Consider the following 102,876-nt stretch of genomic DNA (forward strand, 5'->3'; position numbering starts at 1 on the left):
AGTGGAATAGGAGAGAAGCTGGCCGAAAATATAGTGCAATATCGCTCTGAAAACGGTCCTTTTCAAGACCGAAAACAACTCAAAAAAGTGCCTCGTTTAGGCGAGAAAGCATACCAGCAAGGGGTTGCTTTTATCCGAATTTCGAATGCGAAAAATCCGTTGGATAATTCAGCCGTGCATCCCGAAGCCTATGGAATTGTAGAAAAAATGGCCAAAGATTTGAAACTGACAGTGCATGATTTGATTGGCAACAAAGAAAAAACGGCTTTAATAAAACCAGAAAATTATATTACCCCAGAAATAGGTTTACTAGGCTTAAAAGATATTATCAAAGAACTCGAAAAACCGGGATTAGATCCAAGAAAATCAGCAAAAGTATTCGAATTTGACTCCAATGTAAAAACCATAAAAGACGTAAAATCAGGAATGATTTTGCCGGGAATTGTGAATAACATTACCAATTTTGGTTGTTTTGTAGATATTGGTGTAAAAGAAAGCGGATTGGTTCACATCTCGCAACTCAAGGCAGGTTTTGTAAGCGATGTAAATGAAGTAGTAAAATTACACCAACATGTTCAGGTAAAAGTAACCGAAGTGGATGAAGGCAGGAAACGCATTCAGTTGACAATGGTAATTTAATCCATAAAAAAAAGGCTTTTCAAATTATGAAAAGCCCTTTTTTTATTTTATTTCTTCTTCTTCTTTTTTGTCGGCTGGTTGTTTCTCGTCTTTAGCAGCGTTTTTGAATTCTTTTATTCCGCTTCCTAAACCTTTCATTAGTTCTGGAATTTTTTTACCTCCAAAAAGCAATAAAACAACTGCCAATATAATAAGGATTTCTGTAACACCTAATCTTCCCATGATTGAATAATTTATTGCCGAAGCAAATTTGTAATAAAAACTGTCTACAAAGGTAATTAGAATAACTTAATAGGAACTCATTTAAGACAATTATTTGGTTTCAATTACGTTAAAAGTTTATTAAATCAGATTTACAATTTCATAAAACAGGATGAAAGGGTACAACTACAATCCATACTATAAATTGATTATATTTGTTCAATAATCAAATTGTATGTCCAAGAAAAGACAGAAACGAAAAAAACTTAAAGAAAATTTATTCAATAAAAGACGTTTAATAATTCTAAACGAAGATACTTTTGAGGAAACTTTTTCTTTAAAACTTAATCTAATGAATGTTTTTGTATTTGTTACTTTGAGTACCATAATTATTATAACGATTACTACTTTTATCATTGCTTTTACGCCTTTACGGGAATTTATTCCAGGATATTCTTCTTCTAAACTTAAAAAAGATGCCACCCAATTGGCTTTAAAAGCAGATTCTTTGTCGTTTGCTTTAAAGAAAAATGAAGCCTACATCAAATCCATTCAAAAAGTATTAACTGGAGAATTGGAATATGTAAAATTCAACAAAGATTCCATTCTTGCTGCAACTGAAGAAGTTTCCTCTCCGGTAAATTTATCAGCTTCAAAAAAGGAAATGGAATTAAGAGCTCAAGTAGCGAAAGAAGAAAAGAATCTCTCAGCCTCCCCGAAAGGAAGGAACCGAAACTCAAAACAGTAAAAATCAATTTTTTAATTTACAATAAAAATTCGTGCTTTGCGTCTTCGCGGCAAAAAATCATTAAACCATCAGTAAGAATGTCAATAAAATCAGTTGCTGCAAAACTATTTGCAATTAAAATTTATAAAAAAACTCAGGCTTGGGCCAATAATCCTGTTGTGACCCAAAAGAAAGTTTTACAACAATTAATCAAAGAAGCTAAGGAAACTCAATTTGGAATCGATCATCATTTTGATACAATTAAATCAAGTGCAGATTTTGCCAATCTGGTTCCGGTTCGGGATTATGAAGCATTGAAACCCTATGTTGATAAAGTGGTAAAAGGTGCCGAAAATATTCTTTGGAAAGGGAAACCATTGTATTTTGCCAAGACATCGGGTACCACTTCCGGGGCTAAATACATTCCGCTGACCAAGGAATCCATGCCTTTTCATATTGAAGCGGCTCGAAATGCGATTCTGCATTATATTCACGAAACCGGGAAAACGGATTTTATTGACGGAAAAATGATTTTTCTTCAGGGAAGCCCGATTTTGGAAGAAAAGTACGGTATAAAACTCGGAAGATTATCCGGAATTGTTGCTCATTTTGTTCCAAAATATTTACAAAAAAACCGAATGCCTTCTTGGGAAACCAATTGTATTGAAGACTGGGAAACTAAAGTGAATGCGATTGTTGAAGAAACATTTAACGAAAACATGACGGTGATTTCAGGGATTCCATCTTGGGTGCAAATGTACTTTGAAAAATTACAGCAAAAAGGAGGAAAGCCAGTGGGAGAAATCTTCAAAAACTTCAATTTGTTTATCTACGGAGGGGTAAATTATGAACCGTATCGTGCCAAATTTGAGAATTTAATTGGTCGAAAAGTAGATAGCATCGAATTATTTCCGGCTTCGGAAGGTTTTTTTGCGTACCAGGATTCCCAGAAAGAAAAGGGGATGTTACTGCTTTTGAATTCGGGAATTTTTTATGAATTTATAAAAAGTGATGAATTTTATACGGAAAAACCAAGACGTTATACGATTGGTGAAGTAGCATTAGACGTAAATTATGTGTTGATTATTTCTACCAATGCAGGACTTTGGGGTTATAATATTGGTGATACCGTTCAGTTTACTTCATTAAAACCGTATCGCGTGATTGTTTCCGGAAGAATCAAGCATTATATTTCAGCTTTTGGGGAACATGTCATTGGTAAGGAAGTAGAAAGTGCGTTGCAGGAAGCGATAATTGGAACCAATATTCGAATAAATGAATTTACTGTAGCTCCACAAATCACGCCAGCAGAAGGATTACCATATCACGAATGGTTCATTGAATTTGAGAACGAACCGGAAGACAGCGTCACTTTTGCGGAAGCTATAGACACTGCCATGAGGAAGCAAAACGTATATTACGACGATTTAATTGTGGGACACGTTTTGCGAAAAGTTGTGATTACAAAAGTCGCTAAAAACGGTTTTAAGGAGTATATGAAGTCAATAGGCAAGCTGGGCGGACAAAATAAAATCCCCAGACTTTCTAATGACAGAGCCATTGTGGATTTATTAAACAAAAAATAAAAGGGTTACATTTGATTTTAGAAAATAGAATAAATGAAAGATACGAAACATATATCACGCTCCAGAGCACAAGAATCATCGGCAGCCATTGAAAAAATGTACATCACGATGCGTCATTTGTTCAATAGAGGATTTTATAAACCAATGGGTATTTCCGGTGATACTTTGAGGGAAGCTTTACTGGCTTTGCGACCAGAAATTTACGGTAATATTGGTGAAGAAAAAGTAGAATTGAATGGTCTTTTATACGTTATTGAGCGTTTGCCGGTAGGAATCGAAGAATGTAGGTTCATTAATTTAACGTCGGATGAAGGGTATTCTAAATCGCATTTCCAAGCGATTGTTCCACCTAAAAGACGCCGTAATTGTTATCGAATTGATGAGGAACAAATGAATGTGGAGATTACGCGTGGGCGTTCGGATATTTATGATATTTTGACGCATTTAACGTTCATTTTTATCGAATCCCATAAAATAAGAAATAGAGTTTTGCTTGACGATGCAGGCGAAGTTTCACGTGATTGGTTCAAACTGGAACAAGCAGTTTCCCAAAATAAAAAACTGACTCTGGTAGAAAAAGAGAAAGCAATTTCGCATGCTTCAAATATTCTGGGAAGAACATTTGAGGACGTTTTAGAGATATATGATGCCTTTGGGTCGGTAACTGCACCAGATCGCTTCTTACATGTAATTTTTTGGTTGGGCAAATTAGCGATTGAGGAAGTGGTTGACAATAATAAAAGAACCATAACATTCAGTCCGATTTTGAGGGAACGATTGGGGCATCATATTCATGGTGAAATTTGGGCAACGAACATTAAGGAAGTTTTAAAAGAGAATCAGCTCTTAGACCGTCCAATTCATGTGATTAGTGCCAATATGCACAGTGTAATGAACTCTATTTTTGCAACACCGGCTTTGAAAACCAAGTTTAAAGACAAATCAGATTTCTTTATTTATGAAGAATTGAGTAAGTCAGGCTCTTATGACGTTCGCAATCAGGTGGAAGACATTGCATTGAAATACGGAATGATTTCGTTACCGGACACTTCAGGAACCAATATTGACGTGCAAATTTTTGATACCGCCAAAATTGACTGGACTAAAACCTCGTTTCCAAAGGCAAATACGGGAGAAAAAAAACCAGTTATAATTGTGATGGATTACGCTTTTGGCGAGCAAGCATATGAAACGATTGACGAATTATTAAAACCGTATAAAAAAGAGACCTTATTGAATGTGGAATCAGTTTCCATCATGGGAAAAGCGGGAATTCTGGAAGGCGGTAAAGGAGATATTATGATTCCGAATGCGCACATCAATGAGGGAACAGCAGACAATTATTTTTTCCATAATGAATTATCGGCTGAGATGTTTGAGGGCAACGATATTGCAGTTTTTGCTGGACCAATGGTTACAGTATTGGGAACATCATTGCAAAACAGGGATTTATTAAAATTCTTTCATGAATCGACTTGGGGTATTATTGGATTGGAAATGGAAGGTTCTTATTATCAAAAAGCCATTCAATCTGCATCGAAAATCAGAAAAAGTGTTCCTTTGGATATCAAAGTGAGATATGCATATTACGCTTCGGATAATCCATTGGAAACAGGAAGTACCTTAGCTTCTGGCGGACTGGGAACATCAGGTGTAAAACCAACGTATTTGATTACCATTAAAATATTGGAACAAATTTTCAACGTAAAATAAAAGAATAGTATGAATAAAAACGAACCCAATACACTAGAGGATCAGGAAATTGATTTGTCGCAAATTTCTAAGAAAATCAGCAATCTTTTTCAAAGATTTGATACTTTTTTATTCAGATGTATTCAGTTTTTTGTAATAAATGCAATCGTAATTTCAATTTTGATAGTGGTTGGAGTCGGGTTAGGAATATTTTTAGATCAAACACAAAAAAACTATAATCATCAAATTATAGTGACACCAAATTTTGGAAGTACGGATTATTTATATGCAAAAATTGACTTAATTGAATCTAAAATTAAGGAGGGAGATACTGTTTTTTTAAAAGAAGTTGTCGGAATACAAAAACCGAAAGAAATTAAGAAAATAGAAATCAATCCAATAGCAGATGTTTATAAATTTATTGAAAATAAACCGGAAAATTTTGAACTAATCAAGCTGATGGCAGAAGATGGAGATATTAAAAAAACTGTCGTGGATAATTTGACCAGTAAAAATTATACATTTCATAAGGTATCATTGATTACCGGAAAATTAACCAATGATAAAGAAACAGTTCAGCCATTATTAAATTTTTTGAACGAAACTGATTATTACAAGAAAATTCAGAAAGGAGTACTAAACAATATTCAAATTAAGATGGTTCAAAATGACTCTATTATTTCACAAATAAATGGAGTTTTAAACGGCTTTTCTAATAGGATGAATGGCGCTACAAAAAGTGATAAACTGGTTTATTATAACGAAAACACACAGCTGAATGATATCATCAAGACTAAGGAGGGGCTAATTAACGAACAAGGAACCAATAGAGTTAGTTTGATAGGGTTAGATAAAATTATAAAAGATAACAGTTCAACACTAAATATTGAAAATAAGAGTTCAATCAACGGAAAATTAAAATTTGTTCTGCCAATTTTATTTGTTCTATGCTTTATTATTTTCCGATTGTTTATTGCTTTTTATAGAAAACAAGCTTTAAAAGCATTGCAAAACGGTTAATAATTAGGGTAAACGATTGTAGGTAAAAAATAATTCAAGAACAGATAATATATAAAAACAGATTTCTCTTTAAGAAATAAAATATATTTTTGTAAAAAAACACAGATGAAAATAAAATTAATAGCAGCAAGTTTTTTCTTAACCTTAGCATTAGTCTCTTGTAAAAAAGAAGATAAGAAAGAAGTGGCTGCCCCAGTTGAAGAAGTAAAAGCCAACACATTTGATGTTACAGTTGAGTTGGTGATTAAAAAAGATGACGAATTAATCCTTTTTTATAAAGATCCTTCAATTAATTATTTCGACGAAAAAAACACCGTTTATTATGGTTTAAAAGGCAAACAAGAGCCTCAAACCGTAACATTCAGCATTCCTGAAGGAGTTTTACCAAATGATATCCGTTTTGATATTAGTTCGAAAAAAGAGCAAGAACCGGTAAAAATTAACGCTATAACTTTAAGTTTTGAAGGCAGAACATTTAAAGTTGATCAAAAAGATTTACTAAAATATTTTACCCCTAATGAATTTATAGTATTTGATGAAGCTTCATCGACAGCTACTTTCATTCCAAAAGGAGATCAATACGACCCATTTTTTAATACAAAACCAGCAATTTATATAGAGCTTGAAAAAGTTAGAGGGGTTAAATTATAGTTCATAATAAACAAAATTTTCAAAGGCTATTCCTGACAAGGTGTAGCCTTCTTTTTATAAAAAACACATGAAATAATGTTTAGTTTTTTTAATAAAGTTCTATACGATAAAAAGCACAAAATATTAGTTTCTAATTTTGTTTACCTTGCTATACTCCAAGGTTTAAATGTACTGTTACCCTTAATTACCTTCCCTTATTTAGTCAGAGTTTTGGGAATAGAAAATTTTGGATTACTGTCTTTCTCATTCGCATTAATCACCTATTTTCAGATTATTACAGATTTTGGATTCAACTCAATTGCTACCAGAGATATTTCAGTTGCGATTGAAGACAAGAAAATGCAACAAGATATTTTTAATGACGTAATGTCTACAAAATTATTTTTGCTTGTTTTGTGTTTCTTTTTGATGTCAATTATTGTTTTTAGTTTTGAAATATTCAGCAATCATTGGGAACTTTATTTTTTCTCTTTTGGATCTGTTCTTGGTCAGGCTATTTTTCCAGTTTGGTTTTTCCAAGGAATGCAAAAGATGCGGTATATTACTTATCTGAACATATTTACAAAAATTATTTTCACCATCGCAATTTTTACTTTTGTCAGACAACAAGAGGATTATTTTTTAGTTCCTATTTTTAATGCTTCAGGAATTGTAATCGCTGGAATCCTATCTTTTTATTTTGTAAAAAAGCACTTTGATTTACAATTAAAACTACAATCCTTTCAAAGGATCAAAAACCAATTAATTAAAGGGAAGTATGTTTTTTTGTCCGAATTAAAAATTTCTTTGTTTACCAATACCAATACATTGATATTAGGAATTTTTGTAGGCAATCAAGCAGTTGGTTACTTTAGCGCTGCAGAAAAATTAGCCAGAGCTATTGGAAATTTCCAAACTCCTATTTCGAATGTCTTGTTTCCTTTTTTGGCCAATGAAATGATTTCAAATAAAATACAGACGATTAAGAAAATAAATAAGATAACAAGAATTGGCGCACTCTTTTTTTCGATAATTGTGCTCTTGGGATTCTTTTTTGCTAAGGAAATTATAACGTTAGTTTATGGACAAGCAATGAATCCAGCGATCATTTTATTTAAAATAGTGCTAATCATTCCACTTGCATCATTCTTAGACACGATGTTTGGTAAACAAATTTTACTAAATTTAGGGAAGGACAATTTATATTTTCGGGTCATTTTATGGGCAACCGTTTTAAATATCAGTATAAATTTAGGATTAACCTACTTTTATGAAGCACTAGGAACGGCCATTGCACTTACTGTTACACAAATTTTTATAGTATTTGGAATGTGGTTTTATGCAAAAAGAGAAACGGATAAATTCTGCTAATAAAAAGAGCCATGACACAAATTAAAGTAAGCGTCATTATTCCTGTATACAACGCAGAAGGATTTTTGGACGATTGTATACAATCATTGATAAGTCAAACATTACAGGAATGTGAGTTTATTTTTGTCAATGACGGCTCCTCTGATTCCAGCCAACAAATTATTGAACAATTTCAGGAAAAAGACAATAGGATTATCCTGATTAATCAAGAGAATAAAGGCATTAGCGGTGCGAGAAATACAGGAATTGAAGCTTCAAAAGGCATTTATATTGGTTTTGTTGATAATGATGATTCTGTAAAGGAAACGATGTTTGAAACGCTATATAACAACGCCATAAACAACAATCTCGACATTGTAGTTTCTAAAACGATTTTAGGCAGAGATGGTAAGTATATCATTAAGCAAGCCGTTTTTCCTGTAGAAAAAATATATGACCAGGAATTTATCCAGAAAAATATTATTCCAAGTTTATTGCGCGAGGAAGATTTATTTGCCGTTTGGAATAAAATTTATAAACGTAGTTTAGTGTTTCAGAATGATGTTCGGTTTCCAAAAACGAGAGTTATTGAAGAAGATAATATGTTTAACATTCAGATATTTAATCAGGCCTCTAAAGTAATTTTTATAGATTATAGCGGTTATTACTACAGAGAAGTACCTACTAGTGAATCCAGAAAAACAATTGAAAATGATTATTTTGACAAGGCGCTACAAAAATTCCATTTTGATTACAAAAAAGAATACGACCTTTCCATCACTTATCAAGAATTAGAAAAGCTAAAAGCCACTCGTTTTATCCATCGAGTATGTTATTTAGTATATAAATGCGCCACGGCTGAAGCTTCTTTCGGCAAAAAATTAAGTTATATTAAAAACATGGTTTTTCACCCAACAGTCTTTTCTTTATCAAATCAATACTGCAATGAAATACTGTATACTAAAGGAAAATACGAATTTCTAGTTTTGAAAATTATAAAAAACAAGTCGATTGTTGGTTTATATTTATTAGTTTTATCAATTAAAACGGTTTACCATCCCAAAATTTCAGAAACCATTCGGTTTTTAAATAATCCAAGAATTCAAAACACTTAAAAATAAAAAATTGCTCAGAAAATTATATACAATCCTTTTTTTTCTAGGTCTTTTCTTTTTTTCGTTTAACGAATATGAAGGTCTGCCGATACTTGGAGAGTTTAAAAGTGAGGCGGGTGCAGTTTTCTTTTTGTTGGGATTTTTAGTATTAATTATTGAATCTGGTTTTACTAAAAAAATTACGATTCCTTTAAAAAACCCAATTTTTCAAATCATGTTGGTTTTTCTATTCTGGTGTTTCATTACTACAGTATTAAATATTCAAACAGTAGAATCTAACTATTTTAAGCACACAGGAGGAATTAACAGATTTATCAGGCAATATTTTGCCTTGTTACTTTCGAGTATTATTTTCTTCCTTTTTTACTATAATGTTATCCGAAAAATGGAACTGAAAGACCTGCTTTTTAAAATAAGGAAAGCGTTTTTCTGGTCTTTAATTGTGGCTTCTGTTTATGGTTTTCTGGAGATTTTAGTCTCTTATTTTGGTCTTGGATTCTTCTATCCGATTTTAAAATTATTTGATTATTTTCCTTTTTTGGAAGTCTTAATTCATGATAAAGGACGTATTTCTTCCATTGCTTATGAACCACCATTTCTTGCAATTTATTTAATCACCATTGCCGGATGGATGTTCAGTTATATTTTGACCGAAAAAAAGAGTTGGAAATTTCTGCCGGCCATTTTGGTTTTAGTACTTACCTTTTTTTCAGGATCAAGAACAGGTTTAATGGTTGTCCTTTTTCAATTAATTATTTTTGCGACGATCGTTTACAAAGACAGAAAAATTAGAAATTATTTTGTAAAATCCTTTTATGGGTTTTTGATTCTATTTTCGGTGTTGCTTATTTTCAATGGAAAAAAAACAGTAAACGCCATTTCAGAAAAAGTAATTTCATTAAATTTTATTGGAAATTTAAAAAGCAATAAGTCTAATCAATCTCGATTTGGGTTGCAATATGCTTCCTTACAAGTTTTCAAGGAAAATCCTATTATTGGGGTTGGTTTTGGACAACAGACGTATCATAGCAGAACACACTATCCAACTTGGGCTACAAAAGATAATTATGAGTTTGATTTGATGTATAAGAATAAGAATGTAAAATCATTCCCTCCGGGATATAATCTTTATACCAGATTATTGGCAGAAACGGGTATAATTGGTTTTTTGATTCTATTGGCATTGATTTATTATTCCATAAAGCAAACAAAAATATTCATAAAAAACAGTACTGGAGAGAAGCAAATCCTGTCTTATATACTATTAATTTCGTTATCAGGTCTATTTATTAATTGGTTGCAGATAGATACTTTTCGAATTTATGGCATTTGGCTCTCCTTCGCTATTTTGATGCGATTGTCTCAAGAAAAAATAACGATAAATGAATAAGGTCGTTCTATTAATTCCGCACTATAATAATCCGCTTGGACTAATGGCATCTGTGGCATCAATAGAAGCTTCAGAAGCTGTGGATATTGTTATTGTGGACGATGGGAGCATCAATGGAAGAATCAATGAAGCAGCTACAAATACTGCTTTCAAAGCAACAGGAAAAATCACGTATATTTATTTAGAAAATAATGAAGGGATTGAATCTGCGCTGAATCATGGCTTAGATTATATTGTAAAAACAAATCAATATCATTTTATTGCTCGATTGGATTGTGGCGATACTTGCATTGGTAAACGGTTTGAAATACAAGAAAAATTTCTGGTTGAAAATCCTGAAATAAAATTAGTGGGTTCGAATGCTATTGCGGTGGATCCAAAGGGCAATTTTTTATACAAGACTTTATTTCCGGAAAAGAACCAAGAAATAAAGAACAAAATGTTTACTAACGCTATGTTTCTTCATCCAGCGGTTATGTTTGCAGAAGAAATTATAGCTATTGTCGGGAAGTATCCCATAAATTATAAAGCAGCTGAAGATTATGCTTTTTTCTTTAAAATTGTAAAAGAATTCAAAACGGCTAATCTGCCAGAATTTCTGCTGCAATATGAAATCAATCCATCAGGGATTTCCTTTTCAAAGAGGAAAGTACAGGTCTGGAGCAGAATAAGGGTTATTAAGGATAATTTTTATTTTGGTTTTTGGCCAGTTTATGGAATTATAAGAAATCTGATTTTGTATATTTTACCCCATTCAATCATTCAAAAAATAAAAGGGTTCAAAGAATGAGTATATTTTCAAAGAAAGAAAGCTACAGCAACATTATTCTCTTATTAGTATTGGCATTGTCTTTTTCAAAATCAATACCCAATATTATTTTAGGGATTGCTTTGTTGTTTTATGCCGTACTGCTTTATCAGAAAGAAATAGTTTTTCCAAAAAAGCACTATTTTTTTCCCTTTGGATTGCTTTTCCTGTATCTGCTGATTAAGGCTGTTTTCCAATCCTCAATTGATAACGAAGTAAATGTATTCAGTCGATTTTTAATGGTAATTATACTTCCAATAGTATTTATTCCAGTTCCAAGAAATAAAATAATTTGGGGTTTTATAGCATCGGTTTTTATCGCTGTCAGTATTGCCTTAATTCATACTTCCATTTATTATTTAGACAATAAAACACTTCCTTTCAGTAATGGGGAAGACGTAAATAGAATTTTGATAATAGAAAGGCCTTACATGGGATTTATATGCCTTGTTGCATTAATTTTATGTTTATTCATGGCAAAAGAATATCCGAAATTTAAAAAAGCACTATTTGCTTTGGGTTTGTTTTTTGGAATTTTTATCTTTTTTATTGCGGCAAGATTGTCTTTAATCACGTTAATTGGAGTCGCTATAATTTACTTTTTATTCTATTCAGGTTTATCCGCTGTAAAAAAAGCAATAATTATTACAGTCTGTTTTATAGCCGTATTTACTGCTTTGTTAAGTTATAAAAATTTGTCAAACAGATTTTTTGTTGCCGATAGTTTCCAAACAATGCAAGATTATGAACCAAGAGTTGTAATTTGGAGTTGTGCATCAGAGATAATTCGTTCGTCTGATTTTAATTTAATTTTTGGAAGTAAAAGCTTCAATTGGATGCAAGAACAATATGTTCAATGTTATGCTGATTCTATTTCAAATGAAAGTAAAAAAGCATGGTTTTTAGCTATAAAATATAATTCTCATAACCAATTTATTGACTTTTTTCTAATTGGTGGTTTTTTAGGATTGGGACTGTTTTTATTTTTTGTGTTTTCTATGATGAAAAATGCTATAGGAAATTTTTACTTTTTTTCAATTGTTGTTTCTTTAACGTTATTTTTTTTGATGGAAAATGTATTGCATAGGCAATTTGGTTGTTATTTAACCGCAATCGTATTTTCTATAACCGCAAAATATAGAGATGAAAAAAATTAAAATTGCCCATATTCTCCATTCCGTAGGAGGTGTTGATGTTTCCTTGCGGCTAATTCTTGAAAACAGCAATCCATCACAATTCGAAAATATCGTAATCCATGGAATTGTTGATACAAAAGAAGGCTTTTACGATAAAAATAAAGCTCTTGTTACGGAATATAAATTGCCTATCTCCAGAGAAATAGCAGTTGTAAATGATCTTATCTCGATAATAAAAACATACCGAATTCTAAAAAAGGAAAAACCGGACTTAATTCACAGCCACAGTGCTAAAGGAGGTGTAATTGGAAGGATAGTTGCAATTTTTACGGGAATTCCGGTTGTATATACTCCGCAGGCATTTTCCTATTTAAGTACAGATAACAATTTTAAAAGAACCGTTTTCCTGTTAATTGAAAAATTATTATCCAAAGGAAATGTTACCCTTTTAGCTTCTTCCAAGTCTGAAATGAAACGAGCAATTGAAGAAGTAGGGTTTAAAAAAGAAAACGTATTGCTTTTCAATAATACAATAAAACCAATTGATGAAATCAATCCGTTATCCATAAAAAAAAGCTGGCCTGACAATTATATTTGCACCGTTGGCCGTCCGTCTTATCAGAAAAATATTGAATTCATGATAAGGGTTTTGTACGAAATAAAGAAAACGACAAATATTCATTTAGTTTTAATGGGAGTAGGACCAGTTTCGGATAATTTAGATTCCGTAAAAAAACTTATAAAAGAGTTAGACATGTCAACTAACATCACTCTTTTGAACTGGACGAAAAGAACGGATGTTTTTAATATCATTAAGGATGCGAAATTTTATATTTCAACGGCACGATATGAAGGATTGCCCTATTCTATTATCGAAAGCATGGCATTAGCAACGCCTTGCATAGTTTCAGATTGCGATGGCAACAGAGATTTGATAACAAACGATTTTAATGGATATCTAGTGGAAGAAAATAATACGGCAGATTTTACGGCAAAATGTATTAAATTATGGAACGAAGAGGAAATACATGCAACGTTTTCAAAAAACGCCAAAAATTCATTTGAACAAGAGTATAATATTTTAAAAAAAATCGTGAATTTGGAAACTATTTATCTAAAACAATCAAATTTAAAATATAAAAAGTCGCATAAATAGTCTTATTTTGTCCAAACAAACAACGTTTATGAAAAGAATACTCATCACCGGAGCGGCAGGATTTTTAGGATCACATCTTTGTGACCGTTTTATTAAAGAAGGCTATTTTGTTATAGGCATGGATAATCTCATCACTGGAGATTTAAAAAATATAGAACATTTGTTCAAACTGGAGCATTTCGAATTTTATCATCATGATATTACCAAATTTGTCCATGTTCCGGGTCAATTAGATTATATTTTGCATTTTGCTTCACCCGCAAGCCCAATAGATTATTTAAAAATTCCAATACAAACATTAAAAGTAGGTTCTCTTGGAACGCATAATCTTTTAGGTTTGGCACGAGTAAAAAATGCCAGAATTCTTATTGCATCCACTTCTGAAGTTTATGGAGATCCATTGGTTCATCCACAAACTGAAGAATACTATGGAAATGTAAACACAATAGGGCCAAGGGGCGTTTATGATGAAGCGAAACGTTTTCAGGAATCCATAACTATGGCATATCATACTTTTCATGGAGTAGAAACCAGAATCGTTCGAATTTTCAATACGTATGGCCCAAGAATGAGACTCAATGACGGTAGAGTCATTCCTGCATTTATAGGTCAGGCGCTTCGTGGGGAAGACTTAACTATTTTTGGTGACGGAATGCAAACGCGTTCTTTTTGCTATGTTGATGATCAAGTGGAAGGAATTTTCAGATTATTGCATTCTGATTATGTTCTTCCGGTGAATATTGGTAATCCGGATGAAATTACCATTAAAGACTTTGCCGAAGAAATTATAAAATTGACAGGAACCAACCAGAAAGTGGTTTATTTTCCTTTACCTATAAATGATCCTTTGCAACGTCAACCTGATATTACCAAAGCAAGAAAGCTGTTGGGTTGGGAAGCTACAGTAAATCGTGCCGAAGGAATGAAAATCACCTATGACTATTTTAAATCATTGTCTAAAGAAGAACTTTCAAAAGAAGAACATAAAGACTTTTCAGGTTATATTAAATAGTGAAACAAACGTATTTTTAGATTCATTTTAAATTAATAGTATCGAATACATTCTCTAATTATGACGGTATCACAAATAGGAAGATATTCAAAATACATACGGCCTATTAGTGTTTCAATTGATCTAATAGTTATTTCAGGACTAAGTTTGTTCATCTTTAGAGAACTAAATTTAGACATTGAATATTATCTTATTTATCAGACAATTGGATGGATTACTGCTGCTTTTTTTATACGATTTTATGAAATATATCGCTTCACAACACCCATTGAAATTATTTCGAAAATAATCAAGCAAGGAGTTTTATTTCTTTTGATTATCATTGCTTTTTTTCCATTTTCAAAGCAGGTTGCCTTTAGTGGAGAGGTGATTGTAATGTTTATATCCTCAGTTATGTTGCTGATTACGATTTCAAAATTTTCATTGTTTTATTATTTAAAAGAATATAGAATATTAACAGGAAGTAACTATAGAAGTGCGGTCATTATTGGTTATACGCCCGAAGCAATTCAACTAAAAAATCTTTTTGAAACAAGAAATGATTATGGATATCGTTTTTTAGGTTATTTTTCGGATAAGAAATCAAATCAGAATATTAAAGGAAAATTAGCGGATTTGAAACCATTTGTAATTGAAAATTGTGTGGATGAAATTTACTGCTCTTTAAATGAAATTTCCAATGAGCATTTGAAAGATTTGATTGATTTTGCCGATGAAAACAATAAAACAATAAAATTTATACCAGATACAAAAGAGATTTTTTCTAAGAATTTAAAAATAGATTATTACGATTTTTTTCCTGTGCTTTCGTTGAATAAAACAATGTTGCATGAGCCAAGTACAAAGGTGTTTAAAAGAATTTTTGATATTGTTTTCTCGATCACAATTATTGTTTTTCTATTGTCTTGGTTAATTCCACTATTAGCGATCTTAATAAAATTAGAATCCAGAGGGCCTGTTTTTTTCAAACAAGGAAGGCCTGGAATTGATGAAAACGAGTTCTTTTGTTATAAACTTCGTTCCATGAAAATCAATAAAAAAACGGAAACAGAAGCCTCAAAAAATGACCCGCGAGTTACCAGAATAGGGAAGTTTATGAGAAAGACAAGTATGGATGAAATGCCTCAATTTATAAATGTTTTACTTGGCGATATGTCAGTTGTAGGTCCGCGGCCACACCTTTGGGCCCAAAATAAAACCTATGGGAATAAAGTTAAAAAATATATGGTACGTCATTATGTTAAACCCGGAATTACCGGATTAGCGCAAGTAAAAGGTTTTCGTGGCGAAATTGAAACAGAAGATGATATGATTAACAGAATAAAATTTGATGTTTTTTACATCGAAAATTGGTCTCTTATCCTGGATTTAAAAATAATTTTCCAAACTATAGTTAATATTTTTAAGGGCGAAGAAAAAGCATATTAAAATGGAAACACCATTAGTCTCAATTATAACGCCTTCTTTTAATTCTGAAAAATTCATTTCAGAAACGATTCAGTCTGTGCAGAATCAAACCTACAAAAATTGGGAAATGATTATTGTGGATGATTGTTCTTCAGATGAAACGGTTGCTATTGTTACAAAAATGGCACTTCAGGACAATAGAATCAAACTTTTTCAATCCGAAAAAAATTTGGGAACCGGTATTGCCCGGAACACGGCTTTGGCTAAAACAAAAGGAAGGTATATTTCTTTTTTGGATGCTGATGATTTGTGGAAACCACAAAAACTGGAGAAACAAATCGATTTTCTTAAAACCAATAATGTACCTTTTACTTTTTCATTCTATGATTGCATTGATGAAGAAGGAAAGCCATTGAACAAAAGAGTGGAAGCACCTGGAAATCTTTCCTACAGACAACTTTTTTTTTGTAATTATGTTGGGAATCTTACCGGTATTTATGATGTGAATTATTTCGATAAAATCACTATTTCTTCCATTAGGAAGCGCCAAGACTGGATGTTATGGCTTACGATTCTAAAAAAGATTAAAACGGCACAGCCTATTCCTGAAAGTCTGGCCTTTTATAGGATTAGAGAGCATTCACTTTCAGCTTCTAAATTAGACTTATTGAAGCATAATTTTATGGTTTACAGGACTTTTCATGGATTTAATATAGTTGTTGCGTCCTTTTGTATGATTGGGTTTTTATTCACGCAATTAATCATAAAACCAGGTTATAGTAAGAAGTTAAATAAATGATTTAAACTGCTTTAATTTCCCTCGATTGCTTCTATCCAATGCTTTTTTTCTAATAAAACTAAAGTTTAAATTAGGTTCCAGATACAAGGCAATTGCGGTTTCTATTTTTTGAATTTGTTTCAAATTTAATTCGGTTTCACTCATATATTCAATTTCAAAAGTATCAATTTTTGTTTGTTTAATAATGAATTCTTTTACGTTTCCATCGTCTTCAATAAAGCTTTTTGTTACATAATAAAATGTCAATCCGGGTGATTTTTTCCCGCTTGGCAAAAGTGCAATATCATTTGTCCTTCCAATTAATTTCTTGAGAATAGGTTTCTTCAACGTACTTTTTTCGTCCAGAATCCCAATATCGCCAATCTCATAGCGTATAAACGGGTGCGCTTTGTTGAATAATGAAGTAATGACAATTCGGCCAGAAGTACCGTTTGGAACCGCTTGATTATTGTCATCCAAAATCTCTACAAATAATGTTTCCGAATTCACTTGCCATTCCTCTTGAGGGTTTTGAAAAGCGATTAAATCCAGTTCTGAAGCACCGTATTCATTAACAATCGGAATTCCAAATTGCTGCTCTAAAAGAATTTTATCTGCTTCAAAAAGCATTTCGGAAGTCACCATACATACTTTTAAAGTGGGACAGATTTCCTTTAAAAGGACGTTTTTTCTCTTTAAATATTTGGCAAATAAAACAATTGAACTCGTGTAACCATTGATGTAATCAAATTTTTTATTCTGAAATTTTTTCAGAATCTCTTCTAAAATAACATCTGACAGGTCAAAAATGGAGAATCGAAACCGATGGCTCAATAAATCTTTGAAACGTTCTTTTTTGTTGCCAATAAAATCCATTGGAATCCCATAAAAACGGGCCTGATACGAACGGTTAAAATCAATTCCGTACCAACCAAAACGATAGATATTCGAAGCCCAAGTCAAAGCGTGACTGTATTTATCTTTGGCAAAAATAAAAGGATCGCCGCTGGAACCAGACGTTTTATTGACGTAACTGTTTTTTGGAGAATACCCGCTCGAAAGTCTTTCAAGCAATGGTTTTTGTAAGTTTCTTTTATTTAAAACAGGTAAATTATCCCAGTTGGTAGCATTTGAACCAACTAACTCCTGATAAAATGGATTGTTTTGTAAATGAAAATCTACGATTTCCAACTTTTTATTTTCAAGGAAAGCTTCGTGTTCTTTTTCGGATAAAGCGACAATTTTTCGCAATTCGGCTTTGGCTTCCTTCATTGGGAAACCATTTAGTTGCAGTGATAAGTCGAAAAGTGGAAGCATTTTAAAGGTATATTTCATCAAAAATAATATTTACTTACAACTAATGACCAAGAACCAACAACTTTTTGGAAATTAATTATTTTTTAAGTTCAAAAGCAATTATTTTTGCACCACAACTAAATAAAACAACATCATGACTATTTTACTATTGGGTTCAGGCGGAAGAGAGCATGCTTTTGCATGGAAAATGATTCAAAGTCCGCTTTGTGACACACTTTTTGTAGCACCAGGAAATGCCGGAACAGCAGCAATAGCGAACAATATTGATATAAGCCCAACAGATTTTGACGCTATCAAAGCTTTTGTTCTTCAGGAAAAAGTAGAAATGGTTGTTGTAGGACCCGAAGATCCATTAGTAAAAGGGATCTATGATTTCTTTTTAAATGATGCAGAGTTAAAAGATATTCCAGTTATTGGACCATCAAAAATTGGTGCTCAATTAGAAGGAAGTAAAGAATTTGCCAAAGAATTTTTGATTAAACATAATATTCCAACTGCTGCTTACGATAGTTTTACTGCCGAAACAGTTGAAAAAGGATGCAAATTTTTGGAAACGCTACAACCGCCTTATGTTTTAAAAGCGGATGGATTAGCAGCTGGAAAAGGGGTTTTGATTATTCAAGATTTGGCGGAAGCCAAAGAAGAATTAAGAAACATGTTAGTACACCAAAAATTTGGTGACGCGAGTTCTAAAGTGGTGATTGAAGAATTCCTTGACGGAATAGAATTAAGCTGTTTTGTCCTTACCGATGGAAAAAATTATAAAATCCTGCCAACGGCCAAAGATTACAAACGTATTGGCGAAGGGGACACGGGGTTAAATACAGGCGGAATGGGAGCAGTTTCTCCAGTTCCTTACGTTGACGCAGTTTTGATGGAAAAAATCGAAACACGCATCGTAAAACCAACTATTGATGGTTTCCAGAAAGACGGAATTCCATACAAAGGATTCGTTTTTATTGGATTGATTAATGTGAATAATGAGCCAATCGTAATTGAATACAATGTGAGAATGGGTGATCCGGAAACGGAAGTGGTTGTTCCAAGATTGAAAACAGATTTAGTCGAATTGTTTTTGGCTGTAGCCAATGAAAAACTAGATGAAATTACGTTGGAAATTGACGAAAGAAGCGCTACTACAATTATGGTAGTTTCTGGTGGATATCCAGAAGATTTCGAAAAAGGAAAAGTGATTTCAGGATTGGAAAACATCCAAGACTCTATTGTTTTTCACGCAGGGACAAAAATAGAAAATGGAAATGTTGTTTCGAATGGTGGAAGAGTTTTAACCGTAACTTCTTATGGAAATGATTTCGAAGAGGCCATAAAAAAATCTTACCAAAACATAGATAAACTAAATTTTGATAAGATGTATTTTAGAAAAGATATTGGAAACGATTTAAAATAGTTTCTATTATCTATCGTTCACTTTTTTTTAATATTATTTTAAGAAAGAGTGAGCGGTAGTATCTTGATTTTCTGTTCCTGCGTCTTCAAAAATTTTCAATTGTTTGATCCAATATACCATTGCGGCTGCACAAATAATCATGAAAATCCAGTTGATAGTATTAGCAACAAACCAAGATTTAAGCTCTAATGCACGTAAAAAATCTAGAGGAGCAAATAAAATATTTACAAATAAGTATTGTATTCCTTCGAAAAATGCTTTCATAATGTATAAAATTAATTTTATTAGTTGTTTTTAAAGAGCTCTGGATAGCAGAAAGGTCTTATTAGTAAGAATCTTTTTGAACTTGCAGGGTTTCCTTTTTAAACAAGTATTATATTTACAATCACAAAAGTATAAAATATCCTTATGATAACAAGTGTTTTTAAAAAATCTACACCATTAAATTTTTCTTTGGTTGTAATTTTAATACTGGTTTTCTTTTTAATATTCCAATTTCAAGATTTATCTTGGACTAATTCCCTTTTTTTGATTTTAAAAAAAGTGGCATTGTTCTGTGTTTTATTGGCTTCTGTTTTTATTACAAATTTCATTGTCAAAAAAAATGGATTGAGCAAAGACAGTACATACACCATTTTTTTCTCCTTTTTATTACTGCTTTTTTTCCCTTCGGTATTAGACAACACGAACCTGATCGTTTCAAATTTCTTCATACTATTAGCTCTTCGCCGATTGATTTCATTGCAATCACTTAAAGCTTCCAAAGAAAAAATATTTGATGCATCATTGTGGATTTTTTTAGCCGCATTATTTCATTTTTGGAGTATTATTTTTATGGTATTGGTTTTCATATCTATAATTTTCCATGTTTCCAGAGATTATAGAAACTGGTTCTTGCCGTTTATTGCCTTTTTCACAGCGACAATTCTTTTCTTGTTATATGCGACAGTATTCAGTGTAAACGTAATCGAATATATAACAAGGAGTGTAACGATGGATTTTAGTATTGATTATTTTACCAATAATTACCAAAATGCCGCTTTTTCGATTTATGCTACTATTGCATTATTTTTCGTTATTTCTATGTTTGCAACATTGTCAAGCAGACCGCAGCTTTTACATGTTTCTTTCAAAAAAATAGTAGCTTCATTCTTTATTGGAATAGTAATTTTCTTAATTTCGTCCAATAAAAGTAATGATTTATTGCTGTTTACCTTTGCGCCATTAGCTGTTATGGCAACAAGTCATATTGAAATTGTACAGCTAAAATTGAAACAGGAAATCGTATTGTTTGTTTTTATTCTATGCAGTCTTTTTGCCTTTTTCTCGCAATTATAATTTCTCACCAAAAGCTAAATCTCCGGCATCACCAAGTCCCGGAACGATGTAACTGTGTTCATTTAGTTTTTCGTCTAATGTAGCAATCCAAAGATGACATGTGTCGGGTAAATGTTGTTTAAGATGTTCAATTCCTTCTGGCGCAGCAATTACAACTGCGATATGAATTTCTTTTGGAATTCCTCTTTCCATTAATTTATTAAAAACAGCAACTATAGATTGTCCCGTGGCAAGCATAGGATCAATCAGTAGTACATTTTTGTTATTTATATCAGCAATTGCTTGGTATTGAACCACAATTTCAAAATCATCATCATTATTGGGATGGTATCTGAAGGCTGAAATAAAACCGTTTTCTGCATTGTCAAAATAGTTCAAAAACCCCAAATGCAAAGGCAATCCTGCACGTAAAATGGAGCAGAGAACCAATTGATCTTCAATTTCGGTAGTTTTCTTGATGCCAAGAGGCGTTTGAATTTCGACGTTTTTGTAATGCAATTCTTTGCTCAATTCATAAGCCATTATTTCACCAATACGTTCAATATTTCTTCTAAAACGCATGCTGTCGTTATGAACATTCACATTTCGAATTTGTCCTAAAAAATGGTTCAAGACACTATTGTTTTCAGATAAAATATGGATTTGCATCGTTTTAATTTTGGAATTAAACTTCTAAAGTTTTTTTAATCTATAAAAGTATAAAAAAGTATCTTTGCGTTTTAATATATAAAGATATGTTTTCAAAATTAGCTTATTCAGTTTTCGAACAAAGTATTAAGGATTATCATCAATTTGATAATGTTGATCAACCCATAAATAATCCTTTTCCAAAGGATAAATTTGAACATTTATTGTATCATAAAAACTGGATTGACACGGTGCAATGGCATTTTGAAGATATTATCCGTGACCCAAATATTGACCCGGTTGCCGCTTTGACTTTGAAAAGAAGAATTGATGCTTCTAATCAAGAGCGTACGGATATGGTAGAATATATAGACAGTTATTTTCTTCAAAAATACAGCCATGTAGTAGTAAAAGAAAGTGCTAAAATCAACTCAGAAAGTCCTGCTTGGGCTTTTGACAGATTGTCAATTTTAGCCTTAAAAATTTATCACATGAATGAAGAAGCTACTCGTGCAGCAGCTTCTCAAGAACACAGAGATAAATGTCAGGCTAAATTAAATATTCTTTTAGAGCAAAGAACTGATTTGTCAACTGCAATTGATGACTTAATAAAAGACATTGAAAATGGTGATAAATTTATGAAAGTGTACAAACAAATGAAAATGTACAATGATGATGATTTGAATCCTGTTTTGTACCAAAACAAGAAGTAATTCTCGTTTTAATTTGGCCCAAAAAATCAAACATATAACCGTCATGAGACTTTCCGCAATGGGAGATGTCGCCATGACGGTTCCTGTTTTACGCGCTTTTGTAAATCAGCACCCAGAAGTTAAAATTACAGTCATTTCCAGACCATTCTTCAAACCGTTTTTCGATTCCATTCCGAACGTTTCTTTTTTTGCTTTCGATGAAAAAGAACGGCACAAAGGATTTCTGGGATTGTTGCGTTTGTTCCAAGATTTAAAAGAATTCCATACTGATGCTTTCGCCGATCTGCATAATGTTTTGCGTTCTAAAATTGTCAGAAGTCTTTTTGCTTTAAGCGGAAAAAAAGTGGCCTCGGTTGATAAAGGAAGAGCGGAGAAAAAAGCATTGACCCAACCCGAAAATAAAATTTTCAAGCAACTGCCAACGATGATTGAAAGACACGTAGAAGTGTTCAGGCAACTTGGTTTTTCCATTGACTTGTCATCCCGAAGTGTCGGCACGGTTTTCCCTGAAAAACAAGCTTTAGATACTGAAATCATTAAATTTACTGGAGAAAAAAACCAGAAATGGATAGGAATTGCTCCTTTTGCACAATATGATTCTAAAGTGTATCCTTTGGATTTAATGCAGGAAGTCATCAATCAATTATCAGCAAATTTAGATTACAAAATACTGCTTTTTGGTGGCGGAAAAAAAGAAATCGAACTCTTAAATTCGCTTTCTTCCAACAAAGAAAATGTCATTACTATGGCAGGGCAACTCAAATTTCAACAGGAATTACAACTCATCAGTAATCTTGATGTAATGCTTTCCATGGATTCCGGGAATGCCCATATTGCAGCTATGCTTGGTGTAAAAGTCATTACGCTTTGGGGCGCAACACATCCTTATGCCGGATTTTCACCTTTTAATCAACCAATAGAAAATGCATTGGTTTCCGATAGAAATCTGTTTCCAAAATTACCTACTTCGGTGTATGGAAATAAAAAAGTGGAAGGCTATGAAGACGCTATGCGAACGATTGCTGTAGATTCTATCGTAAAGGCTTTAAATATCTGTAAACAAATAAATTAAAAAATTTATACATAGTATAGGATTTTAATTTCCCTCTAAATTTTGTTGTTAGATGTAAGAATAATTTTAACATTTTTATAACGAAAAGAATTCAAATTTTTAGTGAGAATAATACTATTTTTGGTTTAAGTGCGTTAGGTTTTACACCCAAAGCTGACTTGATGTGGAAGAAGATTGCTTTTTTCGGTTAAGTTGCTTTTAGAAATTTTGAAATGCTAAAACAATAAAATAGAAACTATTTATGCCAAAAATTATAGTAACAATTGCAATTTTGTTCTTATTCTCTTTTTCAGCGTTTTCTCAAAAAGCAAACCTTTCGGGTGTTTTAACGGATGGTAGCGAAAAAAAACCTGTTTACAATTCAGTTGTTGCTTTATTAACCCCCATAGATTCTATTTTATACAAGTTTACCCGATCGGATAAAGAGGGGAACTTTAATCTCAAAAATGTAAAAGCAGGAAACTATATATTGATGACGGCCCATAACCAATATGCTGATTATGTAGATGCCATAATCGTTAATGAAAATGAGAAAAACTTAGGAACAATTGCTTTGATAAGCAAAATTAAACTGCTGCGAGAAGTAATTATAAAGACTGGTTCCATTAGAATTAAAGGCGATACTACCAGTTACAGAGCAGGTGATTTCAAGGTTGATGCCAATGCAAACGTAGAAGAATTACTAAAAAAACTGCCAGGAATACAAGTGGATAAAAATGGCACCATAAAAGCCATGGGTGAAACAGTAGAAAAAGTATTGGTGGATGGCGAAGAATTTTTTGGTGATGACCCTGGTATGGCGGTAAAAAACTTACGAGCAGATGCGGTCAAAGAAGTACAAGTTTTTGATAAGAAAAGTGATCAAGCTGAGTTTACAGGAATAGATGATGGCGAAACAAAAAAAACAATTAACCTAAAATTAAAGGAGGATAAGAAGAAAGGGTATTTTGGCAAAATAGACGCTGCAAACGGACCATTAACAGCGATTGATTCCAGATATAATAGCAATCTTATGTTTAGTGATTTTAAAGGTAAAAGAAAACTATCCGCTTTTTTATTAAATGGGAATACGGGTCAAGATGGACTTGGTTGGCAAGATAGCGAAAAATTTGGTGGACGAGAGAATGATGTAAGCATGAGTATGGATGATGATGGAAATGTAAATTATGAATGGACAGGAGGCAATACTGATGATGAACCGTATGTTGACACTCAAAATGGTTTTATCAAAAACACTAATGCAGGATTGCAGTACAGCAACAAGTGGAATGATAAACAAACATTGAATCTCTCGCCAAAATATAATAAGCAAATTTACACCAACAATAATAGCAGGATTACCCAAACACAAGTAGGAGAAACCCAACTAAACGAAAACACATCAACGATAAGCAATGTAAATAGAAGTAATTTTAAACTAAATGCGACTTATGACGTAAAATTAGATTCTATAAACTCCATAAAATTTACTGCCAAAACCAATTTTTATACTACCGATAGCGATGAATTTACAAACGGACAGACTACGGGAGATAATGGATTGTTAAAAAACAAACAAGAAAAAACATTTATTACAAAATCGGATAAGGAGTCTTTGTTTGCAAGTATTTTGTATAAACATAAATTCGCCAAAGCCCGTCGTACATTTTCTGTAAACAGTAGTTGGAACATTTTGAATACGAATGCAAATAATTTTTTAAAGTCTTCCAATGAAAGTTATGATGGAGGTGTTTTTTCCTCCAGGGATGAGGTGGATCAAAACAAAATAGGAGAAAAAAGAAATCAAAATCTTACTGTAAACGTTGCCTATACGGAGCCTATTGGTAAGAAATTTGCATTGCAATTTGCCCATCAAATTACTTATAATAGTGGTGAAAGTAATTATTTAACGTATGATTATTCGGATGCTACAGGCAAGTATGATTTGGTTGTAAATTCTTTATCAAACGAGTTCAAACAGACAATAACGACAAACAAGCCTAATTTAAAATTGAGTTATAATGCCAAAAAAATAAATTATAGCTTCGGGAGTGGTTTTGGTTTTACTTCATTTGATTTGCAAGATCAAACTTTAAACAAAGAATACAAACGCAACTATACCAACTTTTTTCCAGCTGCAAATTTCTCCTACAAATACAAAAGCAATAGTAATTTACGGTTCAATTATCAAGGTGCAACCAAACAACCTACTATCGATCAATTACAGCCTTTGAGGAACAATCAAGATTTTTTCAATCAAACGTTAGGTAATCCAGATTTAAAGCAATCCTTTACCAATAGTATAAACCTATCAAACAGTAGTTATAGTATTTTGACAGAATCACATTTTTATCAAAGTATTTCTCTTAGAACTACTACCAATTTAATTTCTTACAACAAAGATATAGATCCAGAAAGTGCTAAAACAATTACCAAACCCATAAACACAAACGGTAATTTTTCTGGAAATTTTTATTTTGGCTATGGATTTAAGATAAAAAAAATAGATTTACAAGTTAATCTTAATCCATCTGTTAACTATAACAAATCAGTACTTAGTATTAATAACAAAACCAGTAATTCCAATTCTTTAAATTCAGGACTTTCAATTTACTTGTATAAATCAAAAGAAAAGAAATATGAATTTAGTTTAAGTAATAGTTTTTCAAATAACAGAAACAGTACTTCTCTAAACGATGAAATAAAATCGTTTAACACCAATAATTTGGGCTTGGATATAGGTGTTTATTTCAGAGAAAAATGGAAACTGTCCACAGACTATAATTTATATTCTCGACAAAAAACGGTCGATTTTCAAACCAATCTCACCAATCAATTGTGGAATGCAAGGCTGCAACGTACCTTCAAGAACGATGAGTTTACAGCTTATATCATGGTACGAGATATTTTGAATCAAAATATAGGCATAAAAAGATATGTTTATGAAAACATAATAGGTGAGGAACGAAACGATAGGCTCAAAAGATATGCTATGATAGGCTTTACCTGGAATTTTAAAAATAAAGGCGAAACAGTAAAAAAATAAATTTGTAACTATTCTGAAATAAAATATACAAATTTGACAACGTCATTTTGCTTTTTTAACGCAGAATAAAAGTAAAAGAACGAGACAAAACGAGTTCACGGAATAACAATAAATAGTAACATATGAAATCAATACTTTTTTTTATTACTGTACTAATTTTTACAACTACATCAAAAGCACAACAATTTATAGATAAAGCTGTAATTGAATATGAAGTAAATACCAATCTCAAAAAAACAATGAGCAATGATAGTTGGGATGAGATGATGAAAGACAACCTGTCGGACTTAAAAATATCCTATTTCACCTATACTTTTGCAGACAACAAAAGCATGTATAAATTTGATAGATGGAGCTCAAAAACAAGAATACCAAAACACGAAAAAGATGCCGATGAAGAAAATACTTGGTATTTTGATTTTACAACAAGAAAAATGAATATGCAAAAACAAATAGTAGGAACTAATTTTGTAATAGCAGATAGCATACCAAATATACAATGGAAAATCACAAATGAACATAGAGAAATAGCAGGTTATAATTGCCGAAAAGCTGAGGGTAAAATAATGGATGACGTATATGTATTTGCTTTTTACACAGACGACATTACCATTTCTGGTGGTCCATGTTCTATAAGTGGCTTACCGGGTATGATTTTGGGACTTTCAATACCAAGATTATATACCTCATTTATCGCAACCAAAATAGATTTAAATAGCAGTAACGCATCCGACATAAAACCCATTACAGCCAAAAAAACCTATGATTTAATGGGGCTAAAATCGTTGATAGAAGAAAAAACAAAGGATTGGTACACCTATGGCGAGGATAAAGAAGAAAACAAAAGGCAAAAAAATATTTTTTTGTGGAATGCTTTTTTATAATTAGTTAACAAATTGATTTTGAATAATGTTTTAAATTTGATGCTACACCTAACATTAAGGAAACAGAACTTTTTTCAGTTGTAGCTTTTGTTTATTGATCTCGTTTGTGGGCACAGAATACGCTATCCGTTAACGTGAAAAATTAAATGTATTTCCGATACCGGGGTTCATCCTTTTTGTGGCAACGTGCCACAAAAAGTGTAAATGAGTATCAAAACAATTGCTACTACATATTTCATAGGATTAAGTTTTAGGTAATAATAACCTAATTTAAGTGCTGTTCGAAAAATGTCTCCAATTTATCAAAAGGGATAACATTCACTTTATCATACAAATCTACGTGAACAGCATTCGGGATAATCATTAATTCTTTTGGTTCGGTGGCCATTTTAAAGATGTCTTCACTAAAATAGCGAGAGTGTGCATTTTCTCCTGCGATTAAAAGCATGGGTCTTGGCGAAATTTCTTTTGCGTAAGTCAATATTGGCATATTCATAAACGAAATCGTATTCGTAATTAACCAAGCTCCAAATGAGTTCACAGAATTCGGATGAAAACCACGAGACGTTCTGTAATAATCAAAATATTCTTTTACAAATTGAGGTTCATCGCCTTTCAAATTTTCCGGTAAGTTACGTGGACCATCGGCTGGTTTTCCGTTTTCGGCATCTTTCCAACGTTGCTCACTCAATCCTTCCAAAGTTTTTGTACGTTGTTCTAATGTCACCGAATCATTATATCCTTTCGATATAACCCTCGTCATATCATACAAACTTGTCGTTGCAACGGCTTTCACTCGTTTATCAACCGCAGTTGCATTTAAAGCAAATCCACCAAATCCACAAATCCCGATTATACCAATTTTATTTCTGTCAATAACCGATTGAAGCCCAAGGTAATCCACCGCAGCACTAAAATCTTCGGTATTGATTTCCGGAGAAGCTAAATTTCTTGGTTCGCCACTACTTTCGCCTGTGTAAGATGGATCGAATGCTACTGCAGCAAAACCACGTTCTGCCATTTGGTTGGCATATAATCCGGACGATTGTTGTTTCACTGCTCCAAAAGGACCGCTGATAGCAAGTGCGGCTAATTTTTCGCTTCCACGATCTTTAGGAAGGTATAAATCGCCTGATAATGTAATTCCATAACGGTTTTTGAAAGTTACTTTTTGGCGAGTTACTTTATCGCTCAGTTGAAATGTATAATGTTCTGTTGTATTCATTTTTTTTGGATTTTTATCTGATAATTTCTGTTTCATCTGTGCTGTAAGTTGTCCTAAAAACAATACCATCACAACAATTATTAATGTGAGTTTCTTCATTTTATTTGAATATTATTAATGTTAGTTTTATTTTAATCAATTGATTTAATGATTTTAGCCGGAATTCCCCCCACAATTACATTGTCAGGAACATCTTTGGAAACTACTGCTCCAGCTGCGATTATCGAATTTTCACCAACAGTCACTCCTGGCAAAATGGTAGCTCCGGCTCCAATCCAGACTTTTCGTTTTATGGTAATAGATTTTGTAATTAAAGCTCTTCTATCGTTAGGATCTATCGGATGATTTTCTGTAATAAGATTGACTTTCGGACCAATTAACACTTCATCTTCTATCGTAATTCCTCCCATATCCAAAAAAGAACAAGCATGATTAATGAAAACGTTTTTTCCAATGCTGATGAACTTCCCGAAATTGGTATAAAACGGTGGAAATATAGTTGTGCTTTCATCGATTTTTGTTTCGATAATCTCACTTAAAAATTTCCGAACATCATCAATGTTATCAGAAGCATTTAATTGTTGGGAAAGTTTGATGGTTCTGGTAACAATCTCATTTATTTTATAATATTCAGGATCATTTAAACGAATTGGTTCTCCCGATAGTAGTCTTTCTAATATATCTGTTTCTAAATTTTCCATACCGTATTTTAGCTAAATTGTACGAAGCAAATTTAAAAACAGAGCCTCACAACAGCGTTGTTGTAAGGCTCAAATAATCTTTCTCAGAAGCTCAATTTTAAATTTAAAATCAAATATCTGTTGGTGATATTCCATATTGTTTTTTAAAAGCAGTAGAAAAATGAGATGGATTTTTAAATCCAACTTCCACATACACATCCTGCACTTTTTTGCCTTCTTCTTTCAGTTTAAAATAGGCTACTTCCAGACGTTTTTTAATCAGCCATTTTTGTGGGGTAAGGTTGCTTATTTTTTTGAAATCACGTTTAAAAGTTGCTAAACTACGCCCGGTGAAAGATGCAATTTGTTCCATCGTCAGTTCGTCCTGATAATTTTCATTTAAGAATTCTAAAATGTCCACTTTCCAGGGTTCAGCAAAGTCAAATAAGATGGGATAAAGTTGTTCATTGCTGTTCAACAAAACATAAATTCCTTCCAATAATTTCAAATATGTAACACCTTCCGTTGGTTTTATGTTACTATCAAAATAGGGTGTAAGCGATTGAAACAGACTTTCTATTGCGGGAGAAGGTTGTAATTTAAAAACAGAATCATCCCAAACAGCTATGTTTTTTGGCATTTCAGCCTTATCCATTTTACTGTAAAATTCACGTAACACACTTCGTTTAAACGTAAGCGAAATGCCTTTGTATAATTCTTCTCCCTTGCTGTTTTTGTACATTTTCAAACGGTGGTCTCTTTTGATAAAAGCACATTCACCTGCCTGTAACGTTATTTTTCTATTTCTATCTTCAATCACTTGTTCTCCCGAATACAGATACACCAAAACGTGTTCAGGCGTTGCATGAATACACTTTTCGCTATAATCTGAAAAGCAGGATAAAAATATACCTGAATAAGCTATGGTTTTTAAACTATCGTCCTGTTGCACATTCATAAATTTGCTGATGATACATTATTAATATACAAATTTAAACTTTTCGTTTTAGTCTGACTTTACTTTGGGGTTAATTATTTCTTTCTGTGGGGCTCACTTAAAATTATGTTTGGTAAAGTTAGTAGGTCTTTCTATTAGCGGTTTGGCTATTATTTCCGAGTTTAGAATTGGAAATTTTTACCTCCATTGGTGCGTTTGCAAAACGGATGGCGAAAAAAGGAAAGTATATTTCTGTTTTTTTATAGTGTAGTTTCTTAAAAGCAATATATTTGAAAAAATGTCTGATAAATATAAGTTATTATCGATAGTACAGTATCTACTTTTATAACTATCCCGATTGTGGACTGATAGAAATCTGTTTATAATAGCCGCGTTGCAAACGCTTTATTTAATTCACACAAGTAAATAGGTACTCGTCGCAAACGAGCCAAGAGAACCTGGACAAACAATTGTCAGTTGGGATTTTAAAGCGTTTTTTTAAGGTTTAAAAAGGCAACATTTTTTTTAAATGGTTTGGATAATTTTGAAGGTCTTTAGCCATATTGCCAAGTTTATAAATGTCAAAGCTGTTGTAACTATCTATAATTTCGTACCCGCAAAAACGATAGTTGCTAGTGATGTGCAAGAAAATATCTGTCAAACCTTTGCCTGCAAATAATTTTTGATTAGGATTATCAAATGCTTCGACTGGTGCGTTCCAAGTAGCACAAATCATAAACTTTTTGCCATCCATCAGTCCACCTGTTCCATATTGTTTTGTTGGGTCTTCATTAGTTCTACCGTCGCCAGTTAATAATTTTTTACTGGCAAAACCACTATTAAAAAGTTCGTCCACATATTTTTTGTAAATCCACGGTGCACCAAACCAATTTACTGGTGTTTGTAAAATTACAATAGCTGCTTGCAAGTGTTTTTCTACTTCTTCGTCTGCATTGTAGCCGTCTTCAACTTTTGTTTCTAAAACTTCAAACCCTTTAGATTCGAAAAAGTCTTTTGCTTTTTGTATAAATGAATTATTTAAAGTTCCTTCTGTCCAATTTGGGTAAGTTAAATGAGTATTGATAAGCAATACTTTTTTTGATTTGTCCATTCTTAAATGCTTTATATTATTTTAAATTTTTACCGAAAAAGGTTGCCATATTTTCTGCAACTTGATTTACATATTTTGGAATATCGTATAAGTCCATATGAGTTGCACCGTCAATAAGCTCCAGTTCTTTCAGACTTGTTACTCTTTTATAAATACCTTCTCCTTGCCAACGAGAACCTGCATTGCTACCCACTATGATAAGTATTGGTTGTATAAGTAAAGTTTCAATGTTTGCATAAGCATCAAAAGCCATCATTTTGTCTAAACTTGTAAACAGAAAAATATTGGTGGAGTTAGGATGTTGTGCTCTAGGTGTTCTGTAATAATCGTATGCTTCAATCAAATCGTTTGGTGTGTTTGCATCGGGTTTTTCAGGTACATAATTTATATACATTGGCTCGGCTCCTTTTGCTTCTGCGTTACGCTGTTTTGCAACTGCTTCTAATGTTGTTATAGATTCTGAAATAGGAGTTTTTCCGTCCCAACCTTTTTTGTTACCTGTGCTAACAGGACTTGCAACTGCAATTGCTTTTATTCTGTGTTCGGTTTGTGCCGCATTTATAGAATAACCACCGCCTGCACAAATACCTATTAATCCAATTTTTTCAGCATCAGCAAATTTTAGCGTACTTACATAATCTACCGCACTTCTAATGTCTTCTACTCTTTGGGCTGGGTCTTCCAAAAATCTTGGCAAGCCTTCACTTTCGCCTTGGTGTGAAGCATCAAACGCCAATGCAACATAGCCTTGTTCAGCCATTTTTTGAGCATACAAACCCGAAGTTTGTTCTTTAACGCCACCGCCAGGATGAACAGTAATTATTACGGGATATTTTTTGTTTTCATTAAAAGCTGCAGGCAAGTATAAATTCCCTGCCATTTTTAGATTATTGTTGTTGAATGTAACCTTTTCAACCTTTTGTGCTATTGATTTTGTTCCGAATGATAACACTGTAAGGAATGTTATTAGAATGATTTTTGCCTTCATTGTTTTATATTTAAAATGATAGGGCAAATTTAGAAGCTTGTAGCACAACCAAATGAAACAGAATACCAATAAAAAAGAAACAAATTACTTATTACAAAGACAATGCTGTTTTAGAAACAATGCCTTTGCATTATTTTTTACCAATTGCTTGTAATCGGTATTCTTTTGGTGTGAGATTAACTTGTTTTTTGAAGAATTTTGAAAAGTAATTTGGATACTCAAAACCCAATTCATAAGCTACTTCTGTGGTGTTTAGTTTTTTGTCATCTACTAACAACTCTTTGGCTCTTTTAATTACAAAATCGTGAATATTTTCGAGTGCAGATTTATTGGTAAAATGTTTTACAATGTCGCCTAAATAGTTTGGCGTTAGGCCTAATTTATCTGCAAAATATTGAACATTTGGAAGTTGAGAAACAGGTTGATTGTAATAATCTTTAATTTTTTGTTGAAAATCGGATACAATGCGATTATACTCTTTTGGGTCAGTAGAAAATTGTCTTTTGTAAAATGCTTCTACCAACGAAATCAAAATATTAACATAAGAAAGTAATACTACAAAATTTTGTCTTTCTTTGTTGTAATACTTAATCATCAGTTCAAAAAGAGTAGTAATTTCTACAATTTCGTTGTCTGTTAGAAATAAAGGTTCGTGCAGACCGTAATCAAGATAATTCTTAAACAAAAACCGATTTTCTTCAATAATTTTTTTAGACAATTGCACATACATTCCCTTGTAAGTAGGTTCAATATCCCATCCGCCAATCATTTCAGGACTGTTGAAAAATACTGCATTCACAGGCCTTGCATTAGGTGTCGTTTTGTCTACAAAATTGGTTTTAAATGAAACCCTGTAAAAGTCAACCCTTACAGGTTCTGATTTCAAAAGCATATTCGGTGGGTCGTAATAACCAACGTCAATATCATTGTCCAAAGGATTTGGTAAACCTATATATTCATTGAATGTTTTGAAATCTTTAAATATTCTCATATAACAAAGTTAAAAATATCTGGTTAGGATTTATTCTATATTTTTTATTAATAAGAAAGTGATGAAGATAATTCACGATAAGCATTTGCTTGCTCTTGTAATTCATTTACTTTTCTTTCTACTTCAGCCAAACGGTCTGCACCAGCCATCCACCGTTTTGGAGGTGTATCTTCGTTGGCAATTTTAAGTAATGCAACAGCAAATTTAGCTGGGTCACCATCTTGTTTTCCATTCATATATTCCCAATTTGGACGAAGCATTACTAAACGTTCATCATAGTCATCAATTTCAAGTTCTGACCATTGAATAGAAGAAGTTTTTCATAAACTTGTTCTGAAAAAACCAGGTTCTACAATGGTTGTGTTTATGCCAAATGGCGCCACTTTATAGAACAAAAGTAAAAATAGCTGGCGTAGGTATAGGAAACATTCTACTATAAAAAAGGAAACAAATTACTTATGGAATGGTTTTTTATCTTCAATTTTTTTTAGCAGTTTCGTAATCGAAAATGGAAGGTAACTTGCATATATGTGCTACTCTATAACAGAAAGCTATCCTAAAACCAAGCGGATTTTAATTATACTGTTATTCTGCTAAATATACTAAAAATCAAAACCTCCCTAAAACAAAAAAACTTCCCTTTTCAGAGAAGTTTTCGGTATCAATTGGACTATTTGCTAAACGTCATCATAATCTACATAAATGCTTTCTGATGTTGGATGCGCTTGACAGGTTAAGATTAAACCATCGGCGATTTCTTTATCAGTAAGAATAGAGTTTTTAGTCATTTCGGCAGTTCCTGAGGTAACACGAGCCAGACAACTGCTGCATATTCCGCCTTGGCAAGAATACGGAGCGTCAAGACCTTGTTTTAAGGCTGCTTCAAGGATGGTTTGCTTTTGTGACATTTCAAAAGTCGTTTCATCATCATCCACCATAACAGTGATTTTCGAATGCCCTTCTAATGATTTTTCGATTTTATGTTCTTTGGTTGAAGTAGTAAACAATTCAAATTTTATGGCTGATTCTTTGATATTTTTTGCTGCCAAAACACTCGAAACGGTATTAATCATCTCTTCCGGTCCGCATAAATAGAACTTATCAAATTCCAATTCCTTGTGTTTGTTATTCAAAACAAAATTCACCGCCGATTTATCTATTCGACCAAATAATGCATGTTCTGCTTTGGCTTGACTGTATACATAATGTACAAAAAGACGGCTTACATATTGCAATTGTAAATCGTGTAATTCTTGATGAAATATCGTTTCCTCGGGAGATCTGTTTCCATAAACAAGAACAAAAGAGCTTTTAGGCTCGCTTTTCAATACTGATTTCAGGATAGAAAGTACGGGCGTGATTCCACTTCCGGCTACAAAAGCCACATAATTTTTTTGTCGGTCAGCATGTGGCTCAAATGTAAATTTCCCTTCCGGTTTTCCTACTTCCAGCGCATCACCTGCTTTCAATTTTGTATTGGCAAACTGAGAAAAAGCACCATTTGCTACTGCTTTTACAGCAATTCGCAATTCTCCGCTTTCTGGAGCGGAACAAAGAGAATACGCACGACGAATTTCCTGATTGTCTAAGGTAAGTCGAAGATTAATATATTGACCCGCAATGAAAGTATAGTTTGGTTTTAATTCCTCGGGAACATTAAAAAGTATGGAAACCGCATCTTTGGTTTCACGTTTTACTTCTTTTATAATAAGTTTTAAAAAGGATGGCATGGGATTAATTTTTTACAAAAGTAGGAAACGACAAATAAATGGGGATTATAATTGCGGATTTTTTTATATTAGATGTAACATTTCAAGAATTTTACTACCAATTACGAAACCAAACTATAAACCATGTTCAAAAAATTTATCTATCTTGAATGGAAATCCTTTACTAGATCCGCTTCCTTCGCAACAAATTTAGGTTTAAAAATCTTGATGCTTTTTCTGGCGATTTATTTCGCTTTAGTTTTTTTGGCTTTGGGAATTGGAGCCTTTTATATTATTAAGAAAATGAATCTGGAACCATTGGTAACCGTCAATAAATTCCTGATTTACTACTTTTTATTTGATTTGATTTTTCGTTTGCTGTTGCAAAAAATTCCGGTAATGAACATTCGTCCCTTATTGGTTTTACCATTTAAGAAACCAACAATTGTTCATTTTTCGTTGGGCAAAACCGTATTGTCTTTTTTTAATTATGGACACGCTTTTTTCTTTTTGCCATTTTCAGTAGTATTAATCATGGAAGGTTATGATGTGGTGAGCGTATTGCTTTGGCATTTAGCCATGATTTCGTTGATTTACATTAATAATTTTCTAAATATCATATTCAATAACAGAGACAATTTGTTTGCCATTTTCGTGGGAATTGTGATTGTTTTGGGAGGCTGTCAGTATTATCATGTTTTTGATATTACTAATTATACAACCATTTTCTTTGAGGGTTTATTCCACACAAAATGGATGTTTTTACTGCCAATCTTGGCTTTAATTGGACTGTATTATATTACGTTCAACTATTTCAAGAACAATATGTATCTTGATTCAGGACTTTCAAATAAACAACAGATCGCCAAAACCGAGGATTTAACCTGGCTGAACCAGTTTGGAACATTGGGAACATTTTTGAAGAATGACATTAAACTCATCAAAAGAAATAAACGATCTAAAACTACTGTAATCATGAGCGTGGTGTTTTTATTCTATGGTTTCCTATTCTTTACCAATGGAATCGAAGCCTACAACAAACCGATAATGCACATTTTCGCAGGCATTTTTGTCTCTGGTGGTTTTTTATTCACTTTCGGACAATTTGTGCCCAGTTGGGATAGTTCTTATTATCAATTAATGATGACCCAAAATATTCCGTATCGAGGATATTTGAGTTCAAAATGGTGGCTGATTGTTATCGCAACGGTTATTTCGACGATTTTGTCTTCATTCTATTTGTATTTTGGATGGCAAGTGTATCTGACAATTGTTGCGGGCGCCATTTATAATATTGGAGTAAATTCACATTTGGTGCTTCTTGCGGGCGCTTACACAAAAACCCCAATAGATTTAGATTCCAGCAAAGGCGCTTTTGGAGATAAAAAAGCCTTTAGTGTAAATACCATGTTGATTTCGTTACCTAAATTGCTATTGCCGGTGGGACTGTATTGGATTGGTTCTAAAATAATGAATCCCAATTTAGGATTAGCGATGGTTGCTATTGCCGGAATAATAGGTTTTGCTTTGAGAGATAAAGTTTTCACACAAATTGAGAAAATTTATAAAACGGAGAAGTACAAAACCATAGCGGCTTACAAACAAAAAAGTTAATTAGAAATCATATTAACCAATAACCAGTTAAACGATTAAACTTTAAAAAAAATGATACAAGTAAACGATCTTTCAAAAACATATAACGGCACAACAGTTCTTAAAATCGAAAATATGGAAATCCCAAAAGGGCAAAGTTTTGGATTGGTAGGGAATAATGGCGCCGGAAAAACCACATTTTTCAGTTTGCTGTTGGATTTAATCCAGCCTTCAACAGGACATATCATCAACAATGAAATTCAAGTGAATGCAAGCGAAAACTGGAAACCTTTCACCGCTTCTTTTCTGGACGAAAGCTTTTTGATTGGCTACTTAACCCCCGAAGAATATTTTTATTTCATAGGTGATTTACGCGGACAAAACAAAGCCGATATCGATGCTTTGCTGGTCAAACACGAGGAATTTTTTAATGGCGAAATCCTTAAAAATAAGAAGTATTTGCGGGATTTATCCAAAGGAAATCAGAAGAAAGTGGGAATTATCGCGACACTCATTGGTAACCCGGAAGTAGTAATTCTGGACGAACCCTTTGCTAATTTAGACCCAACAACGGTCAATAGATTGAAAAAAATCATCAAAGAATTAGCCGAAAATCCGGATGTAACCGTGCTGGTTTCCAGTCATGATTTACTGCATACAGTGGAAGTTTGTAACAGAATTGTGGCATTGAATAAGGGCGAAATCGTAAAAGACATTCAAACATCTGCTGAAACGTTGCAAGAGCTGGAACTGTTTTTTGCAGTTTAAAATTTAATTTGGGCGTGACCCGGAAAGAAAAATTCCGGGTCGGGCTTTTCGCTCTCAATCTTTTTTATTCTTGAAAAAAGAATAAAAAAGTATTTCCGCTGCTATCCCTCACGCAAAAGCAAAAGCAAAACCGGAAATCAAAAAGAAACCTAATAATTTCCTCGATAGCAAAAAGAAACGTATTTTTACAAGTCATTATACTAAATAGTATTTTTAGAAGTTAATTGATAAAAAACGTTTACCATTGAAAACCAACACATTAAAACATATATTTTCGCTAGGATTTTTATTGTTTTTGGTAGCGTGTTCTACTAAAAAGGACACTTTTTTGGCTAGAAAATCACATGCTTTGAGCACGAAATATAATATTCTATACAACGGGCAAATAGGGTTGGACAAAGGAGTTAATGGTATAAAAGCGAACAGTAAAGATAATTTTTGGAAGCGTTTGCCAATCGAAAGAATGCAAATGGAAGAGGATATTTCACCTGATGGAAAACCTAAAAATGCTGATTTTGAATTGGCAGAGACCAAAGCCACAAAGGCAATTCAAAAACACTCGATGAACATTGGCGGAAGAGAAAAAAACAGCCAAATTGATGAAGCGTATTTACTACTTGGGAAATCCCGTTATTACGATCAAAGATTCGTTCCGGCCCTAGACGCATTCAATTATATTTTATACAAATATCCCAACAGCAGCAGAATTTATGAAGCCAAAATTTGGCGTGAAAAAACCAATATGCGACTTGGGAACGATGCTTTGGTAGTGAAAAACATGACCAAATTGTTGAAGGAGAAAGAATTGAAAAAACAAGTTTTTGCTAATGCAAATGCACTTCTTTCAGAAGCTTTTTTAAACTTAGAAGAAAAAGACAGCGCTTTAGCAAAATTAAAAATAGCCGAAAAATATACCAAAGTAAAAGCTGAAAGAGCGAGATACCGTTTTATTCTTGGGCAATTGTACGAGGAATTAGGTAAAAAAGACAGCGCCATTTTGAGCTATGAATCCGTGATAGCTATGAATAGAAAATCCGAAAGAAAATATGTTATTCAGGCTTACGCCAAAAAAGCAGAATTATTCGATTATAAAACGGGAGATACCACTGCGTTTTTAAAAACATACAACAAACTAATTGCCGACAGAGAAAACAGACCATTTCTAGATGTGATTTATCGAGAAAAGGGGGTGTTTTATGATAAAAACAACAAACAAAAAACAGCTTTAAATTTTTACAATGCTTCGCTAAAAAAAGCAACTACAGATCAATACTTAATTGCTTCAGATTACAGGGATTTAGGAAATATGTATTTCAAAAATGCCGATTATCCAGTAGCCGCTAAGTATTATGACAGTACTTTAGTAAAGCTGGACGTTAAAACCAGAGAATTCATTCGCATCCAAAAAACCAGAAAAGATTTAGACGAAGTAATACAACTCGAAGCGATTGCCAAAACTAACGATAGTATTTTGTATGTGGTTGCTTTGTCAGAAACAGACCGGGGTTTGTATTTTGAAAATTATATCGACAAGTTAAAAAAGACGGATGAAGCTAAAAGAATTTTAGAAGAAAAACTCAAAAAGAAACAAGAAAATATAGAAAGAAATACTAAAACAGCTACTATTGATCCGGCTGCTCCTAATCAGGAACCAGGAAAACCAGCTAAGAAATCATCATTAGCACCACCTACTATGGCCAGTATTTCTGGACAACAGTCAGCCAGTATTTTCTATTTTTATAATCCTACGACCATTGCTTTTGGAAAACTGGAATTTAAAAAAACATGGGGAGACCGATCTTCAAAAGGAAATTGGAGAGTATCAGCCAACAAAACTGATTTTGTTGTGAAAGACTCTATAAACGGAGATAAAGCGTCATTGGAAGACAAATTAGCAGCGGACAAACCAGTTGAAACATACACGACTGACTATTACCTAAAACAACTTCCAACAAATCAAACCGCGATTGACAGTATTGCCAAAGAACGTAATTTTGCCTATTATCAACTTGGGGTTATTTATAAAGAAAAATTCAAAGAATATGAATTGGCCAGCGCTAAACTGGAACAATTATTGAAAAATAATCCAGAAGAAAAACTGGTTCTTCCTGCACTTTATAATTTATATAAAATTTACCAAATTACGGATACCGCTAAAGCGGAGGATATCAAAAATAGAATTTCGGCTCAGTATCCAAATTCTCGTTATGCACAAATAATAAACAATACCAATTCGAATGTAGCATCAGATAATGAATCACCGGATAAAGTCTATAATAAGTGGTATAAATTGTATCAAAACGAACAGTATGCTGTAGTGTTAGCAAAAATTGATGATTTGATTAATCAGTTTTCGGGTGATGAAATTGCTCCTAAATTTGAACTTTTAAAAGCAACCACTCTTGGAAAACTTAGAGGATTATCAGCCTATAAAAAAGCATTGCAGGAATTAGCGGATAATTACCCTAACAGCGAAGAAGGTAAAAAAGCCTTAGAAATCCTTACCACGCAAATTCCGTTTTTAGAAGAAAAGGACTTTAGTACTGTTGATACGAAGAATTGGAAAATTCTTTATAAAGTAGCAGCAAGAGCCGATAAAAATACAAAGGCAATGGAAGATAAATTAAAGTTGTTTATTGCAGAGGAGAATTTTCAGACGATTTCTTATTCATACGATGTTTATACTGAAAAAGAAAATTTCATTACCATTCATGGGATTAATTCGGAACCTTATGCAAAAAATATCATTCAGGTTTTAAAAGAAAATATAAAATATAAAATTGACGAACCAGCAATAGTTGTTTCCGCTGAAAACTATAAAGTAATTCAAATCAAGAAAAACTTGGAAGCGTATTTAGCGCCTAAAAACCCATAATCATGTTTGATAAAAAGCCAAAATCATATACGGATCTTTTGGGGAAAACCAATAGAATAGTAGAGGGAACCATCATAAAAGGCGATATTATTTCTCAGGCCGATTTTAGACTGGATGGGGAATTAATCGGTAATTTTCAATCTAGCGGAAAAATTGTTATTGGCCCTGCGGGAAGTGTTACCGGTGATATAGTTTGTAAAAATGCGGATATTGAAGGGAAGTTCAATGGTAAGATTCAGGTTACTGAAGTGCTGAATGTAAAGTCAAAAGCAAGTATTCATGGTGAAGTTTCAGTAGCGAAATTATCGGTGGAGCCCGGTGCTGATTTTAGTGCATCTTGCACAATGAAAACCAATATAAAAAACCTAATGGCTCATGATGGAAAACAAACCGAACCCCAAAAAAGCGAGTAAGTGGCTTGCGCTGATTAATATTCCAATTCAAATGGGAGCAATTATCTTTCTGTTTTCCTATCTGGGGAACTGGTTAGATGAAAATCATCCGAGTCCAAAAGTGTACTACATTAAAATTTTAGTGATGGTTGGTGTAGCCTTAGCGTTGTATAATGTAATCAGACAGGTTAACGAAATCAATAAATCACAATGATTTTTATAATAAAAAATGCGCATGAATCAACAGTAAACATGGTGTGTTTGGGATAAACTAAATATAGAATAACTTTGCGCCTTCACGGCAAAAACAAACCAAATGAATTTAAAAAATTACAAACCGCTTCTAAACTTATTGTTACTTGCAGGATTAGCCTACATTATTCATAAAATTGTTTTTTATGTTTTAAATATAAACGATGAAGCTTTTCACTATTCGTTAGAAACGCTCTATTTGCTATTTTTAGGTTTATCAACAATCGTATTTATTGTTTTGTTGAAAGTCAGAGCGCGCAGTTTTGACAACGTGGGAATGTCATTTCTATTGAGTACAAGCGTTAAGATGATTTTTTGCTATTTAATTTTAAGACCGTTATTGCAGGTTTCAACTCAAAATAACACGATAGAAAGGAAGAATTTTTTTATGATGTTTATTCTCTTTTTAGCAATTGAAACGATTTTAACGATACGGATATTAAACGAAAAGCAATAAATATATTGTTTACATGACAAATACTCCAAAAATAAATTTTTATATGCTTTTGAATATTAATAAAAAATGTACATTTGCACCAAATTTCAGAAACGTAATAAATTAAGATAATTAACTGTTATGGTGATTTCAAACAAACCACTTAGATTTATATTAGTAGCTTTAGTAGCATGTCTTCCTTTAATCAGTTTTGCAAATCCTGAAATGGATACTGTAAACGTAAAAACGGAAGTTGCCCAAGAGGTAGCAGAAGAGGCTCATGCTGAACCAACAGATGTAAAATCTAAAATCAAGGAATTTATCAATCATCACCTTTTGGATGCGCATGATTTTACGCTATCTGTAAATGAAGAGACGGGTGAGCATTATGGTTTTTCATTACCAATTATTCTTTGGGATAATGGTATTCAAGTTTTTTCTTCTTCAAAATTTCATCATGGTGAAGAAACTGCAGAACACAATGGTAATTATTATGTGTTGCATCATGAAAAAATATATAAAACGGATGCGGATGGAACTTTAACAGAAGGCGAGCACGGTCATCCTACTAATGCAACTCCACTTGATTTATCAATTACTAAAAGTGTTGTGGGGATTTTAGGTATTGCTGTTTTAATGTTCCTACTGTTTACAAGTTTGGCTAAATCATACGGTAAAAATAACGGAATAGCTTCTGGAGCCGGACGCTTTTTTGAGCCTCTTGTGCTTTACATCAGAGACGAAATTGCAATTCCGAACATTGGAGAAAAAGGATATAAGAAATACATGAGTTACTTGCTTACTATATTTTTCTTTATTTTCTTCCTTAATATATTAGGATTAACTCCGCTAGGATTTAACATTACAGGGAATATTGCAATCACGGCATCTTTGGCCTTGTTAACGTATATAATCACCACTTTCACTGCAAATAAAAATTACTGGGGACACATTTTCTGGATGCCAGGTGTGCCAACTCCAATGAAATTTATTTTGGCTCCAATTGAATTATTAGGAACAATCATCAAACCATTTTCATTAATGATACGTTTGTACGCTAATATTTTAGCAGGACACGTAGTTTTGATGAGTATCATTGGTTTAATGTTTATCTTTAAAAGCTGGATTGGAAGTACGTTATCTTTTGGATTGGCATTTGCGCTTTCTATCCTTGAAATATTAGTTGCTTTTTTACAAGCATATATTTTCACAATGTTATCTGCACTTTATTTTGGAGCAGGAAACGAAGAGCATCATCACGAAGAAGCTCATTAAAAAAGTTTAATTGGTTATTTGTTTAATCGGTTAAACGATTAAACAAATAACCAATTAAACCATAAAAAAGAATGTTTAATTTTTAATATATATATTATGCAAATTCCAACTATTGTAGGAGCAGGGTTAATTGTAATCGGAGCAGGTTTAGGTATTGGTAGAATTGGTGGTTCAGCAATGGACGCTATTGCTCGTCAACCAGAAGCTTCAGGAAAAATCCAAACAGCTATGCTTATCGCAGCTGCACTTATTGAAGGTATTGGTTTCGCTGCGTTATTCGCATCTTAATTAAAACACAAAAAGCAACAGTTACAACGGTTGGTTGTGACTGTTGTTTTTAAAATTAAAACATTAAAAATTTATAATAATATACAATGGATAAGTTAATAAATGATTTTTCGTTTGGTTTGTTTATTTGGCAAGTTTTAATATTTGTTGGATTAATATTCTTATTAAAAAAATTCGCTTGGAAACCCATTCTTGATGCAGTAAATGATAGAGAAGAAGGAATTAAAAATGCATTGCTTTCAGCTGAAAATGCTAGAAAAGAAATGCAAAATCTTCAAGCTGATAACCAACGGATTTTGCAAGAAGCAAGATTAGAGCGTGACAACATGCTTAAAGATGCTCGTGAAATGAAAGAGAAAATGGTTGCTGATGCTAAAAACGAAGCGCAGGCACAAGGTCTAAAAATGATTGAGCAAGCGAAAGCAGCAATTGAAAGTGAAAAAAATGCAGCAATGGCTGAATTGAAATTACAAGTTTCAACTTTATCATTGAGTATCGCAGAAAAAATATTGAAAGACGAATTATCTAACAAAGAAGCTCAAACTAAATTAGTTGAGAAAATGTTAGGTGACGTAAAGATAAACTAACAATTATGGCAAGTACAAGAGCAGCAATTCGCTACGCAAAAGCAATTCTGGATATGGCAGACTCCATTGGCGTAGCCAATGAGGTAGGCAAAGACATGACTTTAATTGCTTCGACAATCAACGGAAATCAGGAATTGAATACTTTTATTGAAAATCCTACCATTAAAGTTGAAGTTAAAGAAAATGCACTATTGGAAGTTTTTGCAGATGTGAATGGGGTAACAAAAGGACTTTTTCATTTGTTATTCGAAAACAAAAGATTTGAAATTCTTGAGGCAATCGCTTTGGAATACAAAAAATTGTTAGATGAAATGAACGGTATTGAAGTTGCGAAAGTAACTACCGCTTTTCCATTAGATGTTGACTTAAAAGCTAAAGTTTTAGCTAAAATTGGAACACTTTCGGATAAAAAAATCACAATAGAAAATGTAGTAGATCCTTCAATTATTGGAGGTTTTATCCTAAGAATAGGCGACCAGCAGTACAATGCTTCAGTAGCCAACAGATTACAAGTATTAAAGAGAGAGTTAAGTAATTAGTTTTATTACACATTTAAGTGTCTAAATTATAAATTAAGATGGCGGAAATCAAACCTGCTGAAATTTCAGCAATATTAAGAAAGCAAGTAGAAGGTTTTGAATCTGGTGCTACACTAGAAGAAGTAGGAACAGTACTTCAAGTTGGAGACGGTATTGCTCGTGTTTACGGGCTTTCGAATGTTCAATATGGAGAGTTAGTTGAATTTGACAATGGATTAGAAGCTATTGTTTTGAATCTTGAAGAAGACAATGTAGGGGTGGTACTTTTAGGACCGTCTACAGGAATCAAAGAAGGTTCAACTGCAAAAAGAACACAACGTATTGCTTCTCTTAAAGTAGGAGAACAAATGGTAGGTCGTGTGGTAAACACGCTTGGTTTTCCAATTGATGGAAAAGGACCAATCGGTGGAGATTTATACGAGATGCCTTTGGAGAGAAAAGCTCCTGGAGTTATCTTCCGTCAACCCGTTACTGAGCCATTACAAACAGGAATAAAAGCAGTAGATGCTATGATTCCAGTTGGACGTGGACAACGTGAGCTAGTTATTGGTGACCGTCAAACAGGTAAATCAACTGTTTGTATCGATACTATCTTAAATCAAAAAGAATTTTATGATGCTGGGAAACCAGTATTCTGTATATATGTTGCAATTGGACAAAAAGCGTCAACTGTAGCAGGAATTGCTAAAATGTTAGAAGAAAAAGGAGCAATGGCGTATACCATTATTGTTGCTGCTAATGCTTCTGATCCAGCTCCAATGCAAGTGTACGCTCCTTTCGCAGGTGCTGCAATTGGTGAATATTTTAGAGATTCAGGTCGTCCGGCTTTAATTGTTTATGATGATTTATCTAAACAAGCTGTTGCGTATCGTGAGGTTTCTCTTTTATTAAGAAGACCACCGGGACGTGAAGCTTATCCTGGAGACGTTTTCTACCTTCACAGTAGATTATTAGAACGTGCTTGTAAAGTAATTGCAGATGATGGAATTGCTAAAGACATGAACGATTTACCAGATTCATTGAAATCAATTGTAAAAGGTGGTGGTTCTCTTACTGCTTTACCAATTATTGAAACGCAAGCTGGTGACGTTTCTGCGTACATCCCAACAAACGTAATTTCGATTACAGATGGTCAAATTTTTCTTGACGGAGATTTGTTCAACTCTGGGGTTCGTCCAGCAATTAACGTAGGTATTTCGGTATCTCGTGTTGGAGGAAATGCACAAATTAAATCAATGAAAAAAGTAGCAGGTACCTTAAAACTGGATCAAGCACAATTCCGTGAATTGGAAGCGTTTGCTAAATTTGGTTCTGATCTTGATGCCGTTACTTTAAATGTAATTGAAAAAGGAAGAAGAAACGTTGAGATTTTAAAACAAGGTTTGAACGATCCTTACACTGTTGAAGATCAAGTTGCGATTATCTATGCTGGTTCTAAAAACTTATTGAGAAATGTTCCTGTGAATAAAGTAAGAGAATTTGAGAAAGATTTCTTGGAATTCTTGAACAACAAACACAGAGCAACTCTTGACGCTTTGAAAGCAGGAAAATTGACAGACGAAATTACAGATGTAATCGAAACTGTAGCAAAAGAATTATCAGCAAAATATAACTAAAAAAGTTTTAAATTTTAAGTAGTAAGTAGTAAGGTTTTCTTTATTACTTATTACTTAATAATTACTACTTAATACTTACAAAAAAATGGCAAATTTAAAGGAAATCCGTAATAGAATTACTTCCGTTTCATCTACGATGCAAATCACATCGGCAATGAAAATGGTTTCTGCAGCAAAGCTAAAGAAAGCACAAGATGCAATCACAGCAATGCGCCCTTATGCCGAAAAATTAACGGAATTATTGCAAAATCTTTCTGCTACACTTGAAGGTGATGCCGGTGGAGAGTTTACAACGCAACGTGAAATCAAGAAAGTTTTAGTGGTAGCCATAACTTCAAATAGAGGTTTGTGTGGTGCATTTAATACCAATGTTATCAAGGAAGCAAAAAGCAGAGCTGAGTTTTATGCAGGTAAACAAGTTGATATTTTTGCTATTGGTAAAAAAGGAAATGATGTTTTGAGTAAAACACTTTCGGTTGTTGAAAACCAAAGTGCTATTTTTGATACATTGACTTTTGATAATGTTGCCAAGATTTCAGATATGTTGACTGAGAAATTCGTTTCTGGTGAATATGATAAAATTGAGTTGATTTACAACCAATTTAAAAATGCTGCGACACAAATCGTTCAAACAGAACAATTTTTGCCATTAGCACCTATAAAATCTGATCTTACGGTTTCAACTGGCGATTATATATTTGAACCTTCAAAAGAAGAAATCGTGTTGACTTTGATTCCAAAATCATTGAAAACACAATTGTATAAAGGAATTCGTGATTCATTTGCTTCAGAGCACGGAGCGCGTATGACAGCCATGCACAAAGCAACTGATAACGCAACTGAGTTGAGAAATCAATTGAAATTGACTTATAATAAAGCACGTCAAGCTTCTATTACTAATGAGATCTTAGAGATTGTTGGTGGTGCCGAAGCATTGAATGGATAATAAATTATTGATTCAAAATATATTCTAAGAGCCAACCATGTGTTGGCTCTTTTTTTGTTTAAATTTATAGTTTAAAACACAATAGGAAGAATGCAATTAGAAATTAGAGAACTGACCACTTTAGACGAAATGCTTAGCAATATCGAAGTAATGCGGTTTTTATATCCCACATTTACTTTAGAAAAATATGGAGCTTATTTGGTTGAGATGATACCGCATAATTACAAGCAAGTAGCTGTTTTTGAAAATGAGGTTTGTGTGGCTGTTTCAGGATTTTGGTTGGGAACAAAACTATGGTCGGGAAAATATATCGAGATCGACAATTTTATCGTTCATCCCGAACATCGCTCTAAAGGTTTGGGGAAAATGATGACAGATTATATAGATGCAAAAGCCAAAGAGACAGGTTGTACCATGATTGTTTTGGATGCTTTTACTGGGAATTTTACGGCACACCGCTTTTATTATAACCAAGGATATGTCCCAAAAGGATTCCATTTTCTTAAAATTTTAAACGAAGAAGGATTAAGTTAAATCCCAAAAGATGAAACGATCTAAAAGAATAATACTCCTGTTTTTACTTACAATCAGCTTAACTTTTTGTGCTATGAAACAAGAACTTCAAACGGAATTTCCACAGGAAATTAAATCTGTTTATTTTCAGAAATGGATTGGTGGAGAGAAAGGAAGCGGAATTGATTTTTATATTGAATTCAAAAAGTCTCTTTCTAAAGAAATTAAGCTGGAGAAAATCATTTTTAGAAATCTGGAAACAAATCTTAAAGAACTGTCCAAAAATACTTTTGTAGCACATTTTTACCAAAAGAATATAAATCAGGATTTAATCTTGGACAGTGATTCTCTAAAAGAATATGGTAATAAGGCGCCAGTTATACTAAAACCAAAATTCGATTTAAAACCAAATGAAGCTTTATTAGAATATACGAAAAATAAGAAAGCCTTATTTTTCAAAATAATGAATGCCAAAGAAAACCCAACTATTGCCTATCCATCGATAAATAAACCAAAGAATTAGTTATTTTTGTTTTTATAAATATAAACAGATAAATCATTTTGGGATTATATAAAAGCCTTTTCAAACAAACAGCAATTTATGGACTAGCTACGGTTATACCTAGAATGTTCAGTTTTTTACTAGTTCCACTTTATACTGATTTATTGCCAAAAGCTGAGTATGGAAAAGTGTCCATAATTTTCGCTTGGATGATTTTTTTCAATGTTATACTTGCTTACGGAATGGAAACCGCTTTTTTTAGATTTTATAATAATGAAACCAATAAGAAGTCCGTTGTGGAAACTACTATGGTTTCGATTTTTTGGACCTCCATTTCTTTTCTATTTGTTGGGCTTTTATATCGAAATACCTTGTCTCAATGGTCAGGAATAGATACGCAATACATCACCTATACCATTTGGATTTTAGCATTGGATGCTTTGGTAATTATTCCGTTTTCAAAATTGAGAGCCTATCAAAAACCAATGGTTTATGCTGCTATCAAAATTGGAAATGTTGTAGTTAATCTTTCTTTAAGTGTTTTCTTTTTACTCTTTTTACCCAAAATTGCGGAATCCAATCCAAATGGATTTTTAGGTTCTTTGTATATTGAAAACTTCCAGATTGGCTATATATTTTTAGCCAATATCATCGCCAGTTTATTGACATTTGTAGTGTTGTCTCCGGATTATATCTTGCTTAAATGGAAATTTGATGCTGCCCTTTGGAAACGAATGATGCGTTACGGATTGCCTATAATGGTCGCCGGAATTGCATTTGCCATCAACGAGCAATTTGATAAAATTCTATTAGGGAAATTATTACCGGTAAATATTGCCGAAGCTGAAGTTGGAGTGTATTCTGCCTGTTATAAACTGGGGTTATTCATGGTTTTGTATCGAACAGCCTATACATTAGGAATAGAGCCATTTTTTTTCAGCCATGCTTCTAATGCTAACGCACCGCAAACGTATGCCACAGTGACCAAATATTTCGTCATTTTTGGCTCTTTTATTTTATTGGGAGTAATCGTCTTTGCCGATATTCTAAAACAGCTTATGATTCGGGATACCTCGTATTGGGAAGCCATGAAAGTGGTTCCGTTGATTATTCTCGCCAATTTTTTCCTCGGAATTTACACGAATCTTTCCGTTTGGTACAAACTCATCGACAAAACCTATATTGGGGCCTATATCTCCATTGTTGGCGCCATAATAACATTGGTGTTAAACTATATGCTCATCCCAACGATGAGTTATTATGGGTCAGCAATCGCTACAATAGCAGCCTACGGTAGTATGATGTCTATTTCCTATTATTTAGGAAATAAATATTATCCAATACCGTATGATATAATGAAAATAGGAGGATATCTTGGTCTTTCAATAGGATTTTCGGCCATTTCATTCTATGGTTTCCGAGAAAATTATTTTGTTGGAATTCCATTACTACTCGCATTCATGTATTTTATATATTACAACGAAAAAGAAATGTTAACCAGAATTTTGAACCGAAAAAATAACTAGAATTTAACTTAATCAATTTTAGGAGCCATTTCCTGCTATCCGTTGCAATCTTTCTAGTCCTGAACTTGTTTCAGGATCCTGAAACAAGTTCAGGACTAGAAAGGATTTTCACTGCTATCAGGGCTAAAAATAAATAAAAAAATGACGATAAAAATCATCAATAAATCAGAACATGCTTTGCCAAACTATGAAACCATAGCTTCGGCAGGAATGGATTTAAGAGCAAACTTAACGGAATCAATAACCCTAAAACCATTGGAAAGAGCCATAGTAAAAACTGGTCTTTTCATAGAATTACCAATAGGTTACGAAGCACAAGTGCGACCAAGAAGTGGTCTGGCCGCCAAAAAAGGAATTACAGTTCTCAATTCTCCCGGAACAGTTGATGCCGATTATAGAGGCGAAATAGGCGTAATTTTAGTAAATTTATCCAACGAAGCTTTTGTAGTTGAAAACGGAGAACGCATCGCACAACTTATAATCGCAAAACACGAACGTGCGGAGTGGATAGAAGTTCAGGAATTAACCGAAACTTCAAGAGGCGAAGGCGGTTTTGGAAGTACAGGAGTGAAATAGAAATTAGTTTTCAGTTGCAGTTAGCAGTTGTGCTATGAGATGCTATTTTGCAACAAATTTCAAATAAAAAATCCGTGGAAATAGGTTTAATCCGTTTAATCTGTGGCCAAATAATATAAGAAAACCTTTGTGAACTTTGCATAAAATCTTGCAAATTTTGCGCTAAAATAAAAATTGAATTAATAAGAGGATGATATTGCTTCGTTCCTCGCAATGACAAAAACAAATGAAAATAATTGTACCAATGGCTGGGCGAGGTTCCAGATTAAGACCACATACATTAACCATTCCTAAACCATTAATTCCTGTAGCCGGAAAACCAATCGTTCACCGTTTAGTAGAAGATATTGCAGCTGTTTTAAATCAAGATATTGAAGAAATTGCCTTTATCATCCATGAAAGTTTTGGCAAAAAAGTAGAAGAGGAATTAATAGCTATCGCACAAAAATTAGGCGCTAAAGGAACGATTTATTATCAAAACGAAGCTTTAGGAACCGGTCACGCTATTATGTGTGCCAAAGATTCTTTGAGCGGACCAGCTGTTATTGCGTATGCGGATACTTTAATTCGTGCCGATTTCGATTTAGATCAAAATGCCGATAGTGTTATTTGGGTTAAACAAGTAGATCACCCAGAGGCTTTTGGTGTGATAAACTTAAACGAAGCGAATGAAATAGTCGAACTGGTGGAGAAACCTGCGGCCTTTGTTTCGGATCTTGCCGTTATTGGAATTTACTATTTTAAAGATGTTGCCGTTTTAAAAAATGAACTTCAATTAGTATTAGACAATAATATTATTCACGGTGGAGAATATCAAATTAACGATGGAATAAAGCAAATGATGGCAAAAGGCATGGTATTTGTTCCCGGTAAAGTAGCCGAGTGGATGGATTGTGGAAATAAAGACGTCACCGTGGAAACGAATTCCAGAATGCTAGGGTTCTTGCACAACGATGGAATACATTTAGTGGACTTTGATGTTAAGTTAGAAAATTCAACCATCATTCCGCCATGTTATATTGGTGAAGATGTGGTTTTGATAAACGCAACTGTTGGGCCTAATGTGTCATTAGGAAACGGATGCCATGTGTCAAACAGCACCATAAAAAATAGCTTGGTTCAAACTCATTCTCATATTAAAAATGCGAATCTGGATAATGCGATGATAGGAAACCACGCCAGTTTCGACGGTAAATTTACAAGTATAAGTATTGGAGATTATTCGGTGTTGGAATAATTGCATCCAAAATGATGAAATAAAGGGCAAGAAATATTCAATGAAAAAAGGAGCTTTCATAATTCTGTTTTTGGTTTTGCAATGCAATTCAACGTTGTTATTGGCGCAAACCGAACCGGAAGAAATTAAGCAGGAAAAAGATCAGTTTCAGGAATTTTTTTATGAAGCGTTGCTTCAAAAGGGGATTGAAAATTATGATAAAGCAATTAAAGCTTTGGAACAATGTGTAAAACTCCAACCCAATAACGCCACAGTCTATTTCGAATTAGGAAAAAACTATTTAGCATCAAAGGATTATGGAAATGCCTACAGTGCATTTGAACACGCCACACAAATTGATCCAAAAAACAAATGGTTTTGGGTGGGAATGTATGATGTGAGTTATGAAACCAGTAATTATAATCAAGCGCTGATAGCCATCAATAAATTAATACCATTTGACGAAAAGTATAAAGAAGACTTAACATCGCTTTATATGGGGACCAAGCAATTTGATAAAGCGCTTGATCTAATTAATGAATTAAATGCCACTTTTGGAAAATCGGAAAGAAGGGAATTATACAAAATACAGATTTTATCGGAAGGGAAATTTCAAAATGTTGAAGAGTCCAATTTAATAGCGCAAATCGATAAAAACCCAAAAGACGAATCCAATTATATCGCGCTGATTAATTTGTATTCGAAGAATAATGAAGCTGAGAAAGCATTTGATATAACCAAAAAGTTAGCGGCGGCAATTCCAAATTCTGAATTGGCGCAAGTGAGTTTATTTAAAGTTTATTTGGATAATAATGAAGCCCCAAAAGCTATCAATGCGATGAATATTTCTTTGGCCAGCGCCAAAATAGATTCAAAGATAAAACACAGAATGCTGAATGAATTTTTGATTTTTGTGGATAAAAATCCTCAATATTCCGCTGATTTAGAGAGAGCCATTGCCTATTTCGATACTGATGCTACAGTTGATGTTGCCAAAGAAATTGGAAAATATTATCATAGTAAAAAGCAATGGGACAAAGCCATTACGTTTTATGAACGTTCTTTAAAGAATGGTTCGACAGAAGATATCGAAACGAATTTGCTTTTGCTTCAAGCGTACACCGAAGTAAAACAGTTTGATTTGGTTGCCAAAAAAGCCATGACAATGATTGAAACATTTCCTACGCAACCGCAGTTTTATTATTATTCAGGTTTAGCGAACAATCAATTGCAGCAGTATAAAAAAGCGGCAGCAATACTCGAAATGGGTTTGGATTATTTGGTAGACGACATAACATTAGAAGCAAATTTCAATATCCAGCTTGGAGAAGCATATAACGGTTTGGGCGATTTCAAGAAAAAAGAAATGTATTTCTCCAAAGCCAACCAATTATTAAAACAAAAAAAACAATGAAAAAAATTTCAATACTGCTAGTACTTACAGTCTTTATGGCTTCGTGTAAATCGAAAGCTATTGTAGCAGAGGCTAGTGTAAAATCAAACTATTTGACTGCTGATAAAATAATAGAAAATCATTACAACAATAAAAACAATTTTTCTACATTATATATTAAGTCCAATGCAAGATATGCTGATGAGAAACAAACTCAAAATGTTACCGCCGAAATAAAAATACAGAAAGACCAACAAATTTTGATTAGTATTCGGTTTTTGGGAATTACAATGGCAAAAGCATTGATTACGCCAACTGCAGTAAACTATTATGAAAAAATAAACGGCAGTTATTTTGAAGGGGATTTCAGAGGATTGAGTCAATGGTTGGGAACTGATTTAGATTTTAATAAGATCCAAAATATGTTACTTGGTGATGCAATTGATGATTTGAATAAAGGAAAATATACCGAGTCATTAGTAGAACAGACCTATAGATTGGATGATGTTTCGAATAACAATACGAAAAAATCGTTCTTTTTTGATACGGAGAAATTTTTGGTCAAAAGACAGGAAATAAAACAAACTGCTGAAGACAGAATGATTCAAGTGGCTTATTCTGATAATAAAGTGTACAATGAAGCAATATTGCCTTCAAATGTGCTAATAAATACAGTTCAAAAGAAAGGCAAAACGGAAATTAATTTAGATTACAACAGTGTAACGTTCAATGAAGAACTTTCTTTTCCTTATAGTGTTCCAAATGGGTACAAAAGAATTATAATTAAGTAAATTTGCAAAAAATATTTTTTTAAGATGCCAAAATTTCTCCTAAGCCTAATTTTTATAAGCTTGACTTCACTAATGTGGGGTCAAACAACACAGCAAGAAAAATTAGAAGAACGAAAAGCCCAGATTCAAAAAGAAATTCGCGAAAATGAAAAACTATTACAAACCGTAAAGAAAAAAGAAAAAACGGCTGTAAATGTAATTGTTATTCAAAGCAATAAGATAAAGCTTAAAGAAAAACTGATTAATACTACTGAAAAGCAGAAAAAGCTTTTGGGGAATGATATGTATATTAATCAGGTGAAAATTAATAAACTAAAAAAAGAACTGGAAATCCTTAAGGCTGATTATGCTGAAATGATTGTAAAGTCCTACAAAAGTCGTTCTGAGGAAAGTAGAGCGATGTTTTTATTGTCTTCCGAGAATTTTTTGCAGGCCTATAAAAGGGCACAGTACATGAAACAGTACACGAATTACAGGAAAATGCAAGGCGAAGAAATAAAGACGAAAACTGGAGAACTTGTCGTGTATAATGGAAAACTGAATGTGCAAAAAACGGCGAAACAAAAACTTATTGCCGAAAATGAAAAAGAGCGTTTGTCATTAGAAAAAGAGAGGAAGGAGCAAGAGAAATTAGTCAAATCCATTAAGAAAGATAAAAGCAAGATTCTTGCTGAAATCAAGAAAAAACAACAGGAATCCAGATCGATTGATAGACAAATTGACCGATTAATTCGTCAAGCTATTGCCGAAGCTAACAGAAAAGCTGCAATGGAAAGAGCTATGGAAAAAGCAAAAGCAGAATCGCTTGCCGGATCAAAAACAGAAACCAAATCGGAAATAAAAACACGAGCTAAAGAGATTGTTTCTTCATCTTCGGTATCTTCTTCAAAAATAGAACTGACTGCAGAAACAAAATTAATCGCTGATAATTTTAGAGCTAATAGAGGGAAGTTACCTTGGCCAGTAGAAAAAGGATTTGTGTCATTGGGATATGGAGATCAGGCGCATCCTGTTTATAAAACCTTAGTTATTCACAATAGTGGGGTGGAAATCACTACGGACCAAGGATCAAGTGCAAGAGCCGTTTTTGGAGGAGAAGTGACCAGTGTAATTGTTTTATCGCCTATAAATAAAGCGGTAATGATACAACACGGGGATTTCTTTACAGTTTATCAGAATTTAAGTTCTGTGTTTGTAAATAAAGGTGATAAAGTAAGCACCAAACAAAGCCTTGGAAAAGTAAGAACCAATAGTGAAGGCAGAACCATAATTAAATTTTTAATTCTTCAAAACACTACGTACAACAATCCTCAAAGTTGGTTGTATAATATGTAATAATTCATTGGAATCGAAGTAGATTCCAGTTTTATATTTAGCTAAAAAAGCGAATCAAAAAGTAATAATTTGATTCGCTTTTTTTGTGCCAAATAACTTGATTATTGTTGTTGTTGTTGTTGTTGTTGTTGCTGTTGTTGCTGTTGTTTTTGTTGCTGCTGGAGTAGCTCTATGTAATCCAATTGTTCCTGGAGTTCTATGGAAACTTCTTCGAGTTGCACATCGTTTATATCTTCAAATTGTCTTCCATCTTCGTAGCCTATCGAAACGCATACAGAAAGTGTTTGTCTGGAAAGTCCCTTGAAAGTTCCTTTTACCGGCGTGCAATCATAAAAATTACGACCTACGGAAAGTTTTACGTGATTGTCCATGGTCCAGATATTGTTAGTAGGATCAAGACCAAGCCAGCCCTGTTTTGGAGTGTAAATTTCTACCCAAGCGTGTGTGGCGCCTTCGCCTCTGAGTCCGCTTTCGTTAGGACAAATGTAACCGCTCACATAGCGCGACGGAATTCCTGCCGTACGTAATAGTTGTAAGAGTACATGCGCAAAGTCTTGGCAAACGCCTTTTCTAATTTCTAAAATCTCATCGACCGTGGTTTCGATATTGGTGATTCCTTTGGTGTACTTGAAATTTGTAAAAATATATTGATTGCATTGTTGCGCAATTTCTATAATGGGCTTGTCAATACAGTTTATTTCGTTCAGAATTGCATTGATTTCGTTTTGCTTTTTGATGGTTTCGGGGTAGCAAAGACGCAATAAAAGAATGCTCTTTTCTTTTTCTTTTGCCAAATCCTTTATCGTGGTATGATCTATTTCAGGGATTTTAAGCGAATGATTGACACGAACTAACATTCTGGATTCGATAGTCATTTCAGTATGTGCTTCTAATGTATTAAAATTCCCCACTCGATTACCGAAATAATCCTGAGAAATTTCGACCTCGGGATTATTCGTTATTAAAAGCTGGTATTGAAGTACATCTTGGTTGTCAAAATGGTGTGGGAATAAACGAATCTCATTTATACTTTCTTTTATGGGCCAGTTGTATTGGTATTTTGTGATGTGAACTATTTTGAAAATTGCCATTTTATATTACGTATAAGAGAAAAATAATTTAGAAAAATCTGTCGAAAACTGTATCAATTGTGTTCTGGTATTGTTAAGTACGTCTTCTAATTCTTTGTTGGTAAGATGATGATAATCCGTAAATTCGACAGAACTTTTAAGTCTTCCAAATTGATTGTGCAATGTTCGTGCTTCACTCAGATTATTGTCTTTAAACAAGTTGTTCAAATAGGTGTCTATTAATTCCAAAGTGTAAATCACGGAATGTGCAAAATCTCTATTGAAGATAACCTGTTGCACCACTTTGCGATTGTGCGGAATATTACTGTAGCTTTTTAAGTATAATTCGTAACCTGAAAGTGAAAGTAATAATCTTCTCCAATACAATAAATCTTCATTTCCATCAAGATTATACTGAATAGGAGCGTAGTACGCTTGGGTTAGCGAAATGGTTTGCAGACATCTTTCTATATGTTTGCCAATACTTGAAAAACACCAACCCAATCCTCTGGGCATTGTAACCTGAAGAATTCCATTGTACAGCAAAAAATCTTTATTGAGTTTTGAGATGATATTACTCGCATCAGACGTTTCTAATTTTTTTGGTAAGTCGGGTGAGTTCATGAAGTGATACAAAGAATTGATGTGTTCCCAAAGTTCTTTTGTAATTTTATCTTGTGAACCTCTCGCATTTTCTCGTGCTTTGATAACGAGATTCTTCACGGAATTATGGTTTGGACTATCGCAAATGATATACTTTAAAATGAAGTTTGTGTCGTATTGTACTTGATTTATTTGTTCCATTGACAAATCAGTGTAGTATTCCAATAATGGTTTGTACCCTTGAGAATCATTCGTTTCTTTGTCAAAAGACAAGATATAAAAGGTGTTTAGGGTAAGTAACATTCCATCTGTTCTTTCCATATATCGGTTGAGCCAAAACATTCCGTCTGCAACTCGGCTGAGCATATTTACTTTCATTTTGTTTACTTTTTAAAAAGGTTTCGCGCTGTTAGACCTTTAATTTATTTTACTATCCAAGTATCTTTACTTCCTCCGCCTTGCGAAGAATTAACGACTAATGAGCCTTCGGTAAGCGCGACTCGGGTTAGTCCGCCAGGGACTATTTTTACGCCATTTGGGCCGCACAAAGCATAGGGTCTTAAATCAACATGACGTAGTTTTAGTTCTCCGTCGATAAGGCAAGGAACGGTGCTGAGTTGAATGATGGGTTGTGCAATGAAATTACGCGGATTACCAACAATGGCAATTTTTGCGTTATCTAATTCCTCTTGGGTAGCTTTATTTCCCATAATCATTCCATAGCCACCACTCTGATTGGTTTCCTTGATGACCATGTTTTCCATATTGGCAAAAACCATTTCTCTTTCGTCCAGATTTTCCATTCTGTAGGTTGGCACATTTTTGAGAATTGGCTCTTCATTCATGTAATATTTTATCATGTCTGGTACATAAGCATATACCGCTTTATCATCGGCGACACCGTTTCCTACTGCATTTACCAAAGCTACATTTCCTTGTTTGTAAGCACTTATAAGTCCTGGAACACCCAGCGTACTGTCTGGTTTGAAAACCAAAGGATCAAGATATTCATCATCCAAGCGTCTGTAAATAACATCTACTTGTTGAAGCCCTGAGGTGGTTTTCATATAAACTTTGTTGTTGTTCACCACTAAATCCCTTCCTTCGACCAAAGGAATTCCCATTTGTCTGGCTAAAAAAGTATGTTCATAATACGCTGAGTTGTAAACTCCGGGTGTTAATAAGACTACGTTTGGGTTAGCGATATTTCTTGGAGACAGTGAAACCAAAATATTATGAAAAATCATCGGGTAATTACTGACCATACTCACATGATTAGAGGTGAGCATTTCTGGAAAAATACGTTTGGTTATTTCTCTGTTTTCAAGCATGTAACTCACGCCACTTGGGCAACGCAAATTATCTTCCAGTACATAAAACTCTCCTTTTGCTCCCCGAATCAAATCTATCCCTGCAATATGCACATGAATGTTGTGAGGTACTTTAATCCCGTGAACTTCTTGGATATAGTGCGGACAAGAGGCGATTAATGAAGCCGGAATAATACCTTCTTTTATAATAAGCTGTTCGTTATAGATGTCTTCCAAGAATAAATTGAGTGCTTTTAGCCTTTGTTTTATTCCGGATTCTACTTCGTTCCAGTCTTGTTGGGTAATGATTCTTGGAATGATATCAAAAGGAAAAATCCTTTCAATGCCTTGATTGTCGTCACTATAAACGGTAAAAGTGATTCCTTGATTCATAAAAAAATCAGAAGCCTGCCTATGTTTATCGTTTAGTTTTTCGTGATTTAAGCTTTGCAATGTTTGCAATACTTGACGGTAAGATTCCCGAACCCCTTCGTTAGAAAACATTTCATCCCAGCCATTTTGGTTTAAATTAGGTATCAACTTCATCATATTTTCTGTTGTTAAAAAATTAAATTTTATGATATTTTACTATAAAAAATGCATCTTTAAAGCTAAAATATTAATTTAATTTTTATAAAAATGACGATTACATGACTAATTAATAATTTTTACAACATTCTTTTTTTGACAATTGTTTTCTGATAATTATTCTGTTATATAATGTTGTTTTTTTTGATTCCGCAGTCTAAAAAATATTTTTTGATTGGTCAACCCCATGAAATATAGCACATGAGAGTTTGTTATTTAAAAGAATGAATAAATAGTTTGTAAAAAGGAGGGGGTAAAAAATAAAAACAGAAGATGGGTGATTGCTGTTTGTGAAAAAGTACATCAATTTTAGGCTGTAAATTGAACGGTAGTTTTTAATTCAAATCAAAAGAAAAATCCCAGTTATTAATTAGATTTAATAACTGGGATTAGGATTTATGTGAATAACCGGCTTTTAATTATTTATTAAAAGAAGATTTTATAGCTTTCATTACACTTGGAGTCGACCATTGGCCAGCCACAATAATACGTCTGATGGTGTATAGCGGATCAATTGAATCTCTTTTGGTAGACAAAATGAATGCCATTTGGTACCCGCTCTTTTTTATTTCTGGGATTGCTTCTTTGTTCCACAAACCAAAAGGATAAGCAAAATAAGTCACTGGTTTACCAATGATGTCTTCCAGCTTCTTTTTGGGTTTTACCAATTGCGTATCCCAGTCTTCACCAGCATATTTAGTCACCATGTGATGATCCCAAGTATGCGCCGCAACAGTATTTCCGGCGTCCGATAAATTTTTAATTTGCTTTTTTGTCAAATAATTAGGACGGTCGATGGAAACGGTCATTACAAAGAACACGCCTTTGAAGCCGTATTTTTCCATTTCGGAAGCACCCAAACTGTATTGTTCTCCACGTGTATCGTCAAATGTGATCATGATAGGATTTGCAGGTAGCGGAGCGTCATGAACTAAATATTCATACAATTGATCGGGTAAAATGCTATGATATCCTTCATCTGACAACGCTTTCATTTGTTGTGCAAAATTGGTAGGAGATACGGTATAGGTTTTTGTCATTTCACCAGCATTGGCGCTAAGCTGCTTAATATTATGATAACATAATATAGGCACTTCTTTTTTGGAAAGAATGGTTGCTAAGTCAGCCATTTCTTTTTTGGGAGCAACTTTTTGAACAGGCGTATTAACTTCAGTGGTCTCTTTTTCTATTTTACTTGGTTTAGAGTTACAACTCACCAATAAAAACAAACCAATAGGAACTAAAAATAAGATATTTTTCATAATTCAAAATTATTGGTATTGAATGTAGATAGGTTTAGGGGTGAATTTCATCAACTCTGCTGGAGTGTACATTACCCAATTTTTCCGAATATCATTTTTGTAAAATAATTTGAAACCGGTGAATTGAACGGGTTCTCTGTAAATATAACTCCTGTAGCTATCTTTTTTCAAGACTTTGTCTCCAAAACCATCCATATCCATTACAATTTGAACTTCGGGGACGGTTTTGATTTCTTTATATTTCTTTACCATTCCTTGGGTGAAACGGTGTACAACCAATACTTTTGGAGTCAGTTTGTTTTTACGCACGAGGTTTGCCAAAATGTCAATGGCGTCATTAATATCAGCGGCAGTAAAATGTCCAATTTTAGAACCTGGACGTTCTCCGTTTTTCATCGAAAATTCGGGATCAATTCCTAAATGTACATTTGGTAACGCAAGATATTTCTCCAGTTCGGCTACTTCGGCTTTAACCGTACTGTGTCCCACTTGAATATCCAGAAACACTAAGGCGTTAATTGGCTTAGCCCAACTCAAGATAGTGTCAATTTGTTTAAATGGCATTCGCATTCTGTGTTTGTTATCTTTGCCAGGTGCGCCTTGGGCAGTGACTGCGATATAATGCAATGCAGGGATTGTTTTTACTGTTGGATCTGCGGCCTGCCATTTAGCTATTTCTCCTTGTAATTTTTTAATCATTTGATTTCTTGGTAGCTCACCTAAAATCCCCATTCTTGTGGAATATAAATTTCCGTAATAAGCAATAATACGGTTGTATGGTAATAGCGCTCCTGGTAAAGGGTAAGGTGCTTTTACGGGCCATCTACCAGTAGTGTCATTGTTGCTCATTGCTACCATTCTTTTATTGTAGTCAACAGTATCAATAGTAAGAGCTGTCTTTTTGACTATCGTATCAAGCTGTTTTGTTACGGTTTTTTCTTCTCCGTTTATAGCATCAGCTGCTTTTCCTCGATTGCAACTGGAAACAAAAAATAAAAAAGGAAGTATAAGTAATGCGAGAGCTGGCTTTTTCATAAATAAACGTGTTTAGTTTTCAATGCAAATATAAAGTATTTTGTGAGTGGCTAGTCATTTATAATAATGTCAAAAGGATGTATTTTTTACATAATTTACGGATTCAAATTGAAAATTCACCTAATTTTAATAGAACTGAATTGAAAAGAATATTTATTTAGGTTAAACGAGTAAAATTCTTTTTTATGCGAGTGTCCAAACATAAATTAAATTAAAATGATTAAAAATAATTTATTAATAGTTACATCATGGGATTTTTACAGAATAATTAGTTGTTTTTAAACCGTATTTATATAAATTGCGAATTACAATTAATTATAGTGGTATGTCAGAAATAGATGCAGAACGAGCGAGGTTAAAATTAAGACAAGATAATAAAGGCTGGAAAAAGTGGGGGCCCTATTTAACCGAAAGACAATGGGGTACAGTTAGGGAAGATTATTCACAAAATGGAGATGCCTGGAATAACATTACCCACGACATGGCACGTTCCAAAGCATACCGATGGGGTGAAGAAGGTATTGGTGGAATTTCGGATAATAAGCAGCACATTTGTTTTGCCTTCGCTTTTTGGAATCACAACGACCATATTTTAAAAGAACGGTTTTTTGGTTTGACAGGAAATGAATCAAACCATGGCGAAGACGTTAAAGAATTATATTTCTATCAAGATTCTACGCCCACCCATTCGTACCAAAAAATGCTTTACAAATATCCGCAGGGTACTTTTCCCTATGAAAAACTGGTTCACGAAAGTAAAAAACGAACGCGTCTTGAACCAGAATATGAATTACTGGACACAGGAATTTTCGATAAAGACGCCTATTTTGATATTTCAATTGAATATGCAAAAGCCGATGAACAAGATATTTTAATTAAAGTTACGGTGGAAAATAGATCAAATGTTGCTGCTCCCATGACGGTTTTACCAACTCTTTGGTTTAGGAATACCTGGTGTTGGGGGTATGAAAAATATAGCCATAAACCAATATTGACGGGTATAGGCAATTCTATTATTGAAGTAAATCATCGCTTAGTAGGACATTTTAAATTATATGCTGAAAATGCAAAAGAAATTTTATTTTGTGAGAATGAAACAAATTTTGAGAGGCTTTATAACTCGCCTAATCCTACACATTACACTAAAGATGGTATAAATGACTACATAGTCAATAAACGTAAAGACGCCGTAAATCCAAATCACATTGGTACTAAAGCTTCGGTGAAATTTGACGATGTAATTCCTGCCAATGGGAAAAAGGTCTATCGCTTGCGATTTACGAATCAGACTCCGAGTGATGCTTTTGCAGATTTTGACACTATTTTTCAAAAACGACTTGATGAAGCCGATGAATTTTATGCCGCCCTTCAAAAAGGAATTGAAGAGGAAAAATTAAGATCGGTGCAACGTCAAGCGTATGCAGGGATGCTTTGGACAAAACAATGGTATTATTATAATGTGTTTGAATGGATAAAAGGAGATCCATCCATGCCAAAACCGGATGTGAATAGGAAGAATGGACGAAATAGTTCTTGGAAACACTTGTACACTTCCAATATTCTTTCAATGCCGGACAAATGGGAATATCCTTGGTTTGCCGCATGGGATTTAGCATTTCATACGTTGCCTTTAGCGCGACTGGATCCTGATTTTGCAAAAAGACAATTGTCTGTTATCTTGAGGGAATATTACATGCATCCAAATGGTCAAATTCCTGCCTATGAATGGTCATTCTCAGATGTAAATCCGCCGGTACATGCTTGGGCAACCTGGAAGGTGTATGAAATTGACAAGGAAATGAATGGCGGAAAAGGAGATATAGTTTTCTTGGAACGCATTTTCCATAAATTGTCCTTAAATTTCACTTGGTGGGTGAATTTGAAAGATGAAGGGGGAAATAATATTTTTGGAGGTGGATTCCTTGGCATGGATAATATTGGAGTTTTTGATCGTTCAGCAGCCTTGCCAACCGGTGGTCATTTAGAGCAAGCCGACGGAACTGGTTGGATGGCGATGTACAGCTTAAATATGTTGCGAATTGCTTGTGAAATCTCTCTTGAAAACCCTGTTTATCAGGATATGGCTTCTAAATTCTTCGAGCACTTTTTGCATATTGCAGGTGCTATGCAGGCTATTGGTGGAGATAAATTAAATCTTTGGGATGAAGATGACCAGTTTTACTATGACATGCTTCACAAAGAAAATGGTGATGCCGAACTTTTAAAAGTACGTTCCATGGTAGGGCTAATCCCTTTATTTGCCGTCGAAGTTTTAAACGCTGAATTGTTAGAAAAATTACCGGATTTTAAACGTCGTGTCGAATGGGTATTGAATAATCGTCCTGATTTAGCAAGTTTAATCTCGAGTTGGTATCATCCAGGAAAAGGGGAAACGCGTTTGCTTTCTATCCTTCGCGGTCATCGAATGAAAATGATTATGAAACGAATGTTTGATGAAACGGAATTTTTATCCGATTTCGGTATTCGTTCGTTATCCAAATACCATAAAGAACATCCTTATAAATTTACGTATGAAGGGGGAACGGTTCAAGTCGATTATACGCCAGCCGAGGCTACGGGAGATATGTTTGGCGGAAATTCAAATTGGAGAGGTCCTATTTGGTTTCCAATGAATTATTTGATTTTAGACTCTTTAGAAAAATTCTCGAGTTATTATGGAAACGACTATGAAGTGGAATTCCCTACAAACTCAGGACAGATGATGAGTATAAAACAAGCTGCCGAAGGAGTTTCTAAGCGATTATTATCTCTTTTTATTCCGGGTGAAAACAAAAAAATTCCAATGTATGGGGAATATGAAAAATTTCAAAATGACCCAATTTTTAACAAAAACCACTTGTTTTTTGAATATTTTGACGGGGATACCGGTAAAGGTTTAGGAGCCAATCATCAAACCGGTTGGACTGGACTAATCTCAGAAATTATCCGACAGTTATATGTTAAATAAGCTGATATAAAATTAAAAGACGATTCCCCAAGGATCGTCTTTTTAAAATATTTCTGTTAGCGTCTTGAAATTTGGAATCAAAACCCCAATTTTTTATTAGGCTTAGCCAAATGCTGATTTGATTTTTACTGCTTAATTGTTGCCACTTCTTTTTCGGTAACTATTTTACTTTGTTTGTTGCTCCAGGATTTCATTATATAATTCATCACATCCGCCACTTCTTGATTGGAGAGTCCCATGGCAGGCATCGTGCTATTGAACTTCTTTTTATTAACAACAATTTCGCCACTTTGTCCAAATTTAATGGCATGGATGCTTTGAGCTCTTTTTTTTGTGAGCCAGTCAGATCCATCTAAGGGTGGGAAATTTTTAGCGTCACCTTTGCCATTCGCACCATGACATTGGATACAAAAATCAGTATAGATTTCTTTTCCTGCTGCTTGGCTTTGTACAACCGTTTTGTCTTTATTTGTATCGGTGGCAATAAAATAATGATTTCGTGAAATGGGATTTTCAACATAAAAATAGCCCAATAAAAGCAGGCTAAAGCCAAAAAATAGTTTACTTGTCAACATAGATTAATTAGGTATAATTTTGAGTATTCCTTTTCCTTCAACAGCGATGTAAATATAACCATCCGGACCTTGTGCCACATTGCGCACCCGCCCGATGTCTGTGGCAATTTTTTGTCGTCCAATTACTTCGTCTCCTTTCAGTTTTACCAATTCAAGATATTGAAATTTTAAAGACCCAACAAGTAAATGCCCTTTCCAATTAGGATAACGGTCGCTGGTTACAAATGCCATTCCACTCGGTGCGATGGAAGGCAACCAATAGTAAATTGGTTTTTCTATTCCCGGTTTTTCCTTTTCTGTGCTAATAGTAGTTCCATCATAATCGATGCCATAAGTAACTACCGGCCAGCCGTAATTGGCTCCTTTTTTTATGATATTGATTTCATCTCCGCCTTGGGGGCCATGCTCGTGCACCCAAATGGCTCCTGTTATCGGGTTTTTTGCCATTCCTTGTGGATTCCTGTGACCATAGGAATAAATGGCTTCCTTCGCTTCTGCCTGTCCTACAAAAGGATTGTTTTTAGGGATGGTTCCATCATCATTTAATCGGTATATTTTTCCACCATCGCGTTTGATATCTTGTGGATTTACAAAATGGTTGCCGCGCTCTCCCACTGAGAAGTACAAATAACCGTCGGTATCAAATGCAATTCTGGAGCCAAAATGTTGCCCTTTTGTGGTATTGGGAGTAGCTTTATAAAGTGATTCTATTTGGGTTAGACTTCCGTCCAGTAATTTTGCTCGAATGAGTTTGGTATTACCGCCTTCACCCTCACCTTCACTGGAGGCATAGGTCATATACAACCAACCATTTTTAGCATAGTTGGGGTGTAAAACGATGTCTAATAACCCACCTTGTCCACGAGAATATACTTTGGGAACATTTCTTATTTCGGTTTTTGTGCCGTTTTTGATTTGGTAAAGAATACCGCTTTTTTCTGTAACCAGCATCGTTCCATCAGGCAACCATGTCATTCCCCATGGTATCGCAATATCTGAAGCAACAATTTCAAGAGTATAATTTTTTATTTCCTCTTGAATGGGAGTATCGTTTGGTTTTACTTGAGCTTCACAACTGAAAAAAATGGAAGAAAGAATCGAAAGTGTAACCAGTGTTATTTTTTTCATGAATTTATTTTTAAGTCCTGTTTCAATAGAAAACTTTTTTAAAGATACTAAAAACAAGATTTAAAAAGGCAATCCTTTTTTTAAACTTTGATAAAAAAGGATTGCATAGATAGCTGTAAATGTTTTATTTCAGTTCGTTTGATGGTAATCTCCGAAAGGATCAGATAAAAAAAGATTAATTAAATAAACTTTTTTTGATTCCCATTTCTAATCCTCGTAATTCAGCAAGACCCCGCAAACGACCTATTGCAGAATATCCGGGATTTGTTTTTTTATTTAAATCATCCAACATTTGATGTCCGTGATCAGGACGCATTGGGATTATATTTTTTGTCTCTTTTTCTTTGTTGAGTATTGCTTTTACAACAGCAAACATATCCACATTGCCTTCTAAATGATTGGCTTCATAAAAACTTCCGTCACTTTCTCTTTGAGTACTTCTCAAATGAATAAAATTCATTTTAGCACCATGACGATCAATCATACCGGCAAGATCATTATCCGGTCTTACTCCATAAGAACCGGTACACATCGTAAAACCGTTTGAAGGAGAATCGAGAACGGCTAGCATTGCTATCAAATCGGCTTCGGTACTTACAACTCGAGGCAAACCAAGGATTGGAAATGGAGGGTCATCCGGATGAATGGCCATTTTTACCTGAACACTTTCAGCAACCGGGATGATTTCTTTCAGGAAATAATAAAGATTTGCTTTTAGTGTAGCTGCGTCAATGTTTTTATAAGCCTCTAAAACCTTCAGAAATTCTTGAACACTATACGCTTCTTCGGCACCGGGTAAACCTGCAAGAATATTTTGCTGTAGTTTCACTTTGTCAGCGTCGCTTAATGCTTCAAAACAAGCAGTTGCAGCAGCAATTCTTTCCGCGGAATAATCGTTCTCTGCTTCGGGTCTTTTAAGAATGAATAAATCAAAAGCCGTAAATTGATTAATGTCAAATCGCAATGCTTTTGACCCATCAGGCATTTCATATGCTAAATCAGTTCTGGACCAATCCAATACGGGCATGAAATTATAACATACTGTATGTATTCCGCAAGCAGCAAGGTTTTTGATACTTTGCTTGTAGTTTTCAATATATTGAAGGTAATTCCCTGTTTGTTTTTTAATGTCTTCATGTACAGGAATACTTTCCACAACAGACCAGGTAAGCCCTGTTAATGTATTGTCAACCTCAGAATTTTTAAAAGTAATTGTATCTTTTCTTTTTAAAATTTCGGCTATTTCCCATACTTCCCCATTAGGAATATGATGTAATGCAGTCACAATCCCCGTAGCTCCCGCTTGTGCTATATCAGCTAATTTAACGGAATCATTAGGTCCGAACCATCTCCATGTTTGTTCCATTTTCAGTATTTTTTATTTATATTTTACTTTTTATGACTGTCCGTGACTAGTACCAAAGTGATAAAATTAGCCACAGATTAAAAAGATTTTCACAGATTCCTTTCATAATGCTTATAAATTTGTGGCAAAAAAAGACTTGGGATGAATTAAGGACAGTCCTATTACTTTAGATACTTGTAACTCCAAATCCACCGTCAACATTTACAATGATTCCGGTAATGAATTTTGAAGCATCGCTACACAACCAAATTAGAGTTCCACCCAAATCTTCCGGATTACCAAATCTTCGCATTGGCGTCTGCTCGATAATTTTTTTTCCTCTGGCTGTCAAACCTCCGTCAGGTTCCAATAATAAAGCTCTATTTTGCTCTCCAATAAAAAATCCTGGCGCTATCGCATTTACTCGTATTCCTTCCCCAAATTTAGTAGCCATTTCAACAGCCATCCATTTGGTAAAATTATCGATTGCCGCTTTTGCCGCAGAATAACCCACTACGCGTGTCAATGGACGTTGGGCTGTTGCAGAAGAAATATTAATGATTACCCCTTGTTTCTGGTTCGCAAAAATTTCTGAAAAAACTTGTGTTGGCACTATAGTACCAATAATATTTAAGTCCAATACCTTTTCTAAATCTACAGTTTGCATATTAAAAATAGTATTATCCGGGGCAATAGTTGCACCTGGGACATTTCCTCCGGCAGCATTGATTAAAATATCAAGGCGTCCGTATTTTTCCAGTATTAAATCTTTTACTTTTTCAAGTGATGGTTTATCCAGTACATTGGCAGCTACAGCAAAAGCTTCTCCACCATTTTCCTTTATTTTATTAACTACTATGTCGGCTTTGGCTAGGGTTGATCCCATTATCCCTACTATTGCTCCGGCTTTCGCCAAAACTTCCCCCATTTGACCTCCTAAAACCCCAGATCCTCCAGTGATTAAAGCTACTTTTCCTTTTAAATTGAATAAATTATCCATGTTATTTATTATTTTTATTGATCAAGTTTATAAAAAGTGTTGGCATTGCCATACCAAATCAGATCTTGCTCTTGAGTTGGTAATTGCGAAATATATTCTTCCAGCGTTTTTACAACCTGATTATAATTTGCGGCAAGATTGCAAACGGGCCAATCAGAACCAAACATTAGGTTTTCTTTCGAAAAATTATCAAAAATCACATCGAGATACGGTTTTAAATCGTCTGCTGTCCAGGAATACCAGTTCGCCTCCGTAACCATCCCCGAAATTTTACACATCACATTTTCTGCTTTTGCTAATTCCTTGATGTTCTTTTTCCAGGATTGAATCGACTTTGATTTTATGTCAGGCTTTGCAATATGGTCCAATACAAAAGCTTGCTCCGGAAAATGATTGACCAGATTTATTGCTGCGGGCAACTGCCGATGAAAAACGAGAATGTCATAGGTGTAATCAAACGGTTTCAATTGGCTTATACCGTTACGAAAATCATTGCGCAGCATAAAATCATCAGATTCTCCTTGTACAACGTGTCTAAAGCCTTTCAGCTTTTTTTGAGTCGAAAAAGCAGCCAGTCGCTCGGCGATATTTTCATCTAATAAGTCTACCCATCCCACAATACCTTTGATGAAATCATTTTTTGCCGCTAAGTCAAGCAGAAAATTAGTTTCACCTTCCGATTGGCTAGCCTGTACCGCAACACAACCGGAAAATTTATTTTCGTTCAGTAACGGCAGAAGATTTTCTGGTAAAAAATCTTTTTGAATTTTCTGCATCGATGCATCAATCCAGCTATCCCGAATAGGATCAAACTTCCAAAAATGCTGATGGGCGTCAATACGTTTATGCATAAAGCTTTTTCTAATTTACATCATTAATTAATGATCGATCCAAATGTACATATCCTCCGTCTACAAAAACGAATTGTCCGGTAGTGTGCGAAGAACGATCAGAAACAATAAACAACGCAGTGTCTGCGATTTCTTCAGGGCTTGTCATCCTTGCCTCAAATGGGATGCTTTTATTTATTTTTGCCAAGACCATTTCGCCATCCGGTAATGTTTTTAACCAATCATCATAAGCAGGAGTAAAGCTTTCTGCAATGATAATCGCATTGGAACGGATATCGTATTGAATTAAATCAACGGCCCATTCTCTGGTAAGACCTAATACTCCCCCTTTTGCGGCAGCGTATCCGGAAGTGCCTCCCTGTCCTGTTAAGGCAACTTTAGAACCAATATTAAGAATATTACCTTTTGATTCCTTTAGATAAGGAAGCGCATATTTAGTCAATAAAAAATAGCTTACCAGATTCAGTTTTAACGAGTCCATGAACTCCTCATAACTGGCGTCTAATCCTGCGCCATCGTTTACTCCAACATTATTGATAACGGCATCTATTCGTCCGTATTTTGCAACAATTTTTTGTACAGCAGTTTCCATTTGCTCCGGATTAGTTACGTCCGTTTGCACAAATAAGGAATCCAAACCTCTTTTTTGAAGCGCTTCTGCATATCCAAAACCCCTGTCGTTACGGTCTACAAGTACAGGTATTGCACCTTCGTCAGCCAGTCTTTTTATGATGGTCTCACCAATGCTTCCTTCTTTTCCTGCCGATCCTGAAACGACTATAATTTTACCTTTTAATCCTAAATCCATACTATTTTAGTTTTTAAGTTTAATCCAGTTCAATCAACGCTTTGATAACGTTGTTTTTTGGATCAATCCACTTTTCAAATTCAGTTATCATTTCTGTGAAAGGAGCCCTGTGGGTAATGTATTTCTTGGGGTCTATTTTACCGTTTTTCAGGCATTCGATCACGTAGAGAAAGTCCTCTTTTGTTGCATTTCTACTGCTCATTAAAGTGGATTCCCGTTTGTGAAAATCAGGATGGCTGAAGTTGAGTTCCCCTTTTTGCAGCCCCACTAAAACAAATCGTCCACCATGGGCGATGTAATTAAAAGCGCTGTTCATCACATTACGGTTACCGGTTGCATCTATAACAACTGTAGGCATATCACCGTTTGTGATTTCCATAAGTCTTGCCGTTACATCTTCATTTGCAGGATTTATCGTGGCATCAGCATGGAGTTCTTCTTTACAAAAACGCAGCCTGTATTCGTTGATATCCATGGCGATTACTTTTGCGCCAGCTATTTTGGCAAATTGTATCAGGCCAATTCCAATAGGACCGGCTCCCATAACAAGCACCGTGTCCTTTGCATTTACGGCAGCTCTTCTTACACCATGTGCAGCTATGGCTAGCGGCTCAACCAGTGCCAGTTGGTCGTAATCCAATCCGTCGCCTTGCAATAAATACTGTTCAGGAACGGTAATGTATTCTGCCATTCCTCCATCAATATGAACTCCAAAAACTTTAATCTTTGCACAGCAATTCGTAAGTCTATTTTTACAAGCCACACATTCGCCACAATGAAAGTAAGGTATAAAAGTTACCTTATCGCCAGGCTTGTAACCTTTAGCTTCGCCTTCAATGTATTCAGCAGCGAGCTCATGACCTAAAATACGCGGATATTCAAAATAGGGTTGTGTCCCACCAAAAGCATGGATATCTGTACCACAAACGCCTATTTTTCTAATCTTTAATAATACTTCACCATCCTTGCGTACTGGCATGGCTTTTTCTTTTAATTCAAACTGATGGGGTTTTTCGCATACAATGTATTTCATCTCTTAAATTTTTCTTTATGATTATTTGCTGTACGCCACCGCCACTTGTTTGCTTGTTCCTAAACCTTCCATTCCTAATTCAACCACATCTCCGGCTTTAAGATAAATAGGTTCTGGTTTGATTCCTAAACCAACACCAGGAGGCGTCCCAGTACTAATAACATCACCCGGAAGCAATGTCATAAACTGACTCAGGTAATGAACTAAGAAAGGGATTTTGAAAACTAAATTCGAGGTATTACTATTTTGGAATGTTTTTCCGTTTACTGTCAACCACATCGACAAATTATCTACGTCTGCAATTTCATCTTTTGTCGCCATGAAGGGTCCAAGTGGAGCGAATGTATCGCATCCTTTTCCTTTGGCCCATTGTCCGCCACGTTCCAATTGAAAAGCTCTTTCGCTGTAATCGTTATGCAAACAATAACCTGCCACATAATCCATAGCATCTGCTTCCTCTACATAACTGGCTTTTTTGCCTACAATAAACACTAATTCAATTTCCCAGTCGGTTTTATCACTGTTCTTTGGAATTATTAAATCGTCATTTGGTCCACACAAAGCAGTAGTCGATTTAAAGAAGATAATCGGTTCTTCCGGTATTGGTGCACCAGTTTCTTTACAGTGATCCACATAGTTTAAACCAATGCATATTATTTTAGAGGGTCTTGCCACCGGTGAACCCAAACGTACAGAAGCATTAACTTCAGGCAAAACAGGATTGTCTTTTAAAGCTGCTTCTAATTTTTCTAGTCCATTTTCTTCAAAAAAGGCTTCATTATAATCCGCAACAATTGCCGATACATCAAATCTTTTTTCTCCGATTAAAACACCTGGTTTTTCTTTACCGGCTTCTCCAAAACGTATTAATTTCATTTTATCTATTTTTTAGTATAATTGTTTTTATAATATAAATAAGGTGACCTTAGTTATTTAATTTAATAAATCCTCCATCAATAGGATAGTCACAACCGGTAATAAAACCAGCTTCATCACTGCACAAGAATAACGCTAAAGCCGCTACTTCATCTGGTTTCCCCATGCGACCAATAGGTTGTGATTTAGACAACTTATCAAACATTTCGGCTTCCTTACCCGGATAATTTTTAGAAATGAATCCATCCACAAACGGGGTATGTACCCTGGCAGGAGAAATGGAATTACAGCGGATATTTTCGGCCATATAATCTTTGGCAACGGATAAAGTCATGGCCATTACAGCCCCTTTCGCCGTGGAATAAGCAAATCGATCCGGAATACCTACCCAAGCCGCAATGGAAGCCATGTTCACAATAACTCCGCCATCTGATTGTCGCAGTTGTGGGATTGCTGCATGCAAACAATTGTAAACCCCTTTCACATTCACACTCATAATTCTATCAAAGTCGGCTTCTGGCGTGGTTTCCACGTTACCTACATGTGCTATTCCTGCATTGTTGACAAGAATGTTAATGTTGCCAATTTTTTCAAATGTTGCCAAGACTTCTTGTTGATTGGCCACATTACAAGCGTGAGAAAACACTTTCCCACCTGTTGCACGTATTTCGGCAACGGCTGCTTGAGCACTTTCATCGGTCAATTCAATGATATGAACCTCAGCTCCTTGCTTTGCGAATAAGGCTGAAATTGCCTTTCCTATTCCGCTTCCTCCACCGGTAACCACCGCTTTTTTATTTTGTAATGAAAACATACTTTTTTTCTTAGATTTAAAATTTTAAACTTCTTATAGCGATATTCCACACTGCTATGGAACAAAATCGTCTTGATTTAACTGCGCTGCTTTTGGAAACATTATCTGCAACTTTCCTACAAAATCCAGAAAAAGAATATACAGGTAATTAAAAATAAAGAGCAGCAAGTAATTTCATATTTGTCAAAAACACTTTTATTTGCGTAATCGATTGCATGATTAATGATAAAAATATTTTAATAAAATTAATTAATAATTTAGAAGGCGAAAGATATAAAGATATAGTGATTAAATTACCTTTTTTAGTTCAAAATTATTCTTGTTTAATTGTTAATTATCTTTGTTTTTTAACAAAAATGAAAAAATAAAAGAGCATCTTGTCAAAACGATTGTTTTTTTCGCTTATTTCTGATTAAAATCAATATGCTGAATTCTAATTAGTCTTTTGAAAAAAGTTTTTGAAAAAGAATAGCTTACTTAAAAATTTGCAGACTGGTCATAAAAAAACCACCTATGGATTGTTATAGGTGGTTCAAATGCAATTTAGTGTATTTTATTATTTCTTAACGCTGTATTTTTCGGTTCTGGCATCTTTGATTACCCCTTTCCAGTTTAATCCGAAACCAAAATCATACACATTCCCGTTAGTATCTATATAAGGAGTCATGTCATGAGGAACATCTTCCATTTGTTTTTCAACGGTTGACATGTTCAAAGGCATTTGTAAAGGCAACAATCCAGAAGGTTCTGTTTTTCCAGAAACAATATCCATTAAAGCTTCTACTTGTACACCAAATTCTCCAACAATTGCATCAACGTCTTTTTCAAATTCACCAAAAACCATTGGATTGGAAATATTTACAGATACCAATACCGGCTTCCCATTCATCGCTTTTTTAGTTTCCAGAATCGTATTTAAATCCGGGTACGAATTTGATTTAGACGTTTTATTCAAATACGAACGGTTTGTAATCGTTGGATCAATCACAGGATCTCCGGCAGCAATACTTTGCGCTCTGGCATCTACAGCCTTATACTCTTTTAATTGTAAACTGATTGGCACATATCCATTTCCACCGGCTTCTCTATCGGCTCTGCTGTATCCGCCGCTGATGGGACTTTTGATAAATACGATGGCAAAATCAGCTTTAGCAGGATCATCCGTTACGGTATAATATTTTTTAATCAATTCTAAATTAATAGGATATTCAATTTTTTCAGGAGAGGGTTGACCAAAAAAGTTGATTCCTGCAGGAGTAACTCTTTTCGGGATATATACGGTCTTTCCTTTCGCGATTGGCAAGGTCTTATTTCGATTTTTAATCATCACAATAGATTTCAATTGAGTGTCATAACCGGTTTTCATGAATTCAGGTTGACCTACAATTGCTTTGGTCTCATTAGCATCTAAATAAGCATTTTCGAATAATCCCACTCTAAAAATGTTCAAAAGTAAACGAACCGCTGATTGCTCAAAACGCTTGCGCATAAACGTTTCTCCGTGTTCTTTTATACCCATTTGGTACGCTTCAAGTACCGGCTTAATGTCATTATTTCCGCCAAATTGATCCACACCTGCCATCATAACTTTGTAATGTCTTTCTGCAACACTTAATTTTTCAACACCCCATGATTTACCTGCAAAGACATCAGGTGTTGGTCCTTCATTGGCGGTAATCAACCAATCTGTACAGACCACTCCGTCATAACCGTATTTATTTCTCAATAAATCAGTGATGATGTATTTACTAAATCCGTTTCCAACATTCTCACCGTATTTTTTATCCTGACCATACGAAATCGTATAATACGGCATAACCGCCGATGCTTTTTTAGTTTTTCCGTTCAATTTAAAAGCGCCTTCTAAAAAGGTTTTTAAATGAGTTTCAAAATTATTACCTGGATACACGGCAAATTTTCCATACGCAAAATGTCCATCACGACCTCCTTCTTCCGGACCTCCACTTGGCCAATGTTTGACCATTGCGTTGACACTTTGATTTCCCCATCCCTCATAAACAGCAATTGATTTAGATGAGGTTTGAAATCCATCTACATAGGCTCTTGCCATGTCTGTAGCTAATTTTGGGTCTTCGCCAAAAGTGCCTACAAAACGATTCCATCTTGGTTCTGTCGCTAAATCAATTTGTGGAGATAAGGCTGTAGTAATTCCGAGGGCTCTGTATTCCTTAGCCGCAATAGATCCAAATTTTTCCGTAATAGCCGGGTCAAATGTTGCTGCCAATCCTAATTCCTCAGGCCATTGTGATATGGAACCGCCTGATCCGGCATTGTATTCAGAATCTTTATTGGCTCCATTTCTTGGGTCAGAACTGTTATTGGATGGAATTCCCATTCCAATTCCTTCCACTAATGCTTGTATATTGTTATTCCATTGTGCCGCAACTATTGGACTTTGAACCGAAGTCATTAGCACATGACGCAAATTATCGTTGGTTAAAAAAGCAATTTGTTGATCGGATAAATCCGAAGCTTTTGCGCCACTTTTAGAAAATGGTTTTTCATTATATGTTCCGGTAAACATTCCTGCTTCCTGTGCCGGAACAGATTGATGTCGGCTATATAACATTAATCCTGCCATTTGCTCTACTGTCATTTTGGTGGCAAGATGTTTGGCACGTTCCGCTACCGGTTTTCTCCAATCTTCATAAATATCTAACTTGCCATTTTTATTCAAGTCTTTAAAAGCTAAATCATCTGCTTGTATGATTTTAACTCCTGATTTGGGTGAATATCCTAATGTTTGGCCTTCTTTATTTTGAACAATATTATATGAACCTTTAGGAGTTTCTGTCCATTTCTTTTGGGCATACGTTTGCGTTCCAACAAGTAAAATTAACGCAGATAATACTATTCTTTTTTTCATATTTTGGGTTGGTTTTTAGATAAGTAAACAGCTAAATTGTATTCGCAGGCTGATCTGTGTTCTTTGTTTTCAATTGGTAATACTTCGCCCATTATTCAGATTTCTATTTTAGCTTTACGAAAACGTTTTCAAATATATAAAATAATGTGTCATAACAACGCAATGAGTTAAAAATATTTTAAAAAATAGTTTCCGAATATGCTATAAATGCGTCATTTAACACTTTTTTGTATCCTTAAAAAGTAGTTGACAAGTACAAAAACCTGGCATTATTGCCACGCTTTTTCATTTTTTCTACTTTTGGTAATACTATTGATTTACAAGTTGTATCTAGCCCCTAATGTCCAATTGGATTTACCGTCAGATATAGTTTTATTAGCAAATCCTCTAACGTCAAATTTTTTATTTATTTTATAAGTAATGGTTTCAGAAATACCGTAGGTATTATTCAGATCAAGACCGTAAAGTTGAGATACAAAACTAAAATCACCTCTGATTATAGTTGTATTAAAAGCTAAAAAATTAGCTTCAAAATCATTGTTCCTACCTTTACCATGTAAATAAAAAGTACCTATCGAAACGCTTTTGGATAACTCATAACTCGTGATTAATTCTTGGGCAAAGAAAGTGTCAACGAGATAGTCTTTGCTAATTTGTAATGCTGGTAAATGGACGCCTATGTTTACTTTTAATTTTTTGTCAACTAATTTATATCGGGAGATAAAAACAACTCCTCTGGGAGTTAGATTGCTTAATCGTATCGTAGACAACAAGTGAAACGAAAGTCGTTTGCTTTCATTTGTTCCTGCGTTAATTATTAAATGAGGATCTTTAGAGGTAAAGGCCGGGATAAAAGAGAATCCACCGGTACTCGCTTCAAAATTGGCGTATTGAGCGTGCAAAAATGTGCTTAAAAGAGATGTAATGATTACAAGTAAAGTTTTGTTCATAAAATAGAATTAGACGTATTTTTTTTCTAAATAAATTACAAATATATAACAATGTGTCAATTACACACAATGAAACAATAGAAAATCACCAATCTATTTGTTTTAAACGAATTTGATTCCATTTGAATATAATTTAGTCCATTGCGTAGGTAATTATCTAGGTCTTAATCCCAATTGTCTAAATAATTCTCAAAGAAATCACCCGTATGTGTTTCTTTAAATTGTCGGTATTTTGGCCACTTATTTCCTTGAGCAAAAATTTCTTTGATAATTACGGAAAATCGCTTAAAAACGAAGCTTTAAGACCTTGTGGATCGGTTATTTATGTGAGTCAATTAGAAGTCGCTTGGACCTACTTCCGGAGACCGTATTGCTGATAATCATTTCCAAAATAAGTGTAACCCGATTATTATTGACGGTATTTTGTATGGTACTGCAAAACTGGATTTTTAATCCCGCTTCGGAAGGCCCAAGATTCCAATAGCTTTCGCTTTTTTTAAAGTAAATCGAGGCGCCATATTGGTAGGATGAAGAAAGCAATAACAAACGAGTTATCTATAGCGTAGGCTCAAAAACGTGTGCGATTAATGTATTAGACGGTAAACCCATCAGTAATTTTGGATAAAAAGGCTTTATCGATTTGACGGAGAATCTGGACCGCGAACCCGACACCTATAATCCGTTTATTTCGAACACAACTCCCGGAGTGATATACAAAACACAGACTATTTCAATTGTAATTTCTTCTTTGCCTCGAGGGCAATAGGGTCTGTGTTTAGGAGTTCCAGGGATTTGACCATTCCCATTGTAGTGTTCTTATATCTCTTAAAATGAGTGGTTTGTATATGGGTATTGTAAGCGTCATCATTGGCATATATCTCAAATACGGTGATGCTGGCAGGGTTAGCTTTATCAGATACCGCATATAGTGAAAGGACTCCAGGTTCTACACGGACCGAAGTTTCCATTTCCTCTTTCAATATACTTTTATAGCTTTCCAGTTGGGCTGCATCAATTTCGAGTTTTGCAATACGTACGACCAGATTCTTATTTTGAGCAAATGCACTGCCGCTTAAAAGGGTTGTCATCATTATCATTGCTATAATTTGATATAATACTTTTTTATTTTTCATTTTTTTTGATAGTAGTGTTAGTTTAAGTTTTCAGAAAAAAGACTAATAGTCTTTCTTTTTTACCCATTTTTTCATACTGGCTATTTTTTTATAAATTTTCGATTACCAACTAAGCATCCGCGTACTTCACTTTACTTCTTGATCTTTTTAAGTGTAAATGCTTCTCCAGGAACAAGCACATATATGCGTTGCGGATTAACCACCATTTTTTTTAATTTTTCAGGATCACCATTGAACGGCGCAAAATCAGGTGAATCCACTGATCCCCAATGATTAAGCAGTAGCGGCGTGTTTGGATACGCATTTGCAATTTTCACCGCACCTTCTAAAGTGAAATGCCACTCGCTATCTGAAAAATCAAACAAAATAGCATCTGGCGCAGGGAACTCAAGGTGTTCTTTCATCAATCGAGAATCGCCTGGAGCCCAAATAGTGCCATCAGGTGTCTCAATCCAAAACCCACATGCATCTTCATTTTTAAAGACACGTTTACTCATGCCCGGATATGCATTTTGATATGCATGATCAGCGGGAGTCAGTTTAATCTTTAGACGGCCTATTTTAAATTCATCACCGATAGTGTGACCAAATGATTTAAAACCTTCATTTTTCATCAGCGAATCAACATATATTGTCGAATGATATTCTTTTGTCACGTGCAAAAGGTTGCGATTGGTAGGAATACTATAATGGTCATTATCGGCATGCGTAACCAATACTGCATCTAATCGAGGGACATCTTTTGGCGCTATTGGAAAATCTATTAAAAGTGGCATATCAAAACCTTCCAACAAAGGATCAACCATCAAAATAGTACCTCGGCTATTGATAAAAAAGCCAGCCATACCCAGCCACCTTAGCGTGGTTTTATCAGATGCTTCAAAAGCCTCTGCGCCAAAAGTTTGTGTTTTCCCTGGTCGGGCTTGATATTTCTTCTCTTTCTTTTCTGTTACCGTACTTTTCGTACTGTTTGTAGGCGATTGTGCCTGAACAATTAGTATTGAAACTAAAAAAGTCGCTATTGTAAAAATCCAATTTTTTGCTTTCATAATTCTTTTTGTTAATTAGTAATGACTTTGATTATCTGATATGCAAATTTCTTTTTATTTTGTATGATAAAATTATATAAATCACTGTATATCTTACCATTATTACTGATTAAAGATAAAAATAAAAAAGCAATAAATATTTGTATTAATTTTGAATGAATTGAATTTAGAAGTCATGAAAGAAATAGTAAAATTGGAAAGTATCGCACAATTTAATTCTGAGCGAGGACAAAAGACCTTACATCCCAAGGTAAGTGTTCTGGACCAATCATTATCAAAACCTATAACAGCAACCCGTTTCGTTTCGGAACTTTATATCATTTTTTTTAAGGACTTGAAATGTGAGGAACTCAAATATGGACGCACCCATTATGATTACCAAGAAGAAACATTGCTTTTCATTGCACCAGGTCAGGTTTTGGGATTTGAAAAGGATATTAAAATTATACAGCCAAATGGATGGGCATTAGCATTTCATCCTGATTTAATACGGGGAACTTCACTTGCTAAATGCATCAAAGACTATGATTTTTTCTCCTATGATGTAAATGAAGCGTTGCATGTATCTGAAAGAGAGAAACAAATTGTTTTGGAATGTTTTAACAAAATAAAACATGAAATAGAATATCCAATTGACAAACACAGTAAATCTATAATTGTGAGCAATATTGAATTATTTTTAAATTATTGTGTTCGCTTTTACGACCGGCAGTTCATAACCAGAGAAAACATTAATAAAGATGCCTTAGTGAGGTTCGAAACTTTGTTGCATGACTATTTCCAATCGGGTAAACCACAAACGCTAGGATTACCTTCGGTACGGCATTTTGCTGAAGAACTTCACTTGTCAGTAAACTATTTTGGAGATTTGGTGAAGAAAGAAACCGGAAAACCGGCTCAGGAATACATACAGGAAAAAGTGATAGATCTTGCCAAAGAAAAACTTTTTGATATCAATAAATCAATCAGCGAGATTGCTTATGAAATAGGTTTCAAATACCCACAACATTTTACTAGATTATTTACACAACGCGTAGGTTATTCCCCTTACAAATACAGAACGATGAATTAAAAGCTACAATACATCTATAGCCTCATAAACATTTTGCCCGGCTTCATCATCAAAAAACATTCGAACAGGCGTTTCAAATAATAAAAGTACTGTTTTAGAGAATTCTAGAAACAAAAATTCTATTATTACAAAATGTCGTAACCAAAAGGAGTATTTGAAAACCGGTATTCCGTTAAACTGGTTTTTTAGTTATTTTTACATCTTTCTAATCAACCTAAAATGAATAAATTTTCAGTTTTACTGATCGTATTGATAGTGCCCATTTTTCTTTTTGGTCAAGTTAAAAACGATTCATTATTAAAAGAACTAGATAATACGGTCAATGAATATGGGTTGTATTTAAATCGAAAAGAGGCCGATATAAATAAACTTAAGGGACTTTTACACTATACTGCTACAGACCTGCAAAAATTCGATATTTATGGCGAATTGTATGTTCAATACAAAGCATACCAGTCGGATTCAGCATTAATTTACGCTAGAAAGAGCGTATTGATTTCCCAAAAATTAAAAAATCCGGACAAAGTAAACGAAGCAAAATTAAACGTTGCCTCCATAATGGGAACTTTAGGAATGTATAAGGAATCCCTTGATATACTAGAAACAATAAATATCCATTTGACGCCAAATCTAAAGGGAACCTATTATTGGACGAATCGTATTATCTATGGTTATTTGAATGATTATGGCACTTCCAGTCAAGAAAAAAAGGAATATGATGCGTTGACGAAAAAATACAGAGATTCGGCAATGCTTTATTTTTCGCCAAAATCCATAGAATTTGGTGTTGCCAAATCAGACCAATTATTGGAACATGGGCATGCGGATCAAGCGATAGCATTGTTGCAGGTATTCTTTTCAAAAACAGCAAAACAAGATCCGGACAGAGCCGTTATCGCCTATATTATTTCGGAAGGGTATCGATTGAAAAAAGACAGAGAACAGGAAGAAAAGTGGTTGATTATCTCTGCAATATCGGATTTACAATTGGTAAAAAAAGAAAATATTTCTTTGCGTAAATTAGCTTTCATCCTTTATGAACAAGGCGATATAGACCGGGCCTATAAATACACCAAAAGATCATTAGAAGATGCTCTTTTTTGTAATGCCAAATTGAGAACCTACGAAATATCAAAAATGTTGCCCATTATAAATGAGGCATATGAAAATAAAAACGAAACCAATAGAACGCAGCTAATCATTTTTTTAATTTGTGCCAGTATTTTATCCTTGTTCCTATTAGTCGTTTTGATTCTGCTTTTTAAACAAATGAAAAAATTAGCCAATGCCCAAAAAGAAATAGGTTTAGCCAATACAAAACTGTCCGTATTGAACAGAGAGTTAAATGAAATCAATGAAAGGTTGAATCAAACCAATGCAACACTTGCCGAAGCGAGTTTATTGAAAGAAATTTATATTGGCAGCTACATGGATCAATGTTCGGATTATATTGCAAAATTGGAGGAATACAGACGAAAATTGAATGTAATGGCTACTGCGGGAAAAATGAATGAACTTGTAAAAGCAGTGAAGTCGAATACTTCTATTGAGAAAGAATTAAAAGAATTTTATACTAATTTTGATCAAACTTTTTTACAATTATTCCCCAATTTTATTGATGATTTTTTGAAATTGGTAGTAGATAAAGAGGTACTTCATTTGAAACAAGGGGAACTTTTAAACACAGAGTTAAGAATCTTTGCACTCATTCGGTTGGGGATTAAAGACAGTACAAAAATTGCAGAATTTTTAAGGTATTCGGTATCGACGATTTACAATTATCGTTCCCAAATAAAAAACAAATCGGTAGGACCCAGGGAAGAATTTGAATCCAAAGTCCTTTTAATTGGTTCATCGGGCAAAAACTAAAACCCTTTACCTCACTAATACTTGTTGAAAAGCAGTATTTATTGCGTTTTTATTTTATAAATCTGCCACTTTTTTTGTGTATAAATTAATTTTAAACTATTGATTTTAAATTAATTATAAAAAATATAATTTACTTTTTTTTTACCTGTAAAATTTTGAGCAAGGAAAGAATCTACTTTTACTATATCGAAATTTTGGAAATATAAGGCAATACTCCAACGTGTTTAATAAATCGATTTCGCCCAAAAAAACATTAACTAAAAAAATTAAAATGAAGGTAGTATTATCAAAGGGAATGGCCATTGCATTGTTTTGCTTTGGATTAGTAACAAACCCATCTGCAGCGCAGGAAAAAAAATCGACAATTGAGCGCAAATGGTGGAAGGAAGCCGTTGTGTATCAAATTTATCCAAGAAGTTTCAAAGACACTGATGGAGATGGAGTAGGAGATTTGAAAGGGATTATTCAAAAATTAGATTATATCAAAAGTCTAGGAATAGATGTGGTTTGGTTGAATCCAATTTACGGTTCGCCAAATGCGGATAACGGATACGATATTTCGGATTATCAATCTATAATGAAGGAATTTGGAACCATGGAAGATTTTGATGCATTATTGAAAGGAATGCATGAAAGAGGTTTGAAATTAGTAATGGATTTAGTTGTCAATCACAGTTCAGATGAGCATAAATGGTTTCAGGAAAGCAGAAAATCCCGAGACAATCCATACCGCGATTATTACCATTGGTGGCCAGCCGAAAAAGGAAAACCCGCTTTCCGCCCAGGTGCTTTTGAAGCAGATGGAAGTGGTTGGAGATATGACAAACAAACGGATTCTTATTATTTACATTACTTCAGCTATAAGCAACCTGATTTGAATTGGGAAAACCCAGAATTGCGTCAGGAAATTTATAGCATGATGAATTGGTGGTTCCAAAAAGGTATTGATGGTTTCCGTATGGACGTGATTCCATTTATCGCAAAAGACACTACTTTTCCAGTAATCACTCAAGCCGATTTAGATAAAAACTACCAAGGACGTTGGGATGTTTTTATGGCCAGCGGACCTCATTTGCACGATTATTTGAAAGAAATGAACAAAGAAGTTTTGAGTAAATATGATGTAATGGCATTGGCAGAAGGTGCCGGAATGACGCTGAAATCAGCTCACGATTTTGTGGATACCGATAGAAAAGAACTGGATATGGGGTATCATTTTGAAGGGACCAACTTAGGATACATTCCGGGTTATTTCAAAAAAATGAATCCAAATTGGAGTTTAATTGATTTCAAAAAAATCTTTTCTGACTGGGATGGAGTTTACGACCAAAAAGGATGGGGAACCATTTATTTAGGAAACCACGATCAACCCAGAATGACTTCTCGTTGGGGAAATGACGCACCAGAATTTAGCGCTGTTTCATCAAAAATGTTAACCACTTTTTTACTTTCGATGAAAGGAACGCCCTATTATTATAATGGAGATGAAATAGGAATGGTGAATGCCAAATTCAATAAAATTGAAGATTATAGAGATATTGAAACGATTGCAGAATATGAAAAAGTAAAAATTGCCGGGGGTGATTTGAAACAATTCATAGAAGATCAAAAAACTGGTGGAGCAAGAGACAACGGAAGAACTCCTTTTCAATGGGATAGTTCTAAAAACGGAGGTTTTTCAACAGCGGAACCTTGGTTAAAAGTAAATGATAATCACACGATTTTGAACGCAGCGGCTCAAGAAAAAGACCCAAATTCAGTATTGAATTACTTTAGAAAAATGACGAAACTTCGCAAATCGAATTCCGTTTTAGTTTATGGAAAATACACCCTTTTAGACAAAAACAATCCTAATGTGTATGCATACACCAGAGAATTGGAGGGTAAAAAAGTGTTGGTGTTATTAAATTTTTCTGCCAAAAATGCAGTGGCAAATACTGGAATTAATTTAAAAAACGCAAAAGTGTTGATTAATAATTATGCAACGGTATCAAAAAAAGCAACACTAAGACCTTATGAGGCTCTTGTTTTAGAGTTGAAATAGCGACTATAATTTTACTGATAATTTACTATATTGTCTAAGTTTTACATTTAAAAAAAGGACGATATAGTAAATTATTATTTTTAATGAAGGAGATATTTTGCCTGCTTTTATAGGTATTGAATTATCTTTACTCAACTTTATATTCAATTGGATGTGTAATAAGGTTAGCAAAACTAATAATTAGCTTTTATCTTAGTACCGCATTAGCTTCAAGGCATCATTCAATCTTAACGATACATTGTCCCAATTGATTATGTTGAACAGCGCCTCTACAAAATCAGTTCGTTTATTTTTGTATTTTAAATAATAGGCGTGTTCCCAAACATCAATGACCAATAAGGGAATAGCTCCCCATTGCGTTAGTTTTTCGTGGTTTTCACATTGCAAAATCACTAAACTATCACTGTAAGGTTGGTATGCTAAAATTCCCCAACCATTCCCATCTACATTTTTAGAAGTAGCAGCAATTAAAATTTTTAATTTATCAAAACTCTCAAAATTTTTCTCAATTCGCTTTAGTAAATCCCCTTGCGGTGCTGTACTTTTATTAGTAAGGTTTGTCCAAAATATCGAATGTAAAATATGTGACGAAAAATGATAGGATAGTTTTTTTGTCCAAAAATCAATGGTTTCCAAATTGTTTTCATCCAATGCTTTTTTTATCATTTGCAGATCTTTATTGGCTCCTTTTACTGCTCCACCATGATGAAAAGTATAATGCAAATGCAAAGTTTCCGCATCCATATAGGGCTCCAGAAAACTTTCGCTATAGGGCAATGTTTGCTGAATATAATTACCGTTTGCATCTACTAATTTATCAATTGAATTATCCGCTAAATTATCCGCAAACGCATTGGTAGTAGGAAGCACTAATGCTGCTGCACCAAACAATGTACCCGATTTTAAAAAATCTTTTCTGTTCATAGCATTAATTTTATAATAATCCCTAAAACTGCTGCTACAGCAATAATATAGGGTTCTTGAATTTTCTTGATATAAAGTAAAGCAAAAATTGTTGCAATAGCTATTAGCGTTGTTGGAATATCTAGAATACTTCTGGATGCAATTACACCAACAGCACCAACTAATGCACCAACAACAGCTGCTGTAATACCATCTACAAAAGCTTTGATTGATTTATTTTGTGCTATTTTTTTAAAGGATGGAGCCAAAGCAATTGTAAATAAATAACACGGTAAAAATGTTGCTAAAGCCGCAATCATCGCACCTGGAAAACCTGCAACTAAATAGCCAATAAAACCAACGGTGATAACAACTGGCCCGGGAGTAATCATGGCAACAGCCACTGCATCTACAAACTGTTGTTCCGTCAACCATTGATTTTCTATTACAACTCCTGCGTGTAAAAAGGGCACAATCGCCAATCCACTTCCAAATACAAATGCTCCCGCTTTCGCAAAAAAGATGGCAATTTTCATCAGAGTAGTATTTTCATAGTTCCAAAAGCCTATTTGTAATAGAACGATAGAATTGACCGTTTTACTATTAACCCATTTTGGGGGAGCTTTGACAAACATATATAAAAGTCCGGCAAATACAAACAGCAAAACTTGTTCTTGCTGTGTTACTAATGTTATAACTATCGCAACTATAAAAAACAACCACAATAACCAATTCGTTTTAAAAGATACTAAATTGAATTTACCGATAGACTTCAGCGTCAATTTATAAGAACTCATTACGATAATCCCTATAACAGCTGCGCCTACACCATAAAAAACAGCTTGTATCCAAGACAATCCTCCATATAATTTATAAACGATTCCTAATAGTACTACCATTATAAAAGAAGGCAAAACAAAGGCTAATCCTATCAAAGTTGCTCCTAGAAAGCTGTAATGTACAAATCCCAGGTAAATTCCTAATTGTGCCGCTAATGGACCAGGTGCTAATTGTGCTAAAGCCAGCCCTTCTTTGTATTCTTCTTCTGAAATCCATTTTCTGTCTTCAACTAAATCGCGGTGCATATAGCCAACCAATGCTACTGGACCACCAAAACCAATCGTTCCTAGCTTCAGGAAATAAAATATTAATTCTTTTAAAGTGTATTTTGGATTTTCCTTCATCGTAAAATATTTTTAGAAAGTAACATAATCCCCGTCTTAAGGAAACGACATTGATTCCCATATTAGCAAAAACACAAAACTAACGATGCTAACGATGTATAAATAGTATGCTATTTACCTTTTGTATCTGGATTACTTTTTTGGGAATTTTTTCGGTAGGAAGAAGGGTTTTTTCCTGTACTCTGTTTGAATATTCTCGTAAAATGACTTTGATCTGAAAAGCCCGTCATATAGGCTATTTCGGTAAGAGTATAGGTTGAATTTTGAATAAGGGTAATTGCTTTTTCGATTCGTAATTTTCTAACGTAATCTCCAAAGTTGAGGTCTTCAAAATACTTGGAAAACTCTCTAGATAAATAGGAAGAGTTAAGCTCTAAGTCATTGGAAATTTTTTTCAGGTCAAAAGTGAATTGGCTGTCTATTTGATCCTGAATAATTGCTTTCAAATCTTTGACCCAAGCAGGTGTTTTCTTATTGCTTGTTTTTTTCTCTTTTAAAAATTTATTATACACTTCATGTAACATATTTTCAAAAGGACTATTTTGCAAATGATTTTGTTTATGTAAATGAGTTGCCCAACTGTATAGCGCATCATAAATAACCATTCCCGTTTCTAATAAGGTATAGTCATCTGTAATGTTATGGGAAAGCCCCGCTGAAATTGCCCAAAGCCCTGCTGACTCTTTTGCAATATCGTGTCTGTCTGTGTCTGCACCACGAACAATATCAGCCATAATTAAAACAGCAGGGTCTTTAATTTTATATTTTTTCACAATGTAGTCAAAGGTACTTTGCTCTTTGTAATGTGTAAATTCTACATTAGGAATATCAAATGGAATGGCATCTAGTTTTTTTGCTTTATCCAAAACTTCGCTGAACGGTACATAAATAAATTCAGCCTCTTTGTCTACAAATATTTTTATTAACCAAGGACTGGCTATTCGATCAATTTTAGGTCGCTCTCTTGTTATCCATTTCATCTGTGATTATTTACAAGGGTTTTGTTTAATGCGGTCTTTTTAGGCATTAAATTTTTGTCTTTCGGGTTTATCTAATTTCTGCATAAAAAAGGTTTCAAGAAATAAATCTTGAAACCCCTATTTTAGTAGTGTTCTTACTAGAATTGGCAACAGCCCAACCCTTTTTAACTTTTATACGTCTATAGCATCATAAACAACTACTTTTTCCCATAAATGAGAACAGTTCTTTATAAAAGTCAGATGAAGTGGATGGTCCTGGTATATTTTTTGACCGGCTTCATCATCAAAAAACATGAGTTCTGAAACACTCCAAGAGGTGTCTACTACTTCACGCTTTTCCGTCGAAGCTAAAACGCCCACATGAATTTGGCGAATAGTTGGAATTGCCGCTAAGGTTTTCAAACCGGAAATCAATTGCTGTTTATCAGCCTCTGATTGGGGGTTTTTTAACCAAAAAAATACATGATGCAACAAGGGTTTCTTCTTTGGACGCATTGCAAAGCCCATAATACCTGCAACTCCAAATAAAGCTGCAGAACCAATAAATCTTCTACGTATCATCAATTTATTTATTTTAAAAGGTAAATATCGAAATTTAAAAAATAAAAAAAGACAAAATGACTCCTTAATATTTTATTTCTAAAATTTTTAAAAGATTTAATTCCCCAATTCTTTTTCGTGTGCCAGTCAAATATTGATTTGCGTTTAGCAATCAGTTCAAGAATGCTTTCACCTGTTCCGTTTTGTGAGCTTTAGGATTTAAATGACCACACCATTTCATGTTTTCAAACAAAAAGAAGACTATACCCTAAATGAATGTGCAATAATGAATTAATTAGACCATCTGGGGAATAGTTGTAGCCATCTTTCCTTTTTTTAATTATTTTTATACGGTTTTAACAAAGAAGTAATGGAAGCAATTTTAAGAAGACAAATTGAGAAAATAGTAAAATTAACGGATGATGAATTTCAATTGGTACTCTCGTACTTTTCGGTGGGTAAATATAAAAAACATCAATACATTGTGCAACAGGGAAATTCCGTTCCGGATGTTCATTTCGTAGTAAAGGGTCTCTTAAAATCTTTTTATATAGACAAATCGGGTAAGAATCATATTCTGCAATTTGCCATGGAAGATTGGTGGATAACTGATAATCAAGGTTTTTATAATAAACAGAATGCTACGCTCAATATTGACTGCTTGGAAGATGCACAGACCTATTCTATCACTCTTGAAAATAGAGAAAAGCTGTGTGTCGAGTCACAGAAAATGGAATTCTTCTTTTTGCAAAAAATGACTGCCGGTAATATTGCGCTTCAAAACAGAATTCTCTCGCTTATGAGCAAGAATTCAGAGGAACGATACACGCAATTTATCCAATTATACCCGGATTTGATTTACCGAATTCCTAAAACTTTGATAGCATCCTATCTGGGTATTTCAAGAGAAACATTGAGTCGTTTATCGCATTGACGTGATATAGGTCACAAAGAATATGTGATGTATGTCCTTTATAAGCCATGGAATGTTTTCGAATTTTGTACTTCATAAAATTTTAAAATAGAATTATGGAAAATATAGCGTTAGTAGTTGGAGCGACCGGAATAACAGGCAGTAATCTCGCAGAAAGACTTATTGCTAAAGGTTGGATAACTTTCGGTTTAGCCAGAAACCCACGAAAAGATATAGAAAACCTTCAGCCTGTTGCTGCAGACCTTTTGGATTTGGAGAATTTAAAAACAGCTTTAAAAGATATTTCTCCCACACACATCTACATTACAAGTTGGATGCGCCAGGATTCCGAAGCTGAAAACATACGGGTAAACAGCTTGATGGTCAGAAATCTTCTGGAGGCATTATCTTCTAAAAAATCAGTGCGACACGTAGCGCTTGTTACGGGACTGAAACATTATCTTGGGCCGTTTGAGGCTTACGCCAAAGAAGGGTTTTTGCCCGAAACACCACTTAGGGAAGAGCAACCCCGTCTGGAGATAGAGAATTTTTATTATGCCCAAGAAGATGAAGTTTATGCAGCTGCAGCGCGAGATGGTTTTACATGGAGTATTCACCGCCCGCATACGGTTATAGGAAAAGCAGTAGGCAACTTAATGAATCTTGGAACTACACTCGCGGTGTATGCAAGCATTTGTAAAGAAACAGGAAAGCCGTTTCAGTGGCCAGGTTCAGCAGCGCAATGGAATGGACTTTCAGATGTAACGGATGCAAGAGTATTGGCAGAACATTTAATATGGGCTTCCACTACAGAAGCAGCTCGTAACGAAGCATTCAACGTGGTAAGTGGAGACTTTTTTCGCTGGAAATGGCTGTGGAAAAAATTAGCGGAATCGTTCGGGATTGAGGCAATAGGCTATGACGGTACGATACATCCACTTGAGGAACAAATGGTAAATGATGCTCCGGTTTGGAAAAACATTGCCGTTCAACATGCTCTTACAGAGTCTGATTTAAGTAGACTGGCATCTCCTTGGCATACTGATCTTGATTTGGGACGCCCAATAGAAGTCATGACGGATATGTCTAAAAGTCGTAAACTTGGATTTCCTGTTTTTCAAAGAACCGAAGATTCATTTTACGATTTGTTTGAACAGCTTCGGGTGGAACGATTAATCCCCTAATGGAAGTTTTCTTTTAGGTGTTTATAAAATCTTACAAAAAAAAAGGTTTCAAGAGAGTATCTTGAAACCTTTTCTAGTGGTACTCCACTTCTTAGGATTTTATTTCATTGCAGGCATACCTCCCTGATTGTTTTGATCTCCTTCTTTAAGGTCATCATTACTAACTCCTTTCTTTTTGGCTCCGGTGAAATTCATTGAACCAAAATTATAGCTGAATGTAATTCCAAAAGAACGAATTGGAAATTTAAAGGTACTGCTTTGGCTGAAGCCTTGTCCGCTTGAATTTTGTTTAAATTCTAAATCCTTTTTGAATGGCGATACCATGTTCAATCCAAAGGATGCTGTTTTTTTCCACAATTGTTTTTTAACTCCAAAAACCATTAAATTAAAAGCAGGACTGGTACCTTGCAGCGTTTTCTTAGAAGAATTTTGGATTACAAAAGCTTCCGCAGAAATATCGTTTTTAAATTGCAGTGTCCCACTCACGAACGCAGAATATTGTATCGATGTGCCATTCGAAGATTGTTCCAGGTTGTATAATCCTGTTGGATCCGGTTTGTAGGTAAAGGCATTAAAATTTCCACGTAAAGTCAATATTTTAAATGGATTTACAGAACCGAAAAGACTCATTCCAAACGATTTATTGTTTCCAATATTTTGATAATTAGTGATTGTTCCTGTCTCGTCTGACAAAGGTGTTGCAATACCTTCAATTAAGTCTGATGTATATTTATAATAGGCCGAAATATTCAAAGTGCGCTTTTGCGAAAATGTGGAGTATCCAAATTCTACGGTTTGTGACACTTCAGGATCAAGGGTTGGATTTCCCTGCGTTTGCGCTTGAATATTTGATTTATTAATGAACGGGTTGAGGTACGTAAAGCTTGGTCTCGAAATACGTTTGCTGTACGTCAATTTTAAAGAAGTCGATTGTGATAATGCTTTTTGTACAGTAAAACTTGGAATAAATGTCCCGTAGTCAATTTTGAATGGACTTAAATCAGTTTGCAGTGCATTTGTAGGATCACCTTTAATGGCTGTGTTTTCAAAACGAGCACCCGCCATTACTGTAAAACCTTTGGGCAAAGTGACCGTTCCTACTGTGTAAAGTGACGCAACATCCTGATCGTAATTGTATAAATTAGAACTGATTGGGTCAAAAATAAAAGCATTTTGTGCATCAGGAACATAATTTTGAAAATCACTTGAAATCTTTCTGATGATTGTTTTACCACCAGCTTCCAGTTTGAATTTTTCAGTTACCGGCAAGGTATAATCCAATTGAAGGGTGTATTCATCATTATTCCCATCATTATTTGCTTTTTGATTGGTATAAAAACCTGAGTAGATATTTTGGTAATTGGTCTCAACTATATTGTGACTCCATTGTGATGAGAATGTAAGTTCGTGTCCCTCTTTTGCAAATTTATGGGCATAATTCAGGTTCCAGTCAAATCCTCCAAAAGAATTTTTTGCGCTGCTTTGTCCCATATAAACAGTACTGTTTGAGGGATCCATATAATCAGTAAACTGATTTTCATTCGTACCTGTTCGTTCAAATCCTCCTTCGTTATATCTAAAGGTTGTGCTTAAACTGTTGAAAGCATTAAAATCATATCCTGCCGTTACAGATGCTACTACGCCACTACGTTGCACTTCATTAGTACCTTTGGTCGTTTGTAAACTGTTGGCGGTGCTGTTGTTCAAAATTTGATTCGATTCGGAATCAGATTCTTGTGGCCAACCGTTGTTGAATCCAACATTCGCCGAAAGGCTGAAACGGTTTTTATTATAATTAATATTGGCATTAAGGTTATTTTGTCTCGTGCCAATACCGCCACTTACAGACCCACTCACTCCCGAAACACTTTTTTGTTTGGTGATAATGTTTATGATTCCGGCAGATCCTTCGGCATCGTATTTTGCAGAGGGTGAAGTAACCACTTCGATATTTTTGATTTGGTCAGCCGGTATTGTTTTCAGCACATCCGCAAGGTTGGCAGAAGTTGCTCCCGATGGTTTTCCGTTGATAAGCACACGCACATTGCCATCTCCACGAATGGATACGTTGCCATCAATATCCACATTTACCATAGGAACTTTTTGTAGTACGTCTGTAGCATTACCGCCACCTGCCGTCAAATCTTTTTCTACGTTGTAAACAATTTTGTCAATCTTGTTCGTCACTTGTTGCGTTTTCCCTATGACTACAACTTCTGCCAGTGTATTTGTTTCAGGACTTAGAATTATTTTTCCAATTTCAAGATCCAACTTTGCATCTGTTGTAAGGATTGATTTAATAGTTTTGTCATTGTAACCAATGAATGAAATAGTAACGGTATAGGTTCCGGCCTGAATTTCATTCAATTTGAAATTTCCGGTAGCATCGGTCAAAACGCCGGTTATGGGTTTAGTAGAGTTGATTTTGTAAAGGCTTACCGAAGCATAATCTACCGGTGCCTTAGTTATCGAATCGATTACGGTACCAGAAATTTTTCCCTTTAAGCTATTCGTTCCAGTAAAAGTTTGCGATTTTACTGATAAAAAAGCAAAAAGCAATACGGTAAGGAGGATGATTTTTTTCATTTTAAGATATTTTAAGTTCTGAATCCATTGGAGTTTTTAAATAAATTCGTTTGGATTACGGTACAAAGCAACATCTTATGAGCAACATATGCCAGCACATTCGACAGAGAGCCGGAGAACGTCGACGGAACTTTAGCAATTCAAAATTTTAAGCCCAATCTTGGAAAAATTTTATAAAATTATCTTTGTATTGATCGGTTACAGCAATGGTAATTTTGTCAATTTGGACGGAGTTTTTTGTAGCGGATTTTATTTTATCCAATGACACAATATAAGACCTGTGAATGCGCATAAATTTATTTGCAGGAAGCTTTTCTTCCAGTGATTTCATACTTGTCAGCGACAGCAGTGGCTTGTCTTCGCTGAGCCGGAATACTTTCACATAGTCTTTCATGCTTTCTACATAAATGATATCATCTACTGCGATCCTAACGAGCTGATATTCAAATTTCAGATAAATGTAAGCTACTTCAGCTTCAGGAATTGGCGGACTAAATTTTCGTATTTCCTGCTCCGGGTTTCGTATTAAATCAAAATAGCCTAGTGCTTTTGCAACTGATTTGCTGAAATCAACAAAACTAAAAGGTTTAAGCAAGTAATCGAGCGCATCAACCTTGTAACCATCAAGCGCATACTGGTCAAAAGCCGTTGTAAATATGATTCTTAAATTCCCTTTTACACGGTATTGTTCCACAATTTTAGCCAGTTCAATTCCATTTATGTCCGGCATTCGAATATCAAGAAAAATCAGGTCAATATCTTGTTCATGGATTGCTTTTAATGCTTCGATGGCATTCGAAAACTGTCCAACTAATGCTAAGGATGGCGTTTGTTCTATATAAGAGACTATAATCTGTAACGCCAGCGGCTCGTCATCAACCGCGATACATTTTAATATCATGAGATTTGTAATTTTAAGATTACCGTGTATTCCATTTGAAGGGTATCTTCATTAGTAGATAATTCATACTTGCCCGGATAAATCAAATCAAGTCTTCGGCGGGTATTGATTAAACCAATTCCGTTGCTTTCTTCTTTGCTTAGGGTTTGATTTTCAAATATAGAATTGCGGACTTCAATTTGGATAAATTTTTCGGACTGCTCAATTCCGATGTAAATATAGCTTGGATAAATACCGCTAATCCCATGTTTATAGGCATTTTCGATAAAAGGTAAAAATAGCATTGGCGCTACTTCAACCTCCTTGATGCTTTTTGGTTTTTCGAATATTACCTGTACCTTATCCGTTATTCTGAGTTCCATCAATTTAAGATAATCTTCTACAAAACCTATTTCTTTAGTCAGTGTTGTCAGATTGTTTTTAGTGTCATAAAGCACATACCGCATCATGTGTGATAACGTATATATGGCTTCCCGGGCAGGTTGATTTTCGGTCCCTGCCAAGGCATATATACTGTTCAAGATATTGAAAAAAAAGTGAGGATTGATTTGTGATTTCAGGAATGATAATTCCGAAGTGACTTTTTCCTTCTCAAGGTTTTGTCGCACTTGGGTTTCCGCTTGCAGTTTTTTGGCAACGCTTATGACAGTGCTGGCGCCCACCATTAACAAGGTTATTATGATTTCGCTTAAATTTGATATCAAACCTCCGTAGGAACTATCTTTTTTAGGAATTTTAAACTGCTGATTTAAAATGGCGTCAAGGTTTATGAGTGAGCTGAAAGTATCACTAATGTACAAAACCGATAGTGTCAGAATGCATATCGCAATAAAGAAAAAGCCGTTCTTGCCTTGGAATAAAAGTTTAGGGATGATTATTTTATAGGTAAGATAAAACACTATAATCCATATAACATACATAAAGATTTGTTTTATCCAAAATGCTATTGGAAAGCTAATATTCATATATAATGGCATACTTTGGACTATAAGCAGTCCAAAAAAGAGTATAGCTTTTGAAAAAATCGAAATATCTTTAACTGAAAATGGTTTCATCAAGTACAATTTAAAAATAAATGTACGGAATATATTAAGTCCTAAAATCGAAATCGGCAGTTTCCTATAGAAGATCGACAGATAGCCTTAGTTCATCTTAGAAAAATTAAATGTTTCTTATTAATTCACGGATTGAGATGAATATGAAAAAAATTAATTGCAAGCTTTAGCAGGGAATTTATTTGTTTTTAATCTGGTCAATGAACCTGTGGGAAATATAAAAAGCGAAGTGCAAATTTTCAGGCATAAAAAAAGCCCGACATTGCTGTCAGGCTTTTAAAGCTCCCTCTCTTGGGCTCGAACCAAGGACCCTCTGATTAACAGTCAGTCTCATATTCGTTGCATTTCTTAGTTTTTGTTGTCAAATGGTACTAAAACAGTCTATTACGTATTCTAAGTTTTGTCTTTTTCTATCCTTTTTTCACACTTTTTATTTTAAATGTTTAACCTATGTTTAACCCATAAAAAATAGATGTTACCGAATTGTATGCCTATTGATAAAAGAATAGCATTTTTAAAGTACTATTCTGGAACAAAAATAACATTATTTGCCCCATCTGCGTTATTAATCTATAGTTTCTATATTTTTTATCCTTAATCATTTTAATGGTATAATTAAGGATATAGCTCTAAATACGAAGGTCGTCAAATTCCTCAATTGTAAAATTAGAAATAGGCTTTACGCTTTTGTTGTCAATTTTAAAATCATGACACCTTTGAATATTAAGGTAATCGTTTTCTCCCTCTTCAAAATTCAAATTGATACCATTGTTTGAAAAATTACCAACAAATGAAAATCCTATACATCTTCCTGTAGCATAGCAGTTACCCCCATTACACTTTCCTATATAAGGTATTAGCTTGGTGTCTTTTGCTTTTTTAAACCTATCAAAGACATCGCTTATTTTATATATAAAAGATTCTTTAGTAAGACCGTTATGATAGTACTTATTTTCATCTAAAGTCATTTCTAATAATGAGATATTCATTTCAGAAAATGCCTTAATTATTAATTCTTTTTTTGAAGTCATTAGGTTTTCGAATAATTATAATTTTAGTTTAAAAAGGCAAATTTTCGTCATCTTCTTCATCTTGAGAATGAAAGTTTTGTGGAATTACCATTTCATTATTTGGAATTGTTGTTGCAATGCTTTCGTTTGTTTCAATCTTCCAAGCTTTTATATCAGTGTACCATTTGTTGTTATATTCTCTACTTTCTAATTCGTAGAAAATGGTCAAGACATTCCCAACTTGCAGTTGGTTTTCGTTTATTTTGTCTCCCCAAATACTGACGCATATTTTTTTAGGATATTGCCCATCTATTTCTAGTATAATGTCTTGCTTTTTCCAAGTGCCATTTTTGGATTCTCCTGTTTGTAATGGTAGAAGTTGGTTTAGGGTAGCGGTTAGTTGCATAGTTAAGATTAAAAAATGAATTGATATTTAAATCCCACCTGGAATTTTAATGACTACAAGTTTTTCTAGTTATGAAACATTTCAATTGCCTATATGAAATTTTTCATTATCAAAATAAGTTTGAAAATGAAATTCCAAAATATCTTTTGCTTCAAAGAAGAAGTAGATTGTTAATATTATTAGTGCTATAAGAAGTATTTTTTTTAATATACTTATAGGTGAAAACAAAATAACAACTAAAAGAATAAGCAAAATAATAGCAAGCCAAATGAACCAAAAAGTTAATATAAAAATAAGTATTTTAACTAGTATTATAAATATTGGAACTATTACAAATATTAGAATTGGAATTAAAATGAAATAATAACCATAAGATTTAATGATTTTATCAAAAAAAACACCGAAAGAACTTTTGTTGGCAATCTTGAAAATTATAATTACTATTAAACTAAAAGTAAGTATTCCAAACACTAAAGATTGATATTGTTGACTATTGATATTGAAATCTTTGTAAATCTGATAGCCAATAAAACCAAAAAAAGCAATAAAAAGCGGTACTCCAATAAGTATGAGTGCAAAATCCCCAAGTAAAGTTTTAAAATTCTTCTTTTCAACAGTTGTTTCTTTATTTTTTTCAAGACTCTCCTCTTGTGCCAAACGGGAACTTATAGGTGGAATTATTGGTTTATTGCCAAATAAATTAGCGATTTCTTCTGAATGTACATACGTTTCATCTTTTTTAGGGTCAAACAGATCATCATATACTGCTTGATAATCCTCAGTAGCGCAGTTATTTAACTCCCACCCTTTGATTACATGAGGAAACAATTTTTTTACCGACTCTTTATTTTCAGTGTATTTATATTGATACTCAATAACTTCCCTAAAAGAAGGTGTTCTACCTATTATAACAGTAAGTTCATCATAAGCTCTTTTAGTAAAAGCTTTTACACCTTCAAGTTGCTCAATTGTGTAAGACGTTTTTTCCATGAAATGTTTTTACTTGTGGTTTAAATTAATATTATTGAATGCACCCTTCTTTGACCATCTTTAGAGGTTGCACCCGCTCCATTTGTATACCATTAGACATTAATTATTTTATGTATTCTAAAGGCTTGATTATGTAACTACAAAACAAATCACTATTGACATCTTTATAAATGTACTCAAAGGTTACTTTAGCCTTGACAAAAGTTGCATTGTTTGGATTGTTTTTGATCTCGTTTAGTTGTGATACTTTAAGATTCTGAATAATATTTTCAATTTCTATCTCACTTTTATCTCCCTTTTTTAAGCCAGTTATTTGATAATTATAAACCAACTTGTTTTCTTTATCTAAATATTCAACTTTGGTAACCGTAGTTTGTTCATCTATAGTTTTGGGAAGACTGCTGTTCATTATAGAAGCAACTTGTTCAATTTCAAGTTTTGCGTCTAGAGTTTCTATTACTGGAGAATTATTAATATCGCTTTGTATTTTGTTAGAAATTATCTTGTTGCAAGAAAAGACTACAATATAAATTAGCACCAAGCCTCCTAATATTTTAAATGTTTTGTTCATGATTTTAATCTTTGAAATTGCTTTTGTGTTGTGTATTAGAAAAGAGATGTATATGAAATTTTAATCAATAAAAAGTTCTTTTATTTCTATGTCAGTTTCATACCTTTCTTTTGGTTCTATTTTGTTAATTTTATTGTAGATTTCTTGCATTCCATCATAAGTAATTAGATTACTTGCAGTAAATGATTCATTTTGCATAGAATTTCCAGTGAGTATATTAAATCTAATAGTAGAGATCTCACTATCTTTTAATAATTCAACCTCATCTTTTGTAAGTTGATATAAGGTTCTACTTGCATCATCATAATGATCCCTTATCTTTCTATCAATGCATTTTATTATTTTTCCATTTTCCAGAAAGATTGTCAGAATACCTCCTATGTAATGTGTTTTGAATGGGACAGTAATAGTTGCCATTAAATATGCTCCACTATTGTTTTTAGCAACTGTAAATTCAGGGTTACCTTTCCAATAATCCCCATTCAACTTAAACTTCCAAGAATTTGTTGCTTCATACTTTTGGCTACCTTTATAAATAAAATTTTGAGCAGAACCTGACAAGTATGTAGAAAGAGATAATATAAGTATTAAAATTTTTCTATTTGATAATAATTTTTTTACCATATTTAATTTGTTTGAATTATGTTATAAATGAACTGTCTTTTTAAAATTTATTGGTTTGAAGAATTTAAGGCTTATAGGCTCGCAATACTTAAAATGAGTTTTAAAATTGGCATTAGATGTTATTTGAAAAAAACCTTGTAAATGATTAGAGGCAGAGTATCAGCTTAAGCAAAAACACAAAGCAACACACTTAAAAAACAAAATCTTTACGGTTTTCCTCATTATGAAAAGTATCATACAAAGGTTATCTTAAATAAGCTTAGTTTATTTTGCAGTTGGGGGAATTACTTTTTAATTCTAAAATCTCATTTTCATCAAAAACATAAGATTCTAGCTCATCATAACTTGAATTGTTATAATGGAGTTTTAATTTTTTTAATTTTTTAAAATTACATATTGGTTTTATAGTTTTTAAAGGGTTTTCTAATAAGTATAGTTCTTCAATTTCTGTTAGGTTACTTATAGGAGTTAAATCATTTATTAAAGAATAATTTATGTCCAAGTATTTAATTTTTTTAAGATGCTGTAACGGTGCCAAATCTTTTGTTTTACCCTTTCCATTAATACCACATACATATACGTATTCAATATTAACACACTTTCCTAGAAAATCAAGATTCCCATCAAAGTAAAAATCATCAATAATAACGAATTTTATTTTTTCAAAATCCTCTTCTTTTAACATGTAAATCAAATTACGATTATTGCCAAATATTTTCTTCCATAATTCAAAACAACCAACATTCTCGAAAGGATTTTCATCTCTTAATTGAGTCCTGATATTTAACATCTCAAAAAAACTTAGATTCGTCTTATTTAGAAAGTAATTATACATTATGAAATTTTTCATAGCATTTTTAAGTTAAGTTTAGATATTCTAAGGATCATTCAACATCATTGAGTTTTAGCTTTATTACCACCTATTAATATATTATAGATTTTTATCTAAATAAAAACTTGTCATATATGGCATTAACTTAAGCGAATATAACCTCTTTTTTTGACTTGTCAAATATGTCAAGTATGGAGAAGTCTGATTTGCTTAAAATTATTGGTAAAAACATACAAGATATTAGAGTGAGCAAGGGTTTGTCCCAAGTTGACTTGGTAGGTAAAATAGAGGGCAACATTGACACAACTAATATTTCAAGAATAGAATCTGGGAGAACCAATCCCACAGTTTATACTCTTTATAGAATAAGCGAAGCATTAGGGGTTTCAGTGACAGATTTGGTTATTATACCCACCACAAAATAAAGAGTCATTCATCTTTGTTTTGGCACGTAGGTTTTATTGCCATTACTATTTACGTAATATTGACCTCCCTTTGACCCTGTGTAAATTGTCTTTTCGCTACCGTAATTTGTAGCTTGGGTAGAATAATCTTTAGCTTTTGTCCCAGATGTTCCTGTGTAAATATTTGTATTTCCTGTAGTAGAAAAATTATCCGTATTGGTGTTATTGGAAACTGTTTTGTAATGTCCTTGAACATAAGTACCTGTACTTGGTTTTATATAACCTTGCTGATAGGTGGTTTTTGTATTGGTCTGAGAAAACACAATCCCAGAAATAAACATAAACGACACTAAAAATAATGATCTTTTCATTTTGCTATACTTTTTAAATTAAGGTAGAGCAAATGTATAGTCTAGTTGAATTCAGTTTGTAGAGTTGCAAATTTGCAAGTTTAATCATCAAATTCGGGGTCATAAACTATTTTAGGTCTTATTATTGAAATGTATTTAAAATCATCCCCAAAAGTTCCTCCCGCTACAATAAAGTTTTTAGCATAAACGAAATCCATTTGTTTATAAAATGCGGACTTTATTCTCGAAATATGAGTATAAATGGCTTTGCTTTCGGGCTTAACTAAGTCTTCAACACTTTGCATCATTTTATCATAATCCAATTGATTAGAAATTCTGGAATATAAATTCTCCAGTTCCTTTTTGTAGTTATAGAGTTCCTTAATATTTATACCATAAGGATTATTATAGAACAAAATGTAAACAGCTTTTGTCAAATGACTTAACTGTATTTCTAAATTGTCAAAATGTGGCAATACAATTCTATAGTCATTACTAATTACTATGGTGTTTGTAGAATTCAGGTTAATCTTATTGGCTTCATTATTCAAAATGTCTTTAAGAATTGGTAAAGCAAATAATAATTGTCCACTATCTTTTAATTCTCTTAATTGAATTTGTATTCCTCTTATCTTCTCTTTAGCATCTTCATCGAGATTTTCATAAGGGTCATATGCCTGAGTATTTCCAATCATGCAATCAGATTCCTCAATCTCCCCTTTTACATGCTTAAAAAAGGCTATTAAATCATTGAAGAATATTTCAGTATTACCTGTGACAACAAAGTCATTACATTCTAAAATTAAAGTAGTATCATTATCAAAAAATAGAAAACCACATTTAATATTCCCTGTATAACCTATATAATCTAATATGCTTTGGTATTCAGATTGGAAATAAGAAACATCTGATTTTTCATTAAATAATTCTGTTATTTGCTTCGCTAAAGTTAAAGCAACATGTTTTTCAGAATAGAATTTTTTTAAATCACCTGCAGATAAATAAGGTAAATAGAATTTTAAAAGACCTCTTATGTCTTTGGGATAATCCAAATTTGATATATAAATGAGATTTCTATTAACCTCCGTAAATTTTTTCTTTAATTCTGAAAATTGATTTTCAATGTATTGATTAATCCGAGGGTTATCCTCTATGTCAAAGAAAATAACTGTGTTTTGGTTAATTTCAAATTTTGATAAATCATCCCCTAATTTGAAATTCTCAAACTTATCAATTCTCATATTTGTAAAAAACTCCTGAATGTCAGCCATATTGTACTATCTTAAAAGTATTAAAGTCCTAGAAAAAGACTTCTTATATATTCGAAAATGAATAATAGAAAAAAACTAAATTACTTTATTTTAATTAATAACATAGATAACCATCTGTAAAATATTCAAGAGAAATTAGGTACCAAATTAAGGAAAACGCTATTAATAGTAATCTATAAAAAAGCAAATCTTCGAAATTTAGAAATTTTCAGGCGTACCTTTGATTAGTTTACGCTTTCACGTTAACATTCCTTCACTTGAAAAGCTATAAAAAACATTCTTAGTAATTATTAAATGATCTATTAAAGTAATATCAAGTAATTCAGAACATTTTTTAATTTTCTTTGTTAAACTAATATCAGCATCACTTGGTTTTGTGTTCCCAGATGGGTGATTATGTGAAATGATGATACCACAAGCATTACATTTTAGAGCTACTGCAAATAGTAATCTTACATCTACTACAGTTCCAGTAATTCCACCTTTAGACAAAGAATATATACCTAAAGCTTCATTAGCTCTATTGAGTAAAATGACTTTGAATTCTTCTTGAAGTTCTAATGTACCTAGATCCCAAGAATTTAGTAAGAACTCGTAAGCAGTTTGCACAGAATTAATCTTTTCCTTCTGCACATTAGGTGTAGAGTAGTAAACCTGTATCTCTGCTAATTCATTGATGGTGTTGGTTGTTGCCATAATTTAGAGGTATTTAGAAAATTTGAAAATAAATTAAATATCCTCTATACATTTTAACCATCCAGGTTTACACGAATAGAGGATATTTTAGATAAAATTAATGTTGCAACTGGCCATTACTTGAGAATGAATTTCCACTAGGAATATTGCTCATAAATTCATCAACAGTTGTTTTGCTTTTCTCCACTTTGGGAGCAGTTGCTTTTTCTTCTTCAACATAGTCAAATCTATGAGTTAAGACAATAATCTCACCTGTGTCTTTGATGGTGTAATCATAAGCTTCGCATTCTACTTTCTCTACCTTTCCAGGTAATTCAGTTCCTATTAAAGCTTGACAAGTTAATTCATCAAAAGTTGAAGAGATGGATGCCTTTCTTGCTGTCACATAGAATTTGCCTGTTTCTTTGGATTTAACCATTTCAATACCTCCTTGAAGTTCGAGTACAAAGAATTCTTTTCCGTCCTCTGTTTCTCTTTTTTTGTAGCTAATAATTCTTACCATTTTCTTGTTTTTTTTGAGTTAAATATTTTAGCATTCAAACACATAAACCTGTAGCTTAAAATACAGCTATCAACTTGTATCTATTATCTACGAAAATAATTTTTTGCGATGCTAATGATGGGTGGGGGTGTTGAGTTGGGGTTAGTTAGAGGGGGGAGTGTTGTCAGGGTAGTTTATGCTCGTATAATTTTAAGTCCAAAAAATCTAAAAATTTTTTTTAAAAAATATGTAAGTTTTTTTTTATTACTTTTAAACAATTAATATTTGAACTTTATGCCCTTATTTCAGAATTCAGTAGTCACAAAATACCTTCAAAACCAGAACAAAACCAATTTAGCAAATCAATGGAATTTGTTTAAAAATCATTTTCTGAATCCTAAAGTTCAAGAAGATATTAAAGGTTTAAAAGAAGAGCAGTACCAAGGAGAATTTCTTGAAGATTTGTTTGTGAGAATTTTAGGCTATACTAAACCTGCATCCTCTTCTGAAACAAAATTCAATCTTACCACAGAATATAAAAATGTAAAAGACAGCAAGAAAGCTGATGGTGCTATTATAGTAAATGATAGTGTAAAAGCAGTAATTGAATTAAAGGGAACAAACACCACTGATTTAGGCAAAATTGAATCTCAGGCTTTTGGCTATAAAAATAATCAACCAGACTGTGTTTATGTAATTACTTCTAACTTTGAAAAGCTTCGTTTTTACATTGATAATGCTATTGAGCACATAGAATTTAATCTGTTTACGCTAACGGAGAAGGAATTTGAACTCCTTTATTTATGTTTAGCTTATGATAACATAGAAAAAAGTATTCCTAAAAGAATAAAAGAAGAATCTGTAAGTCAGGAAGATATAATCACTAAAAAACTATATAAAGATTACTCTTTATTTAAGAGAGAATTACATCAAAATCTAGTTGAATTAAATCCGCAATATGAGCCTTTAGAACTCTTTCAAAAATCTCAAAAACTGCTGGATAGATTTCTGTTTGTATTCTTTGCAGAAGACAGACAATTATTACCTACTAACTTAATCTTTAGGATTAATAAAGAGTGGCAACAATTGAGACAAATGCGTATTGAAGTTTCGTTGTATGAGAGATATAAAATATATTTTGAAGATCTAAATACAGGAGCAAAAGTATCTTTACCGGCATTTAATGAAACTACTCATCAACAAAAAGAAGAATATCAAATTTTCGCATACAATGGAGGGCTATTTAAGGAAGATGAAATATTAAACTCCCTAAAAATAGATGATGGTGTTTTGTTTAAATACACTGAAAATTTAAGCAATTATGATTTTGCTAGTGAAGTTGATGTAAATATTCTTGGACATATTTTTGAAAATTCTCTTAATGAACTAGATGAAGTAAAAGCCCAACTAGAAGGACAAGAAATAGATAAATCTAAGACCAAAAGAAAAAAAGACGGAGTCTTTTATACCCCAAAATACATTACCAAATATATAGTTGACAATACCGTTGGGAAATTGTGTTCAGAAAAGAAAGTTGAACTTAACATTATAGAAGAAGACTACTTCACAGATAAAAAGCGCCAAAAGAAAACTATAAAAGCACTTGTAGATAGACTTAATGGGTATAGAAGTTGGTTATTGCAACTTACTATTTGTGACCCCGCTTGTGGCTCTGGTGCTTTCTTGAATCAAGCTTTGGATTTCTTGATTTCAGAACATAGGTATATTGATGAACTGCAAGCCAAGTTATTTGGAGATGCAATGATTTTGAGTGATGTGGAGAAAAGCATTTTAGAAAACAACCTTTTTGGAGTTGACTTAAATGAAGAAAGCGTAGAAATAGCCAAGTTATCATTATGGTTAAGAACTGCACAACCCAATAGAAAACTAAATGACCTGAATAATAATATTAAATGTGGTAACTCTTTAATAGATGATTTTGAAGTTGCAGGAGATAAGGCGTTTAATTGGCACACTGCGTTTCCTAAAATATTTGAAAAAGGGGGTTTTGATGTGATTATTGGAAATCCACCTTATTTAGTAATTAAAGGTGGAAGATGGATAAGTGGTTTTGAATATACTGCAAATTCCAGTGATATTGACCACCCAATTCCAATTTAAAGTGACCACCTGATTCCAATTCAAAATGACCACCTAATTCCGGAGCAAAATGACCACCTCCATTTTTCATTAAAAACTACTTTTTTTCATCTGTTAATTAGTATTCAAATATACTTAAAATATTACCCTTTGTTTATGCCTCTTTTCTTTCTCATAGATTCTCCATGTAATTCGAGTCGGTGGGATTGATGTATAAGCCTGTCCAAAATTGCATCAGCTATGGTTTTTTCTCCAATTATATCATACCAACCTTGCACTGGGATTTGCGATGTTACAATTATGGAGCCATTGTTATGCCTATCTTCAATGATCTCCAAAAGTGTAATTCGGTTGTGACTGTCTAATGCTTGGAGTCCAAAATCGTCAAGTATAATGACGTCTTGCCTTTCAATTTTGGCAAGCTCTCGCAGGTAAGAGCCATCTGCTTTGGCCATTTTTAATTTAGCAAACAACTTCGATGTATTAAAATAACTCACTTTAAAACCTTGTATACAGGCTTGATAACCTAATGCT

The 102,876-nt window shown here is 33.7% G+C and carries 96 protein-coding genes and 1 pseudogene (1 of these 97 only partly in view); 49 read left to right on the top strand and 48 right to left on the bottom strand.

Going from position 1 to position 102,876, the window contains the following annotated elements; translation table 11 throughout:
- Positions 1–639, top strand: the 3' end of a protein-coding gene (locus ACNQGG_RS01235) for a Tex family protein (RefSeq protein ID WP_417960758.1). 1,485 nt of this gene lie to the left of the window's left edge; only the last 639 of its 2,124 coding nucleotides appear in the window; its start codon lies off the left edge, out of view; the stop codon is at positions 637–639.
- Between the two features lie 42 nt (positions 640–681).
- Here ACNQGG_RS01235 and ACNQGG_RS01240 read toward each other — a convergent pair whose 3' ends face one another.
- A complete protein-coding gene (locus tag ACNQGG_RS01240; protein WP_417960760.1) occupies positions 682–861 on the bottom strand; it encodes a Sec-independent protein translocase subunit TatA/TatB in 180 nt (59 codons plus the stop codon).
- 331 nt (positions 862–1,192) lie between these two features.
- On the opposite strand from ACNQGG_RS01240, the gene ACNQGG_RS01245 reads away from it, so the two are divergent.
- From ACNQGG_RS01245 to ACNQGG_RS01310, 14 genes are all read left to right on the top strand, one after another.
- Entirely contained in the window at positions 1,193–1,588 is a 396-nt protein-coding gene (locus ACNQGG_RS01245) for a peptidase (RefSeq protein ID WP_417960762.1), read from the top strand.
- Between the two features lie 77 nt (positions 1,589–1,665).
- Positions 1,666–3,153 (top strand): GH3 family acyl-acid amido synthetase, encoded by a 1,488-nt coding sequence (locus ACNQGG_RS01250; protein WP_417960764.1) that lies wholly within the window; start codon positions 1,666–1,668, stop codon positions 3,151–3,153.
- Between the two features lie 33 nt (positions 3,154–3,186).
- Complete coding sequence (locus tag ACNQGG_RS01255) at positions 3,187–4,866, top strand: DUF6909 family protein (protein ID WP_417960766.1); 1,680 nt, start codon at positions 3,187–3,189, stop codon at positions 4,864–4,866.
- Between the two features lie 9 nt (positions 4,867–4,875).
- Positions 4,876–5,865, top strand: a complete 990-nt coding sequence (locus ACNQGG_RS01260; RefSeq protein WP_417960768.1) for a hypothetical protein — start codon at positions 4,876–4,878, stop codon at positions 5,863–5,865.
- A gap of 105 nt (positions 5,866–5,970) precedes the next feature.
- Positions 5,971–6,516 carry a hypothetical protein gene (locus ACNQGG_RS01265; protein WP_417960770.1) on the top strand — a complete coding sequence of 182 codons (546 nt, stop codon included), beginning with the start codon at positions 5,971–5,973 and terminating at the stop codon, positions 6,514–6,516.
- A 75-nt stretch (positions 6,517–6,591) separates the two neighbouring features.
- Positions 6,592–7,866: a flippase gene (locus ACNQGG_RS01270; protein ID WP_417960772.1), complete on the top strand. Its 1,275-nt coding sequence runs from the start codon at positions 6,592–6,594 to the stop codon at positions 7,864–7,866.
- An 11-nt stretch (positions 7,867–7,877) separates the two neighbouring features.
- Positions 7,878–8,960, top strand: a complete 1,083-nt coding sequence (locus ACNQGG_RS01275) for a glycosyltransferase (protein WP_417960774.1) — start codon at positions 7,878–7,880, stop codon at positions 8,958–8,960.
- 10 nt (positions 8,961–8,970) lie between these two features.
- Positions 8,971–10,350 (top strand): O-antigen ligase family protein, encoded by a 1,380-nt coding sequence (locus ACNQGG_RS01280; RefSeq protein ID WP_417960776.1) that lies wholly within the window; start codon positions 8,971–8,973, stop codon positions 10,348–10,350.
- The gene (locus tag ACNQGG_RS01285; protein WP_417960778.1) at positions 10,343–11,140 is read left to right on the top strand and encodes a glycosyltransferase; all 798 of its coding nucleotides are present in this window, start codon (positions 10,343–10,345) and stop codon (positions 11,138–11,140) included. Before ACNQGG_RS01280 ends, ACNQGG_RS01285 begins: the two co-directional genes overlap by 8 nt.
- Positions 11,137–12,315 (top strand): O-antigen ligase family protein, encoded by a 1,179-nt coding sequence (locus ACNQGG_RS01290; protein ID WP_417960780.1) that lies wholly within the window; start codon positions 11,137–11,139, stop codon positions 12,313–12,315. The genes ACNQGG_RS01285 and ACNQGG_RS01290 overlap by 4 nt, the downstream gene beginning before the upstream one ends.
- Complete coding sequence (locus tag ACNQGG_RS01295) at positions 12,302–13,450, top strand: glycosyltransferase (protein ID WP_417960782.1); 1,149 nt, start codon at positions 12,302–12,304, stop codon at positions 13,448–13,450. Before ACNQGG_RS01290 ends, ACNQGG_RS01295 begins: the two co-directional genes overlap by 14 nt.
- 28 nt (positions 13,451–13,478) lie before the next feature.
- Entirely contained in the window at positions 13,479–14,462 is a 984-nt protein-coding gene (locus tag ACNQGG_RS01300; protein WP_417960784.1) for a UDP-glucuronic acid decarboxylase family protein, read from the top strand.
- 60 nt (positions 14,463–14,522) lie between these two features.
- A complete protein-coding gene (locus ACNQGG_RS01305; protein ID WP_417960786.1) occupies positions 14,523–15,890 on the top strand; it encodes an undecaprenyl-phosphate glucose phosphotransferase in 1,368 nt (455 codons plus the stop codon).
- Position 15,891: 1 nt separating this feature from the next.
- A complete protein-coding gene (locus ACNQGG_RS01310) occupies positions 15,892–16,668 on the top strand; it encodes a glycosyltransferase family 2 protein (protein ID WP_417960788.1) in 777 nt (258 codons plus the stop codon).
- Here the strand turns inward: ACNQGG_RS01310 and ACNQGG_RS01315 are convergent.
- Entirely contained in the window at positions 16,657–17,964 is a 1,308-nt protein-coding gene (locus ACNQGG_RS01315) for a phenylacetate--CoA ligase family protein (RefSeq protein ID WP_417960945.1), read from the bottom strand. The two genes, ACNQGG_RS01310 and ACNQGG_RS01315, sit on opposite strands and share 12 nt — an antisense overlap.
- 133 nt (positions 17,965–18,097) lie before the next feature.
- Between ACNQGG_RS01315 and purD the strand changes: the two genes are divergently transcribed.
- A complete protein-coding gene (gene purD, locus ACNQGG_RS01320; RefSeq protein WP_417960790.1) occupies positions 18,098–19,372 on the top strand; it encodes a phosphoribosylamine--glycine ligase in 1,275 nt (424 codons plus the stop codon).
- 33 nt (positions 19,373–19,405) lie between these two features.
- Here the strand turns inward: purD and ACNQGG_RS01325 are convergent, their stop codons facing one another.
- Positions 19,406–19,636 (bottom strand): DUF6341 family protein, encoded by a 231-nt coding sequence (locus ACNQGG_RS01325; RefSeq protein WP_417960792.1) that lies wholly within the window; start codon positions 19,634–19,636, stop codon positions 19,406–19,408.
- A gap of 144 nt (positions 19,637–19,780) precedes the next feature.
- Between ACNQGG_RS01325 and ACNQGG_RS01330 the strand changes: the two genes are divergently transcribed.
- Positions 19,781–20,710 (top strand): DUF6427 family protein, encoded by a 930-nt coding sequence (locus ACNQGG_RS01330; protein WP_417960794.1) that lies wholly within the window; start codon positions 19,781–19,783, stop codon positions 20,708–20,710.
- Here the strand turns inward: ACNQGG_RS01330 and upp are convergent.
- Entirely contained in the window at positions 20,705–21,358 is a 654-nt protein-coding gene (gene upp, locus ACNQGG_RS01335; protein ID WP_417960796.1) for a uracil phosphoribosyltransferase, read from the bottom strand. The genes ACNQGG_RS01330 and upp overlap by 6 nt on opposite strands.
- An 86-nt stretch (positions 21,359–21,444) precedes the next feature.
- Here upp and ACNQGG_RS01340 point away from each other — a divergent pair, with 86 nt between their 5' ends.
- The 4 genes from ACNQGG_RS01340 to ACNQGG_RS01355 all read left to right on the top strand — a co-directional run bounded on the left by ACNQGG_RS01340 (position 21,445) and on the right by ACNQGG_RS01355 (position 27,031).
- On the top strand, positions 21,445–22,050 hold the full coding sequence (locus tag ACNQGG_RS01340; protein ID WP_417960798.1) for a DUF4254 domain-containing protein: 606 nt from the start codon (positions 21,445–21,447) through the stop codon (positions 22,048–22,050).
- A gap of 43 nt (positions 22,051–22,093) precedes the next feature.
- Positions 22,094–23,122, top strand: a complete 1,029-nt coding sequence (locus ACNQGG_RS01345; protein ID WP_417960800.1) for a glycosyltransferase family 9 protein — start codon at positions 22,094–22,096, stop codon at positions 23,120–23,122.
- Positions 23,123–23,363: 241 nt separating this feature from the next.
- Positions 23,364–26,147 (top strand): outer membrane beta-barrel protein, encoded by a 2,784-nt coding sequence (locus ACNQGG_RS01350; protein ID WP_417960802.1) that lies wholly within the window; start codon positions 23,364–23,366, stop codon positions 26,145–26,147.
- A 122-nt stretch (positions 26,148–26,269) separates the two neighbouring features.
- A complete protein-coding gene (locus ACNQGG_RS01355; protein ID WP_417960804.1) occupies positions 26,270–27,031 on the top strand; it encodes a GLPGLI family protein in 762 nt (253 codons plus the stop codon).
- A gap of 265 nt (positions 27,032–27,296) precedes the next feature.
- Here the strand turns inward: ACNQGG_RS01355 and ACNQGG_RS01360 are convergent, their stop codons facing one another.
- The 8 genes from ACNQGG_RS01360 to ACNQGG_RS01395 form a co-directional block, all read right to left on the bottom strand.
- Positions 27,297–28,355: an alpha/beta hydrolase gene (locus ACNQGG_RS01360; protein WP_417960806.1), complete on the bottom strand. Its 1,059-nt coding sequence runs from the start codon at positions 28,353–28,355 to the stop codon at positions 27,297–27,299.
- 32 nt (positions 28,356–28,387) lie between these two features.
- The gene (locus tag ACNQGG_RS01365; RefSeq protein ID WP_417960808.1) at positions 28,388–28,957 is read right to left on the bottom strand and encodes a sugar O-acetyltransferase; all 570 of its coding nucleotides are present in this window, start codon (positions 28,955–28,957) and stop codon (positions 28,388–28,390) included.
- Positions 28,958–29,066: 109 nt separating this feature from the next.
- Complete coding sequence (locus ACNQGG_RS01370) at positions 29,067–29,894, bottom strand: AraC family transcriptional regulator (protein ID WP_417960810.1); 828 nt, start codon at positions 29,892–29,894, stop codon at positions 29,067–29,069.
- A 484-nt stretch (positions 29,895–30,378) separates the two neighbouring features.
- Entirely contained in the window at positions 30,379–30,984 is a 606-nt protein-coding gene (locus ACNQGG_RS01375) for an NAD(P)H-dependent oxidoreductase (protein ID WP_417960812.1), read from the bottom strand.
- Between the two features lie 16 nt (positions 30,985–31,000).
- Entirely contained in the window at positions 31,001–31,972 is a 972-nt protein-coding gene (locus tag ACNQGG_RS01380) for an alpha/beta hydrolase (protein ID WP_417960814.1), read from the bottom strand.
- Positions 31,973–32,102: 130 nt separating this feature from the next.
- Positions 32,103–32,963: a helix-turn-helix domain-containing protein gene (locus ACNQGG_RS01385; RefSeq protein WP_417960816.1), complete on the bottom strand. Its 861-nt coding sequence runs from the start codon at positions 32,961–32,963 to the stop codon at positions 32,103–32,105.
- A gap of 47 nt (positions 32,964–33,010) precedes the next feature.
- The gene (locus ACNQGG_RS01390) at positions 33,011–33,223 is read right to left on the bottom strand and encodes a Rossmann-fold NAD(P)-binding domain-containing protein (protein ID WP_417960818.1); all 213 of its coding nucleotides are present in this window, start codon (positions 33,221–33,223) and stop codon (positions 33,011–33,013) included.
- Positions 33,224–33,640: 417 nt separating this feature from the next.
- Positions 33,641–34,693: a 2Fe-2S iron-sulfur cluster-binding protein gene (locus ACNQGG_RS01395; RefSeq protein ID WP_417960820.1), complete on the bottom strand. Its 1,053-nt coding sequence runs from the start codon at positions 34,691–34,693 to the stop codon at positions 33,641–33,643.
- Between the two features lie 123 nt (positions 34,694–34,816).
- On the opposite strand from ACNQGG_RS01395, the gene ACNQGG_RS01400 reads away from it, so the two are divergent.
- The 20 genes from ACNQGG_RS01400 (at position 34,817) to ACNQGG_RS01495 (ending at position 54,091) form a co-directional block, all read left to right on the top strand.
- Positions 34,817–36,286 carry a DUF5687 family protein gene (locus ACNQGG_RS01400; RefSeq protein WP_417960822.1) on the top strand — a complete coding sequence of 490 codons (1,470 nt, stop codon included), beginning with the start codon at positions 34,817–34,819 and terminating at the stop codon, positions 36,284–36,286.
- A 51-nt stretch (positions 36,287–36,337) separates the two neighbouring features.
- Positions 36,338–37,033 carry an ABC transporter ATP-binding protein gene (locus ACNQGG_RS01405; RefSeq protein ID WP_417960824.1) on the top strand — a complete coding sequence of 232 codons (696 nt, stop codon included), beginning with the start codon at positions 36,338–36,340 and terminating at the stop codon, positions 37,031–37,033.
- Positions 37,034–37,277: 244 nt separating this feature from the next.
- Positions 37,278–39,908: a type IX secretion system periplasmic lipoprotein PorW/SprE gene (porW, locus tag ACNQGG_RS01410; protein WP_417960826.1), complete on the top strand. Its 2,631-nt coding sequence runs from the start codon at positions 37,278–37,280 to the stop codon at positions 39,906–39,908.
- 2 nt (positions 39,909–39,910) lie between these two features.
- The gene (locus tag ACNQGG_RS01415) at positions 39,911–40,321 is read left to right on the top strand and encodes a bactofilin family protein (protein ID WP_417960828.1); all 411 of its coding nucleotides are present in this window, start codon (positions 39,911–39,913) and stop codon (positions 40,319–40,321) included.
- Positions 40,287–40,514, top strand: a complete 228-nt coding sequence (locus ACNQGG_RS01420; RefSeq protein WP_417960947.1) for an AtpZ/AtpI family protein — start codon at positions 40,287–40,289, stop codon at positions 40,512–40,514. The genes ACNQGG_RS01415 and ACNQGG_RS01420 overlap by 35 nt, the downstream gene beginning before the upstream one ends.
- A gap of 102 nt (positions 40,515–40,616) precedes the next feature.
- Positions 40,617–41,009, top strand: a complete 393-nt coding sequence (locus ACNQGG_RS01425; protein ID WP_417960830.1) for a hypothetical protein — start codon at positions 40,617–40,619, stop codon at positions 41,007–41,009.
- Positions 41,010–41,129: 120 nt separating this feature from the next.
- Positions 41,130–42,263 (top strand): F0F1 ATP synthase subunit A, encoded by a 1,134-nt coding sequence (gene atpB, locus ACNQGG_RS01430; protein ID WP_417960832.1) that lies wholly within the window; start codon positions 41,130–41,132, stop codon positions 42,261–42,263.
- A gap of 96 nt (positions 42,264–42,359) precedes the next feature.
- Positions 42,360–42,551, top strand: coding sequence for an ATP synthase F0 subunit C (atpE, locus tag ACNQGG_RS01435; protein WP_007136870.1), 192 nt, complete (start codon positions 42,360–42,362; stop codon positions 42,549–42,551).
- 86 nt (positions 42,552–42,637) lie between these two features.
- Positions 42,638–43,138: a F0F1 ATP synthase subunit B gene (locus tag ACNQGG_RS01440; protein ID WP_417954359.1), complete on the top strand. Its 501-nt coding sequence runs from the start codon at positions 42,638–42,640 to the stop codon at positions 43,136–43,138.
- A gap of 5 nt (positions 43,139–43,143) precedes the next feature.
- Positions 43,144–43,677, top strand: a complete 534-nt coding sequence (gene atpH, locus ACNQGG_RS01445) for an ATP synthase F1 subunit delta (RefSeq protein WP_417960834.1) — start codon at positions 43,144–43,146, stop codon at positions 43,675–43,677.
- 38 nt (positions 43,678–43,715) lie between these two features.
- On the top strand, positions 43,716–45,293 hold the full coding sequence (gene atpA / locus ACNQGG_RS01450) for a F0F1 ATP synthase subunit alpha (protein WP_126455013.1): 1,578 nt from the start codon (positions 43,716–43,718) through the stop codon (positions 45,291–45,293).
- Between the two features lie 85 nt (positions 45,294–45,378).
- Positions 45,379–46,239, top strand: a complete 861-nt coding sequence (gene atpG, locus ACNQGG_RS01455) for an ATP synthase F1 subunit gamma (protein ID WP_417960836.1) — start codon at positions 45,379–45,381, stop codon at positions 46,237–46,239.
- 90 nt (positions 46,240–46,329) lie between these two features.
- Complete coding sequence (locus ACNQGG_RS01460) at positions 46,330–46,773, top strand: GNAT family N-acetyltransferase (RefSeq protein ID WP_416855829.1); 444 nt, start codon at positions 46,330–46,332, stop codon at positions 46,771–46,773.
- Between the two features lie 73 nt (positions 46,774–46,846).
- On the top strand, positions 46,847–47,275 hold the full coding sequence (locus ACNQGG_RS01465) for a hypothetical protein (RefSeq protein WP_417960839.1): 429 nt from the start codon (positions 46,847–46,849) through the stop codon (positions 47,273–47,275).
- Positions 47,276–47,313: 38 nt separating this feature from the next.
- Complete coding sequence (locus ACNQGG_RS01470) at positions 47,314–48,780, top strand: lipopolysaccharide biosynthesis protein (RefSeq protein ID WP_417960841.1); 1,467 nt, start codon at positions 47,314–47,316, stop codon at positions 48,778–48,780.
- A gap of 141 nt (positions 48,781–48,921) precedes the next feature.
- Positions 48,922–49,356, top strand: a complete 435-nt coding sequence (gene dut / locus ACNQGG_RS01475) for a dUTP diphosphatase (protein WP_416855832.1) — start codon at positions 48,922–48,924, stop codon at positions 49,354–49,356.
- Positions 49,357–49,582: 226 nt separating this feature from the next.
- Positions 49,583–50,593, top strand: coding sequence for a sugar phosphate nucleotidyltransferase (locus ACNQGG_RS01480; RefSeq protein ID WP_417960843.1), 1,011 nt, complete (start codon positions 49,583–49,585; stop codon positions 50,591–50,593).
- 40 nt (positions 50,594–50,633) lie between these two features.
- Positions 50,634–51,986, top strand: coding sequence for a tetratricopeptide repeat protein (locus ACNQGG_RS01485; protein ID WP_417960845.1), 1,353 nt, complete (start codon positions 50,634–50,636; stop codon positions 51,984–51,986).
- On the top strand, positions 51,983–52,756 hold the full coding sequence (lolB1, locus tag ACNQGG_RS01490) for a lipoprotein insertase outer membrane protein LolB1 (protein WP_417960847.1): 774 nt from the start codon (positions 51,983–51,985) through the stop codon (positions 52,754–52,756). The genes ACNQGG_RS01485 and lolB1 overlap by 4 nt, the downstream gene beginning before the upstream one ends.
- A 24-nt stretch (positions 52,757–52,780) precedes the next feature.
- Positions 52,781–54,091: a murein hydrolase activator EnvC family protein gene (locus tag ACNQGG_RS01495; RefSeq protein WP_417960849.1), complete on the top strand. Its 1,311-nt coding sequence runs from the start codon at positions 52,781–52,783 to the stop codon at positions 54,089–54,091.
- Between the two features lie 101 nt (positions 54,092–54,192).
- Here ACNQGG_RS01495 and ACNQGG_RS01500 read toward each other — a convergent pair whose 3' ends face one another.
- From ACNQGG_RS01500 to ACNQGG_RS01520, 5 genes are all read right to left on the bottom strand, one after another.
- Positions 54,193–55,182, bottom strand: a complete 990-nt coding sequence (locus ACNQGG_RS01500; RefSeq protein ID WP_417960851.1) for a transglutaminase family protein — start codon at positions 55,180–55,182, stop codon at positions 54,193–54,195.
- Positions 55,183–55,188: 6 nt separating this feature from the next.
- Positions 55,189–56,142 carry an alpha-E domain-containing protein gene (locus ACNQGG_RS01505; RefSeq protein ID WP_417960853.1) on the bottom strand — a complete coding sequence of 318 codons (954 nt, stop codon included), beginning with the start codon at positions 56,140–56,142 and terminating at the stop codon, positions 55,189–55,191.
- A 44-nt stretch (positions 56,143–56,186) separates the two neighbouring features.
- Positions 56,187–57,623 carry a circularly permuted type 2 ATP-grasp protein gene (locus ACNQGG_RS01510; protein ID WP_417960855.1) on the bottom strand — a complete coding sequence of 479 codons (1,437 nt, stop codon included), beginning with the start codon at positions 57,621–57,623 and terminating at the stop codon, positions 56,187–56,189.
- A gap of 458 nt (positions 57,624–58,081) precedes the next feature.
- Positions 58,082–58,924 carry a polysaccharide deacetylase family protein gene (locus tag ACNQGG_RS01515; RefSeq protein WP_417960857.1) on the bottom strand — a complete coding sequence of 281 codons (843 nt, stop codon included), beginning with the start codon at positions 58,922–58,924 and terminating at the stop codon, positions 58,082–58,084.
- Positions 58,925–58,933: 9 nt separating this feature from the next.
- Positions 58,934–59,959: a hypothetical protein gene (locus tag ACNQGG_RS01520; protein ID WP_417960859.1), complete on the bottom strand. Its 1,026-nt coding sequence runs from the start codon at positions 59,957–59,959 to the stop codon at positions 58,934–58,936.
- A 325-nt stretch (positions 59,960–60,284) separates the two neighbouring features.
- Between ACNQGG_RS01520 and ACNQGG_RS01525 the strand changes: the two genes are divergently transcribed.
- Positions 60,285–62,927 (top strand): MGH1-like glycoside hydrolase domain-containing protein, encoded by a 2,643-nt coding sequence (locus ACNQGG_RS01525; RefSeq protein WP_417960861.1) that lies wholly within the window; start codon positions 60,285–60,287, stop codon positions 62,925–62,927.
- A 125-nt stretch (positions 62,928–63,052) separates the two neighbouring features.
- Here ACNQGG_RS01525 and ACNQGG_RS01530 read toward each other — a convergent pair whose 3' ends face one another.
- The 13 genes from ACNQGG_RS01530 to ACNQGG_RS01590 form a co-directional block, all read right to left on the bottom strand.
- On the bottom strand, positions 63,053–63,502 hold the full coding sequence (locus tag ACNQGG_RS01530) for a c-type cytochrome (protein WP_417960863.1): 450 nt from the start codon (positions 63,500–63,502) through the stop codon (positions 63,053–63,055).
- Positions 63,503–63,505: 3 nt separating this feature from the next.
- Positions 63,506–64,630: a PQQ-dependent sugar dehydrogenase gene (locus tag ACNQGG_RS01535; protein WP_417960865.1), complete on the bottom strand. Its 1,125-nt coding sequence runs from the start codon at positions 64,628–64,630 to the stop codon at positions 63,506–63,508.
- Positions 64,631–64,805: 175 nt separating this feature from the next.
- A complete protein-coding gene (gene uxuA / locus ACNQGG_RS01540) occupies positions 64,806–65,996 on the bottom strand; it encodes a mannonate dehydratase (RefSeq protein WP_417960867.1) in 1,191 nt (396 codons plus the stop codon).
- A gap of 166 nt (positions 65,997–66,162) precedes the next feature.
- Positions 66,163–66,975 carry an SDR family oxidoreductase gene (locus ACNQGG_RS01545; RefSeq protein ID WP_416855850.1) on the bottom strand — a complete coding sequence of 271 codons (813 nt, stop codon included), beginning with the start codon at positions 66,973–66,975 and terminating at the stop codon, positions 66,163–66,165.
- 14 nt (positions 66,976–66,989) lie between these two features.
- Entirely contained in the window at positions 66,990–67,826 is an 837-nt protein-coding gene (locus ACNQGG_RS01550) for an amidohydrolase family protein (protein WP_416855851.1), read from the bottom strand.
- 10 nt (positions 67,827–67,836) lie between these two features.
- On the bottom strand, positions 67,837–68,634 hold the full coding sequence (locus ACNQGG_RS01555; RefSeq protein ID WP_417960869.1) for an SDR family oxidoreductase: 798 nt from the start codon (positions 68,632–68,634) through the stop codon (positions 67,837–67,839).
- 19 nt (positions 68,635–68,653) lie between these two features.
- A complete protein-coding gene (locus tag ACNQGG_RS01560) occupies positions 68,654–69,667 on the bottom strand; it encodes a zinc-binding alcohol dehydrogenase family protein (protein ID WP_417960871.1) in 1,014 nt (337 codons plus the stop codon).
- A 21-nt stretch (positions 69,668–69,688) separates the two neighbouring features.
- Positions 69,689–70,543 carry a fumarylacetoacetate hydrolase family protein gene (locus ACNQGG_RS01565; RefSeq protein WP_417960873.1) on the bottom strand — a complete coding sequence of 285 codons (855 nt, stop codon included), beginning with the start codon at positions 70,541–70,543 and terminating at the stop codon, positions 69,689–69,691.
- Positions 70,544–70,592: 49 nt separating this feature from the next.
- Entirely contained in the window at positions 70,593–71,357 is a 765-nt protein-coding gene (locus ACNQGG_RS01570; protein ID WP_417960875.1) for an SDR family NAD(P)-dependent oxidoreductase, read from the bottom strand.
- Between the two features lie 556 nt (positions 71,358–71,913).
- Positions 71,914–74,244: a glycoside hydrolase family 3 protein gene (locus tag ACNQGG_RS01575; RefSeq protein WP_417960877.1), complete on the bottom strand. Its 2,331-nt coding sequence runs from the start codon at positions 74,242–74,244 to the stop codon at positions 71,914–71,916.
- A 317-nt stretch (positions 74,245–74,561) separates the two neighbouring features.
- Positions 74,562–75,194 (bottom strand): hypothetical protein, encoded by a 633-nt coding sequence (locus tag ACNQGG_RS01580; protein WP_417960879.1) that lies wholly within the window; start codon positions 75,192–75,194, stop codon positions 74,562–74,564.
- Between the two features lie 725 nt (positions 75,195–75,919).
- Positions 75,920–76,327, bottom strand: a complete 408-nt coding sequence (locus ACNQGG_RS01585; RefSeq protein WP_417960881.1) for a putative quinol monooxygenase — start codon at positions 76,325–76,327, stop codon at positions 75,920–75,922.
- A 131-nt stretch (positions 76,328–76,458) separates the two neighbouring features.
- Positions 76,459–77,376: an MBL fold metallo-hydrolase gene (locus ACNQGG_RS01590; RefSeq protein WP_417960883.1), complete on the bottom strand. Its 918-nt coding sequence runs from the start codon at positions 77,374–77,376 to the stop codon at positions 76,459–76,461.
- Positions 77,377–77,551: 175 nt separating this feature from the next.
- Here ACNQGG_RS01590 and ACNQGG_RS01595 point away from each other — a divergent pair, with 175 nt between their 5' ends.
- From ACNQGG_RS01595 to ACNQGG_RS01605, 3 genes are all read left to right on the top strand, one after another.
- Entirely contained in the window at positions 77,552–78,448 is an 897-nt protein-coding gene (locus tag ACNQGG_RS01595) for a helix-turn-helix domain-containing protein (protein ID WP_417960885.1), read from the top strand.
- Between the two features lie 219 nt (positions 78,449–78,667).
- A complete protein-coding gene (locus ACNQGG_RS01600) occupies positions 78,668–80,317 on the top strand; it encodes a DUF6377 domain-containing protein (protein ID WP_417960887.1) in 1,650 nt (549 codons plus the stop codon).
- Positions 80,318–80,588: 271 nt separating this feature from the next.
- Positions 80,589–82,361 carry a glycoside hydrolase family 13 protein gene (locus tag ACNQGG_RS01605; RefSeq protein ID WP_417960889.1) on the top strand — a complete coding sequence of 591 codons (1,773 nt, stop codon included), beginning with the start codon at positions 80,589–80,591 and terminating at the stop codon, positions 82,359–82,361.
- A gap of 192 nt (positions 82,362–82,553) precedes the next feature.
- On the opposite strand, the gene ACNQGG_RS01610 is transcribed toward ACNQGG_RS01605, so the two are convergent.
- The 4 genes from ACNQGG_RS01610 to ACNQGG_RS01625 all read right to left on the bottom strand — a co-directional run bounded on the left by ACNQGG_RS01610 (position 82,554) and on the right by ACNQGG_RS01625 (position 85,989).
- Complete coding sequence (locus ACNQGG_RS01610) at positions 82,554–83,285, bottom strand: superoxide dismutase (protein ID WP_417960891.1); 732 nt, start codon at positions 83,283–83,285, stop codon at positions 82,554–82,556.
- Positions 83,282–84,448 carry a chromate transporter gene (locus ACNQGG_RS01615; RefSeq protein ID WP_417960893.1) on the bottom strand — a complete coding sequence of 389 codons (1,167 nt, stop codon included), beginning with the start codon at positions 84,446–84,448 and terminating at the stop codon, positions 83,282–83,284. The genes ACNQGG_RS01610 and ACNQGG_RS01615 overlap by 4 nt, the downstream gene beginning before the upstream one ends.
- A gap of 110 nt (positions 84,449–84,558) precedes the next feature.
- A complete protein-coding gene (locus ACNQGG_RS01620) occupies positions 84,559–85,428 on the bottom strand; it encodes a chromate resistance protein ChrB domain-containing protein (protein ID WP_417960895.1) in 870 nt (289 codons plus the stop codon).
- Between the two features lie 171 nt (positions 85,429–85,599).
- Positions 85,600–85,989 (bottom strand): Dabb family protein, encoded by a 390-nt coding sequence (locus ACNQGG_RS01625; protein WP_417960897.1) that lies wholly within the window; start codon positions 85,987–85,989, stop codon positions 85,600–85,602.
- 349 nt (positions 85,990–86,338) lie between these two features.
- Here ACNQGG_RS01625 and ACNQGG_RS01630 point away from each other — a divergent pair, with 349 nt between their 5' ends.
- The gene (locus ACNQGG_RS01630; RefSeq protein ID WP_417960899.1) at positions 86,339–86,902 is read left to right on the top strand and encodes a Crp/Fnr family transcriptional regulator; all 564 of its coding nucleotides are present in this window, start codon (positions 86,339–86,341) and stop codon (positions 86,900–86,902) included.
- A gap of 95 nt (positions 86,903–86,997) precedes the next feature.
- Positions 86,998–88,065, top strand: coding sequence for an SDR family oxidoreductase (locus ACNQGG_RS01635; protein ID WP_417960901.1), 1,068 nt, complete (start codon positions 86,998–87,000; stop codon positions 88,063–88,065).
- A gap of 99 nt (positions 88,066–88,164) precedes the next feature.
- Here ACNQGG_RS01635 and ACNQGG_RS01640 read toward each other — a convergent pair whose 3' ends face one another.
- From ACNQGG_RS01640 to ACNQGG_RS01680, 9 genes are all read right to left on the bottom strand, one after another.
- Positions 88,165–90,651, bottom strand: coding sequence for a TonB-dependent receptor (locus tag ACNQGG_RS01640; protein ID WP_417960903.1), 2,487 nt, complete (start codon positions 90,649–90,651; stop codon positions 88,165–88,167).
- Positions 90,652–90,799: 148 nt separating this feature from the next.
- Entirely contained in the window at positions 90,800–91,552 is a 753-nt protein-coding gene (locus tag ACNQGG_RS01645) for a LytR/AlgR family response regulator transcription factor (RefSeq protein WP_417960905.1), read from the bottom strand.
- A complete protein-coding gene (locus ACNQGG_RS01650; RefSeq protein ID WP_417960907.1) occupies positions 91,549–92,472 on the bottom strand; it encodes a sensor histidine kinase in 924 nt (307 codons plus the stop codon). The genes ACNQGG_RS01645 and ACNQGG_RS01650 overlap by 4 nt, the downstream gene beginning before the upstream one ends.
- Before the next feature lie 764 nt (positions 92,473–93,236).
- Positions 93,237–93,638: a hypothetical protein gene (locus ACNQGG_RS01655; RefSeq protein WP_417960909.1), complete on the bottom strand. Its 402-nt coding sequence runs from the start codon at positions 93,636–93,638 to the stop codon at positions 93,237–93,239.
- 28 nt (positions 93,639–93,666) lie between these two features.
- A complete protein-coding gene (locus ACNQGG_RS01660; protein WP_417960911.1) occupies positions 93,667–94,023 on the bottom strand; it encodes a DUF3127 domain-containing protein in 357 nt (118 codons plus the stop codon).
- A gap of 81 nt (positions 94,024–94,104) precedes the next feature.
- Positions 94,105–95,013: a hypothetical protein gene (locus tag ACNQGG_RS01665; protein ID WP_417960913.1), complete on the bottom strand. Its 909-nt coding sequence runs from the start codon at positions 95,011–95,013 to the stop codon at positions 94,105–94,107.
- Positions 95,014–95,116: 103 nt separating this feature from the next.
- A complete protein-coding gene (locus tag ACNQGG_RS01670) occupies positions 95,117–95,584 on the bottom strand; it encodes a hypothetical protein (protein WP_417960914.1) in 468 nt (155 codons plus the stop codon).
- A 60-nt stretch (positions 95,585–95,644) separates the two neighbouring features.
- Entirely contained in the window at positions 95,645–96,208 is a 564-nt protein-coding gene (locus ACNQGG_RS01675; RefSeq protein ID WP_417960916.1) for a hypothetical protein, read from the bottom strand.
- 259 nt (positions 96,209–96,467) lie between these two features.
- Positions 96,468–97,058 carry a hypothetical protein gene (locus ACNQGG_RS01680; protein ID WP_417960918.1) on the bottom strand — a complete coding sequence of 197 codons (591 nt, stop codon included), beginning with the start codon at positions 97,056–97,058 and terminating at the stop codon, positions 96,468–96,470.
- A gap of 173 nt (positions 97,059–97,231) precedes the next feature.
- Here ACNQGG_RS01680 and ACNQGG_RS01685 point away from each other — a divergent pair, with 173 nt between their 5' ends.
- On the top strand, positions 97,232–97,465 hold the full coding sequence (locus tag ACNQGG_RS01685; RefSeq protein WP_417960920.1) for a helix-turn-helix domain-containing protein: 234 nt from the start codon (positions 97,232–97,234) through the stop codon (positions 97,463–97,465).
- Between the two features lie 8 nt (positions 97,466–97,473).
- Here the strand turns inward: ACNQGG_RS01685 and ACNQGG_RS01690 are convergent, their stop codons facing one another.
- The 4 genes from ACNQGG_RS01690 to ACNQGG_RS01705 form a co-directional block, all read right to left on the bottom strand.
- Positions 97,474–97,815, bottom strand: coding sequence for a hypothetical protein (locus ACNQGG_RS01690; RefSeq protein ID WP_417960922.1), 342 nt, complete (start codon positions 97,813–97,815; stop codon positions 97,474–97,476).
- An 80-nt stretch (positions 97,816–97,895) separates the two neighbouring features.
- Positions 97,896–99,065, bottom strand: a complete 1,170-nt coding sequence (locus tag ACNQGG_RS01695; RefSeq protein ID WP_417960925.1) for a hypothetical protein — start codon at positions 99,063–99,065, stop codon at positions 97,896–97,898.
- Between the two features lie 237 nt (positions 99,066–99,302).
- Positions 99,303–99,761, bottom strand: a complete 459-nt coding sequence (locus tag ACNQGG_RS01700; RefSeq protein WP_417960927.1) for a JAB domain-containing protein — start codon at positions 99,759–99,761, stop codon at positions 99,303–99,305.
- Positions 99,762–99,858: 97 nt separating this feature from the next.
- Positions 99,859–100,263: a hypothetical protein gene (locus ACNQGG_RS01705; protein ID WP_417960929.1), complete on the bottom strand. Its 405-nt coding sequence runs from the start codon at positions 100,261–100,263 to the stop codon at positions 99,859–99,861.
- Positions 100,264–100,536: 273 nt separating this feature from the next.
- Between ACNQGG_RS01705 and ACNQGG_RS01710 the strand changes: the two are divergent.
- Positions 100,537–102,285, top strand: a pseudogene (locus ACNQGG_RS01710) (Eco57I restriction-modification methylase domain-containing protein); the annotation flags it as partial.
- 200 nt (positions 102,286–102,485) lie between these two features.
- On the opposite strand, the gene ACNQGG_RS01715 reads toward ACNQGG_RS01710, so the two are convergent.
- Positions 102,486–102,876: ATP-binding protein (locus ACNQGG_RS01715; RefSeq protein WP_417960931.1), on the bottom strand; the 391-nt coding region annotated here is incomplete at its 5' end.

The organism is Flavobacterium esculini (assembly GCF_048284325.1).
Lineage (GTDB): Bacteria > Bacteroidota > Bacteroidia > Flavobacteriales > Flavobacteriaceae > Flavobacterium.

Excerpts from the sequence above, each read along its gene's own strand:
- ACNQGG_RS01345 (WP_417960800.1), top strand. The coding sequence starts at position 22,094 with ATGAGACTTTCCGCAATGGGAGATGTCGCCATGACGGTTCCTGTTTTA.
- ACNQGG_RS01255 (WP_417960766.1), top strand. The coding sequence starts at position 3,187 with ATGAAAGATACGAAACATATATCACGCTCCAGAGCACAAGAATCATCG.
- ACNQGG_RS01615 (WP_417960893.1), bottom strand. The coding sequence starts at position 84,448 with ATGAAGGAAAATCCAAAATACACTTTAAAAGAATTAATATTTTATTTC.
- ACNQGG_RS01680 (WP_417960918.1), bottom strand. The coding sequence starts at position 97,058 with ATGAAAAATTTCATAATGTATAATTACTTTCTAAATAAGACGAATCTA.
- ACNQGG_RS01580 (WP_417960879.1), bottom strand. The coding sequence starts at position 75,194 with ATGAACAAAACTTTACTTGTAATCATTACATCTCTTTTAAGCACATTT.
- ACNQGG_RS01340 (WP_417960798.1), top strand. The coding sequence starts at position 21,445 with ATGTTTTCAAAATTAGCTTATTCAGTTTTCGAACAAAGTATTAAGGAT.
- ACNQGG_RS01585 (WP_417960881.1), bottom strand. The coding sequence starts at position 76,327 with ATGAAAAATAAAAAAGTATTATATCAAATTATAGCAATGATAATGATG.
- atpE (WP_007136870.1), top strand. The coding sequence starts at position 42,360 with ATGCAAATTCCAACTATTGTAGGAGCAGGGTTAATTGTAATCGGAGCA.
- ACNQGG_RS01645 (WP_417960905.1), bottom strand. The coding sequence starts at position 91,552 with ATGATATTAAAATGTATCGCGGTTGATGACGAGCCGCTGGCGTTACAG.
- purD (WP_417960790.1), top strand. The coding sequence starts at position 18,098 with ATGACTATTTTACTATTGGGTTCAGGCGGAAGAGAGCATGCTTTTGCA.
- ACNQGG_RS01590 (WP_417960883.1), bottom strand. The coding sequence starts at position 77,376 with ATGAAAGCAAAAAATTGGATTTTTACAATAGCGACTTTTTTAGTTTCA.
- ACNQGG_RS01270 (WP_417960772.1), top strand. The coding sequence starts at position 6,592 with ATGTTTAGTTTTTTTAATAAAGTTCTATACGATAAAAAGCACAAAATA.
- ACNQGG_RS01510 (WP_417960855.1), bottom strand. The coding sequence starts at position 57,623 with ATGATGAAGTTGATACCTAATTTAAACCAAAATGGCTGGGATGAAATG.
- atpG (WP_417960836.1), top strand. The coding sequence starts at position 45,379 with ATGGCAAATTTAAAGGAAATCCGTAATAGAATTACTTCCGTTTCATCT.
- ACNQGG_RS01260 (WP_417960768.1), top strand. The coding sequence starts at position 4,876 with ATGAATAAAAACGAACCCAATACACTAGAGGATCAGGAAATTGATTTG.
- ACNQGG_RS01305 (WP_417960786.1), top strand. The coding sequence starts at position 14,523 with ATGACGGTATCACAAATAGGAAGATATTCAAAATACATACGGCCTATT.
- ACNQGG_RS01460 (WP_416855829.1), top strand. The coding sequence starts at position 46,330 with ATGCAATTAGAAATTAGAGAACTGACCACTTTAGACGAAATGCTTAGC.
- ACNQGG_RS01355 (WP_417960804.1), top strand. The coding sequence starts at position 26,270 with ATGAAATCAATACTTTTTTTTATTACTGTACTAATTTTTACAACTACA.
- ACNQGG_RS01695 (WP_417960925.1), bottom strand. The coding sequence starts at position 99,065 with ATGGCTGACATTCAGGAGTTTTTTACAAATATGAGAATTGATAAGTTT.
- dut (WP_416855832.1), top strand. The coding sequence starts at position 48,922 with ATGACGATAAAAATCATCAATAAATCAGAACATGCTTTGCCAAACTAT.
- ACNQGG_RS01700 (WP_417960927.1), bottom strand. The coding sequence starts at position 99,761 with ATGGCAACAACCAACACCATCAATGAATTAGCAGAGATACAGGTTTAC.
- ACNQGG_RS01595 (WP_417960885.1), top strand. The coding sequence starts at position 77,552 with ATGAAAGAAATAGTAAAATTGGAAAGTATCGCACAATTTAATTCTGAG.
- ACNQGG_RS01655 (WP_417960909.1), bottom strand. The coding sequence starts at position 93,638 with ATGACTTCAAAAAAAGAATTAATAATTAAGGCATTTTCTGAAATGAAT.
- ACNQGG_RS01360 (WP_417960806.1), bottom strand. The coding sequence starts at position 28,355 with ATGAAGAAACTCACATTAATAATTGTTGTGATGGTATTGTTTTTAGGA.
- ACNQGG_RS01390 (WP_417960818.1), bottom strand. The coding sequence starts at position 33,223 with ATGCTTCGTCCAAATTGGGAATATATGAATGGAAAACAAGATGGTGAC.
- ACNQGG_RS01625 (WP_417960897.1), bottom strand. The coding sequence starts at position 85,989 with ATGATACGTAGAAGATTTATTGGTTCTGCAGCTTTATTTGGAGTTGCA.
- ACNQGG_RS01315 (WP_417960945.1), bottom strand. The coding sequence starts at position 17,964 with ATGCTTCCACTTTTCGACTTATCACTGCAACTAAATGGTTTCCCAATG.
- ACNQGG_RS01250 (WP_417960764.1), top strand. The coding sequence starts at position 1,666 with ATGTCAATAAAATCAGTTGCTGCAAAACTATTTGCAATTAAAATTTAT.
- ACNQGG_RS01365 (WP_417960808.1), bottom strand. The coding sequence starts at position 28,957 with ATGGAAAATTTAGAAACAGATATATTAGAAAGACTACTATCGGGAGAA.
- ACNQGG_RS01515 (WP_417960857.1), bottom strand. The coding sequence starts at position 58,924 with ATGAAAAATATCTTATTTTTAGTTCCTATTGGTTTGTTTTTATTGGTG.
- ACNQGG_RS01275 (WP_417960774.1), top strand. The coding sequence starts at position 7,878 with ATGACACAAATTAAAGTAAGCGTCATTATTCCTGTATACAACGCAGAA.
- ACNQGG_RS01415 (WP_417960828.1), top strand. The coding sequence starts at position 39,911 with ATGTTTGATAAAAAGCCAAAATCATATACGGATCTTTTGGGGAAAACC.
- ACNQGG_RS01425 (WP_417960830.1), top strand. The coding sequence starts at position 40,617 with ATGAATTTAAAAAATTACAAACCGCTTCTAAACTTATTGTTACTTGCA.
- upp (WP_417960796.1), bottom strand. The coding sequence starts at position 21,358 with ATGCAAATCCATATTTTATCTGAAAACAATAGTGTCTTGAACCATTTT.
- ACNQGG_RS01525 (WP_417960861.1), top strand. The coding sequence starts at position 60,285 with ATGTCAGAAATAGATGCAGAACGAGCGAGGTTAAAATTAAGACAAGAT.
- ACNQGG_RS01705 (WP_417960929.1), bottom strand. The coding sequence starts at position 100,263 with ATGGTAAGAATTATTAGCTACAAAAAAAGAGAAACAGAGGACGGAAAA.
- ACNQGG_RS01675 (WP_417960916.1), bottom strand. The coding sequence starts at position 96,208 with ATGGTAAAAAAATTATTATCAAATAGAAAAATTTTAATACTTATATTA.
- ACNQGG_RS01670 (WP_417960914.1), bottom strand. The coding sequence starts at position 95,584 with ATGAACAAAACATTTAAAATATTAGGAGGCTTGGTGCTAATTTATATT.
- ACNQGG_RS01535 (WP_417960865.1), bottom strand. The coding sequence starts at position 64,630 with ATGAAAAAAATAACACTGGTTACACTTTCGATTCTTTCTTCCATTTTT.
- atpB (WP_417960832.1), top strand. The coding sequence starts at position 41,130 with ATGGTGATTTCAAACAAACCACTTAGATTTATATTAGTAGCTTTAGTA.
- ACNQGG_RS01605 (WP_417960889.1), top strand. The coding sequence starts at position 80,589 with ATGAAGGTAGTATTATCAAAGGGAATGGCCATTGCATTGTTTTGCTTT.
- ACNQGG_RS01650 (WP_417960907.1), bottom strand. The coding sequence starts at position 92,472 with ATGTATGTTATATGGATTATAGTGTTTTATCTTACCTATAAAATAATC.
- ACNQGG_RS01600 (WP_417960887.1), top strand. The coding sequence starts at position 78,668 with ATGAATAAATTTTCAGTTTTACTGATCGTATTGATAGTGCCCATTTTT.
- ACNQGG_RS01665 (WP_417960913.1), bottom strand. The coding sequence starts at position 95,013 with ATGGAAAAAACGTCTTACACAATTGAGCAACTTGAAGGTGTAAAAGCT.
- ACNQGG_RS01530 (WP_417960863.1), bottom strand. The coding sequence starts at position 63,502 with ATGTTGACAAGTAAACTATTTTTTGGCTTTAGCCTGCTTTTATTGGGC.
- ACNQGG_RS01575 (WP_417960877.1), bottom strand. The coding sequence starts at position 74,244 with ATGAAAAAAAGAATAGTATTATCTGCGTTAATTTTACTTGTTGGAACG.
- ACNQGG_RS01505 (WP_417960853.1), bottom strand. The coding sequence starts at position 56,142 with ATGAAAGTAAATATGCTCAGCCGAGTTGCAGACGGAATGTTTTGGCTC.
- ACNQGG_RS01610 (WP_417960891.1), bottom strand. The coding sequence starts at position 83,285 with ATGAACAGAAAAGATTTTTTAAAATCGGGTACATTGTTTGGTGCAGCA.
- ACNQGG_RS01350 (WP_417960802.1), top strand. The coding sequence starts at position 23,364 with ATGCCAAAAATTATAGTAACAATTGCAATTTTGTTCTTATTCTCTTTT.
- lolB1 (WP_417960847.1), top strand. The coding sequence starts at position 51,983 with ATGAAAAAAATTTCAATACTGCTAGTACTTACAGTCTTTATGGCTTCG.
- ACNQGG_RS01375 (WP_417960812.1), bottom strand. The coding sequence starts at position 30,984 with ATGGACAAATCAAAAAAAGTATTGCTTATCAATACTCATTTAACTTAC.
- ACNQGG_RS01555 (WP_417960869.1), bottom strand. The coding sequence starts at position 68,634 with ATGGATTTAGGATTAAAAGGTAAAATTATAGTCGTTTCAGGATCGGCA.
- ACNQGG_RS01400 (WP_417960822.1), top strand. The coding sequence starts at position 34,817 with ATGTTCAAAAAATTTATCTATCTTGAATGGAAATCCTTTACTAGATCC.
- ACNQGG_RS01330 (WP_417960794.1), top strand. The coding sequence starts at position 19,781 with ATGATAACAAGTGTTTTTAAAAAATCTACACCATTAAATTTTTCTTTG.
- ACNQGG_RS01620 (WP_417960895.1), bottom strand. The coding sequence starts at position 85,428 with ATGAAATGGATAACAAGAGAGCGACCTAAAATTGATCGAATAGCCAGT.
- ACNQGG_RS01660 (WP_417960911.1), bottom strand. The coding sequence starts at position 94,023 with ATGCAACTAACCGCTACCCTAAACCAACTTCTACCATTACAAACAGGA.
- ACNQGG_RS01405 (WP_417960824.1), top strand. The coding sequence starts at position 36,338 with ATGATACAAGTAAACGATCTTTCAAAAACATATAACGGCACAACAGTT.
- ACNQGG_RS01440 (WP_417954359.1), top strand. The coding sequence starts at position 42,638 with ATGGATAAGTTAATAAATGATTTTTCGTTTGGTTTGTTTATTTGGCAA.
- ACNQGG_RS01500 (WP_417960851.1), bottom strand. The coding sequence starts at position 55,182 with ATGGCAATTTTCAAAATAGTTCACATCACAAAATACCAATACAACTGG.
- ACNQGG_RS01265 (WP_417960770.1), top strand. The coding sequence starts at position 5,971 with ATGAAAATAAAATTAATAGCAGCAAGTTTTTTCTTAACCTTAGCATTA.
- ACNQGG_RS01370 (WP_417960810.1), bottom strand. The coding sequence starts at position 29,894 with ATGAATGTGCAACAGGACGATAGTTTAAAAACCATAGCTTATTCAGGT.
- ACNQGG_RS01245 (WP_417960762.1), top strand. The coding sequence starts at position 1,193 with ATGAATGTTTTTGTATTTGTTACTTTGAGTACCATAATTATTATAACG.
- ACNQGG_RS01290 (WP_417960780.1), top strand. The coding sequence starts at position 11,137 with ATGAGTATATTTTCAAAGAAAGAAAGCTACAGCAACATTATTCTCTTA.
- ACNQGG_RS01570 (WP_417960875.1), bottom strand. The coding sequence starts at position 71,357 with ATGTTTTCATTACAAAATAAAAAAGCGGTGGTTACCGGTGGAGGAAGC.
- ACNQGG_RS01520 (WP_417960859.1), bottom strand. The coding sequence starts at position 59,959 with ATGAAAAAGCCAGCTCTCGCATTACTTATACTTCCTTTTTTATTTTTT.
- ACNQGG_RS01395 (WP_417960820.1), bottom strand. The coding sequence starts at position 34,693 with ATGCCATCCTTTTTAAAACTTATTATAAAAGAAGTAAAACGTGAAACC.
- ACNQGG_RS01285 (WP_417960778.1), top strand. The coding sequence starts at position 10,343 with ATGAATAAGGTCGTTCTATTAATTCCGCACTATAATAATCCGCTTGGA.
- ACNQGG_RS01485 (WP_417960845.1), top strand. The coding sequence starts at position 50,634 with ATGAAAAAAGGAGCTTTCATAATTCTGTTTTTGGTTTTGCAATGCAAT.
- ACNQGG_RS01565 (WP_417960873.1), bottom strand. The coding sequence starts at position 70,543 with ATGAAATTAATACGTTTTGGAGAAGCCGGTAAAGAAAAACCAGGTGTT.
- ACNQGG_RS01635 (WP_417960901.1), top strand. The coding sequence starts at position 86,998 with ATGGAAAATATAGCGTTAGTAGTTGGAGCGACCGGAATAACAGGCAGT.
- ACNQGG_RS01380 (WP_417960814.1), bottom strand. The coding sequence starts at position 31,972 with ATGAAGGCAAAAATCATTCTAATAACATTCCTTACAGTGTTATCATTC.
- ACNQGG_RS01480 (WP_417960843.1), top strand. The coding sequence starts at position 49,583 with ATGAAAATAATTGTACCAATGGCTGGGCGAGGTTCCAGATTAAGACCA.
- ACNQGG_RS01420 (WP_417960947.1), top strand. The coding sequence starts at position 40,287 with ATGGAAAACAAACCGAACCCCAAAAAAGCGAGTAAGTGGCTTGCGCTG.
- ACNQGG_RS01300 (WP_417960784.1), top strand. The coding sequence starts at position 13,479 with ATGAAAAGAATACTCATCACCGGAGCGGCAGGATTTTTAGGATCACAT.
- ACNQGG_RS01560 (WP_417960871.1), bottom strand. The coding sequence starts at position 69,667 with ATGAAATACATTGTATGCGAAAAACCCCATCAGTTTGAATTAAAAGAA.
- ACNQGG_RS01385 (WP_417960816.1), bottom strand. The coding sequence starts at position 32,963 with ATGAGAATATTTAAAGATTTCAAAACATTCAATGAATATATAGGTTTA.
- uxuA (WP_417960867.1), bottom strand. The coding sequence starts at position 65,996 with ATGGAACAAACATGGAGATGGTTCGGACCTAATGATTCCGTTAAATTA.
- ACNQGG_RS01685 (WP_417960920.1), top strand. The coding sequence starts at position 97,232 with ATGGAGAAGTCTGATTTGCTTAAAATTATTGGTAAAAACATACAAGAT.
- ACNQGG_RS01550 (WP_416855851.1), bottom strand. The coding sequence starts at position 67,826 with ATGCATAAACGTATTGACGCCCATCAGCATTTTTGGAAGTTTGATCCT.
- ACNQGG_RS01325 (WP_417960792.1), bottom strand. The coding sequence starts at position 19,636 with ATGAAAGCATTTTTCGAAGGAATACAATACTTATTTGTAAATATTTTA.
- ACNQGG_RS01240 (WP_417960760.1), bottom strand. The coding sequence starts at position 861 with ATGGGAAGATTAGGTGTTACAGAAATCCTTATTATATTGGCAGTTGTT.
- ACNQGG_RS01545 (WP_416855850.1), bottom strand. The coding sequence starts at position 66,975 with ATGGATAATTTATTCAATTTAAAAGGAAAAGTAGCTTTAATCACTGGA.
- ACNQGG_RS01495 (WP_417960849.1), top strand. The coding sequence starts at position 52,781 with ATGCCAAAATTTCTCCTAAGCCTAATTTTTATAAGCTTGACTTCACTA.
- ACNQGG_RS01690 (WP_417960922.1), bottom strand. The coding sequence starts at position 97,815 with ATGAAAAGATCATTATTTTTAGTGTCGTTTATGTTTATTTCTGGGATT.
- atpH (WP_417960834.1), top strand. The coding sequence starts at position 43,144 with ATGGCAAGTACAAGAGCAGCAATTCGCTACGCAAAAGCAATTCTGGAT.
- ACNQGG_RS01295 (WP_417960782.1), top strand. The coding sequence starts at position 12,302 with ATGAAAAAAATTAAAATTGCCCATATTCTCCATTCCGTAGGAGGTGTT.
- ACNQGG_RS01465 (WP_417960839.1), top strand. The coding sequence starts at position 46,847 with ATGAAACAAGAACTTCAAACGGAATTTCCACAGGAAATTAAATCTGTT.
- ACNQGG_RS01630 (WP_417960899.1), top strand. The coding sequence starts at position 86,339 with ATGGAAGCAATTTTAAGAAGACAAATTGAGAAAATAGTAAAATTAACG.
- atpA (WP_126455013.1), top strand. The coding sequence starts at position 43,716 with ATGGCGGAAATCAAACCTGCTGAAATTTCAGCAATATTAAGAAAGCAA.
- ACNQGG_RS01310 (WP_417960788.1), top strand. The coding sequence starts at position 15,892 with ATGGAAACACCATTAGTCTCAATTATAACGCCTTCTTTTAATTCTGAA.
- ACNQGG_RS01640 (WP_417960903.1), bottom strand. The coding sequence starts at position 90,651 with ATGAAAAAAATCATCCTCCTTACCGTATTGCTTTTTGCTTTTTTATCA.